At 52.3% G+C, this 115,343-nt stretch carries 98 protein-coding genes and 1 tRNA gene (2 of these 99 running past the window's edge); 43 read left to right on the forward strand and 56 right to left on the reverse strand.

What is annotated here, in order from left to right:
* Positions 1-490: the beginning of an iron uptake system protein EfeO gene (gene efeO / locus IB214_RS15950; RefSeq protein ID WP_115258893.1), read on the reverse strand. The gene continues 638 nt to the left of window position 1, outside the view; 490 of the gene's 1,128 nt are visible here — the first part of the coding sequence; the start codon lies at positions 488-490; its stop codon lies off the left edge, out of view.
* A 58-nt stretch (positions 491-548) separates the two neighbouring features.
* Positions 549-1,382, reverse strand: a complete 834-nt coding sequence (gene efeU / locus IB214_RS15955; RefSeq protein ID WP_096757602.1) for an iron uptake transporter permease EfeU — start codon at positions 1,380-1,382, stop codon at positions 549-551.
* A gap of 209 nt (positions 1,383-1,591) precedes the next feature.
* On the opposite strand from efeU, the gene IB214_RS15960 reads away from it, so the two are divergent.
* A complete protein-coding gene (locus IB214_RS15960) occupies positions 1,592-1,789 on the forward strand; it encodes a hypothetical protein (protein ID WP_153880200.1) in 198 nt (65 codons plus the stop codon).
* Positions 1,790-2,124: 335 nt separating this feature from the next.
* Here the strand turns inward: IB214_RS15960 and putP are convergent, their stop codons facing one another.
* Positions 2,125-3,633 carry a sodium/proline symporter PutP gene (gene putP, locus IB214_RS15965; protein WP_096757603.1) on the reverse strand — a complete coding sequence of 503 codons (1,509 nt, stop codon included), beginning with the start codon at positions 3,631-3,633 and terminating at the stop codon, positions 2,125-2,127.
* Positions 3,634-4,055: 422 nt separating this feature from the next.
* Between putP and putA the strand changes: the two genes are divergently transcribed.
* Positions 4,056-8,018 (forward strand): trifunctional transcriptional regulator/proline dehydrogenase/L-glutamate gamma-semialdehyde dehydrogenase, encoded by a 3,963-nt coding sequence (gene putA / locus IB214_RS15970; protein ID WP_117341751.1) that lies wholly within the window; start codon positions 4,056-4,058, stop codon positions 8,016-8,018.
* A gap of 795 nt (positions 8,019-8,813) precedes the next feature.
* Positions 8,814-9,209 carry a lysozyme inhibitor LprI family protein gene (locus tag IB214_RS15975; RefSeq protein WP_096759436.1) on the forward strand — a complete coding sequence of 132 codons (396 nt, stop codon included), beginning with the start codon at positions 8,814-8,816 and terminating at the stop codon, positions 9,207-9,209.
* Here IB214_RS15975 and rutR read toward each other — a convergent pair.
* The gene (rutR, locus tag IB214_RS15980) at positions 9,206-9,844 is read right to left on the reverse strand and encodes an HTH-type transcriptional regulator RutR (RefSeq protein WP_096757607.1); all 639 of its coding nucleotides are present in this window, start codon (positions 9,842-9,844) and stop codon (positions 9,206-9,208) included. The genes IB214_RS15975 and rutR overlap by 4 nt on opposite strands.
* A 194-nt stretch (positions 9,845-10,038) precedes the next feature.
* A complete protein-coding gene (locus IB214_RS15985) occupies positions 10,039-10,212 on the reverse strand; it encodes a general stress protein (RefSeq protein WP_096757608.1) in 174 nt (57 codons plus the stop codon).
* A gap of 385 nt (positions 10,213-10,597) precedes the next feature.
* Between IB214_RS15985 and wrbA the strand changes: the two genes are divergently transcribed.
* Complete coding sequence (gene wrbA, locus IB214_RS15990; RefSeq protein ID WP_096757609.1) at positions 10,598-11,194, forward strand: NAD(P)H:quinone oxidoreductase; 597 nt, start codon at positions 10,598-10,600, stop codon at positions 11,192-11,194.
* Between the two features lie 20 nt (positions 11,195-11,214).
* Positions 11,215-11,442 carry a YccJ family protein gene (locus IB214_RS15995; RefSeq protein ID WP_096757610.1) on the forward strand — a complete coding sequence of 76 codons (228 nt, stop codon included), beginning with the start codon at positions 11,215-11,217 and terminating at the stop codon, positions 11,440-11,442.
* Between the two features lie 47 nt (positions 11,443-11,489).
* On the opposite strand, the gene agp is transcribed toward IB214_RS15995, so the two are convergent.
* The 5 genes from agp to IB214_RS16020 all read right to left on the reverse strand — a co-directional run bounded on the left by agp (position 11,490) and on the right by IB214_RS16020 (position 16,282).
* Positions 11,490-12,731, reverse strand: a complete 1,242-nt coding sequence (agp, locus tag IB214_RS16000; RefSeq protein WP_117341750.1) for a bifunctional glucose-1-phosphatase/inositol phosphatase — start codon at positions 12,729-12,731, stop codon at positions 11,490-11,492.
* 143 nt (positions 12,732-12,874) lie between these two features.
* Positions 12,875-13,381 (reverse strand): protein disulfide oxidoreductase, encoded by a 507-nt coding sequence (locus IB214_RS16005; protein WP_115258901.1) that lies wholly within the window; start codon positions 13,379-13,381, stop codon positions 12,875-12,877.
* A complete protein-coding gene (locus tag IB214_RS16010; RefSeq protein ID WP_096757613.1) occupies positions 13,371-13,994 on the reverse strand; it encodes a DsbA family protein in 624 nt (207 codons plus the stop codon). Before IB214_RS16010 ends, IB214_RS16005 begins: the two co-directional genes overlap by 11 nt.
* Entirely contained in the window at positions 13,991-15,871 is a 1,881-nt protein-coding gene (locus IB214_RS16015; RefSeq protein WP_117341749.1) for a protein-disulfide reductase DsbD domain-containing protein, read from the reverse strand. The genes IB214_RS16010 and IB214_RS16015 overlap by 4 nt, the downstream gene beginning before the upstream one ends.
* 48 nt (positions 15,872-15,919) lie before the next feature.
* Positions 15,920-16,282 (reverse strand): copper resistance protein, encoded by a 363-nt coding sequence (locus IB214_RS16020; RefSeq protein ID WP_117341748.1) that lies wholly within the window; start codon positions 16,280-16,282, stop codon positions 15,920-15,922.
* Positions 16,283-16,627: 345 nt separating this feature from the next.
* Between IB214_RS16020 and dsbA the strand changes: the two genes are divergently transcribed.
* From dsbA to cbpM, 3 genes are all read left to right on the forward strand, one after another.
* Entirely contained in the window at positions 16,628-17,251 is a 624-nt protein-coding gene (dsbA, locus tag IB214_RS16025) for a thiol:disulfide interchange protein DsbA (protein ID WP_117341747.1), read from the forward strand.
* A 204-nt stretch (positions 17,252-17,455) separates the two neighbouring features.
* Positions 17,456-18,376, forward strand: coding sequence for a curved DNA-binding protein (gene cbpA / locus IB214_RS16030; protein ID WP_096757617.1), 921 nt, complete (start codon positions 17,456-17,458; stop codon positions 18,374-18,376).
* Entirely contained in the window at positions 18,376-18,681 is a 306-nt protein-coding gene (gene cbpM / locus IB214_RS16035; RefSeq protein WP_117341746.1) for a chaperone modulator CbpM, read from the forward strand. The genes cbpA and cbpM overlap by 1 nt, the downstream gene beginning before the upstream one ends.
* Positions 18,682-18,756: 75 nt before the next feature.
* Here cbpM and IB214_RS16040 read toward each other — a convergent pair whose 3' ends face one another.
* Positions 18,757-19,116: a YcgJ family protein gene (locus IB214_RS16040; RefSeq protein WP_117341745.1), complete on the reverse strand. Its 360-nt coding sequence runs from the start codon at positions 19,114-19,116 to the stop codon at positions 18,757-18,759.
* A 440-nt stretch (positions 19,117-19,556) separates the two neighbouring features.
* Here IB214_RS16040 and IB214_RS16045 point away from each other — a divergent pair, with 440 nt between their 5' ends.
* Both IB214_RS16045 and IB214_RS16050 read left to right on the forward strand, forming a co-directional pair.
* Positions 19,557-20,714 carry an efflux RND transporter periplasmic adaptor subunit gene (locus IB214_RS16045; RefSeq protein ID WP_117341744.1) on the forward strand — a complete coding sequence of 386 codons (1,158 nt, stop codon included), beginning with the start codon at positions 19,557-19,559 and terminating at the stop codon, positions 20,712-20,714.
* Positions 20,715-20,742: 28 nt separating this feature from the next.
* Positions 20,743-23,862 carry an efflux RND transporter permease subunit gene (locus IB214_RS16050; RefSeq protein ID WP_117341743.1) on the forward strand — a complete coding sequence of 1,040 codons (3,120 nt, stop codon included), beginning with the start codon at positions 20,743-20,745 and terminating at the stop codon, positions 23,860-23,862.
* A gap of 134 nt (positions 23,863-23,996) precedes the next feature.
* On the opposite strand, the gene IB214_RS16055 is transcribed toward IB214_RS16050, so the two are convergent.
* Positions 23,997-24,833 (reverse strand): alpha/beta hydrolase, encoded by an 837-nt coding sequence (locus tag IB214_RS16055; protein WP_117341742.1) that lies wholly within the window; start codon positions 24,831-24,833, stop codon positions 23,997-23,999.
* Between the two features lie 349 nt (positions 24,834-25,182).
* On the opposite strand from IB214_RS16055, the gene IB214_RS16060 reads away from it, so the two are divergent.
* Complete coding sequence (locus IB214_RS16060; RefSeq protein ID WP_117341741.1) at positions 25,183-26,391, forward strand: multidrug effflux MFS transporter; 1,209 nt, start codon at positions 25,183-25,185, stop codon at positions 26,389-26,391.
* A 45-nt stretch (positions 26,392-26,436) separates the two neighbouring features.
* Here IB214_RS16060 and IB214_RS16065 read toward each other — a convergent pair whose 3' ends face one another.
* Complete coding sequence (locus tag IB214_RS16065; RefSeq protein ID WP_117341740.1) at positions 26,437-26,913, reverse strand: glutathione peroxidase; 477 nt, start codon at positions 26,911-26,913, stop codon at positions 26,437-26,439.
* A 204-nt stretch (positions 26,914-27,117) separates the two neighbouring features.
* Between IB214_RS16065 and IB214_RS16070 the strand changes: the two genes are divergently transcribed.
* From IB214_RS16070 to IB214_RS16085, 4 genes are all read left to right on the forward strand, one after another.
* On the forward strand, positions 27,118-27,714 hold the full coding sequence (locus IB214_RS16070) for an urea carboxylase-associated family protein (RefSeq protein WP_117341739.1): 597 nt from the start codon (positions 27,118-27,120) through the stop codon (positions 27,712-27,714).
* A gap of 95 nt (positions 27,715-27,809) precedes the next feature.
* The gene (locus tag IB214_RS16075) at positions 27,810-28,424 is read left to right on the forward strand and encodes a LysE family translocator (RefSeq protein ID WP_117341738.1); all 615 of its coding nucleotides are present in this window, start codon (positions 27,810-27,812) and stop codon (positions 28,422-28,424) included.
* Between the two features lie 132 nt (positions 28,425-28,556).
* Entirely contained in the window at positions 28,557-28,856 is a 300-nt protein-coding gene (locus tag IB214_RS16080; protein ID WP_115258908.1) for a putative quinol monooxygenase, read from the forward strand.
* Between the two features lie 144 nt (positions 28,857-29,000).
* A complete protein-coding gene (locus IB214_RS16085) occupies positions 29,001-29,852 on the forward strand; it encodes an aldo/keto reductase (RefSeq protein ID WP_096757627.1) in 852 nt (283 codons plus the stop codon).
* Between the two features lie 211 nt (positions 29,853-30,063).
* Here the strand turns inward: IB214_RS16085 and IB214_RS16090 are convergent.
* A tRNA-Ser gene (locus tag IB214_RS16090) sits at positions 30,064-30,151 on the reverse strand.
* 143 nt (positions 30,152-30,294) lie between these two features.
* On the reverse strand, positions 30,295-31,923 hold the full coding sequence (locus IB214_RS16095; protein ID WP_117341737.1) for an ABC transporter substrate-binding protein: 1,629 nt from the start codon (positions 31,921-31,923) through the stop codon (positions 30,295-30,297).
* Positions 31,924-32,194: 271 nt separating this feature from the next.
* On the opposite strand from IB214_RS16095, the gene yccA reads away from it, so the two are divergent.
* Positions 32,195-32,854 (forward strand): FtsH protease modulator YccA, encoded by a 660-nt coding sequence (gene yccA / locus IB214_RS16100; RefSeq protein ID WP_096757630.1) that lies wholly within the window; start codon positions 32,195-32,197, stop codon positions 32,852-32,854.
* Positions 32,855-32,942: 88 nt separating this feature from the next.
* Positions 32,943-33,272: a sulfurtransferase TusE gene (gene tusE / locus IB214_RS16105; protein WP_096757631.1), complete on the forward strand. Its 330-nt coding sequence runs from the start codon at positions 32,943-32,945 to the stop codon at positions 33,270-33,272.
* Here tusE and yccX read toward each other — a convergent pair.
* Positions 33,269-33,550: an acylphosphatase gene (gene yccX / locus IB214_RS16110; protein ID WP_096757632.1), complete on the reverse strand. Its 282-nt coding sequence runs from the start codon at positions 33,548-33,550 to the stop codon at positions 33,269-33,271. The two genes, tusE and yccX, sit on opposite strands and share 4 nt — an antisense overlap.
* Positions 33,551-33,644: 94 nt before the next feature.
* Between yccX and rlmI the strand changes: the two genes are divergently transcribed.
* The gene (gene rlmI / locus IB214_RS16115; RefSeq protein WP_117341736.1) at positions 33,645-34,835 is read left to right on the forward strand and encodes a 23S rRNA (cytosine(1962)-C(5))-methyltransferase RlmI; all 1,191 of its coding nucleotides are present in this window, start codon (positions 33,645-33,647) and stop codon (positions 34,833-34,835) included.
* A 57-nt stretch (positions 34,836-34,892) separates the two neighbouring features.
* Positions 34,893-35,210, forward strand: a complete 318-nt coding sequence (gene hspQ, locus IB214_RS16120; protein ID WP_005123508.1) for a heat shock protein HspQ — start codon at positions 34,893-34,895, stop codon at positions 35,208-35,210.
* A 49-nt stretch (positions 35,211-35,259) separates the two neighbouring features.
* Here hspQ and IB214_RS16125 read toward each other — a convergent pair whose 3' ends face one another.
* A complete protein-coding gene (locus tag IB214_RS16125) occupies positions 35,260-35,673 on the reverse strand; it encodes a CoA-binding protein (RefSeq protein ID WP_096757634.1) in 414 nt (137 codons plus the stop codon).
* 172 nt (positions 35,674-35,845) lie between these two features.
* Here IB214_RS16125 and IB214_RS16130 point away from each other — a divergent pair, with 172 nt between their 5' ends.
* Positions 35,846-36,508, forward strand: coding sequence for a DUF2057 family protein (locus IB214_RS16130; RefSeq protein ID WP_096757635.1), 663 nt, complete (start codon positions 35,846-35,848; stop codon positions 36,506-36,508).
* Between the two features lie 93 nt (positions 36,509-36,601).
* Entirely contained in the window at positions 36,602-37,060 is a 459-nt protein-coding gene (gene mgsA, locus IB214_RS16135) for a methylglyoxal synthase (RefSeq protein WP_115258915.1), read from the forward strand.
* A gap of 30 nt (positions 37,061-37,090) precedes the next feature.
* On the opposite strand, the gene helD is transcribed toward mgsA, so the two are convergent.
* The gene (gene helD / locus IB214_RS16140) at positions 37,091-39,145 is read right to left on the reverse strand and encodes a DNA helicase IV (RefSeq protein ID WP_117341735.1); all 2,055 of its coding nucleotides are present in this window, start codon (positions 39,143-39,145) and stop codon (positions 37,091-37,093) included.
* Between the two features lie 125 nt (positions 39,146-39,270).
* On the opposite strand from helD, the gene IB214_RS16145 reads away from it, so the two are divergent.
* Entirely contained in the window at positions 39,271-39,717 is a 447-nt protein-coding gene (locus IB214_RS16145) for a YccF domain-containing protein (protein ID WP_096757638.1), read from the forward strand.
* A gap of 18 nt (positions 39,718-39,735) precedes the next feature.
* Positions 39,736-41,889, forward strand: coding sequence for a YccS family putative transporter (yccS, locus tag IB214_RS16150; RefSeq protein ID WP_117341965.1), 2,154 nt, complete (start codon positions 39,736-39,738; stop codon positions 41,887-41,889).
* Here the strand turns inward: yccS and IB214_RS16155 are convergent.
* A complete protein-coding gene (locus IB214_RS16155) occupies positions 41,867-42,481 on the reverse strand; it encodes a TfoX/Sxy family DNA transformation protein (protein WP_117341734.1) in 615 nt (204 codons plus the stop codon). The genes yccS and IB214_RS16155 overlap by 23 nt on opposite strands.
* A gap of 216 nt (positions 42,482-42,697) precedes the next feature.
* Here IB214_RS16155 and sulA point away from each other — a divergent pair, with 216 nt between their 5' ends.
* Positions 42,698-43,207 carry an SOS-induced cell division inhibitor SulA gene (sulA, locus tag IB214_RS16160; protein ID WP_096757640.1) on the forward strand — a complete coding sequence of 170 codons (510 nt, stop codon included), beginning with the start codon at positions 42,698-42,700 and terminating at the stop codon, positions 43,205-43,207.
* Between the two features lie 355 nt (positions 43,208-43,562).
* Positions 43,563-44,621 carry a porin OmpA gene (gene ompA, locus IB214_RS16165; protein WP_117341964.1) on the forward strand — a complete coding sequence of 353 codons (1,059 nt, stop codon included), beginning with the start codon at positions 43,563-43,565 and terminating at the stop codon, positions 44,619-44,621.
* 98 nt (positions 44,622-44,719) lie between these two features.
* On the opposite strand, the gene matP is transcribed toward ompA, so the two are convergent.
* Complete coding sequence (gene matP, locus IB214_RS16170) at positions 44,720-45,172, reverse strand: macrodomain Ter protein MatP (protein WP_096757641.1); 453 nt, start codon at positions 45,170-45,172, stop codon at positions 44,720-44,722.
* Between the two features lie 185 nt (positions 45,173-45,357).
* Here matP and IB214_RS16175 point away from each other — a divergent pair, with 185 nt between their 5' ends.
* Positions 45,358-47,118 (forward strand): Lon protease family protein, encoded by a 1,761-nt coding sequence (locus IB214_RS16175; protein ID WP_115258918.1) that lies wholly within the window; start codon positions 45,358-45,360, stop codon positions 47,116-47,118.
* A gap of 68 nt (positions 47,119-47,186) precedes the next feature.
* Positions 47,187-47,705 (forward strand): bifunctional 3-hydroxydecanoyl-ACP dehydratase/trans-2-decenoyl-ACP isomerase, encoded by a 519-nt coding sequence (gene fabA / locus IB214_RS16180; protein ID WP_003035875.1) that lies wholly within the window; start codon positions 47,187-47,189, stop codon positions 47,703-47,705.
* Between the two features lie 85 nt (positions 47,706-47,790).
* Here the strand turns inward: fabA and rmf are convergent, their stop codons facing one another.
* From rmf to rlmKL, 6 genes are all read right to left on the reverse strand, one after another.
* The gene (gene rmf / locus IB214_RS16185) at positions 47,791-47,958 is read right to left on the reverse strand and encodes a ribosome modulation factor (RefSeq protein WP_003035871.1); all 168 of its coding nucleotides are present in this window, start codon (positions 47,956-47,958) and stop codon (positions 47,791-47,793) included.
* Positions 47,959-48,214: 256 nt separating this feature from the next.
* The gene (pqiC, locus tag IB214_RS16190) at positions 48,215-48,778 is read right to left on the reverse strand and encodes a membrane integrity-associated transporter subunit PqiC (protein ID WP_117341733.1); all 564 of its coding nucleotides are present in this window, start codon (positions 48,776-48,778) and stop codon (positions 48,215-48,217) included.
* A complete protein-coding gene (gene pqiB, locus IB214_RS16195; RefSeq protein ID WP_117341732.1) occupies positions 48,775-50,415 on the reverse strand; it encodes an intermembrane transport protein PqiB in 1,641 nt (546 codons plus the stop codon). The genes pqiC and pqiB overlap by 4 nt, the downstream gene beginning before the upstream one ends.
* Positions 50,416-50,419: 4 nt before the next feature.
* Entirely contained in the window at positions 50,420-51,673 is a 1,254-nt protein-coding gene (gene pqiA, locus IB214_RS16200) for a membrane integrity-associated transporter subunit PqiA (protein WP_096757646.1), read from the reverse strand.
* A 14-nt stretch (positions 51,674-51,687) separates the two neighbouring features.
* A complete protein-coding gene (locus tag IB214_RS16205) occupies positions 51,688-53,595 on the reverse strand; it encodes an ABC transporter ATP-binding protein (RefSeq protein WP_096757647.1) in 1,908 nt (635 codons plus the stop codon).
* Between the two features lie 12 nt (positions 53,596-53,607).
* The gene (gene rlmKL, locus IB214_RS16210; protein WP_117341731.1) at positions 53,608-55,716 is read right to left on the reverse strand and encodes a bifunctional 23S rRNA (guanine(2069)-N(7))-methyltransferase RlmK/23S rRNA (guanine(2445)-N(2))-methyltransferase RlmL; all 2,109 of its coding nucleotides are present in this window, start codon (positions 55,714-55,716) and stop codon (positions 53,608-53,610) included.
* A 98-nt stretch (positions 55,717-55,814) separates the two neighbouring features.
* On the opposite strand from rlmKL, the gene IB214_RS16215 reads away from it, so the two are divergent.
* Positions 55,815-56,924 carry a YcbX family protein gene (locus IB214_RS16215; RefSeq protein ID WP_117341730.1) on the forward strand — a complete coding sequence of 370 codons (1,110 nt, stop codon included), beginning with the start codon at positions 55,815-55,817 and terminating at the stop codon, positions 56,922-56,924.
* Here the strand turns inward: IB214_RS16215 and zapC are convergent.
* Both zapC and pyrD read right to left on the reverse strand, forming a co-directional pair.
* Complete coding sequence (zapC, locus tag IB214_RS16220) at positions 56,921-57,463, reverse strand: cell division protein ZapC (protein WP_117341729.1); 543 nt, start codon at positions 57,461-57,463, stop codon at positions 56,921-56,923. The genes IB214_RS16215 and zapC overlap by 4 nt on opposite strands.
* Positions 57,464-57,628: 165 nt before the next feature.
* A complete protein-coding gene (pyrD, locus tag IB214_RS16225; protein WP_117341728.1) occupies positions 57,629-58,639 on the reverse strand; it encodes a quinone-dependent dihydroorotate dehydrogenase in 1,011 nt (336 codons plus the stop codon).
* Between the two features lie 243 nt (positions 58,640-58,882).
* On the opposite strand from pyrD, the gene ssuE reads away from it, so the two are divergent.
* From ssuE to ssuB, 5 genes are read left to right on the forward strand one after another with little or no spacing between them, the layout of a single operon-like run.
* Positions 58,883-59,458: an NADPH-dependent FMN reductase gene (gene ssuE, locus IB214_RS16230; protein WP_117341727.1), complete on the forward strand. Its 576-nt coding sequence runs from the start codon at positions 58,883-58,885 to the stop codon at positions 59,456-59,458.
* Positions 59,451-60,425 (forward strand): sulfonate ABC transporter substrate-binding protein, encoded by a 975-nt coding sequence (locus IB214_RS16235; RefSeq protein WP_117341726.1) that lies wholly within the window; start codon positions 59,451-59,453, stop codon positions 60,423-60,425. The genes ssuE and IB214_RS16235 overlap by 8 nt, the downstream gene beginning before the upstream one ends.
* Positions 60,422-61,567 (forward strand): FMNH2-dependent alkanesulfonate monooxygenase, encoded by a 1,146-nt coding sequence (gene ssuD, locus IB214_RS16240; RefSeq protein WP_117341725.1) that lies wholly within the window; start codon positions 60,422-60,424, stop codon positions 61,565-61,567. Before IB214_RS16235 ends, ssuD begins: the two co-directional genes overlap by 4 nt.
* Before the next feature lie 11 nt (positions 61,568-61,578).
* Complete coding sequence (gene ssuC, locus IB214_RS16245) at positions 61,579-62,370, forward strand: aliphatic sulfonate ABC transporter permease SsuC (RefSeq protein ID WP_117341724.1); 792 nt, start codon at positions 61,579-61,581, stop codon at positions 62,368-62,370.
* Positions 62,367-63,134 carry an aliphatic sulfonates ABC transporter ATP-binding protein gene (gene ssuB, locus IB214_RS16250; RefSeq protein WP_117341723.1) on the forward strand — a complete coding sequence of 256 codons (768 nt, stop codon included), beginning with the start codon at positions 62,367-62,369 and terminating at the stop codon, positions 63,132-63,134. Before ssuC ends, ssuB begins: the two co-directional genes overlap by 4 nt.
* A 104-nt stretch (positions 63,135-63,238) precedes the next feature.
* On the opposite strand, the gene pepN is transcribed toward ssuB, so the two are convergent.
* Positions 63,239-65,851 (reverse strand): aminopeptidase N, encoded by a 2,613-nt coding sequence (gene pepN / locus IB214_RS16255; RefSeq protein ID WP_117341722.1) that lies wholly within the window; start codon positions 65,849-65,851, stop codon positions 63,239-63,241.
* 265 nt (positions 65,852-66,116) lie between these two features.
* On the opposite strand from pepN, the gene pncB reads away from it, so the two are divergent.
* From pncB to aspC, 4 genes are all read left to right on the forward strand, one after another.
* Positions 66,117-67,319, forward strand: a complete 1,203-nt coding sequence (gene pncB, locus IB214_RS16260; RefSeq protein WP_115258931.1) for a nicotinate phosphoribosyltransferase — start codon at positions 66,117-66,119, stop codon at positions 67,317-67,319.
* 167 nt (positions 67,320-67,486) lie between these two features.
* A complete protein-coding gene (gene asnS, locus IB214_RS16265) occupies positions 67,487-68,887 on the forward strand; it encodes an asparagine--tRNA ligase (protein ID WP_117341721.1) in 1,401 nt (466 codons plus the stop codon).
* Between the two features lie 617 nt (positions 68,888-69,504).
* A complete protein-coding gene (gene ompF, locus IB214_RS16270; RefSeq protein ID WP_115258933.1) occupies positions 69,505-70,587 on the forward strand; it encodes a porin OmpF in 1,083 nt (360 codons plus the stop codon).
* A gap of 183 nt (positions 70,588-70,770) precedes the next feature.
* Positions 70,771-71,961, forward strand: a complete 1,191-nt coding sequence (gene aspC / locus IB214_RS16275) for an aspartate transaminase (protein WP_115258934.1) — start codon at positions 70,771-70,773, stop codon at positions 71,959-71,961.
* Between the two features lie 89 nt (positions 71,962-72,050).
* On the opposite strand, the gene IB214_RS16280 is transcribed toward aspC, so the two are convergent.
* The 7 genes from IB214_RS16280 to cmoM all read right to left on the reverse strand — a co-directional run bounded on the left by IB214_RS16280 (position 72,051) and on the right by cmoM (position 82,713).
* Positions 72,051-72,698, reverse strand: a complete 648-nt coding sequence (locus IB214_RS16280; protein WP_117341720.1) for an MBL fold metallo-hydrolase — start codon at positions 72,696-72,698, stop codon at positions 72,051-72,053.
* A gap of 27 nt (positions 72,699-72,725) precedes the next feature.
* Positions 72,726-73,274 (reverse strand): YcbK family protein, encoded by a 549-nt coding sequence (locus tag IB214_RS16285; RefSeq protein WP_117341719.1) that lies wholly within the window; start codon positions 73,272-73,274, stop codon positions 72,726-72,728.
* A 177-nt stretch (positions 73,275-73,451) separates the two neighbouring features.
* Entirely contained in the window at positions 73,452-75,203 is a 1,752-nt protein-coding gene (ldtD, locus tag IB214_RS16290; protein ID WP_117341718.1) for a L,D-transpeptidase, read from the reverse strand.
* Between the two features lie 259 nt (positions 75,204-75,462).
* On the reverse strand, positions 75,463-79,923 hold the full coding sequence (gene mukB / locus IB214_RS16295) for a chromosome partition protein MukB (RefSeq protein WP_117341717.1): 4,461 nt from the start codon (positions 79,921-79,923) through the stop codon (positions 75,463-75,465).
* Positions 79,923-80,627: a chromosome partition protein MukE gene (mukE, locus tag IB214_RS16300; RefSeq protein ID WP_096757667.1), complete on the reverse strand. Its 705-nt coding sequence runs from the start codon at positions 80,625-80,627 to the stop codon at positions 79,923-79,925. Before mukE ends, mukB begins: the two co-directional genes overlap by 1 nt.
* Positions 80,608-81,930 (reverse strand): chromosome partition protein MukF, encoded by a 1,323-nt coding sequence (mukF, locus tag IB214_RS16305; protein WP_096757668.1) that lies wholly within the window; start codon positions 81,928-81,930, stop codon positions 80,608-80,610. The genes mukE and mukF overlap by 20 nt, the downstream gene beginning before the upstream one ends.
* 3 nt (positions 81,931-81,933) lie before the next feature.
* The gene (cmoM, locus tag IB214_RS16310) at positions 81,934-82,713 is read right to left on the reverse strand and encodes a tRNA uridine 5-oxyacetic acid(34) methyltransferase CmoM (protein WP_096757669.1); all 780 of its coding nucleotides are present in this window, start codon (positions 82,711-82,713) and stop codon (positions 81,934-81,936) included.
* A gap of 135 nt (positions 82,714-82,848) precedes the next feature.
* Here cmoM and elyC point away from each other — a divergent pair, with 135 nt between their 5' ends.
* Positions 82,849-83,628 carry an envelope biogenesis factor ElyC gene (gene elyC, locus IB214_RS16315; RefSeq protein WP_115258937.1) on the forward strand — a complete coding sequence of 260 codons (780 nt, stop codon included), beginning with the start codon at positions 82,849-82,851 and terminating at the stop codon, positions 83,626-83,628.
* On the opposite strand, the gene IB214_RS16320 is transcribed toward elyC, so the two are convergent.
* The 13 genes from IB214_RS16320 to IB214_RS16380 all read right to left on the reverse strand — a co-directional run bounded on the left by IB214_RS16320 (position 83,605) and on the right by IB214_RS16380 (position 98,591).
* A complete protein-coding gene (locus IB214_RS16320) occupies positions 83,605-84,498 on the reverse strand; it encodes a YcbJ family phosphotransferase (RefSeq protein ID WP_096757672.1) in 894 nt (297 codons plus the stop codon). The two genes, elyC and IB214_RS16320, sit on opposite strands and share 24 nt — an antisense overlap.
* A 177-nt stretch (positions 84,499-84,675) precedes the next feature.
* On the reverse strand, positions 84,676-85,422 hold the full coding sequence (kdsB, locus tag IB214_RS16325; RefSeq protein ID WP_117341716.1) for a 3-deoxy-manno-octulosonate cytidylyltransferase: 747 nt from the start codon (positions 85,420-85,422) through the stop codon (positions 84,676-84,678).
* The gene (gene ycaR, locus IB214_RS16330; protein WP_096757674.1) at positions 85,419-85,601 is read right to left on the reverse strand and encodes a protein YcaR; all 183 of its coding nucleotides are present in this window, start codon (positions 85,599-85,601) and stop codon (positions 85,419-85,421) included. The genes kdsB and ycaR overlap by 4 nt, the downstream gene beginning before the upstream one ends.
* 38 nt (positions 85,602-85,639) lie before the next feature.
* On the reverse strand, positions 85,640-86,884 hold the full coding sequence (locus IB214_RS16335) for a winged helix-turn-helix domain-containing protein (RefSeq protein WP_117341715.1): 1,245 nt from the start codon (positions 86,882-86,884) through the stop codon (positions 85,640-85,642).
* A 41-nt stretch (positions 86,885-86,925) separates the two neighbouring features.
* Positions 86,926-87,903, reverse strand: a complete 978-nt coding sequence (lpxK, locus tag IB214_RS16340) for a tetraacyldisaccharide 4'-kinase (protein WP_117341714.1) — start codon at positions 87,901-87,903, stop codon at positions 86,926-86,928.
* Positions 87,900-89,648, reverse strand: coding sequence for a lipid A ABC transporter ATP-binding protein/permease MsbA (msbA, locus tag IB214_RS16345; RefSeq protein WP_117341713.1), 1,749 nt, complete (start codon positions 89,646-89,648; stop codon positions 87,900-87,902). Before msbA ends, lpxK begins: the two co-directional genes overlap by 4 nt.
* 36 nt (positions 89,649-89,684) lie before the next feature.
* Complete coding sequence (locus IB214_RS16350; protein WP_117341712.1) at positions 89,685-91,949, reverse strand: ComEC family protein; 2,265 nt, start codon at positions 91,947-91,949, stop codon at positions 89,685-89,687.
* Between the two features lie 206 nt (positions 91,950-92,155).
* Complete coding sequence (ihfB, locus tag IB214_RS16355; RefSeq protein WP_003035780.1) at positions 92,156-92,440, reverse strand: integration host factor subunit beta; 285 nt, start codon at positions 92,438-92,440, stop codon at positions 92,156-92,158.
* Positions 92,441-92,599: 159 nt separating this feature from the next.
* On the reverse strand, positions 92,600-94,273 hold the full coding sequence (rpsA, locus tag IB214_RS16360; protein WP_096757679.1) for a 30S ribosomal protein S1: 1,674 nt from the start codon (positions 94,271-94,273) through the stop codon (positions 92,600-92,602).
* 113 nt (positions 94,274-94,386) lie between these two features.
* Positions 94,387-95,070, reverse strand: a complete 684-nt coding sequence (cmk, locus tag IB214_RS16365; RefSeq protein WP_045441261.1) for a (d)CMP kinase — start codon at positions 95,068-95,070, stop codon at positions 94,387-94,389.
* 171 nt (positions 95,071-95,241) lie between these two features.
* Positions 95,242-96,525 (reverse strand): 3-phosphoshikimate 1-carboxyvinyltransferase, encoded by a 1,284-nt coding sequence (gene aroA, locus IB214_RS16370; protein WP_117341711.1) that lies wholly within the window; start codon positions 96,523-96,525, stop codon positions 95,242-95,244.
* A 70-nt stretch (positions 96,526-96,595) separates the two neighbouring features.
* Complete coding sequence (serC, locus tag IB214_RS16375) at positions 96,596-97,684, reverse strand: 3-phosphoserine/phosphohydroxythreonine transaminase (protein ID WP_096757681.1); 1,089 nt, start codon at positions 97,682-97,684, stop codon at positions 96,596-96,598.
* A gap of 214 nt (positions 97,685-97,898) precedes the next feature.
* Positions 97,899-98,591 (reverse strand): DUF421 domain-containing protein, encoded by a 693-nt coding sequence (locus tag IB214_RS16380; protein WP_117341710.1) that lies wholly within the window; start codon positions 98,589-98,591, stop codon positions 97,899-97,901.
* Between the two features lie 135 nt (positions 98,592-98,726).
* On the opposite strand from IB214_RS16380, the gene ycaO reads away from it, so the two are divergent.
* From ycaO to IB214_RS16405, 5 genes are all read left to right on the forward strand, one after another.
* On the forward strand, positions 98,727-100,487 hold the full coding sequence (gene ycaO, locus IB214_RS16385) for a 30S ribosomal protein S12 methylthiotransferase accessory factor YcaO (protein ID WP_115258945.1): 1,761 nt from the start codon (positions 98,727-98,729) through the stop codon (positions 100,485-100,487).
* Between the two features lie 405 nt (positions 100,488-100,892).
* A complete protein-coding gene (focA, locus tag IB214_RS16390) occupies positions 100,893-101,750 on the forward strand; it encodes a formate transporter FocA (RefSeq protein ID WP_135322512.1) in 858 nt (285 codons plus the stop codon).
* A gap of 59 nt (positions 101,751-101,809) precedes the next feature.
* Complete coding sequence (gene pflB, locus IB214_RS16395) at positions 101,810-104,092, forward strand: formate C-acetyltransferase (RefSeq protein ID WP_096757685.1); 2,283 nt, start codon at positions 101,810-101,812, stop codon at positions 104,090-104,092.
* A gap of 190 nt (positions 104,093-104,282) precedes the next feature.
* Positions 104,283-105,023, forward strand: coding sequence for a pyruvate formate lyase 1-activating protein (gene pflA, locus IB214_RS16400; protein WP_096757686.1), 741 nt, complete (start codon positions 104,283-104,285; stop codon positions 105,021-105,023).
* 97 nt (positions 105,024-105,120) lie between these two features.
* Positions 105,121-105,912 carry a hypothetical protein gene (locus tag IB214_RS16405; protein ID WP_164496606.1) on the forward strand — a complete coding sequence of 264 codons (792 nt, stop codon included), beginning with the start codon at positions 105,121-105,123 and terminating at the stop codon, positions 105,910-105,912.
* A gap of 48 nt (positions 105,913-105,960) precedes the next feature.
* Here the strand turns inward: IB214_RS16405 and IB214_RS16410 are convergent, their stop codons facing one another.
* The 7 genes from IB214_RS16410 to rarA form a co-directional block, all read right to left on the reverse strand.
* Complete coding sequence (locus IB214_RS16410) at positions 105,961-107,382, reverse strand: amino acid permease (protein WP_096757687.1); 1,422 nt, start codon at positions 107,380-107,382, stop codon at positions 105,961-105,963.
* Between the two features lie 213 nt (positions 107,383-107,595).
* Positions 107,596-108,744 (reverse strand): MFS transporter, encoded by a 1,149-nt coding sequence (locus IB214_RS16415; RefSeq protein WP_117341709.1) that lies wholly within the window; start codon positions 108,742-108,744, stop codon positions 107,596-107,598.
* 280 nt (positions 108,745-109,024) lie between these two features.
* Positions 109,025-109,888: a dimethyl sulfoxide reductase anchor subunit family protein gene (locus tag IB214_RS16420; protein WP_117341708.1), complete on the reverse strand. Its 864-nt coding sequence runs from the start codon at positions 109,886-109,888 to the stop codon at positions 109,025-109,027.
* A 1-nt stretch (position 109,889) separates the two neighbouring features.
* Entirely contained in the window at positions 109,890-110,507 is a 618-nt protein-coding gene (gene dmsB / locus IB214_RS16425) for a dimethylsulfoxide reductase iron-sulfur subunit DmsB (protein WP_096757690.1), read from the reverse strand.
* A gap of 10 nt (positions 110,508-110,517) precedes the next feature.
* Positions 110,518-112,962 (reverse strand): dimethylsulfoxide reductase subunit A, encoded by a 2,445-nt coding sequence (gene dmsA / locus IB214_RS16430; protein WP_117341707.1) that lies wholly within the window; start codon positions 112,960-112,962, stop codon positions 110,518-110,520.
* A gap of 229 nt (positions 112,963-113,191) precedes the next feature.
* Positions 113,192-114,484, reverse strand: a complete 1,293-nt coding sequence (gene serS / locus IB214_RS16435; RefSeq protein WP_096757692.1) for a serine--tRNA ligase — start codon at positions 114,482-114,484, stop codon at positions 113,192-113,194.
* A gap of 92 nt (positions 114,485-114,576) precedes the next feature.
* On the reverse strand, positions 114,577-115,343 hold the 3' portion of the coding sequence (rarA, locus tag IB214_RS16440; RefSeq protein ID WP_096757693.1) for a replication-associated recombination protein RarA. Its footprint extends 577 nt past the window's final position; only the last 767 of its 1,344 coding nucleotides appear in the window; its start codon lies beyond the right edge, outside the window — the gene reads right to left on this strand; its stop codon occupies positions 114,577-114,579.

Genomic DNA, 115,343 nt, shown 5'->3' on the forward strand with positions numbered 1-115,343 from the left:
CGGCTTTAATGGCATCTGTAAATGCTTTGGTCCCCGCCACCAGCTGTGCGGTTTCTGCGGTTACATAGGCTTTGTATTCGGTAATTGCACCGCTCAGGCTCAGCAGGGCGTCACTCTGTGCCGCATCTGCCGTTGCGCTGCCCTTGACGATCAGCTTCCCTTTCGGGTTCGTCAGCAGGCCGCAGGTCATATCATATTCGCCAGGTTGCAGGTTGGCGGTCATTTTCTGGCTAAAGCCCGGCGCAATATTTTCACGCTCTTCCACCACCATCACGCCTTTGAGGATTTCCCACTCCAGCGCTTTCTGACTGTGGTTCTGAATAATGAACTGGGTTTTTCCGGCATTAACCGTGATTGTCATCGGTTCACACTGTTTGTCGTTAACCGTGACATTGACTTTGGGAATATCTGCGGCGTGTGAGGCAAAAGCAGAAGTAAACAGCGCAGCCATACCCAGCTGCAGCGCACTACGGCGAAAGTTAATCGTCATGACCTATCCCTATAAATAAGTATGTTGTAACTAAATGATATTCTGCGTCGCGTTGTTATCAGGGTGCAGTACGAGACGCCGTAGAGCCTGAACGAGGCGGTAATGCAAACATAATCAGTGCCGGGATCAGGTAGATAAACCAGACGGCAACCTCACTGACACTTGGCGCTTCCTGGTAACCAAAAATCCCTTCCATCAGCGTGCCAAACAGCGAGTGCGTCGACAGCACGCTGCTCAGATCAAATGCCACATCCTGGAAATGATTCCATAACCCAGCTTCGTGAAACGCGCGAATGGCTCCGGCGGCAAGACCTGCGGCCACCAGCAAAATGAACAAGCTGGTCCATTTGAAGAAGGCCCCGAGATTGAGGCGAATGCCGCCGAGATATATCAGGTAGCCCAGAACGACGGCCGTTGCCAGTCCCAGCATCGCCCCAACCGGTGGCCAGATACCCACATCCTGCTGAAAGGCCGCCAGCAGAAAGAAAACCGACTCCAGGCCTTCACGAGCGACGGCAAAAAAGACCATCATCACCAGCGCCCATCCGTGATGATTGCCACGCTGTAACGCGTTATCGACCGCCTGCTCCAGTTGAACTTTGACGTTGCGCGAAACTTTACGCATCCAGAAAACCATCCAGGTGAGGATCACCACGGCAATCACTGCCACGATTCCTTCAAACAGCTCCTGCTCTTTTTGCGGAAATTCACCGGTAGTTTCATTGATGAAAATCCCCAGCGCCAGGCATAGCGCCGCCGCCAGTAGAACACCAATCCACATTACGCCAATCCAGCGACCGCGCTGAGTCCGTTTCAGGTAACTGGCTATCAGGCTGACAATCAGCGCGGCCTCTAGGCCTTCGCGCAACATAATCAGAAATGGAACAAACATGCGAAGTACCCTTAAACGTTATTCTCAGTCAACTCGTGAAAAGAAAAGTAAATTACAGTGATAGTGATTATCATTACAGAAAATAAAAACTCAAGAAGAATGTTTTGAGAATGATGACTTAATGTAAACAGTTAGTCTGATAAGGGTTACTTTGATTTTGCGAAGCGGCATAAAAAGCTCGCACGCGGCGCTATATTGTTCAGTTGAGCATGTATGGAGAACATTTTACCCTGAATAAGTTTCCGTTCAGCCATCAACGCCTCATCGATTTTCAGCCGGACCAGGGTGTCGCTTCAGCGCTCTGGCTTTCAGCTATATCCGTTTTGCTGTTCAGAGATATTCAAGTAAAAGCGCAGGTGGTCAGTTGTGGGCTGGTCCGGCTGAAAATTGCCGACGTGTTTCCGTAAGGCCGGGAGAGCCAGCATGGATGCTGGCTCAGGGCGCGTTTTGCAGGGACGCTACCTCGCGCCCGGCCCGATAGCCTGGAGGAATAAGCGGAGGGGATTGCGAAGCAACAATTTTCCTGCCGGGAGCCGGGATTGTAAAGGGCGTGGCGGAGAACGCCCTTTACACGTTCACAGGAATCGGTGCTTCAGAAAAACGATGAGCATGAGGTGAACGGAACCTTTCTCTGAGATAGCATATTCATTGCCTCCGCCAGCACATCTTGATGCCTTCTGAAACTAGTCGTTAACTGAACGGCATTGCCCGCACGCGGCGGGCTGTAGAAGCAATAAGCAGATTACTCAACCTGTAAACGTGACGGCGGTGCAGAATGATAATGCGCATCAGCTTCAGCAAAGCGTTTTTGCATTGCGGCTGAAGGTGCTTTACCCAGCAAGCTGAACACCACGATACCAATACTGCCGAACACAAAGCCCGGGATGATTTCATACAGGCCCAGCCAGGCGAACTGTTTCCAGACGATAACCGTGACCGCACCAATGATCATCCCCGCCAGCGCACCGTTACGGGTCATACGCGACCACAGTACGGAGAACAGCACCACCGGTCCGAATGCCGCACCAAAGCCAGCCCAGGCGTAGCTCACCAGACCGAGAACGCGGTTTTCCGGGTTAGCTGCCAGAGCAATAGAGATCAGCGCGACTACCAGTACCATGACGCGGCCAATCCACACCAGTTCTTTCTGGCTGGCATTTTTACGCAGGAACGCTTTGTACAAATCTTCCGTAATGGCACTGGAACACACCAGCAGCTGGCAGCTCAGCGTCGACATCACCGCCGCAAGGATAGCCGACAGCAGAATACCGGCAATCCACGGGTTGAACAGGATTTGCGCCAGTTCAATAAACACCCGCTCGGCGTTCTGGTTCACCGCACCGGCCAGTGCCGGATTGTTATTGAAGTAGGCGATACCGAAGAAACCAACGGCCACCGCGCCCGCCAGACACAGGATCATCCACGCCATGCTGATGCGACGTGCATGCACGATGCTATGGTGAGAATCTGCCGCCATAAAGCGCGCCAGGATGTGCGGCTGACCGAAGTAACCCAGCCCCCAGCCCATCAGGGAAATAATGGCGACAAAGTTCAGGCCTTTGAGCATGTCCACGTTCTCAATGCTCTTTTGTTTGATCACTTCCAGCGAGTCTTCAAAGCCGCCGACGCCAATAATCACCATCACCGGCGTCAGGATCAGAGCAAAAATCATCAGGCTGGCCTGCACGGTATCGGTCCAGCTGACGGCCAGGAAACCACCAATAAAGGTATAGATAATCGTCGCTGCCGCACCCGCCCACAGCGCTGTTTCATAACTCATGCCGAAGGTGCTTTCGAACAGACGCGCCCCTGCAACAATCCCTGAAGCACAATAGATGGTGAAAAACAGCAGAATAACCAGCGCGGAAATAATACGCAGCACGCGGCTTTTATCTTCAAAACGACCGGTAAAGTAATCCGGTAGCGTCAGAGCATTATTATTGAACTCGGTGTGTACGCGTAAACGTCCAGCCACCAGCTTCCAGTTGATCCATGCGCCTAATGTCAGGCCGATGGCGATCCAGCTTTCTGAAATCCCCGACAAGAAAATCGCCCCCGGCAGCCCCATCAGCAGCCAGCCGCTCATGTCGGATGCCCCGGCGGAAAGCGCGGTGACAAACGGCCCCAGGCTGCGTCCACCCAGAATGTAATCATCAAAGTTTTTGGTTGAACGCCATGCAATAAACCCAATCAACAACATGCCAAAAATATAGACACAGAATGTCACTAACATCGGTGTGCTAATAGCCATCAAAACTCTCCAAAATTATGTATCGACAATGCCGTGGCTTGCCGTTTTATTACCCTGCCGGAACGTGGCAAAGATATCTATGTTGACCTGGGCGACCGTATCCTGCCGGAAGCAAGGATCATTCACAATCGATTTAACACACCATTTACATCAATTTTGATCTCGAGTAGATAGCATTTTTCTGGAGGTTGCACTCTCTCACACTTTTCGCGGTTGCACCTTTAAAAAGTGTTAACTGCCGCAGAGAAAAAGCGCTCGTATTTTTTACAGACATCCCAACAAATACCACATTTATTAACATTTCATTCATTTTCAAGCTTGCAAACCAAGTCACATTTAACACGGTTGCACAAAGTTGCAACATAGTGGATATTTCTCAGTAACTATCAGTCCCGTATTTCAGCACAACAGGAGTAAACGGCATGGGAACCACCACGATGGGGGTTAAGCTGGACGACGCCACACGCGAGCGTATTAAAACAGCCGCAACACGAATCGATCGCACGCCGCATTGGCTGATCAAACAAGCCATCTTTAATTATCTCGAAAGACTGGAAAATGACGATGCCCTGCCTGAGCTGCCTGCCCTACTGGCGGGTGCAGCCAATGAAGGTGATGACGCCTCGGCATACCAGAATGAAACTCACCAGCCTTTCCTCGAGTTTGCCGAGCAGATCCTGCCGCAGTCTGTTTCCCGGGCGGCGATCACCGCCGCGTATCGTCGTGCAGAAACCGACGCCGTACCGATGCTGATGGAACAGGCGCGCCTGCCGCAACCGATCGCTGAACAGGCTCATAAGCTGGCATATCAGTTAGCCGACAAACTACGTAACCAGAAAACCGCCAGCGGTCGCGCCGGCATGGTACAGGGACTCTTGCAAGAGTTCTCGCTGTCCTCTCAGGAAGGTGTTGCGCTGATGTGCCTGGCGGAAGCCCTGCTGCGTATTCCCGACAAAGCCACGCGCGATGCGCTGATCCGCGACAAAATTAGCAACGGTAACTGGCAGTCGCACATTGGACGCAGCCCGTCGTTATTCGTCAACGCGGCAACCTGGGGACTGCTGTTTACCGGACGCCTGGTCTCCACACATAACGAAGCCAGCCTCTCGCGCTCGTTGAACCGCATCATCGGTAAGAGCGGCGAGCCGCTGGTCCGCAAAGGCGTCGATATGGCGATGCGCTTGATGGGGGAGCAGTTCGTCACCGGGGAAACCATCGCCGAAGCACTGGCTAACGCACGGAAGCTGGAAGACAAAGGTTTCCGCTACTCCTACGACATGTTGGGAGAAGCCGCACTGACCGCCGCTGACGCGCAGGCCTATATGGTGTCTTACCAGCAGGCTATCCACGCGATTGGTAAAGCGTCTAATGGACGCGGCATTTATGAAGGGCCGGGGATTTCGATCAAGCTGTCGGCGCTGCACCCACGCTACAGCCGTGCGCAGTACGATCGCGTAATGGACGAGCTTTATCCACGCCTGAAGTCGCTCACCCTGCTGGCGCGTCAGTACGACATTGGCATCAATATTGACGCCGAAGAAGCAGACCGCCTGGAAATCTCCCTCGATCTGCTGGAAAAACTGTGCTTCGAACCTGAGCTGGCGGGTTGGAACGGGATTGGTTTTGTCATCCAGGCCTACCAGAAACGCTGTCCGTACGTGATTGATTATCTGATTGATCTGGCCACGCGCAGCCGCCGTCGCCTGATGATCCGCCTGGTAAAAGGCGCATACTGGGACAGCGAAATTAAACGCGCCCAGATGGACGGTCTGGAAGGGTATCCAGTGTATACCCGTAAGGTCTACACCGACGTTTCCTATCTGGCCTGCGCCAAAAAACTGCTTGCCGTGCCGAATCTGATCTACCCGCAATTTGCCACCCATAACGCCCATACGCTGGCGGCCATTTATCAGTTAGCGGGTCAGAACTATTATCCCGGACAGTACGAGTTCCAGTGCCTGCACGGCATGGGTGAACCCCTGTACGAGCAGGTTACCGGCAAAGTTGCCGATGGCAAACTGAACCGCCCATGCCGTATTTACGCACCGGTAGGGACCCATGAAACGCTGCTGGCGTACCTGGTGCGTCGGCTGCTGGAAAACGGCGCGAATACCTCATTCGTTAACCGTATTGCCGACACCACTCTGCCGCTGGATGAACTGGTCGCCGACCCAGTCGAAGCCGTAGAAAAACTGGCGCAGCAGGAAGGCCTGGCGGGTCTACCGCATCCGAAGATTGCGCTGCCACGCGACCTGTACGGCAAGGGACGCGAAAACTCTGCCGGACTGGATCTGGCGAACGAACATCGCCTGGCCTCGCTGTCCTCTGCCCTGCTCAACAGCGCACTGCAAAAATGGCACGCGAAACCGATGCTGGAGCATCCGGTGACTGACGGACAAATGACGCCGGTAATTAACCCAGCGGAGCCGAAAGATATTGTGGGCTACGTGCGTGAAGCCTCCCCGAATGAAGTGGAGCAAGCGTTACAAAGCGCGGTAAATAATGCGCCGATCTGGTTCGCTACGCCGCCGCAGGAGCGCGCCGCTATTCTGCATCGCGCCGCCGTTCTGATGGAAGGCCAGATGCAGCAACTGATTGGCATTCTGGTTCGCGAAGCAGGTAAAACCTTTAGCAACGCCATTGCCGAAGTGCGTGAAGCGGTCGACTTCCTGCATTATTACGCCGGGCAAGTCCGCGATGATTTTGATAACGAAACCCATCGTCCGCTCGGCCCGGTGGTCTGTATCAGCCCGTGGAACTTCCCGCTGGCCATCTTCAGCGGGCAAATTGCCGCCGCGCTGGCTGCAGGCAATAGCGTGCTGGCAAAACCGGCAGAACAGACACCGCTGATTGCCGCCCAGGGGATCGCCATTTTACTGGAAGCTGGCGTGCCGCCTGGCGTGGTACAACTGTTGCCTGGCCAGGGTGAAACCGTCGGGGCACAGCTGACGTCCGATGAGCGCGTACGCGGCGTGATGTTCACCGGTTCAACGGAAGTCGCCACGCTGTTACAACGTAATATTGCTCGCCGTCTTGACGCGCAAGGCCGTCCGATCCCGCTGATCGCCGAAACCGGTGGAATGAACGCGATGATCGTCGACTCCTCGGCGCTGACGGAGCAAGTGGTCGTTGATGTGCTGGCCTCCGCTTTTGACAGCGCCGGACAGCGCTGCTCGGCACTGCGCGTCCTGTGCCTGCAGGATGACATCGCCGAGCACACACTGAAAATGCTGCGCGGCGCGATGGCCGAATGCCGGATGGGCAATCCGGGCCGCCTGACCACTGACATTGGGCCGGTTATTGACGATGAGGCCAAAACCAATATTGAGCGCCACATTCAGGCCATGCGCGCCAAGGGACGTCCGGTATTCCAGGCTGCACGTGAAAACAGCGAGGATGCGCGGGAATGGCAAACCGGTACCTTTATTGCGCCGACGCTGATTGAGCTGGAGAGCTTCGACGAACTGCAAAAAGAGGTGTTTGGTCCGGTGCTGCACGTCGTACGCTACACCCGCAGCAATCTGGGCAATCTGATTGAGCAAATCAATGCTTCCGGCTACGGCCTGACGCTGGGTGTGCATACCCGTATTGATGAAACCATCGCTCAGGTCACCGGCTCCGCACACGTGGGTAACCTGTACGTCAACCGTAATATGGTTGGCGCGGTGGTCGGCGTGCAGCCCTTCGGCGGCGAAGGCTTGTCAGGCACCGGTCCGAAAGCCGGCGGTCCGCTGTATCTGTACCGTCTGCTGGCTAACCGTCCGGAAAATGCACTAAGCATCACCCTGGCGCGCCAGGATGCCGATTACCCTGTCGATGCACAGCTCAAGGCGGCGCTGATCCAGCCGCTGGACGCCCTCACCGAATGGGCAGCCGATCGCCCGGCGTTGCAGACCCTGTGCCAACAGTTTGCTGAACTGGCGCAGGCCGGAACTCAGCGTTTGTTGCCTGGCCCTACCGGCGAGCGCAACACCTGGACGCTGTTACCTCGCGATCGCGTTCTGTGTATTGCCGATAACGAACAGGACGCACTGGTTCAGGTCGCCGCCGTGGCTTCCGTGGGCAGTCTCATCCTGTGGCCGGATGATGCTTTCCACCGCGATCTGGCAAAACGTCTGCCTGCCGCTCTTTCCGGGCGCATCCAGTTTGCCAAAGCGGATAATCTGACCGTACAACCGTTCGATGCCGTTATCTTCCACGGTGATTCCGATCAACTGCGCGCGTTATGCGAGGCGGTTGCCGCACGGGATGGCGCAATTGTCTCGGTACAAGGCTTTGCCCGTGGTGAGAGCAATATCCTGCTGGAGCGGCTGTATATTGAACGCTCATTGAGCGTCAACACCGCTGCTGCTGGCGGTAACGCCAGCCTGATGACAATCGGCTAAGGGTATGGTTAATTAAGGCTCCGGTAACGGCAATACCATTCAGTTAAGCATGTAGGGTGAACATGTGATTCTTGCTCAGGGTTCCGTTCACCTCAGCGGTATCATTTCTCTGAAGCTCAGGTACCCGTGAACGTGCAAGGGAGGCTCACCGCCGCCTCCCTTGCAACCCAGGCTCCCGGCGGGAAAATCGTCGCTACGCGAGTTATTCGTCTTATTCCGTCTGACTGTCGGGTCGGGGCCGAGCCTGCATCCATGCAGGCCGTCCCCTCTGCCCGCATCCCTGCGGGCAGACCCAGTCAGCCGTCAACGGCTCATCGATTTTCAGCCGGACCAGGGTGTCGCTTCAGCGCTCTGGCTTTCAGCTATATCCGTTTTGCTGTTCAGAGATATTCAAGTAAAAGCACAGGTGGACAGGTGTGGGCTGGTCCGGCTGAAAATTGCCGACGTGTTTCCGTAAGGCCGGGAGAGCCAGCATGGATGCTGGCTCAGGGCGCGTTTTGCAGGGACGCTACCTCGCGCCCGGCCCGATAGCCTGGAGAAATAAGCGGAGGGAACCACGAAGTGGCAATTTTCCTGCCGGGAGCCGGGATTGTAAAGGGCGTGGCGGAAAACGCCCTTTACACGTTCACAGGAATCGGTGCCTCAGAAAAACGATGAACATGAGGTGAACGGAACCTCTCTCTGAGATAGCATGTTCATCACCTCCCCAACACTGGTTGATGCTTTCTGAAACTGAGTCGTTGACTGAACAGTATTACCGGTAACGGGGCCTTTTTTATGGAGTCAGAGAGAAGCATGAAACGAATTGTACTGACATGTGCGGCACTGCTGCTCAGCAGCCCGGCGCTGGCAGAAGACTGCACCAGCGCGAACACCCAAACTGAGATGAACACCTGCGCCGCTGAGCAGTTTAAAACGGCAGATGCAAAGCTCAATGATACCTATCAGAATGCGCTTAAGCGTGCAGCGCCCACTCAACGTGAATTACTGAAAAAGGCGCAAGTCGCGTGGATAACTCTGCGCGATGCTGACTGCGCGTTAATCAGCTCAGGTACGGAAGGCGGCAGCGTGCAATCGATGATCGCGAGCCAGTGTCTGACCGATAAAACCCACGAGCGCGAAGCGTTTCTCGCCTCGCTGCTGCAGTGTGAAGAAGGTGATTTAAGCTGCCCGTTACCGCCCGCCGGTTAACGCACGCGGATCCCTTCGATAATCATCCGCTGGACGTTCTCAACCGTTTGGTTAAAAAAGGCTTCATCGCGTAGTGTCGCACCCGTCACTGCTTCCACCTGTGGAGCAAAGTCGGCGTAGTGCTGGGTTGAAGCCCAAATCATAAAAATCAGATGATGCGGATCGACCGGAGCCAGTTTGCCGCTACTGACCCACCCGGCAATCAGCGCGGATTTCTCATCAATCAGCGTTTTGAGATCTCCCGTCAACTCGGTCATCAGCAGCGGCGCGCCTGCCAGCATCTCCATACAAAACAGCCGTGATGCCTGCGGGTAATCGCGGGAAACTTCCAGTTTGAGGCGGATATATTCTTTGATCGCCACCAGCGGCGCAAAGTCTTCACGAAAGGCCTTCAGCGGCGCCAACCAGATGTCGAGGATCTGGCGTAACACGGCAATATAGAGCACTTCTTTTGACGGGTAATAATAGAGCAGATTGGTTTTTGACACGCCCGCCTGCTCAGCCACCTGTTCAAGACGCGTTCCGTGGATCCCAAACTGGGAGAAGATATTTAGCGCCGCAGTTAAAATGGCCTGGCGTTTCGCGTTGACCGCCTGCGAGCGTTTACCTGTTTTTTTCTCTACGCCTTGAGCCATCCGCCCTCTCCTTGTTCTGAGGGCGTCAGCATAACAAATCATACGGTGAATGGATAAATTAAAGCGGCCACGGGAAGTAGTTACCGTGCATCCTTCAAACAAAAAAACCGCCGGATAATCCGGCGGCGGTGGCTTTGCGACGTCTGTCGTTGAACGCTCAGACGTCACGATATAGTTAACAGACAGCCTGGCAATTACGTTTTGTTATTGCCGTGGCTATTTTTGCCCCCTTTTTTGCCTGCCTCTGAAGCGCGTTGCGGGTCATTCTTGAAATTCCCCCCGCTGTGCTGGCCACCTTTTCGACCTGCTTCTGATGCTCTTTCGCGGTCTTCCGCAAAGTTGCCGGAACCGCCTCGATGGTTTGCCATTACTGACCTCCGTCATTGATTAGACATCATATTGCATAGGTACTGAGGAGTGATACCTCACGCAAGCTGTGGGCAATGCCCTATGTTCGCTGCGTGGGATTAAGCATAGTGAAGACTGGCCTGACAACCGGCTAACGGTAATATTCTGCAACAGGTTTGCCGGTATTTGGCGAATAATCACCGCCGGAAATCAATAACCCTTTCTTATGACTAGCAAATCCAACCTGCTCAAAAATGTATCATTTTGCGACAAAATAGAACTGCCATTAAAATTGTTATAAATCAAAGAAATGATGGTGAAATTTGCACTCCTGGCAGTACGTCATATCTTTAAAGAGAGGTAGCGATTCGCTACACAGACGGTTAACTCGAGGAGTAGTGTAAAATGGCAAAAGTTCTGGTGCTTTATTATTCCATGTACGGACACATTGAAACGATGGCCCATGCAGTCGCAGAAGGTGCAAATAAGGTCGATGGCGCGGAAGTCATTATTAAGCGTGTGCCAGAAACGATGCAGCCTGAGATCTTCCTGAAGGCGGGCGGTAAAACACAAAATGCCCCTGTCGCGACCCCGCAAGAACTGGCTGATTACGACGCCATTATTTTCGGCACCCCTACCCGCTTTGGCAATATGTCCGGTCAGATGCGTACCTTCCTGGATCAGACCGGTGGCCTGTGGGCTTCTGGCGGCCTGTACGGCAAACTCGCCAGCGTATTTAGCTCAACAGGAACCGGCGGCGGTCAGGAACAAACCATTACCTCAACCTGGACAACGCTTGCCCACCACGGGATGGTCATCGTTCCTATTGGATACGCCGCGCAAGAGCTGTTTGACGTCTCGCAAGTTCGCGGCGGGACACCGTACGGCGCGACCACCATTGCCGGGGCCGACGGCTCTCGCCAGCCAAGTCAGGAAGAATTGTCTATCGCCCGCTATCAGGGTGAATATGTCGCCGGTCTGGCAGTAAAACTCAACGGCTAATCTGCAACAGGAGGATTCGTATGCCAACTCAAGAAGCGAAAGCCCATCGCGTCGGTGAATGGGCGCGTCTGCGCAATACATCGCCGGAAATCGCCGAGGCTATTTTTGAAGTCGCCCATTATGACGAGAAACTGGCGGAGAAAATTTGGGAAGAAGGCAGCGACGAGGTGCTGATCAAAGCCTTCGAGAAAACGGACAAAGACTCACTCTTTTGGGGTGAACAGACTATCGAACGTAAAAACGTCTAGCATCATGACTCCCCCGTCTGTACGGGGGAGTTTCTTGTTATTTCACTCTACTTTGCCGCCGCATTCAGCACGCTATCGAATTTATCGATCGGGCAGAAGCCATTCGCATCTATCGGGCAGCCTTTCAGTTCCAGCGTCACGCGCTGCGCGGGTGATTTCAACGTCAACACCTGTGCATCACGCAGCTGCTGCGAGCTTTGATAAACATACTCGATTTTCATCAGATCCCGGTTAGCATTACTGTCATGCCAGCGCTGGAAGACAATCTTCCCGCCAATCGGCGTGCGTTCGTTCTGGTCATGCAGCTGATACGGTTTGAAATCCAGCGCGGTGAGTAATGACGCAATGTTGGAGTCGTGACCGACCAACACGGTAATTTTCGGCGCTTTTGTACGCTCGGTCACCAGTGCATTATCGATATATTTCACCAGCGGCTTGGCCACATTTTGCGCCACGGCCGGCGAGGTAAACAGGCTGTCCTGATAGCCATTCTTCAGCTTTGACAGCACCTTCCACTGTTGATCGGATTTGATCTCACCCCAGGCCACCTCATTTAGCGGGAACCCTTCGTAATATTGCAACGTGAACGCATCCACCAGCGAGTTACCAACCTTTAGCGGTCCTGAAACCCCTGGCTCCTGTTGGTACTTCGCAGTAAACGTGTCTTTGGCGTCGGTCAGTGAGCACTGCTGTTTTTCTTTACAGGATGGTGAGTCTTTGTAGTTTGTCATTTGCTCTAGCAACTGGTAGCTGTCGCTAAGCTGCATTTTGCTGCGCTCTTTTTCCATCGCCTGCACGGCCTGCTGACTAAAGGCGGTGGAATCATCGGTGATTACCGGGTTGAAGGTGGGATCCATGGTGCCCATTTTTTCCTGATGGTGCACGGGAACATCACAGCCCGGGAACGCACCGGTCACAAAGAACTGCGCCGTTGCGACCGTACGCTGCAGGCTATTGGCGTAGGTATACACCGTGTCCGGGGCCGGACATTCACCGGATTTCACCATCCCCTGCTCTGCCAGCCATTCACGCATGTAATGGCCCATATAGATTTCCAACACCCCGCCTTTGGTGGTGAGTTGACCGCCCGGCACATCCCATTGTGGCCACGGCTTCGGCGTCGATTGCTCCAGAACGCTGCCATTATTGGCTAAAGGTGCACGTAAGTTATGTCGGCTCATCATCAATACTTGCTGGAGTTGATAGCCCTCCGGCGCGGTCTGCGCCTGTGCGGCGGATGACAGTAATACGACCCCTGCCACGGCTGCGGCGATTAGTGATTTATTCATCCCTACGACCTCTTGTTGTTATCAATCACCACAGAGTGTGACAGAAACAAGACATTTTTCCGGGAACGCTTTCGCAAAAATGCAGGTGTAGTTAAGGGTTTATCTCAGCTGTAAAAAAATGCCGGGTTTCCCCGGCACGATATTCAGAACGTTTTTGCCCACCACAGCCGCAATTTCATGCCCCAGTAACTGGTCCAGCCGCTGGTTGTGGAGACCACGCGGCCTTGCGACATCACCACCAGTGTCGGCGTGACGCTAACCTCCCAACTGCGGGAGAGCGTGCCATCGGCGTCATTGATGACCGGGAAGTCCACGCCTTTGCGCGACAGCCAGCGAGACACTTCCGCTTCACTGCCGGAGCGTAACGCAATGGTCATCACGTTCTCGCCTTCCCGCTGCAACCGGGCAACATCCGGTGTGGTGAAGCGACAAACGCCACACCAGCTGGCCCAGAAATAGAGCAGCACTGGTTCTTGTTGACTGAGCGCCGCCAAGGTAACGGTTTCACCCTCCAGCGTCTGCAATGGCGTGCTGTCAAAAGCGGTGGGGAGCGTGGGCGCTCGCCATGCATCCATCAGCAACATCGCGCCCGCAATCAGCACCAGTAAGATGAGCCCTTCGCGCAGCCAGCGGCGCAGTTTACTGAGCATTGGCCGCCGCCAGCTTTTCTTTGACCACGGCTTCCAGCGTTTCCCACGGTACGGCGCCTGGGATCAGTTCATCGCCGATGATCGTGGCAGGCGTACCGCGCACACCTACCAGCCGCGCCAGTTGCAGGTTGGTGCTCAGCGTTTCCATACTTTTATCATCCAATGTTACCGGGGTTGCCGCCGATTTTTCCTGTGCCTGTTTAATACTGGCAGCAGTATGGTAGCCTCTTTTCTGCATCAGTTTTTCATGTAACGCTTGGAACTGCTGCGGGTGCTCACGCCAGGTCATCAGTGCGGTGCGCGCCGACAGCACCGAGCTTTCACCTTTAAACGGCAGCGGTTTAATCACTACGGCTACGTCCGGGTACTTTTGCACAATTTTTTCCAGCATCGGATCCAGCTGCTTGCAGTACGGGCAGTTGTAATCGGTAAAGTTAATCAGCGTCAGTTTTGCCTGCTTCGCGCCAATGCGCGGACTGTCAGGATCGTTAAACAGCGCTTCCTGAATTAACGCTTCAATTTGCTTTTCCTGCTCCGGGGTAAACGGCGCGGGCTCTTGCGCCACACTGACGGCAGAAAACAGGGACAACAGCAGAACAATCAACAGTTTCATGGCGTGACTCCTTTAGCATCTACCAGCATGTTTAACACCGCATCGCGGGTTAACAGCGTCGGCAACGCCTGGCCTTCCGGCATGCCGGGGCCATAAATTTGGTTAAACGGCACAGCAACCTGGCCGCGTTTTTTTAGAAATTCGGTAATTGCTTCAGAGGGCAGCGTCCAATCACCGCGCAGTGCCACCACATCGGGCTGCTGCAGGGCGGCCTGCACGTCTTCTTTATTCAAGACGTTGAATTTGTTGACCTTACAGGTAATACACCAGTCGGCGGTCACATCGATGAAAACACGTTTATGCTGAGCCAGCGCGTCGGTAATGGCCTGTTCACTAAGCGGCTGCCAGTTGACGCTCTCTTTGGCAGCACTTTGGCTGGTAAACCCCAGATGCGGGAGCAGCAACGTTGCCAGCCAGATGGCTGAACCGAGCATCATCACCCCGAGCAAACGCCGCAGGATAGTCATCCAGCGTCCCGGACGCGGTAAACGCAGCGCCAGACCCGGGCGCAGAGCCACCAGCAGCCACGGTAAACTCATTCCCAGTCCTAGAGCCAGAAACAGCCCCCACAGCGTGGGTAGTGAAGCCGTTAGCGCCACCGCCACAGCCGTACCCAGGAACGGCGCACTGCACGGCGTGGCAAGCAGCGTCGCAAACGCGCCCTGCCAGAAATGACCGGCCAGGCCATTGCCACCGTGGGTCGCCAGCGTAGTGGTCATCTTTGAAGGTAAACGGAATTCAAACAGCCCGAACAGGCTGGCACTGAACGTCAGCATCACCAGCACCATCACGCCGATAAACCACGGACTCTGGAACTGGATCCCCCAGCCGAGTGCCTGATTGGTCATCCGCAGCACCGTCATCAGCGCGGCCAACGCCATAAAGGAGACCACTATCCCGGCCACCGAAGCCAGAAACTGGCGGCGAACCTGGCGACGGCTTTTCTCCTCGACGAGTAAAATTGAACCCAGCTTCATCCCAAGAACCGGCAGCACGCAGGGCATCAGGTTGAGGATAAGCCCGCCCAGTAGCGCCATCAACACCACCTGCCACAGCGGGAGCGCCACGCTTTCAGCTGCCGGCGCGTCACCAATGACAAGACGACTTTCCTGAGCGACACCGTTATCTGCCAGCACCAGCGTGAGCGATTTACCGCGCAGATCCGGCGCACCCTCACCCCAACTGTCATGCACCGGGATCGTGGCGCGCAGCATTTCACCCTCCACGCGCATTGTCGGCATGCCAAAGTCCGCCTCATCGACAGTATCCAGGTACACCCCCGGTGTAGACCAGCCGCCCTTACGCTGCGCCTCGACGACCAGTTCTCCGGCGCGCGCCCCGGCGTGCAGAGAATCCGTCAGACCACTGGCAAGTGGGATCTGCCCCATGGCCTGTGCATAGTCATGGGCAAAAGTGGCGTCCTGGACAGAAGGCGTCACAGAAAAGGGATAATCTGTCAGCAGACAGACGTTGCTACAGGTCGACAGCGTCAAAACGCCGTTCAGCGTAGCCGGTGACGTACCGCGCACCACCATCGGGAACGTCACCCGATCGTGATAGCCCTGGGTGGTAATGTTGGCGACTTCAAAACGCGCAGGCGTGGGCCAGAACCAGTCCACGGTTGGCATGGCGCCCTTCCAGGCAATAGACGGCGCGACGCCGCCCTCGCCCGGTGAGCGCCAGTAGGTTTTCCAGCCATCCTCCAGTTTGACGTCCAGCAGCAGCCTGGTTTCCCCCTCGGCGGACGTATCGGCACGCAGCCGCACACTGGCATGGTCGTTCTCGGCTGAGCGCAGCCAGCCGATATCAGCCGCCCAGGATACGGGCAGCCATAGCAATAACAGACAGAGCAGCGCCTGCCTGAAAACAGTCATCATATTTTTTCTCCGTGAATAATTATCTAACAGTCAGCAACGGCTGCTCTGTCATTCACGGAAGACGCAAAACCTGAGATGAACCCGCAGAGTGGGCGGCGAGATAGCTCGCGGTGGGAAAAACGGCAGACGAAAAGCCCGCACCGGCGCCAGTAGCGACAGAAGCAGGCAAAGCACCAGAATGGCGCCTTCAAACAGCACCGGCGGCGAAGCCAGCAATGACTTCGCACTCAGTTCGCAAGGGGTCACGGGTGAGGCGTCATCAGCCTCTGTTTGCGCGCTGGCAACAACGGTTGCGGCAGTGGTGTTCATCTGCAACGCGTGCAGACCCGCCATGCGCTGCGCGGTGCATACCATCACCACAACACATGCCAGGCACAGGAACCACCATCCCATCCGTTGACGTTTTGCCATTTTACCCTCACTGATTGACGCGGTTATCTTAGCTACTGGCGAGGTTTTGGCAACCTTTACGCTGTAAAGTTATGTCGGTGCAGGACATTCATTCGCCCTGCTTGTATGTTATGGAAACAAATAATCGCCACCGTAAAATATAACGAGGGAAATATTTCGCTATTTCCGATAACTCCAAAAAATTCACCCAGGCATTTAAATACGTTATTAAAAAGCATCCATGCGTAAATCAAAGTAAGGAGCAGCGCATTATAAAATAAATGCTTTATTATAATGATGGCGTAATGGACATCGCGTTCATTATAAACATCTTTGTTTATAATATGTTATTTAGAGTATATGAAAATGAAAAAATATCTACTCCCGCTGATCGGGTTGCTGTTTACCGTGAGTGCTCAGGCCGCAACATTTACCGATGGAAAAGAATTTATCACGCTGGAAAAAGCCGTACCGTCAGCCCCTGCTGCACTGAAGTTTTTCTCCTTCTACTGCCCCTCTTGCTATCAATACGATGAGGTCCTGGAAGTTACTGATAATGTGAAAAAAGCCTTACCTGAGGATGTTAAACTCACCGAGTACCACGTCGACTTTTTAGGTCCTCTGGGAGCCGATATGACGCACGCCTGGTCTGTCGCCATGCTGTTAAATGTAGAAGATAAGGTTAAACCTTTACTTTTTGATGCCGTACAGAAGAAACAGTCGATTAAAACCGCTGATGATATTCGCAACGTGTTTATCCAGGCAGGCGTGAGCGCCAGCGATTATGATGCCGCATGGAGTAGCTTTGCGGTGAAATCACTGACTGCCAAACAGCAAGAATTGGCCAAAGCCGTCGATTTGAAAGGCGTACCGGCTATCTTCATTAACGGCAAATATATGATTAACCCGAAAGGATTAAATTCCGATAACGTGAATGCCTTTGTGCAGAACTACGCAGAGACGGTCCGTTTTCTTATTACCAAATCCTGATCATTAATATTGCACGACGCACCACCAACAGAAACCATCTGCTACCGTTGGTGGTGCAAAATGTCCGATTCATGCCGTCAGGCGTCACTGTTTTCGTCCCTTTCATAGTTGGCATTCGCACTTTTCAGGATTACCCTAAACTAACGGTGATGCCTTTCCCGAGGGGTATCCTTCTTCATGGGTTGATTCATACGAGATAACACTATGGAATTAAAGGATTATTACGCCATCATGGGCGTGAAACCGACGGACGATCTCAAAACCATCAAGACCGCCTATCGTCGACTCGCCCGCAAATACCATCCTGACGTCAGCAAAGAAACCGACGCCGAAGCGCGTTTTAAAGAGGTTGCTGAAGCCTGGGAAGTCCTAAGCGATGAACAACGTCGTGCCGAATACGATCAGTTGTGGCAGCACCGCAACGATCCGCAGTTCAGCCGTCAGTTCCAGCAAGGTGAAGGTCAGAGCTACAACGCCGAAGATTTTGACGATATTTTCTCCTCCATTTTTGGTCAACACGCTCGCCAGTCGCAACAGCGCCACGCCCGTCGTGGGCACGATATCGAAATCGATGTGGCCGTGTTCCTCGAAGAAACCCTTGCTGAGCATAGCCGCACCATCAGTTACTCCCTGCCGGTCTACAATGCGTTTGGCCTGGTAGAGCGAGAGATCCCCAAAACGCTGAATGTGAAAATTCCAGCAGGTGTAGGCAACGGCCAGCGCATCAGGCTGAAAGGCCAGGGCACGCCCGGTGAGAACGGTGGCCCGAACGGTGATTTGTGGCTGGTGATTCATATCGCGCCGCATCCGCTATTTGATATCGTCAATCAGGACCTGGAAATTGTCGTGCCCCTTGCCCCATGGGAAGCCGCACTGGGCACAAAAGTGACCGTGCCAACACTCACAGAGAGTATCCTGCTGACGATCCCACCTGGCAGCCAGGCCGGACAACGATTACGCATCAAGGGCAAAGGGCTGGTGAGTAAAAAACAGACCGGCGACCTGTACGCGGTGATCAAAATTGTGATGCCACCCAAACCTGACGACAACAGCGCCGCCTTGTGGCAACAGCTGGCGGACGCGCAGAAGACCTTTGATCCACGCAAAGAGTGGGGGAAAGCATAATGGCTAACGTTACCGTCACTTTTACCATTACCGAGTTTTGCCTGCATACCGGCGTTTCCGCCGAGGAGCTGACTGAGATTGTCGGCCTGGGGATGATCGAACCCCGCGAAGATGAAAGCGCCCACTGGCAGTTTGACGATCGCGCGTTAGGCGTCGTACGGCGGGCTTTGCGTTTACGTCAGGAACTGGCGCTTGACTGGCCGGGGATAGCCGTTGCGCTCACGTTACTGGAAGAGAATGCGCAGTTGCGTCAGGAAAATCACCTGCTGCGCCAGCGTTTGTCGCGCTTTGTCACGCATTCATAACGAATTGAGATTAACGCCCGATTGATAACGTGAAATACCACGGGTAAGCGACGAATTCAGCGCTTACCCGTGTAGTCAGGATTTATCCGTCTTGCCGAACAGCAACGCCGTGTAGTGGGTGTTCACTTTGCCACTGCGTTTACCGTCTGGTCCAAAATATCGGTCATCCCGGCACAAACGCTCAGTGGTGTCGCAGAACAGACCGCCCTGGAAGGTAAAGGCCGTCGTGTCAAATTGTCCGGCCGCTGCCAGTTTATCACCCTGCTTCTTTCCGACATACTTCGTGGTCAGCGCCACCGACAAGCCGTGCTCATCCGCACAGATATATTTGTCGCACAGTACGCCCGCGACAGGGCTGTATGGTCCGGTCGTCGCGGCGTACGCGGGCAGTGACAGGATACCAACTGCCAGCAGGCTACCAATTTTTATCATCATACTCTCCCTATATTCTTCGCCTGACATGATTAATATTGTACACCAGAAACCATCTATAACCATGAGCTACAATTATATTACTTTTAGATAATCAGCTGCGCGCTTGATGACAATAATGTGCAAAGGTTTACTATAAACCTGTCTTTTTTAGCAGGGAATTAAAATGAACAAAACAAAAGGCGTAATGATTCTGCCCCTGACATTCGCCCTGTCGGCGTGTGCTTTAAATACGATAGTGCAAGTATAACTCGCCATCACACATTGGGTGAACCTGAATTTAAATAACGCACTCTGTTACCTGTAATTCACTTGCTAAATCATTAGCCAAAAATAGGCTTTATCCTTCTTATGCCTGATCGCCTCATGCTATTTATCGATGACATCCCTCCCCTGCATACAATGCAAAATACTGTGTACGTCAAAATTATTCAGGGATTACTATGAACAGAAAACGCTTACTGCTGATACCATTGTTTTTTAGTGTCGCAATTATCACCGCGTGTGACAATCAATCCTCAGAAAAAAACATCACCAGAGAACCCGAAGTTGGGATTATTACTCTGAAACCCTCTTCCGTTGATATTAAAAGTGAGCTTCCGGGCAGGGCCGTATCGTTCGAAATTGCTGAGATCAGACCGCAGGTCAGCGGTATAATTATTAAGCGGGATTTTATTGAGGGTGATAAAGTCAGCAAAGGTGAATCGCTCTACCACATTGATCCGGCGCCTCTGCAGGCAAAACTCGATGCGGCCAAAGGCGCTCTGGCAAAAGCGCTGTCCACTGCCAATAATCTACGTTTAACATTCCAGCGCCAGTCAGCTTTATTAAAATCCAATTACGTCAGTCGTCAGGATTATGACACCACGCGTTCACAGCTTAATGAAGCTGACGCTAACGTTGCCGTCGCCAGAGCGGACGTCGAGCAGGCCGCCATTAACCTTCATTACGCCAATGTCACCTCGCCTATCGATGGCATTAGCGGCACGTCTTCCGTTACCGTTGGCGCACTGGTCACCGCGAATCAGGAAAGCGCGCTGGTCACCATTCAGCAATTAGACCCAATTTACGTCGATTTAACCCAGTCGGTGCAGGACTTCTTACGCCTGAAAGAAGAAAAATCCAGTGGAAAAATCGCCCAGGAAAAAGGCCAGATCCCGGTTGAATTGATGCTGGAAAATGGCAAACCCTACCGCTATACCGGGGCGCTGCAGTTTTCCGATCCCGCCGTCGATAAAGTCACTGGCTCCGTGACCCTGCGCGCCATCTTCCCGAATCCTGACGGCGAGATTTTACCCGGTATGTACGTTACGGCTTTACTGGATGAAGGTCGCCAGCAGAACGTTCTAATGGTTCCTCAGCAAGGGGTTACCCATAACGAGCTGGGAAAGGCGACTGCCCTGATCCTCGACCAGAAAAACAGGGTGCAACTGCGCGAAATCAACGCAGTAAAAGCTGTCGGTAACCAATGGTTAGTGACCGCAGGATTACGTCCCGGCGACCGGGTTATTGTTTCCGGATTACAACGAATCCGTCCGGGAATGAAAGCCCGGGTTCTCTCTTCGCCATCAAACAGCCCTGACACGGTAACCGAACAGTAATATTTCAGGTATTAAGGATACCTTCTTCATGGCTAACTTTTTTATTGAGCGCCCGGTTTTTGCCTGGGTGCTGGCGATTATTCTGATGTTTACCGGGGGGATCGCTATTATGAACCTGCCGATCGCCCAATATCCGCAAATAGCGCCCCCGACGATTACGATTAACGCCGCCTACCCTGGCGCAGACGCAAAGACCGTAGAAGACTCCGTCACTCAGGTGATTGAACAAAATATGAATGGTCTTGATGGCCTGATGTACATGTCGTCCACCAGCGACGCGGCAGGCAATGCGTCAATTATCCTGACGTTTAAAACCGGCACATCACCCGATATTGCACAGGTTCAGGTGCAGAATAAACTGCAGTTGGCGATGCCCTCCTTGCCGCAGGAGGTTCAGCAACAAGGGGTCAGCGTGGATAAATCCAGTAGCAATATCTTAATGGTTGCCGGCTTTATCTCGGATAACAACAGCCTGAGCCAATATGATATTGCTGACTATGTTGCCTCAAACATTAAAGATCCTCTCAGTCGTACTGCCGGGGTGGGGAGCGTGCAATTATTCGGTTCACAATACGCCATGCGCATTTGGTTGGATCCGAAAAAACTCAACAAATATAGCCTCACACCGCAGGACGTTATTGCGCAAATTAAGATACAGAATAATCAGATATCGGGGGGACAACTGGGGGGGATGCCTCAGTCGGCAGACCAGCAGTTGAATGCGTCGATCGTTGTTCAGACTCGCCTGCAAAGTACCGATGAATTTGGCAAGATCTTTCTGAAAGTCCAGCAAGACGGTTCTCAGGTTCTGTTGCGTGACGTTGCGCGAATTGAGCTGGGGGCGGAAAATTATTCGACGGTCGCACGGTATAACGGCAAACCTGCCGCCGGGATCGCGATTAAGCTTGCCGCCGGCGCAAATGCCCTGGAAACATCCCAGGCGGTCAAAAAAGAGCTGGACAAATTATCGGCCTGGTTCCCGGCCAGCATGAAGACCGTTTACCCCTATGACACCACCCCGTTTATCAAGATTTCAATTCAGGGTGTTTTCCAAACATTGATCGAGGCAATTATCCTGGTCTTCCTCGTCATGTATCTATTTCTGCAAAATTTCCGCGCGACGCTTATCCCCACAATCGCAGTTCCCGTGGTTATTCTCGGCACATTTTCCATCTTGTCTGTCGCCGGTTTTACGATTAATACACTGACGATGTTTGGCATGGTGCTGGCAATAGGACTTTTAGTCGATGATGCCATCGTAGTGGTCGAGAACGTTGAGCGTATTATTTGCGAAGAAAAATTGCCGCCAAAAGCGGCAGCGCATAAAGCGATGAGCCAGTTGCAAAGAGCGCTGGTCGGTATTGCCGTGGTGTTATCTGCCGTATTTATGCCGATGGCCTTTATGAGCGGCGCGACAGGTGAAATCTTCCGTCAGTTTTCCATCACCTTGATCTCCTCTATGACGCTATCGGTATTCGTGGCGATGAGCCTGACACCCGCACTTTGCGCCACGCTGTTGAAACCCGCGCCTGAGGAGGAGAACACAAGAACACATTTTCTGTTCACCCATTTCAATCATTTCATGGAGAAGTGCACCCGGCACTACACGGACAGCACGCGTAAACTCTTGCGTTGCACAGGCCGTTATATGGTTATCTATTTGGTGATCGGGGCAGGCATGATTGGCTTGTTTTTACGCACCCCAACCTCCTTTTTACCTGAAGAAGATCAGGGGGTATTCATGACCACGGCACAATTGCCTTCAGGTTCAACGATGGTCAATACCCGCAAAGTCCTCGACGAAATAACAGATTACTACCTGACGAAAGAACGGAAAAATGTCGCGTCTGTTTTTACCGTTGGTGGATTTGGCTTCAGCGGCCAGGGGCAAAACAACGGGCTGGCCTTTATCAGCCTGAAGCCATGGTCAGAACGTGTTGGTGAAGAAAATGCAGTTACCGCCATAATTCAACGGGCAATGGTGGCTTTAAGCGCCATTAATAATGCCGTGATTTATCCGTTCAATTTACCTGCGGTAGCAGAACTGGGAACCGCTTCAGGGTTTGATATGGAGCTGCTGGATAACGGTAATCTCGGACACGAAAAAATGATGCAGGCACGCAATCAGTTGCTGGAGCTGGCCAGTCAGTCATCCGGAGAGGTCGCCGGGGTGCGTCCTAACGGGCTGGAAGACACACCGATGTTCCATGTTAATGTTGACGCAAAAAAAGCTGAGGCCATGGACGTTTCACTCGCGGATATTAATCAGACCCTCTCCACGGCGTTTGGTAGCCGCTATGTCAATGATTTCCTTAACCAGGGCCGCGTTAAAAAAGTGTATGTCCAGGCTGATACGCCGTTCCGTATGCTACCTGGCAATATAAACCACTGGTACGTGCGCAACGCCTCCGGCTCTATGACCCCGCTTTCCGCCTTCTCAACCACCGAATGGACCTATGGTTCACCCCGTCTTGAACGCTACAACGGGCAGCCTGCGATGGAAATTCTGGGACAGCCGGTTGCCGGGAAAAGCAGCGGTGATGCAATGAACTTTATGGCATCCCTGATTAATAAACTCCCTGCCGGCGTCGGCTACGCGTGGACGGGTCTGTCTTATCAAGAGGCGTTATCCACCAACCAGGCCCCCATGCTATATGCCATTTCGCTCGTGGTAGTCTTTCTTGCGCTGGCAGCACTGTATGAAAGCTGGTCCATTCCTTTTTCCGTGATGCTCGTAGTGCCCATTGGCATCGCCGGTGCGTTGCTGGCTACCGACCTGCGTGGTTTGAGCAATGATGTTTACTTCCAGGTCGGCCTGCTCACCACGATGGGCCTGTCGGCTAAAAACGCCATTCTGATCGTTGAATTTGCCGTCGAGATTATGCAAAAGGAAGGTAAAACACCGCTTGAGGCTGCCGTCGACGCGGCGCAAATGCGTCTGCGCCCTATTCTGATGACCTCACTGGCCTTCATTTTAGGTGTAATTCCACTGGCTATAAGCAACGGCGCGGGTTCTGGTGCACAAAATGCTGTCGGCACCGGCGTAATCGGGGGCATGCTGGCGGCGACCGTACTGGCGATTTATTTTGTCCCGGTCTTCTTTGTGCTCGTTGAAAACACGTTAGCGCGATTTAAAACATCGCGCTGATATAAATAAATATAATATACCTGTATATGATAAAAACTCTGGGGTTACATTATGTAACCCCAGAGTTATTTAAATAATCGATTAACAATAATTTAATGCATATTCTGAACATTCGCCCCAACTTCAGAATGTTTTCAGGCCTGAATGAAGTGCAACAGATCGTTATTAATCACCTCGGCATGGGTAGTATGCATCCCATGCGGATAACCTGGATAAATCTTCAGAACGCTGTTAACGAGCAATTTATCCTGCAACAGCGCTGCATTTTTATAAGGGACGACCTGATCATCATTTCCTTGCATCACCAGAACGGGCAGCGTAATGGCTTTTAAATCATCGGTCTGATCGGTTTCAGAGAACGCCTTAATTCCTTCGTAGTGCGCTTTTGCACTCCCCATCATGCCCTGTCGCCACCAGTTTTGAAGAGTTCCATCGGATACCTCTGCCCCTTCCCGATTGAACCCATAAAAAGGTCCGGTTGCCACGTCAAGATAAAACTGCGCGCGATTGGCGGCAAGCGCCTGGCGGAATCCGTCGAAAACGCTGAGCGGTGTCCCTCCCGGATTATTATCTGTCTTAACCATCAGCGGTGGCACGGCGCTGATCAGTACGGCTTTCGCCACGCGACCTTGCGGTTGTCCGTATTGAGCGACATATCTTGCCACCTGCCCCCCTCCCGTGGAGTGACCAATATGCACGGCATTATGCAGGTCAAGATGCTCCACCACAGCCGACACGTCTGCCGCATAGTGATCCATATCATGACCGTCGCTCACCTGATCTGAACGTCCATGCCCGCGACGATCGATGGCGATAACACGATAACCGTGATTAAGGAAGAATAACATCTGGTTATCCCAGTCATCTGCGCTCAGCGGCCAGCCATGATGGAATACGATAGGTTGCGCATCTTTCGCACCCCAGTCTTTATAAAAAATGTTTACACCATCTTTTGTTTTTACAAATGACATAGTTGTATTTCCCTCGAGAGGATATTCCGCCTAAAGATCGTTGATACCACATTGATCGCGCAACGTCTTACCAGCATGTTACACATCAACGCGAATGAACCTGCGTAAGGCTTAGTGAGTATAGTTGCAAAAAAAGAAACCTTTTAATTTTGGTTTTACTGGATATATAACGTATGCCATCAATAAATCGTTAAAAACAAAGCGTTAATAGCCAACATCCACTTACCTGAAAATTAAACTTCACATTATTAATGAATACCACTCATAGCGCCTATCCTCCTGCTGGCCATTATCTGCAAGCACAAACCCGTTAACATGGTCCTGTCTTTCAATATCCAGATGGTTCAGCATGCTTAACCTACAAGCACAAACGCAGTCAGCGACGGCTAAAAAAACCGGTCTTACCTTTGTCCTTATCCTTAGCGCCTTAATGGCCGTGACCTCCTTATCAACCGATATCTATCTGCCGGCGATGCCCGTGATGGCAAAAGATTTACACGGCGATGCTGAGTTAACCATCACCGGTTTTCTCATGGGTTTTTGCATTGCACAACTGATTTGGGGACCGATTAGCGATCGTTATGGGCGGCGTCTGCCGCTATTCATTGGTTTGAGTTTATTCGTTATAGGTTCAGTCGGCTGCGCGTTATCAACGGATATTGTACATATTGTCTTCTGGCGTGTTTTTCAGGCGCTAGGTGCCTGTACCGGCCCGATGCTGGCGCGCGCAATGATCCGCGACCTGTTTAGCCGTACTCGCGCAGCACAAATGCTGTCGACCCTGATGATCATCATGGCTATCGCGCCGATTGCCGGTCCTCTGATTGGCGGGCAAATGATTAAGGTCACCTCGTGGCACACCATTTTCTGGTTACTGGCGATAATCGGTACATTCATGCTGCTGTCGCTATTCTGGCTACCGGAAACCCTGACGGAAGACAAACGTTCCCAGGCTTCCATCTCCAGCGCCTTTCATCATTATTCCGCATTACTGACCAACGCCAGATATATGCGCTTTACGCTATGCCTGACGTTTTACTACATCGCGGCCTACGCCTTTATCACCGGTTCCCCGTTTGTGTACATCACGTACTTCGGCGTTGATCCGCAGCATTATGGCTGGTTATTTGCCATCAACATTGTGGGACTGATGGCCGTGAGCATGGTCAACAGACGCCTGGTTTATCGCTACCCACTGGAGGTGTTACTTAAGATTGCTGTCTTCATCGCTACCGTTGCCGCCATCGTGCTGGCTGTTACAACGGGTCTGGGCGCGGGAGGGATCACCGTGATTGTCGGAGCCGTATTCGTGTTCTTCTCAATGAATGGTATCATCGCCGCGACGTCTACGGCATGTGCACTGGACGCCGCGCCGAATGTCGCCGGTTCCGCATCGGCGCTAATGGGTGCGTTGCAATACGGTAGCGGCATCATCTCCTCGCTGTTGCTGGCACTCTTTAGCGATGGCACACCTTGGACAATGAGCTGGGTCATTGCGGTATTTACGACAGCCAGCGCCGTTATGGCACTGAGCATTCAGGTAAAAAATCCGCAGTAGCACGAGATACTGCTATTCCCCCAGAGAATGGCAAAACACTTAGATTTACAGTGCTTTAAGAATTGTGGCTTCTATTTTCGCTGGGGTGGTGAACGGTGCAAAACGCTTGAGCGGTTTACCGTCACGTCCAATCAGGAACTTAGTGAAGTTCCACTTGATCCGCCCACCCAGCACGCCTGGCAATTCGTCTTTCAGGTAGCGAAATACCGGATGCGTTGCGCCGCCGTTGACCTCCACTTTCTCAAACATCGGGAAACTCACACCGTAGTTGATGTGGCAGGTCTGAGCGATTTCGTCGGCACCGCCGGGTTCCTGCTTACCAAATTGGTTGCAGGGAAACCCCAGCACCACCAGCCCCTGCGCAGCGTACTTCTTGTAAAGCACCTCAAGACCTGCGTATTGTGGCGTAAAGCCACAATGGCTGGCAGTGTTAACGACCAGAACCAGCTTGCCAGCGTAGTCAGCCATAGAGATGAGCTGACCCTGCAGGCTGGTGGCAGTAAGTTGATGAAAAGTGGTCATGTCGGGATCCTCAGAGCAGACGTCGACATTGCCATGCAGCGGGTTGCTGCTGGGGTAATCGTCGCGGGTCGTGGCGAGGAGATCCGGCTCCCCATTGATTAACACCCTATTATACGAGCAATATCCGTTTCCTCATCATTCATTAGTTACGCCACTGCCATTTTGTTAATCTTCGTTACTGGTAATCAGAATGGATGTCAGGAAATGAGCGAGCAGATAAAGATAGATATTCCGCCACAGGATGGTCGTGGCTTTTGGGTTGCTAAAGGTCAAACGTTTAGTGTTATTGACCCTGAAGGGCAGCAGGTTGCGGACTTGTGGGCAATGTCTATCAGCGCTGGTGAAATTGACTGGCTAAGCACATCTCAGACGCGAGATATAACAGAGCGATTATTCCCCGCACCGGGAGAGTCTTTTTACAGTGAAAAAGCCAACCCCTTACTCACATTAGTGCAGGATAACTCACCATGCCCACATGATATGCTGTTCCCGGCCTGCAACCCTGGACTTTACGAACGAGCAGGCCTGTATGATCACCCGAACTGTCGTGACAACATGCTGAGAGCACTGCAGGCGGCAGACATATCACTCCCCATCGTTCCCGATCCGGTCAATTTTTTCCAACGCTCAGAACCGCAGGCTAACGGTAAGCTTGAGGTATTGGCTTCGAACAATCCCCCCGGAGGAAATGTGCTATTACTCGCGGAAACAGATCTCTATGTGGTGGTTACTGCCTGTTCTGTTGATTTCCACCCGACCAATGGGGGCCACTGTACTGGTATCCAGATTATCGTTGGTTGAAATTCTGATAGATTAGGACTGGGCTATCACCGACTTCCAGGACGAGCACAGCAGGTGCAATAAGCCTTTCGGGGCACTTTTATTTGAGGTTAACGATGGAATTTATTCCTTATTTTTTATTTGCCGGAGCGCTGTTTCTTAATGCCGGCGTTCCAGGGCCCAGTATTGCTGCCCTTGTGTCACGGGTCATTACGAATGGCTGGCGAAATGTCATACCTTTCATCGCTGCAATGTGGATAGGTGAAGTGATCTGGCTCTCCATGGCTATGGCCGGGCTAACTACCCTCGCGCAAACATTCCAGTTCGGTTTTCATATTCTGAAATGGGTAAGCATCGCCTACCTTTGCTGGCTTGCGTTTAAAATGTGGCGCAAGCCTGTGAATGAGAAAACAGACGAACTTCCGCAACGGACATCTTCATGGTCAATGTTTAGCGCGGGTATGGCATTAACGTTGGGTAACCCCAAAATAATGGTGTTCTACCTGGCTCTTCTTCCGTCGTTTATCGATTTGTCAAAAGCCGGTGTAAGTGAATGGGCAGTCCTTGCCAGCATTACGCTGGTGACATTGGCCGCGATCGATCTGAGCTGGACGTTCCTTGCACACAGAGCACGCGTTTTATTACGGACTCCTAAAGCGGTGAGATTTGCCAATCGTTTAGGCGCTGTTGCTATGGGTGGTGCCGCTGCGGCTATCGCTGCACGCAACTAATACCCTAAAAAGTCTGCTGGCCATTTGTCGGCAGATTTATTAAATCTGAGCGTCTGTTTCTGGCTCAGACCGGCCCTTGAGGCTGGCATTATCCGTAAAAAACCTTGTACCATTTTTAATGAAGGAGTTCGCATGCTTAAAGTCATCGCCGAAGATTTTATCAAACCTGAATGCGTCGACAACGTTCTCCCTTTATACCGCGAACTCATCGCGGCAACGAAGAAAGAGCCCCTGTGTATTGCTTATGATTTGTACCGGGATGAAAAGGATCTGGGGCATTTTATTTTCATTGAAGAGTGGCCTGACCGGGCAGCACTCGATGCACACTGTGCCAGCGAGCATTTTACTCGGCTTGTTCCTTTGATTGATCAATACGCACGTAAAGCGGCGCAATATATCCTGATGGATGGTCGGGTGGAGCCGGAGAGATAAAGTCCGTTTCCGGCTCGAAGCCGACCGGCGTTGTTCCATCAGATTAATGAATCCATCTAATAAAGCTTAGTGAATTACTCCATCTAATCAAATAAATCAGTTTGCGTTATGCTGTTACGGGACAACAGTTGAAAGGATAACGTCATGCAAACAGTCACACTGAACAACGGTATTAACATGCCCCTGTTGGGCTTTGGTGTATTCCAGATGACGGATGCCGCCGAGTGCGAGCGGGCGGTGATTGACGCCATCGAAACGGGTTATCGCCTGATTGATACCGCAGCCTCTTACCTGAATGAAACTCAGGTAGGCAACGCGTTAAAACAAAGCGGCGTCGCCCGCGATGAGCTTTTTGTGACCACCAAATTGTGGTTACACGATACAAACTACGAAGGTGCGAAGGCCCAGTTCGAGCGGTCACTGAACCGACTACAGCTCGACTATGTTGACCTGTATTTGATTCACCAGCCTTACGGCGATGTCCACGGCGCATGGCGTGCCATGGAAGAGCTGCAACAGGCAGGTAAAATTCGTGCTATTGGCGTGAGCAACTTCCATCCCGACAGACTGGCCGATCTTATTGCCTTTAATAAGGTCACCCCGGCGGTGAATCAGATTGAAGTGAACCCTTTCAATCAGCAGCTGCATGCCGTGCCGTGGATGCAAAGTCGTGGCATTCAACCTGAAGCGTGGGCCCCGTTTGCCGAAGGGAAAAACGGTCTGTTCCAGCATCCTGAGTTAACAGCGATAGGCCAGAAATACGGCAAAAGCGTCGGTCAGGTTGTCCTGCGGTGGATCTTCCAGCGTGGCATCGTGTCACTGGCAAAATCGGTGCGTAAAGAACGTATGGAAGAGAATATCAACATCCTCGATTTTGAACTGAGCGCGGAAGACATGCTGCACATCACCGCGATCGACACCGCAACCAGCGCATTCTTTTCCCATCGCGACCCGGCCAGAGTGGAATGGTTGGCTGGCCGTAAGCTCGACGTCTAATCCGCGACACAAACAGAGGTTTGCTGTCGCAAACACGTTATCTCGGTCAATCCTGGCTCGACGTGTTGGCGACAGGACTCGGTTTCATGGGGTTAAGCCACGGCTTACATGACTAACACGCTGAATCTGTTTGCCTGACACGTTAAATGCCGCAACCAGAACCGAATAAAACGAAAAAACCCAAGTCGCATAACGACTTGGGTTTTGTATTTGGCGGAAGCGTAGAGATTCGAACTCTAGAACCCTTTCGGGTCGCCGGTTTTCAAGACCGGTGCCTTCAACCGCTCGGCCACGCTTCCAATGAGGCGCACTATAAACATCCCGAACGGACCTGTAAAGCACCAATGTGTTCGTTTGCCTGAAAAACAGTCAAAATGTTGTTAATCGACTGAAATAACAACAGATTGAACGTTTATTCAGCACAAATATGCTCTTCTGCCACTTAGTGTTTTTTGATGAACATATCTTTGGTGTAGTAATAGCCCCGGTTATCCGGCGCAAATCCCCCTACCCACGGCTTCACCAGATGTGCGCGAACATAGTGATAAATCGGAATGGCTGGCACATCCTCAGCCAAAAGCGCTTCCGCCTGCTGATAATACTTGCCACGTTCTTCCACTGAACCTGCTTTCGCCGCATGACTCATCGCCTCATCATAGGCAGGGTTGCTGTACTGGGTCGTGTTCTCACTATCGCCGGTACGGAAAATATTCAGGAAGCTTGAAGCATCATCGTAATCAGCGATCCACGCATAGCGCACCACGTCAAAATTACCGGTGTGCATGGTGTCCAGCATCGTTTTCCACTCCTGGTTTTGCAGCGTCACCTCGACACCCAAATTTTTCTTCCACATCGACGATGCCGCAATCGCAATCCGCTGATGCGTTTCGAACGTGTTGTAGAGCAAATTTAATGAAAGCGGATGTTCAGGGCCAAAACCGGCTTCTGCCAGTAGTTTTTTCGCTTCCGCAATACGTTTATCCCGCGGCCACGACGCGTATTCTGGCGCGGATAACGTCACCCCGCCAATTTCAGGCTGGCTGATAACCCAGGCTTCCCGCTGCCCCTGCCCCATCACCTTTTGGGCAATGATGTCTTTATCCAGCGCCATATTCAGCGCCCGACGCACGCGCGAGTCGTTAAACGGCGCCCGGGTCGTATTAAACTGGTAGTAATAGGTTGATAACAACGGTGAGACGTGAAGCTCATTACCCATTGTTTTTTTCAACTGGGCAAACTGATTCACCGGCACGCTCAAAACAATATCGATTTCACCGGCCTTGTAGCGGTTAACATCTGCCGCTTCTGAGCTAATAGGCAGATAAGTGACTTTATCAATGACCGTGTGCGCGTTATCCCAGTAGTGCGTATTGCGCACCGCGACAATTCGCTCATTCACCACCCACTGCGACAGTTCGTACGGCCCACTGCTGACAAAATGCTCTGGTCGGGTCCACTTATCGCCATAACGGCCAATCAGTACCTTATCCAGCGGCACCAGTGACGGATGCGCCAGCATAGCCAGAAACGCCGCCGTCGGTTGCGTCAGGGTAATTTCCAGCGTGGTATCATTCAGTGCTTTTACACCCAGCGTGGTGGGGTCTTTTTTCCCCTGTGCGATATCGACAGCGTTGGCCACATGCATGTTGCCAAGGTAAGAGGCATACGGTGAAGCTGTTTGCGGTGAAACCAGACGCTGCCAGCTCCAGACAACATCCTGTGCGGTAATGGCAGAGCCATCAGACCAGGTAATACCCGGTCGTAAATGAAAGGTCCAGATGGTGTTATCTTTATTCTCCCAGGATGCCGCCAGTCGAGGCTCAATAGCCCCATCCTGACTGACGGCAACCAGACCGTCGAACATATCGCTGATTAAAGTAAATTCAACGTTGCTTTCAACTTTATGCGGATCCAACGATGCAGGTTCACTCCCGTTATTTCTCACCAGTTCCTGTTTTTCGGCCAATGTTGTTCCTGCAGGAACATTGGCAGCCCATACCGCACCGTTTATCGATATCAAACAAGCGGTCAACAGCGAAAACGTAAATACCTTCGATTTTTGTTGAGTCATTCCCTGCACCTTATTGTTCTGTTTTATGATGACACCGCAGTCACTCTTAAAGGGATGTAGGGGATAACGCAATATTTTTCAGTTACCTATCAGATATCGATCTGACATTTTCAAACATTAAGTGGTAACATCTGATTCAGGCACTTTTGCTGAAATAAAATGCTTAAGTCTGGCGGGTTAAAATGCGTAAAGATGGGTAAAACCGCTGTGTCATTACCCGCGATTTCATTATCCTCCGTCATTAATTACATCTGTCATAAGAGAGTGACTCATGGATCGTATTATTAGTTCATCGCGCGACCGTACATCGCTACTCAGCACGCATAAAGTGCTGCGTAATACCTATTTTCTGCTTAGCCTGACGCTGGCGTTTTCTGCCATCACCGCAACGGCTAGCACCGTGCTGATGCTGCCATCCCCGGGTCTTATCCTGACGCTGGTCGGTATGTATGGCCTGATGTTCCTGACCTATAAAACGGCAGATAAGCCGGTCGGTATTCTGTCAGCTTTCGCCTTCACCGGCTTCCTGGGCTACATTCTGGGACCGATGCTGAATGCCTACTTGTCTGCGGGCATGGGTGATGTCATCGGTATGGCGCTGGGCGGTACCGCGCTGGTCTTCTTCAGCTGTTCTGCCTACGTGCTGACCACCCGTAAAGACATGTCCTTCCTCGGCGGTATGCTGATGGCGGGTATCGTGGTGGTGCTGATTGGTATGGTTGCCAATATTTTCCTCCAGCTGCCGGCTCTGCATCTGGCTATCAGCGCGGTGTTTATTCTGATTTCTTCAGGCGCTATCCTGTTCGAAACCAGCAATATCATCCGTGGCGGTGAAACCAACTACATCCGTGCAACGGTCAGCCTGTATGTGTCGCTGTACAACATTTTCGTCAGCCTGCTGAGCATTCTGGGCTTCGCCAGCCGCGACTAAGTTGTCAACTCGCATTATCCAGCCCCGCTTATGCGGGGCTTTCTTTTTTGCTAAACTGCCGCCAGTTTGACTAACGCAGTGAAGGATTATGTTGATCTTTGAAGGTAGAGAAATCAGTACCGACAGCGAAGGCTATTTAAAAGACACGACCGAGTGGAGTGAGCCGCTGGCCGCTGCCATTGCCGAAAACGAAGGTATTACCCTGACGCCCGAGCATTGGGAAGTGGTACGCTTTGTACGCGAGTTTTATCTGGAGTTTAATACGTCTCCGGCAATCCGCATGCTGGTAAAAGCGATGGCCAACAAGTTTGGCGAAGACAAAGGTAACAGCCGTTATCTTTACCGTCTGTTTCCGAAAGGTCCGGCTAAACAGGCAACCAAAATCGCGGGCCTGCCTAAACCGGTAAAATGTATTTAATAGCGGATACTAAATCCCTTTAAATCATCGCCAGGACGGTGGGGTTCGCTGAGAATTCTGTCTACCCTGGCGCTACGCGGGCCCCCAGCCTTTAACCACCTCATCAGTTGTTCCACCTGGTCGCTTTCGCCGCAGGCGACAATCTCTACGCTACCGTCATCCATGTTCTTTGCGTATCCGGTTAATCCCAACCGTTGTGCTTCATGCTGAGTGGTGTAGCGAAAACCCACGCCCTGTACCCGGCCGTGAACCCAGGCAATGATGCAGACTTTAGACATAGCGGTTCTCCTTATCATCGCGTTGCGCGTTGCAAATCCTCGAAAAACTCAGGACAATGGCGCCCATTTCTTTGAATCGACAGAATAGCAAATTATGAGTGTACGTTTAGTGTTAGCCAAAGGGCGCGAAAAATCATTACTTCGCCGCCATCCGTGGGTATTTTCTGGTGCCGTCGCCCGTATGGAAGGTAAAGCCAGCCTGGGTGAAACCATCGATATTGTTGACCATCAGGGTAAATGGTTAGCACGCGGAGCCTGGTCACCGGCGTCGCAGATCCGTGCACGCGTCTGGACATTCGACAAGTCCGAATCCATTGATATTGACTTCTTCACCCGCCGTTTGCAGCAAGCAAAGACATGGCGCGACTGGCTGGCGAAGAAAGACGGCCTGGACAGCTACCGTCTGATCGCCGGAGAATCCGATGGCCTGCCGGGTATCACCATTGACCGTTTTGGCCGTTTCCTCGTCCTGCAACTGCTCAGCGCCGGGGCTGAATATCAGCGTGCCGCGCTGATTAGCGCCCTGCAAACGGTGTTCCCTGAATGCGCCATTTATGATCGCAGCGATGTTGCAGTGCGCAAAAAAGAAGGTATGGAGCTGACCCAGGGGCCCGTCACGGGCGAACTGCCTCCGGCCCTGCTGCCGATTGAAGAACACGGCATGAAGCTGTTGGTCGATATTCAGCACGGTCATAAGACAGGTTACTACCTGGATCAGCGTGACAGCCGTCTGGCCACGCGTCGTTATGTACAAGACAAACGTGTCCTGAACTGTTTCTCCTATACCGGCGGTTTCGCGGTATCTGCGCTGATGGGTGGATGCAGCCAGGTCGTCAGCGTTGATACCTCGCAGGAAGCGCTCGACATCGCCAGACAAAACGTCGAACTGAATAAGCTGGATCTGAGCAAAGCTGAATTTGTGCGCGATGACGTCTTTAAACTGCTGCGCGCCTATCGCGATCGCGGTGAGAAGTTTGATGTCATCGTGATGGATCCGCCGAAGTTTGTGGAAAACAAAAGCCAGCTAATGGGCGCCTGTCGTGGCTATAAGGACATCAATATGCTGGCTATCCAGCTACTGAATCCTGGCGGTGTACTGCTGACGTTCTCCTGCTCCGGACTGATGACGACCGATTTATTTCAGAAAATCATCGCTGATGCCGCATTAGATACGGGTCGTGATGTACAATTTATAGAGCAGTTCCGTCAGGCCGCCGATCATCCGGTGATCGCTACCTACCCGGAAGGGCTGTATCTGAAAGGGTTTGCCTGTCGCATCATGTAACTTGAAAAGTGGAATATTGCCCTTACATAGAGGGTATCTATTTCCCGGGAGGTGACTATGATTGCCAGCAAATTCGGTATCGGCCAGCAGGTCCGCCATTCCCTGTTAGGTTACCTCGGAGTGGTCGTGGATATCGACCCGGAATATTCGCTTGATGACCCGTCACCTGATGAGTTGGCGGTTAACGACGAACTTCGCGCCGCTCCCTGGTATCACGTGGTGATGGAAGACGATAATGGCCTGCCAGTGCATACGTATCTGGCGGAAGCACAGTTGAGCAGTGAGCTACAGGAAGAACATCCAGAGCAACCATCGATGGATGAACTGGCACGGACCATCCGTAAACAGCTTCAGGCTCCACGCCTGCGCAACTGACTTTAGCCGTTGCCGGATGACGATAAACTCATCCGGCAACGGCTCATTCTTATTTCGCCAGCCCCAGTCTCGGGATCTCGATAGCCGGGCAGCGATCCATCACCACAGCCAGACCCGCATCACGCGCCAGCACCGCCGCCGGCTCATTGATCACGCCCAACTGCATCCATAATGTCTTTGCCCCGATGGCAATCGCCTCCTGCGCAACACCCCAGGCCGCTTCTGAATTACGGAAGACATCCACCATATCCACCTTCTCCGGCACATCCGCCAGCGTCGCATACCCTTGCTGTCCCAGTAACGTTTTCCCGGCAACCTTGGGGGAAACAGGAATAACGTGATAGCCCTGATCGAGCAAATATTTCATCACGCGATAGCTGGGGCGGTCGGGTTTATCGCTTGCCCCTACCAAAGCAATCGTGCGGGTGGATGTCAAAATGCCAGCAATATCGGTCTCTTTCATCATCTTCCTCCAGGCTGTTTTGCAAAGTGTACGACAAACCTGACGTTGCAACCATTCATCCCATACCGGCGCATGAGAGCTAAACTGGAAATTATGTCTATATGTTAGTAAACATGATTGTCGAAAACTTTTGATACATCTTACTCAGGTATTTTCTGGACAGGAGAACCCTATGAGAGCCGGCATTGTGACAGCCTTGATTGCCCTGTGTTTGCCGGTATCCGTTTATGCGACCTCACTGCGTCTGTCAAGCGACATTGACCTGCTGGTACTGGACGGAAAAAAAGTCTCCAGCTCATTGTTACGCGGTGCCGAAAGCATTGAGCTGGAAAATGGTCGGCATCAGCTGGTTTTTCGCGTCGAGAAAACCATTCGCCTGTCCAGCCATGAAGAACGGCTGTATATCTCCCCCCCGTTGGTCATCAGCTTCGATACCCAATTAGTCAGTCAGGTTAATTTTCATCTTCCGCGTTTGGGCAATGAGCGTGACGCGGCACATTTCGATGAAACCCCTCGTGTGGAACTGTTGGATGGTGACGCCATGCCGATTCCGGTCAAGCTGGATGTGATGACCATCACATCCACCGCGAAAACCGTTGATTATGAACTGGAGACCGAACGCTACAACAAAGCGGCTAAGCATGCTTCATTACCACAATTTGCCACCATGATGGCCGATGACAGTTCGTTACTCTCCGGGGTTTCTGAACTGGATCGGGTGCCACCTCAATCGCAAGCGCTCACCGAGCAGAGGTTAAAATATTGGTTTCAGCAGGCCGACGCGCAAACGCGAAGTAACTTCCTGCAATGGGCAGAGAAGCAGCCCCCCTCATGACATTTATGTCCACGTACGCATTTTTTTTGTCTTTCTCTTGCAGCGTCAAGTGCTTCCAGTACTCTGTAGCAAGGTTAACTTGGGAGCGATACTATGGAATTGACGACTCGCACATTGCCAGCGCGCAAGCATATTGCGCTGGTTGCACACGATCACTGTAAAAAGATGTTGATGAACTGGGTTGAACGCCACCAGCCACTGCTGGAACAACACGTTCTCTATGCGACAGGCACAACGGGTAATTTAATCCAGCGCGCGACCGGTATGGACGTTAACGCTATGCTGAGCGGCCCGATGGGCGGCGACCAGCAGGTGGGAGCGCTGATCTCTGAAGGGAAAATTGATGTGCTGATCTTCTTTTGGGATCCGCTCAATGCCGTGCCTCACGACCCTGATGTCAAAGCCCTTCTGCGCCTGGCAACGGTGTGGAATATTCCGGTAGCGACCAACGTGTCGACGGCCGACTTTATTATCCAGTCGCCGAATTTCAGCGACGAGACGGAGATCCTGATCCCCGATTACGCCCGCTACCTGGCTGAGCGCCTCAAATAATAGCCAGCAGGCGGCTGTCGCCGCCTGCTTTCAAGGTTTACGGCTAACTGGCACATCCCGCTGTTTAAGCTCATCGACAAAACACGACGGCGCGTCTTTATTAAACAGCAGCCATACCCGATGCCGTGCACGCGTAAGCGCCACGTAAAGCAAGCGTCTCTCTTCTGCATCAGGAAAATCTTCTACCGCCGGCAGCAGCGCCTCCTCCATAATTGACTCGCGGGCCGGTGCCGGGAAACCATCATTACCGTCATGAAGCCCGACAATAATGACGTAATCCGCCTGCTGCCCTTTACTGGCATGGATAGTCATAAACTCAAGCTGTAGCTTGGGCCAACGGGTCGCCGCCTTCTCCAGGCTGGCAGGTTTCAGATGATGATAGCGCGCCAGTACCAGAATTCGCTCCTCGGCTTTCGCAAAACCAGACAGCTTATCCAGCAGCGCATCCAGCTGGCTTTCATCCAACAGCGTCACCGCTTTTTTGTCACCAACCGTCAGGCTGTTAAGCGGTTTTGCAAGTTGATGCGGGTTTTGCTGAATAAAACCGTTGGCTACCTCTCCAATACGGCTATTGAAGCGGTAAGTGGTATCCAAATCGCAGCGATCGCCCTCGCCAAAGGTGTGATGGAAGGCAGTAGTTAACGAAAGCTGTGCGCCACTAAAGCGATAAATAGCCTGCCAATCGTCTCCTACAGCAAACAAGGTGGTCTGTGAATTTTGCTGTCGCAACGCAGCCAGCAACGCTGCGCGCTGGGGGGAAATGTCCTGAAACTCATCAACCAGAATATGTTTCCACGGGCTGATAAAACGCCCCTTTTGCAGAATGACGATGGCCTGATGAATTAGCCCGGAAAAATCAACGGCGTTTTCTTCTTTCAGGGCGCTCTTCCATGCCTTAAGCAACGGCGCCATGAGCTTGATACGTTTACTGAATAGATCGCGAATGTCCTCCGGCGCATTGGCAATCATTTCCGCTTGCGCCCCCCCGTGCATACGCATCAGGCTAACCCAACGATCCAGTCTCGGGGCCAGGCGACGCTGCAGTTTTTCATCATCCCAAAAATTACCTTCAGGTACTGACCACTGCATCTCTTCTTCTAACCATTGCCGCCAGCCTTTGGCCTGCGCCTTTTTCTCACTACACTGCTGACGCCAGGCGGTAATAAAAAGTTTATGGCGCGCGGGGGTATCGTTTTCAAGCTTGCTTACCGTTGGGACCTTTTTACTGCCCTGCTGAATGATGTGCAGCGCCAGCGAGTGAAACGTCCTGGCGGTGATGTCTTCTGTATGCAGTCGCTCACGAATCCGCTCATCCATTTCCTCGGCCGCTTTGCGACCAAACGCCAGCAGCAGAATTTGTTCGGCCACCGCGTCTCCCTTTGCCAGTAGCCAACCTGCACGTGCCACCAGCACAGATGTTTTGCCACTTCCCGCACCCGCAAGCACGAGTAACGATTGCTCACCGTTAACCACCGCCCGGGCCTGAGCCGGATTCAGCGGCGAAGATTCAATCTGCTGGAAGAACTCGGCGTGATCTGTCAGCATTGCGTCGGTATAGGCTTGATTATGCTGTAACCGGCAGGCTTCAATATCCTGCAACCATGCCTGACACTGGCGTATTGCCTCGCGACAGTTGTCAAACTCCTCCAGCCTTTCAACCGGCAACGGCAGCGCCGCGAAAGCGCGACGGATTTGCTGTTGCAGGCCTGCCGTTTGGTTGCGTGTCAGCCATTTATTTTCATGGGTACGGGCCGCAATCGTCTCGAGCTGCTCCTGCAAAACCGTGGCGGCGACCTCGCTCATTTCCTGGCTCCACTGCTGCCAAAGCATGTTGAGATGGCGATGAAAACGCTGAGTTTCTGCCCATTCCGTCCCATGCAGTCGCACAACCTTATCGCCCGGGAGCACAAATTCGAGTTCCCCCCATACGAGACCCCGTTTGCAATGAATAGCCAGTAATTGATTGAATGGAATAAGATACTCGTGACGATCGCCGGAAACTTTAATCCCGGCATTAAGAATAACGGCCCGATCGTACGGGTGTTGCGCCAGACGTTTTCCAATAGAAGTAGCTTTCAGTTCCATAAGGCTTAAGCGGATCCACACGAAGAGGTTTACTTATCAGTGTAACCGCCAGAGAAAACGTGCTCCAGCCCAAAAAAACGTTACAATTGCCGAATTCACCAAAAACCAGAGTTAACCGAGAGTTTATGCGTACAGTTCTGAATATTTTAAATTTTGTGCTCGGGGGGTTCGCCACCACCTTAGCCTGGTTACTGGCAACGCTGGTCAGTATCGTGCTTATTTTTACCCTGCCATTAACCCGCTCATGCTGGGAGATAACGCGCCTTTCTCTGTTTCCCTATGGCAACGAAGCCATTCATGTTGATGAACTCAACCCGGCAGGTAAAAATGTTCTTCTGAACACCGGCGGAACATTACTGAATATTTTTTGGCTGATTTTCTTCGGCTGGTGGCTGTGCCTGATGCATATTGTCTCCGGTATTGCCCAGTGCATCACGATTATTGGTATTCCGGTGGGGATTGCTAACTTTAAGATCGCCGCAATTGCACTCTGGCCCGTCGGTCGGCGCGTGGTCTCGGTAGAAACTGCCCGCGCAGCACGTGAAGCCAATGCGCGTCGCCGCTTTGAATAACCAGGACTGATGGCCTTTATGTTAAGTCCTCTGCTCAAACGCTATACCTGGAACAGCACCTGGCTGTACTACGTGCGAATTTTTATTGCACTTTGTGGCACCACCGCGCTGCCCTGGTGGCTGGGCGACGTCAAGCTGACTATCCCACTGACGCTGGGCATGGTGGCCGCCGCGTTAACCGACCTCGACGATCGTCTAGCTGGTCGCTTGCGCAATTTGATCATTACGCTGATCTGTTTTTTTATTGCCTCAGCGTCCGTCGAGCTTCTCTTCCCATGGCCGTGGCTGTTTGCCATTGGATTAACGCTTTCAACCAGCGGCTTTATTCTGCTTGGCGGATTAGGCCAGCGCTATGCGACGATTGCCTTCGGCGCATTGCTTATCGCTATTTACACCATGCTGGGCACGTCACTGTACGATCAGTGGTATCAGCAGCCGATACTACTGCTCGCCGGGGCTATCTGGTACAACCTGCTGACATTGACCGGACATCTCCTGTTCCCAATCCGTCCATTGCAGGATAATTTGGCGCGCAGCTATGAGCAGTTAGCGCACTATCTGGAGCTGAAATCCCGTCTGTTTGATCCCGACATTGAAGATGAAAGCCAGGCACCGCTCTACGATTTAGCGCTGGCCAATGGGCAACTGATGGCGACGCTAAACCAAACCAAAGTGTCGTTGCTAACCCGCCTGCGCGGTGACCGTGGGCAACGGGGAACACGTCGCACGTTACACTACTATTTTGTGGCGCAGGATATACACGAACGCGCAAGCTCTTCGCATATTCAATACCAAACGCTACGCGATCACTTCCGTCACAGCGACGTGATGTTTCGCTTCCAGCGCCTGATGTCTATGCAGGGGCAAGCCTGTATGCAGCTGTCACGCTGTATTTTATTGCGCACACCCTACCAACATGACCCACATTTTGAGCGCGTTTTCACCCATATCGATGCCGCACTTGAGCGCATGCGTGTTAATGGTGCGCCTGCAGACTTGCTTAAAACATTGGGATTTTTGCTCGCTAACCTGCGTGCTATCGACGCACAATTGGCAACAATTGAGTCCGAGCAGGCGCAGGTCATTTCGCGCAATGAGTCCGAAAATCAGCTTGCCGATGACAGCCCACATGGGTTCACCGATATCTGGTTGCGTCTGAGCCGTAACTTCACCCCCGAGTCAGCCCTATTTCGCCATGCTATCCGCATGTCGTTGGTGCTCTGTGTCGGATACGCCATCATCCAGATAACCGGTATGAACCATGGATACTGGATCCTGCTAACCAGTCTGTTTGTCTGTCAGCCAAACTACAACGCCACCCGACATCGCCTGGCCCTGAGAATTATTGGTACCTTAGTCGGAATAGCGATTGGTTTACCCATTTTGTGGTTCGTCCCCTCTCTGGAAGGGCAGCTCATCCTGTTGGTGATTACCGGCGTGCTCTTTTTCGCCTTTCGCAACGTACAGTATGCCCATGCGACCATATTTATCACCCTGCTGGTATTATTATGCTTTAACCTGCTGGGAGAAGGGTTCGAGGTCGCACTGCCGCGAGTCATCGATACGCTGATCGGCTGTGCGATTGCCTGGGCTGCCGTCAGTTTTATCTGGCCAGACTGGCGTTTTCGTAATTTACCACGGGTCATCGAACGAGCAACGGATGCTAACTGCCGCTATCTGGACGCTATCCTTGAGCAATATCATCAGGGCCGTGATAACCGTCTGGCATACCGAATTGCCCGCCGTGATGCACATAACCGTGATGCGGAGCTTGCTTCCGTGGTGTCGAACATGTCGAGTGAACCAGATGTTACAGCCCAAACGCGCGAAATGGCATTCCGTTTGCTGTGCCTCAACCATACCTTCACCAGCTATATTTCCGCTCTCGGCGCTCACCGGGAACAGCTGACTAACCCGGAAGTCCTGGCATTACTGGACGACGCGGTCTGCTATGTTGATGATGCGCTTCATCATCAACCCGCTGACGAGCAGCGCGTATACCAGGCTCTGGAAAGTCTTAAACAACGGATTCAACATCTTGAACCGAGCCAGGACACCAAAGAACCGCTGGTCGTACAACAGGTTGGATTATTGATTGCGCTGTTACCAGAAATCAGTCGGTTACAGCAACAAATCGCGGCATTACCCATTAGTAACCCGGTTCAGGCTTAAGTGAACTCACCCACTCAACCAACTCCCGGCGGCGAACCGTCGGGAGTGCAGCTTCATGTATCCCACTGATTGCACCCTCAAGCGCATAAAGAATTTTCACTGTCAGCGATGGGTTAATTTGCAAAAGCTTTAGCCAACACATTTGAGCACCCAGGGTGCGTAATGTACTCTCATCGTTAATCCCGGCTTCACTCAGTAGGGTCTCCAGATGAAAGGAAATGTTCGGCAGTTCCCGTAACCGGTGTTGCGAAACACGCGTCTGCTTTTCTTTTACTGCGGCATCCAGCGAATATCGTGATAAAGACACCAACTGCGGATGGTTTCGCCACAGCGCATCATTAACTTGATAATAGTTGAGTATCACGGGACGTCCCCGCTTCATAAACGTCAACCAGACCGGGGAATGTTTGACACAGTACTGTACGCTTTGCTCACAGGCCCGCAGGTATAACTCACCGTCGGCAACCATTGCAAAGACCGTATCGCCCACCGTCAGGCTATAACTGCCAAATAAAGAGCGGTAGCTAATTGTACCTAAAGAGGCCAAATATTCTTGTGATTTATAGATCCTGGCATAAGAGAGGTTTTTCATAAAAGTCCTTTTAAATCATAAGATAATGGAATGATTTCCAGTAACAGATCCGTTAATGACGACGATAGGCAACTTAGCCCCAAGGGGCAAGATGAATTTTATATTTCCCGCCACGACGGCTAAAAATTGCGAGTCTGTTTCCGAAAATAAGGTTGATCTTTAGTGATAGCAGGGTTACTGTATATCCATACAGTAACTCACAGGGCTGGATTGATTATGTACACTTCAGGCTACGCAAATCGTTCTTCGTCGTTCTCTTCAACATCAAGCAATAGTGCGCGCGTTTCTTCAGAAAATGCGACTGCCGGGCTTATCAGTGAAGTGGTCTATCGCGAGGACCAGCCCATGATGACGCAATTACTGCTATTACCCCTGCTTCAGCAGTTAGGACAGCAATCACGCTGGCAGCTCTGGCTTACGCCACAACAAAAGCTGAGCCGTGAATGGGTGCAATCAGCGGGGCTTCCATTAACGAAAGTTATGCAAATTAGTCAACTCTCTCCCTGCCACACGTTAGAATCGATGGTTCGCGCGCTGCGCACCGGCAATTACAGCGTGGTTATCGGCTGGCTGACTGAAGAATTAACAGAAGATGAACATGCAGAACTGGTGAAAGCTGCAGATGAAGGGAATGCAATGGGATTTATTATGCGTCCTGTTCGCGCTCAGGCACTTGCGGGGAGACAGCATTCCGGGCTAAAAATTCACTCGAATTTGTATCATTAAGTAAAATTAGGATTAATCCTGGAATTTTTTTTCATCCCTCAATCAGCCATTGAGATATAACGCATATTTTGTGTGAACGCCTGTCAGAAGCGGTTGTAGAGAAGTTTTCCGTTCAATTTATCAGCCATAAATGTTAAATATTGTGTATACAAGCCTTTTTTTTTCATATGCCTGACAGAGTTCACACTTGTAAGTTTTCAACTACGTTGTAGACTTTACATCGCCAGGGGTGCTCGGCTTAAGCCGCAGATATCGGTAGAGTAACTATTGAACTGATCCCCGGGTGAAGGATTTAACCGTGTTATCTCTCTGGAGATAGTCATGGCGAATTTTGGATGATAACGAGGCGCAAAAAATGAAAAAGACAGCTATCGCAATTGCAGTGGCACTGGCTGGTTTCGCTACCGTGGCGCAGGCCGCTCCGAAAGATAACACCTGGTACGCTGGTGCTAAAATGGGCTGGTCTCAGTTCCATGACGTAGGCAACAACCAGATCAACAACACCGGCCCGACCCACGAAAGCCAACTGGGTGCTGGTGCGTTCGGTGGTTATCAGGTTAACCCGTACGTTGGTTTTGAAATGGGTTACGACTGGTTAGGTCGTATGCCGTACAAAGGCACTGCCGACGCTACTAATCAAAACGGCGCTTTCAAAGCTCAGGGCGTTCAGCTGACCGCTAAACTGGGTTACCCAATCACTGACGATCTGGACGTTTATACCCGTCTGGGTGGTATGGTTTGGCGTGCAGACGCTAAAAGCAGCAATGGCTTCAAAGACCACGACACTGGCGTATCCCCAGTATTCGCTGGCGGCGTAGAGTATGCAATTACTCCTGAAATCGCTACCCGTCTGGAATACCAGTGGACCAACAACATCGGTGACGCGAACACCGTTGGTGGTCGTCCGGATAACGGCCTGTTGAGCGTTGGTGTTTCTTACCGTTTCGGCCAGCAGGAAGAAGCAGCTCCAGTAGTTGTAGCTCCGGCTCCGGCTCCAGAAGTACAGACCAAGCACTTCACTCTGAAGTCTGACGTTCTGTTCAACTTCAACAAAGCGACTCTGAAACCAGAAGGCCAGCAGGCTCTGGATCAGATGTACAGCCAGCTGAGCAACCTGGATCCGAAAGACGGTTCCGTTGTGGTTCTGGGCTTCACTGACCGTATCGGTTCTGACGCTTACAACCAGAGCCTGTCTGAGAAACGTGCTCAGTCCGTTGTTGATTACCTGATCTCTAAAGGTATTCCTTCTGACAAAATCTCTGCACGTGGCATGGGCGAATCTAACCCAGTTACTGGCAACACCTGTGACAACGTGAAAGCTCGCGCTGCACTGATCGACTGCCTGGCTCCGGATCGTCGTGTTGAGATCGAAGTTAAAGGCATCAAAGACGTTGTAACTCAGCCTCAGGCTTAAGTTCTCGTCTAATAAAAAACCCCGCGATGCGGGGTTTTTTTTCACCTGTGGTTCACCATAAAAACGTGGGTGCTCAGCACACCGAAGCCGACATCAGGCTATTCTTTTCCCAGCAGCGCTTGTAAATCCTGCTTCAATGTGGACATTTTGTTCGCGTACTTCTCTTTATGCTCAGCGTCTTCAATCAGCTGCACGATGGTTTCAGAAAGCGTTTTTCCACGCCGCTGCGCAAGCCCTGCTAAGCGCTGCCAAACCATGAACTCCAGATCGATAGATTTCTTACGCGTATGCTGATGCTCTGCATTAAAGTGCCGCTTACGCCTCGCGCGTATGGTTTGCTTCATACGATTTTGCAGCGCGGCATTCATGTGTTCTTCAATCCAGGTATTCACCCGAACCGGTTCATTTTCGAGGGTTAGCAATAAATCAACGGCTTCTTCGGCAGCGCTGGCTTCCACGTAACGGGTAATCAACTCCCCTTCACGATGCTTTTTCACCAGATACTTCCATTTCCAGCCGCTTTCAAGATTTTCAAGTTGTTGATATTTCATTGCGATCTCAATGTTACCGTGTAACTCTTATCAGAATATCAGCTTTTTGGGCATCTGAAGAAAAGAATATCCAGCCTGTGAACTGTCGCGCGTCATCATCCCCGTTTAGCGGTGCATTCCACGTGTGCAGTGCTGACGGTTACGGTATAATCTCGTTTTTTACAACAGACTAAAAAACATCAACTTTGACCATTACGAAACTTGCATGGCGTGATCTGGTTCCTGATACTGACAGTTATCAGGAAATATTTGCACAGCCGCACGTCACTGACGAAACCGATACCTTACTCAGTGATACTCAACCACGCTTACAATTTGCGCTTGAGCAACTGCTTCAGCAATGGGCGACGTCCTCCTTTATGCTGGTGAAAGCGCCGGAAGAGCTTGAGTATCTCAATCTTATCGCCACGGCTGCGCGCTCATTACATACGGATGCCGGAAGCTTAACCGGAGGTCATTACGACATCTCTGGGCACACTATCCGTTACCGTGCAGCACAGCACGCAGAAGACAATTTTGCGACCTTAACTCAGGTAGTCAATGCTGACTGGGTTGAAGCCGAACAACTGTTTGGCTGTTTGCGTCAGTTCAATGGTGAAATTACGCTGCAACCGGGACTGGTGCATCAGGCAAACGGGGGCGTGCTGGTTATCTCATTACGCACCCTATTGGCTCAACCCCTGCTGTGGATGCGCCTGAAAGCCATTGTCAGCCACGAGCGCTTTGACTGGGTAGCTTTCGACGAATCTCGTCCACTTCCTGTCTCCGTACCGTCTATGCCGCTGAAACTGAAAGTGGTGTTAGTCGGTGAGCGTGAGTCGCTGGCCGATTTCCAGGAAATGGAACCAGAATTAGCTGAACAGGCAATTTACAGCGAGTTTGAAGATAATCTGCAGATAGTGGATGCTGAAACCATGACCCAGTGGTGTCAGTGGGTCACGCATACCGCCATACGCAACAATCTTCCCTATCCCGCCCCTGACGCCTGGCAAACGCTGGTGCGTGAGGCCGTTCGTTATACCGGCGATCAGGCGACATTACCGCTTAATCCGCTGTGGATCATCCGCCAGTTCAAGGAAGTGGCCCCCCTTTGTGAAGGCGAAACCTGCAGCGCAGAACAGCTGGGTCTGATGCTGGCGCAACGCGAATGGCGGGAAGGTTTCCTGGCCGAACGCATGCAGGATGAGATCCTGCAAGAGCAGATCCTTATCGAGACGGAAGGCGAGCAAATTGGACAAATAAACGCGCTGTCGGTGATTGAGTTTCCAGGGCATCCTCGCGCGTTTGGTGAACCTTCTCGTATCAGCTGCGTTGTGCATATTGGCGATGGCGAATTTACCGATGTTGAGCGTAAAGCCGAACTGGGCGGAAATATTCATGCCAAGGGTATGATGATCATGCAGGCGTTCCTGATGTCGGAACTGCAGCTCGAACAGCAAATCCCCTTCTCTGCCTCGCTAACCTTCGAGCAATCCTACAGCGAAGTAGATGGAGACAGCGCATCCATGGCTGAACTGTGCGCATTAATTAGCGCCCTTGCCGATGTTCCTGTCAATCAAAGCATCGCGATTACCGGTTCTGTCGATCAGTTTGGCCGGGCGCAACCTGTCGGTGGCCTGAACGAGAAAATTGAAGGTTTCTTCACTATCTGCCAGCAGCGTGAATTAACCGGTACGCAGGGCGTGATTATCCCTTCAGCCAACGTCAGGCACCTGAGCCTACCGCCAGCCCTGTTACAGGCCGTTGAAGAAGAAAAGTTCACTATTTGGGCGGTGGATGACGTGACCGATGCGTTGCCACTGTTGTTAAATTTGGTGTGGGATGGCGAAGGCCAAACAACGTTGATGCAAACTATCCAGGAGCGTATTGCTGCGGCAACGCAACAGGAAGGTCGTCACCGTTTTCCATGGCCGCTGCGTTGGCTGAACTGGATTATTCCGAACTGATCGGACTTGTTCAGCGTACACGTGTTAGCTATCCTGCGTGCTTCAATAAGATAAGGCTTACAGAGAACATGGTAGATAAACGCGAATCCTATACAAAAGAAGACCTTCTTGCCTCTGGTCGCGGTGAGCTGTTTGGCGCAAAAGGCCCACAACTGCCTGCACCAAGCATGCTGATGATGGACCGTGTCATCAAGATGACCGAAACCGGTGGCAACTTTGACAAAGGTTATGTTGAAGCTGAACTGGATATCAACCCGGACCTGTGGTTCTTCGGTTGCCATTTTATTGGCGATCCGGTGATGCCAGGCTGCCTGGGTCTGGATGCCATGTGGCAGCTGGTTGGATTCTATCTCGGCTGGCTCGGTGGTGAAGGTAAAGGCCGTGCACTGGGCGTGGGTGAAGTGAAATTCACCGGTCAGGTTCTGCCGACCGCGAAGAAAGTCACTTACCGCATTCACTTCAAACGTATCGTTAACCGCCGCCTGATCATGGGCCTGGCAGATGGTGAAGTGCTGGTTGATGGTCGTCTGATCTACACGGCGAACGATCTGAAAGTAGGCCTTTTCCAGGATACGTCTGCGTTCTAATTGCGGACATCTGTTAGCCTGATAAGATGCTACAAAAGGCGAAACCTCCGCAATGCGGAGGTTTCTTTTATCTAAAGAGACAGAATCAGGCCATTAACACCCTATCCCCCATGGCTTCTCGCCAGCCTCCCAGCCAGTATGACCTTTGATTCAGCGTCTGATAGGGACACATTTCTTTTGAGCGTCCGGCGATGCCGGCCTGATATCCACGTTGATGTGCCCGTTCCAGGCGATCTCGTTTTTGTCTCTTCATGCCTCGTTTCCCTCATCTTTGGGTCTGGTGGAAAAGAAAACAGTGATTACTAAGTGTGCAATCACACTAAACGAATACCCCGAAACATCAGACTCGTCAATGCGCAAAATTCACGCCAGTGTCATATTTGTGAGCTACCCGGTAAATCATCTATACAAAAATCATGAGTCAGAACAGTTATATCAGTCGCGAAAAAAATAAAAAAAACCGCCCAGGGCGCTGAGCCGAAGGCGGTGTAATTTACAATTATTTAAGCTTAAGGAATGCGTTTCAGTTCTTGAGCGATAGCCGTCGCCTCCTGACTCCATGCGCTGGCCAGTACCTTCACCATCTCATCATAGCCATCTTGCGTCTGCATGGCTTCGATGTGGAACGGGCGCTTAATCAGTTGTCCCTGGTGATTCAGCAACCATTCACCACTGACGATCACTTTACCATCGTAGCGGCCATGGAAGCCGGTTACCGTCACATTGAGCGTGTCCTGCGTACTGCCCAACGGTTGAGAGGCAACCACCCACCCTGGCAACTGCGTGCTCAGGTTGGCGACGAGAGTGTTACGCAACTGCTGATCTAACGGGCTGGCCCACAGATTACTGTTGGCAATAACGTACTTCACATCACTGGTTTGGTACACCACGCCATTACCTGCCAGGTAATCCGGTACCGCCACCTGCTCAACCCACAACAGGCGGTTACCCTGGTTAGCGCTACTCTGTACGCCCCCTTGGGCGATAGGGAGCTGGTAATAGCTTTTATTCTCTCCGTTGGAGCTGCATGACGTCAGCCAGACCGCCATCATCACCACTAGCCACTTTTTCATTGTTTCGCCCTCTTCGGCTCTGGATCTTTTTTGTCCTTCGCTTCAAACACCAGCGCGTTACTCTTATCGTTCAACGTTTTCAATACCGGCTGCAGCTCACGCAGAACCTGATCAAGACGCTGCATATCTGCCACCATCTTGTTATAGGCCGCAGAACCTGGCTGGAAGCCCTGCATGCTACGATTCAGTTCGCGCAGTGTATTCTGCATATCCGCAGGAAGCTGCTGCATCGACTGGCTACCGGTGATCTTATTCATGTTATCCAGCGTCGTTTGCAGATGTTTCATCGTGCGCTGGCTTTCTGAAAGTGTCGTGGTCGCCTGCACAATCATCGGATTCAGTGGCAGATTATTAATCTTATCCAATGCTTCCATCAAACGTTGCTGGATCTGCGCCAGACCACTGCTCACGGTCGGGATAATTTGGTAACCATTAAATTCGCGCACGCCCGTAATCGGTGGATCCTTCGGATAGAAGTCCAGATCGACATACAGCGCCCCGGTGACCAAATTCCCTGTTTTCAGGGATCCTCTTAATCCACGCTTGAGCAATTCGGCCAGATGGGTACCGACATCAGTATCTTCACCCAACTGCGCCTTAAGGCGTTCTGGTTCAATGCGCACCAGCACCGGAATACGATAATCATCATTGAACACCTGACGCATATTCGGGGCAAAGAAAGGCACCTTGCTAACCGTACCGAGGCGAATACCACGGAACTCCAGCGGCGCACCAGGCTGCAACCCGCGAATCGAGTCTTTAAAGAACATCAGGTAATCAATGTGATCCGTATACAGCGAGTCCTGAATACTTTTTTGATCGTCATACAGGCTAAACGTGGCCTGTTGTGCAACCGGCTGGCCTTGTTCTAACCCCTCCGGCACATCAAAGCTGACTCCACCGCCAAACAGCGTGGTTAGCGATCCCATTTCTACACGCATCCCCGCCGAGGTGAGATCGACGGCAATACCGCTGTCCTTCCAGAAACGTACGTTGCTGGTGACCAGGCGATCGTTTGGCGCATTAATGAAAAGCTGATAGCTGATGGAGCGTTTTTGCGCATCAAAGGTGCTGGTCTCAACTGACCCTACGCGATACCCGCGGAACAACACCGGGTCTCCCGGGCTAAGCTGACCGGCTTTTTTGCTGTCCAAAATCACGCGGATCCCCTTCGCATCTGGCGGTGCCAGCGGTGGAGAGTCCAGCAACTGATAATTGGCGAGCTGGCTGCCTTTGTTACCCGGCTGCAGTTCAATATACGCCCCGGATAACAGCGTGCCTAAGCCACTGATACCTTCACGTCCCACCTGCGGCTTCACTACCCAAAAGACCGAGTCTTTATGCAGCAGCTTTTCCATACCAGAATTGAGACGTGCTTTAATTTCAACATGCGTCAAATCGTCGGTCAACGTGGCACTCTCAACGACGCCGACATCCACGCTGCGGCTCTTGATCGTGGTTTTGCCACCTTCAATACCTTCAGCATTGGTTGTAATCAGCGTGACGACCGGCCCCTGATGACTGTAGTGATAAAACAGGACCCACGCGCCGATGAGTGCGGTGACGATTGGGAATATCCACACGGGCGACCAGTTTTTAACCTTTTGCACTTTGGCTTCCCCACTTTTAGATTCCATGCTGTCAGGACTCCTCATGGCCTGGTTCTGGTTCACGGTCCCACGACAGACGTGGATCAAACGTCATCGCAGAAAACATTGTCATAATGACGACTAAAGCAAACATCAATGCACCCATTGCAGGATAAATGTTCATCAACCCTCCCATACGCACCAGCGCAGAGAGTACCGCAATAACAAAAACATCGATCATTGACCAACGACCGACAAATTCCACAACTTCATAAATGAAATGCATACGTTCACTGTCGCGTTTGCCGTGCCCTTTGGCATCCCAGCACAGCCAGGCAATGGCGATCATTTTTAGCGTCGGCACCAGAATACTGGCAATAAAGATGACCGCTGCCACCGGATAAGAACCTTCGCTCCAGATTAAAACAACGCCTTCAATAATGGTTGATGGCAGTTTTGACCCTAACAAATCGGTAATCATGATCGGCATAATATTGGCGGGCAGATACAGCATGATCGACGTGAACAGGAGTGCCAGCGTCCATTGCAGACTGTTTTTACGTCGCACGTAGCCCGTTGTCTGACAGCGCGGGCAGACCGGCTCGTCAGCGGGAAGAATCGCGGTACAACAGGAGCAGGAACGCAACCCCTGGTGAATACCGGGTACACCGGGTTTTAAGACCTGCTTAACCTCCGGCATTGGCGCGATATCATCCCACAGCCAGCGACGATCGACACACTGAAAGGCACGCAACTGAAGAACGCAAAACAGGCACCACGGGATAAAGCTGCTCCCCACGCCGATATCGCCATAGGCCATCAGCTTAACAAAGCTCACCAACACGCCTGCGAGGAAAATTTCTGCCATTCCCCAGCTTTTTAACTGAAACAGAATCCGCGCCAGCCACGCTTTCAGCCGCCAGGGCATCTCAACCCGGTTCACCAGCAATAAGATGGTGAACAGGCAAAAAGCAGGAACCAACTGCACGAATAATAAAAAGAAGGTGCCAAGACTGGCGTAGTCTTCTGAAAACAGAACACCGGGGATTTCCAGCAACGTGACTTCGCTGCTCACCCCTGCGACATTCATGTTCACAAAGGGAAAAAGGTTCGATAAAAGCAGCATGAACAATGCTGCGATAACATACGCGGTGGGACGCTGTCTTGGCGCGTCCCACGCAACGGTTAATGTCGTGCCACATCTTGGACATGCCGCTTTTTGACCATGCGTCAGGCTCGGTAATGCCACCAGCATGTCACACTGCGAGCACAAAATATGCTTCGCGGCATGGTGATGTTCGCACATATGCGCTCCTTTAATTATGCGCCATTCTTCAAAGACTCAAGATACTCCCAGCGCTCAAAGGCTTGCTCAAGTTCTTGTTCCGCTTCGCTCAGATTAGCTAATACCTGCTGCGTTTGCTCATGTGGCTGACTGAAAAAAGAAGCATCAGCAACCTGGGCCTGCAACGTTTCCAGTTTAGCTTCCAGCTCTTCAAGCTGCGCAGGGAGCTGCTCCAGTTCGCGCTGGTGTTTATAGCTTAGTTTGCTGGTGCCGCGTTTTACAATTTCTGCTTTAGGGGCAGCAACTTCCTCTGTTTTTTTGGCAACAGGCTGTTTAAACGCCACATACTGTGACTGCTGCTCACGTGCGTCATGGTAACCGCCTACATAACGACCAATTTTGCCGCCGCCTTCAAAGATCCAACACTCGGTAACGGTGTTATCGACAAACTGACGATCGTGGCTAACCAGCAACACGGTTCCCTGATAACCGTCAATCAACTCTTCGAGAAGTTCCAGCGTTTCGACGTCGAGATCGTTCGTTGGTTCATCGAGAATCAAAAGATTGCTGGGCTTCAGAAAAAGACGCGCCAGTAACAGACGGTTTCGTTCCCCACCGGAGAGCGCACGCACTGGTGTCATCGCACGCTTAGGGTGGAACAGGAAGTCCTGCAGGTAGCCCAGCACGTGACGTGGTTTACCGTTGACCATCACCTCTTGCTTACCTTCCGACAGGTTATCCATGACGGTTTTATCCGGATCCAGCTCCGCGCGGTGTTGGTCAAAATAAGCCACTTCCAGCTTGGTACCGACATGGATACGACCGCTGTCAGCCTGTAACTGACCCAACATCAGCTTGATTAGCGTTGTTTTACCGCAACCGTTAGGTCCAATTAGCGCAATTTTGTCACTACGCTGTACCTGCGCCGAGAAGTCTTTCACCAGTTGTTTACCGTTAATCTGGTAATCAACATTCTCCATTTCAAAGACGATTTTACCCGAACGGCTCGCCTCTTCGACCTGCATCTTCGCGGTACCCATCACTTCACGACGCTCGCCACGCTCACGACGCATCGCCTTCAGCGCACGCACGCGGCCTTCGTTACGTGTACGGCGCGCTTTAATGCCCTGACGGATCCAGACCTCTTCCTGCGCCAGTTTGCGGTCAAACTCCGCATTCTGAAGCTCTTCTACACGCAGCGCTTCTTCTTTCTCCAGCAGGTACTGATCGTAATTACCCGGATAGGTCACCAGCTTGCCGCGATCGAGATCGACAATACGCGTTGCCATATTGCGAATAAACGAACGGTCGTGAGAAATGAAGATGATCGTTCCATTGAAGGTTTTCAGGAACCCTTCCAGCCAGTCGATGGTTTCGATATCCAGATGGTTGGTCGGTTCATCCAGCAACAATACGCGTGGATTGCTGACTAACGCCCGGCCCAGTGCGGCTTTACGCAGCCAACCGCCGGAAAGCGATGCCAGTTCCATGTCTGGCTCCAGCCCAAGCTGTTCCAGTACTTCATTGATGCGGTTTTCCAGTTGCCACAGATTGTGGTGATCCAGCTGTTCCTGAACCTTCGCCAGTTCCTGCAGGTTTTTATCACTCGGATCGGTGATCACCAGATGCGAAATATCATGGTAACGCTTGAGATACACCGCCTGCTCTGCAATCCCTTCGGCAACGAAATCGTAGACGGTACCCTGCACGTTACGCGGCGGATCCTGCTGCAGACGTGCCACAACCAGATCCTGTTCATAAATAATACGTCCGTCGTCAAGACCCTGTTCACGGTTGAGGATCTTCATCAGCGTCGATTTGCCCGCGCCGTTACGGCCAACCAGACAAACGCGCTCGTTATCTTCGATATGCAGTTCAGCATTATCAAGAAGCGGCGCATCGCTGAACGACAGCCATGCACCATGCATACTGATTAATGACATTTATTTTTCCTTTCAGGCTGCTGTAATCAGCCAGCAATTGTGGATCTGACGGTTACGGGCAAAGTCCTGAGAAAGCGTTTTTTGGGTAATTTCTTGTGCTTTCAATCCCAGTTCAGCCAGTCCGTCGAGATCCATACGGAATCCACGTTTGTTGTTAGAGAACATGATCGTGCCGTCTTTACGCAGCAGACGCTTCAGATCTTTCATTAGCGCCAGATGATCGCGCTGCACGTCAAACGAGTCTTCCATACGTTTTGAGTTAGAGAAGGTCGGTGGATCGATGAAGATCAGATCAAACTGTTCATTGGCTTCGCGCAGCCAGCCCAGGCAGTCGGCCTGAATTAAACGATGCGCGCGGCCGCTCAGCCCGTTAAGTCGCAGGTTACGTTCCGCCCACTCCAGATAAGTACGAGACATATCGACCGTTGTGGTGCTGCGCGCACCGCCAAGCCCGGCGTGTACGCTGGCGCTGCCGGTATACGAGAACAGATTGAGGAAATCTTTACCCTTGCTCATCTGGCCCAGCATGCGGCGCGCTATACGGTGATCCAGGAACAGACCGGTATCAAGATAGTCGGTCAGGTTAACCCACAGGCGCGCGTTGTACTCGCTCACCTCAATGAATTCACCCTTCTCATTCATCTTCTGATACTGGTTTTTCCCTTTCTGCCGTTCACGGGTTTTCAGCACCAGTTTATTCGGCGCAATCTCCAGTACCGACAGCGTGGCGGCAATGATGTCAAACAGACGCTGGCGAGCCTTCTGGGCATCAACCGTCTTCGGCGGCGCGTATTCCTGAACCACAACCCAGTCACCGTAGCGGTCGACTGCGACGTTGTATTCTGGCAGGTCAGCATCGTACAGGCGATAGCATTCAATGCCTTCCTGACGCGCCCATTTTTCCAGCTTTTTGATATTTTTACGCAGACGGTTGGCGTAGTCTTCCGCCACCGTGGCAGGCTTACTATCTGCAGTGGTTTCCGCGACGTGATAGTTTTTCTGTACGCAATCCAGCGGGCCGTTTTTGGCTTTAAACTGCTTGTCAGCGCGTAATTGCAGACTGCTGAGCAAATCCGGTGAGGCGCTGAACAGCGACAGATTCCAGCCGCCAAACTGGTTTTTCATCGTGCGGCCCAGCAGGCTGTGTAGTGCGATCAGCGCCGGTTCGCTATCCAGACGTTCACCGTACGGCGGGTTGCTGATAACGGTACCATACGGACCTTGCGGTAGCGGGTTACTCAGTTTCGCTACGTCTTTGACGTCAAATGTCACCAGATCGGCAATCCCAGCGCGGCGGGCGTTGCTGCGCGCTTTTTCAATCACTCGGGCGTCGCTATCAGAGCCATAGAAGTGCGACGTATAGTCCGCCAGCCCTTTACGCGCGCGAACCTGTGCTTCCGCTTTCACCTCTTGCCAGACCGCTTCATCATGCTGCGCCCAACCGTTAAAGCCCCAGTAGCCACGGTGCAGACCGGGTGCGCGATCGGTTGCCCACATCGCGGCTTCAATCAGCAGCGTACCGGAACCACACATCGGATCGAGCAGCGGCGTACCCGGCTGCCAGCCAGAACGCATCACGATAGCCGCAGCCAGTGTCTCTTTGATCGGCGCCTGACCGGCACGATCGCGATAGCCGCGCTGATGCAGACCATCACCGCTAAGATCGAGGGCAATGCTGGCGGTATCTTTGTTCAGCCAGACGTTAATACGCAGATCCGGGGATTCGCGATCCACATTCGGACGGGCCATATTTTTACGGGTAAAGGAATCGACAATCGCGTCCTTTACTTTTAATGCGCCGTACTGGCTGTTACGAATGGTGTCGTTTAAGCCGCTAAAATGCACGGCAAACGTCGCTCCTGGGTTAAATATCTCTGTCCAGTCGATTGCCTGAACACCGAGGTACAGATCAAGATCGCTGTAGACCTTGCACTCTCCCATCGGCAGGATAATGCGCGAGGCCAGGCGGCTCCACATCAGGCTCTGGTAAACAAGCCGCGTGTCGCCCTTAAAATGGACCCCACCCTGAACCACCTGGCACTCCGCGGCGCCGAGGTTTTCCAGTTCAGTTTTTAACAGCTCTTCCAGCCCACGGGCCGTACTGGCAAACAGAGAATTCATAATGTCACTTTTACTCCAATAAAATTGCTGCGCATTATAGCTAATCTCGCGCCCTTGTCATAAAGTTGAAGGCTTATTTTCGTTCGAGGGGCTGTACAGTGGTAACGTTAACCCGACTTTTTGTTCATCCGGTTAAATCAATGCGCGGTATTGGGCTCACGCACGCCCTGGCAGACGTTAGCGGTCTGGCCTTTGACCGCATCTTTATGGTTACCGAACCCGACGGAACGTTCATCACCGCCCGGCAGTTCCCCCAGATGGTCCGTTTTACCCCTTCCCCTTTACACGATGGGTTGCACTTAACCGCACCCGACGGCAGCAGTGCGTTGGTCCGTTTTGCCGACTTCGCCACCCAGGATGCGCCAACAGAAGTCTGGGGAAACCATTTTACTGCACGTATCGCGCCAACAGCTATCAATCAGTGGCTCAGCGGTTTTTTCTCGCGCGATGTACAGTTACGCTGGGTTGGCCCACAGTTAACCCGCCGGGTCAAACGCCACGACGGCGTACCGCTCTCGTTCGCCGATGGTTTTCCTTACCTTCTGACTAATGAAGCCTCACTACGCGATGTGCAGCAACGCTGCCCGGCCAGTATCAGAATGGAGCAGTTTCGCCCCAACCTGGTGGTCTCAGGGGCTAGCGCCTGGGAGGAAGACACCTGGAAGGTGATTCGCATTGGCGAGGTCATCTTTGATGTGGCAAAACCCTGCAGCCGCTGTATTTTCACCACTATCAGTCCTGAAAAAGGCCAGAAACATCCGTCCGGTGAACCGCTGGCAACGCTGCAAACCTTCCGCAGCGCGGTGGATAACGGCGATGTCGATTTCGGTCAGAATCTCATTGCCCGCAACAGCGGCGTGATCCGCGTTGGCGATGAAGTTGAAATTTTGTCCACCGGGCCCGCCCGAGCTTACGGCGCGGTGGCTTCCGATGACACTATTGCACAGCAGCAGCAGCCTGATGCCAGCGTGCTTATCGACTGGCAGGGGCACACCTTTCGTGGCAACAATCAACAGGTGTTACTGGAACAACTGGAAAACCAGGGGATCCGGGTTCCTTATTCGTGCAGGGCGGGGATCTGCGGATGCTGCCGGATTCGGCTGGTAGAGGGCGAAGTCAGTCCGCTGAAAAAATCAGCGATTGGTGATGACGGGACGATTCTTTGCTGCAGTTGTGTGCCAAAAACAGCGGTCAGGCTGGAGAGTTAAACGGCCTGCTCAAGGCTGAAACTGTCGACAGGGAGTTGCGGTTTCAGTCTGTCATTCATGATTTTAATGGCGTCGCCAAGCTGCATGGTGCGCCCGGCAATAACCACGCCCGGCTGTGCCAACAGACACAGGGCCGCATTTTCCCCCGGCTCAACCACTAACAGATTGACCTGTTCCTCGGTATCGCTTAAATACACGCAGGCAGCGTCACCTATCCTCGGTGACCAACTAACAGTGTGCGCCACAAAGTGCCAGCTTTTTGGCATTTGCGGTTTTAGATAACGAATAGCCACCAGCGCATTGAGTACCAGCTCCGCTTTTTGTTCTTTGGCTAAATCCAGATCACGGCATTTTTCTTCAAAAGAAAAATAAAGCGCGGCATCATCAACACAAAAACCGGACGGAGAGAATGCATCGGGTGTGAGCATTTTGCGCGCAAAACGCGAACGAAATAACATGCCATTGGCTAAATCGAGCATCATACGATCGTGCTCTTCATCATAATACCAGCGCCAGTTATCGTCGGGTTTAATTCGCATCAGTATCTCTCCATTCCTTAATCATCGTCGTTACGACAGTATCCTTTTGCCGCTTCGTTTATTGCCCTAATAATAAAAGCTCAGAATGTTTAAATAAGCAACAGTAAAGGAATATAAAACAACCAGGGCCAGAAATAAAGCCCTGGTTTGTGATTAAGGTAGTATTCAGATATTGGTGATGATTTCTTTAATCAACGGCGGGCCTTTAAAAATAAAGCCTGAATAAATCTGAACCAAGGAAGCCCCTGCGGCTATTTTCTCACGCGCAGCGATGACTGAGTCGATACCGCCAACCCCGATAATCGGCAGTTGCCCTTTTAATTCCCGGGACAACATGCGAATAATTTCGGTGCTTTTTAATTGTAACGGTCGACCACTCAGGCCACCCGTTTGATCGCAATTTTTCATTCCCCGTACCAGGGAGCGATCGAGCGTGGTGTTGGTGGCAATGACGCCATCAATATTATGGCGAACTAAACTGTCAGCTACCTGGATCAGTTCTTCTTCAGAAAGATCTGGGGCGATCTTTACCGCCACCGGAACATATTTATGGTGGATCGCCTGGAGATCGTTTTGCTTATTTTTAATTGCCGTCAGCAAATCATCCAGCGCTTCGCCGTATTGCAGCGTGCGTAACCCTGGCGTATTAGGTGAGGAAATATTAATCGCAATATAGCCAGCATAAGCATAGACTTTTTCCATACAAATCAGATAGTCATCTTTGCCATTCTCTACCGGGGTATCTTTGTTCTTACCAATATTGATCCCCAGAATGCCGTCAAAATGCGATTTCTTAACGTTCTCTACCAGGTTATCAACGCCCAGGTTATTGAAGCCCATGCGGTTGATCAAACCTTCTGCGTCAACCAGACGGAAAAGACGTGGCTTATCATTACCCGATTGAGGACGTGGCGTCACGGTGCCTATCTCAATTGAGCCGAACCCCATTGCACCGAGTGCATCAATGCACTCCCCGTCTTTATCCAGCCCGGCGGCAAGACCGAGCGGATTCTTAAACGTCAGCCCCATGCAGGTCACCGGTTTTGCCGGTACTTTCTGGCGGACAAGCGCTTCGAGCGGCGTGCCCGTAATGCGACGTAATTGCTGGAATGTCAATTCATGAGCGCGCTCTGGATCGAGCTGAAAAAGGGCTTTACGAACGAAGGGGTAGTACATGAACTCTCCTGGATTCCCGGTGTGCAAACCGGGGGCGTATTATGTGCGATCGTGAACAAAAAGGGAATTGACCTGCGGCAATAAAACGCAAACGTTTTCTTTCTTGTCCTCCTTTTATGCAGTTTTCAGCTTTTCTATCCCGCATAAATCATTTCGATAAACAAAATCTCTCTGCCAGACTGCACAAATTGTTATCAATGTTAAATAAAAACGAATATTTGGTTATAAGGAGAGAATATAAATATGCGCGTTATCACTCTGGCGGGTAGCCCACGCTTCCCCTCTCGCTCCAGCGCCCTACTGGAATATGCGCGAGAAAAACTGCATGGACAGGATGTCGAGGTCTATCACTGGAATCTGCACAATTTTGAGCCTGAGGATCTGATCTATGCGCGCTTCGACAGTCCGGCACTGAAGACGTTTATCGAACAGTTGCAGGATGCAGACGGACTGATTGTCGCCACGCCGGTCTACAAAGCGGCCTATTCCGGCGCATTGAAAACCTTGCTCGACCTGCTCCCCGAACGAGCACTGGAAGGCAAAGTAGTGTTGCCACTGGCCACCGGCGGCACCGTAGCACATTTACTGGCCGTCGATTACGCCCTGAAACCGGTACTCAGCGCACTGAAGGCCCAGGAGATCCTGCACGGCGTTTTCGCCGATGATTCGCAGGTTATTGATTATCAACATAAGCCGCAGTTTACGCCGAACCTGCAATTACGCCTGGACAATGCACTCGAGACCTTTTGGCAGGCGTTGCAGCGTCGTGATGTCCAATTTGTGCACGTGAACACGCTGCGGGGTGCCGCCCATGCTTAATTTACTCAAACGCCATACACCGTGGCTGGCGCTGACCGGACTGCTGTCTTTATCCACGCTGGTTCACGCCGCAGAGACCGCGCCAGACGCCCTGCGCATTGGCTATCAGAAAGGCAGCGTCAGCATGGTGCTGGCTAAAAGCCATCAGTTGCTGGAAAAACGCTACCCGCAAACAAAAATCTCCTGGGTAGAGTTCCCAGCCGGCCCGCAAATGCTGGAGGCGCTCAATATCGGCAGCATCGATCTGGGCAGCACTGGTGATATCCCGCCGATTTTTGCTCAGGCCGCCGGGGCCGATCTGGTCTATGTCGGCGTCGAACCGCCAAAACCGCATGCAGAAGTGATTTTGGTACCGAAAGACAGCCCCATCCACACCGTCGAAGAACTTAAAGGACATAAGGTCGCCTTCCAGAAAGGCTCCAGCGCGCACAATCTGCTGTTGAGGGCCCTGCAGCAGGCCGGGTTGAAGTTTACCGATATCCAGGCCACCTATCTGACGCCCGCCGATGCGCGTGCCGCTTTCCAACAGGGGAATGTGGATGCATGGGCAATTTGGGACCCTTACTACTCCGCCGCCTTGCTGCAGGGTGATGTACGCGTACTCAAAGACGGTACCGACCTTAAACAGACCGGATCGTTTTATCTCGCCGCACGCCCTTATGCCGAGAAAAACAGCGCATTTATTCCTGGCGTGCTGGACACCTTCAGCCAAGCCGATGCCTTAACACTCAGCCAACGCCAGCAGAGCATCACCCTGTTGGCGAAAACGATGGGGCTACCTGAGCCGGTCATAGCGTCCTATCTGGACCATCGCCCGCCAACCTCCATTACGCCCGTCAGTGCTTCTGTTGCCGCATTGCAGCAACAAACTGCCGATCTGTTTTATGACAATCGGCTGGTGCCGAAAAAAATCGACATTCGCCAGCGAATCTGGCAACCCACTCAGCAGACAGGAGCAAAATTATGAGTCTGAATATGTTCTGGTTTTTACCCACGCACGGTGACGGCCATTATCTGGGAACAGAAGAAGGTGCACGCCCGGTCGATCATGGTTATCTGCAACAAATCGCGCAAACGGCCGACCGCCTGGGATTTACCGGGGTACTGATCCCGACAGGCCGCTCCTGTGAAGATGCCTGGTTGGTTGCCGCCTCAATGATCCCGGTCACCCAGCGGTTAAAATTTCTGGTCGCGCTGCGCCCCAGCGTGACGTCCCCCACGGTGGCGGCACGCCAGGCGGCGACGCTCGACAGACTGTCCAACGGTCGGGCGCTATTTAATCTGGTAACCGGCAGCGATCCACAAGAGTTAGCAGGTGATGGTGTTTTTCTCGATCACACTGAGCGTTATGAAGCCTCCGCTGAATTTACCCAGGTATGGCGACGCTTGCTACAGGGCGACACCGTGGATTTTAACGGTAAACACGTTCACGTCCGTGGGGCAAAACTCTTTTTCCCGCCCGTGCAACAACCCCATCCGCCACTGTATTTCGGCGGGTCTTCCGACATAGCGCAGGAACTGGCCGCTGAGCAGGTTGATCTCTACCTGACCTGGGGTGAGCCGCCCGACTTGGTGAAAGAGAAGATAGAGCAAGTACGGGCAAAAGCAGCGGCGCTTGGGCGTAAGATCCGCTTTGGTATTCGCCTGCACGTGATTGTGCGCGAAACCACCGCTGAGGCATGGCAGGCAGCGGATCGCCTGATTGCCCATCTGGATGATGACACCATTGCCAAAGCCCAGGCCGCTTTCGCCAGAACCGACTCTGTGGGCCAGCACCGAATGGCAGCGCTGCACAACGGCAAGCGCGACCAACTGGAAATTAGCCCGAACTTGTGGGCGGGCGTTGGACTGGTACGTGGCGGGGCCGGGACCGCACTGGTGGGGGATGGTCCAACAGTGGCGGCACGGATTAATGAGTATGCCGCGCTGGGTATCGACAGCTTTGTGTTGTCCGGGTATCCACATCTGGAAGAGGCGTACAAGGTCGGCGAGCTACTGTTCCCGCATCTGGATGTCTCGATCCCAGAAATACCGCAGCCGCAACGCCTGCATCAACAAGGTGAAGCCGTGGCGAACGAATTTATTCCGCGTAGCGTCGCGCAACGCTAAGGAGCCCGATGATGGCAACGCCGCAAAATAAGTGGTTACTTCGCTTTGCTCCGTGGTTTTTACCGATTGGTCTGGTGGCGCTCTGGCAGCTGGCATCATCCATGGGCTGGCTGTCCACCCGCATCCTGCCCTCTCCAGAAGGTGTAGTAGAAGCTTTCTGGACGCTTTCCGTCAGCGGCGAGCTTTGGCAGCATCTGGCGATCAGCACCTGGCGGGCAGCGATCGGCTTTTCTATTGGCGGATCGATTGGCCTGACGTTGGGGCTGATAAGCGGCCTGTCACGCTGGGGGGAACGGTTGCTGGACACCTCGGTGCAGATGCTGCGTAACATACCGCATCTGGCGCTGATCCCTCTGGTCATTTTGTGGTTCGGTATTGATGAATCCGCCAAGATCTTTCTCGTTGCCCTGGGTACCTTGTTCCCTATTTACATCAATACCTGGCACGGGATCCGCAATATCGATCGCGGGCTGGTGGAAATGGCTCGCAGCTATGGGTTATCCGGTATTTCACTGTTTATCCATGTGATCCTGCCCGGCGCTCTGCCCTCGATCATGGTCGGCGTACGTTTTTCCCTTGGGCTGATGTGGCTGACGCTTATCGTGGCGGAAACCATTTCAGCGAACGCTGGCATCGGCTACCTGGCAATGAATGCCCGCGAATTTCTGCAAACGGATGTGGTCGTGGTGGCCATCATTCTCTACGCCCTGCTCGGCAAGTTGGCCGACATCAGCGCGCAATTACTGGAACGTAGCTGGCTACGCTGGAACCCGGCTTACCATGCGAAGGAGGCCACCGTATGAATACCACCCGTTTAAATCAGGGAATTCCGCTACTGCTTAGCGGCGTAACAAAACGCTACGGCGCCAATACAGTGATCAATCAGCTAGATTTGCCTGTTCCAGCGGGGCAATTTGTTGCCGTGGTGGGCCGCAGCGGCGGCGGGAAAAGTACCCTGCTGCGTCTGCTGGCCGGTCTGGAATCGCCCACCTCAGGGGAATTGTTCGCCGGCACCGCGCCGCTGGCGGATATTCAGCATGATACGCGAATGATGTTTCAGGACGCACGCCTGCTGCCGTGGAAATCGGTCATTGATAACGTAGGACTGGGCCTTAATGGCCACTGGCAAGATGCAGCCCGGGATGCGCTGACGTCTGTTGGGCTGGAAAATCGGGCGCAGGAATGGCCTGCCGCCCTTTCCGGTGGGCAAAAACAGCGCGTGGCGCTGGCACGGGCACTGATTCATCGTCCCGGATTACTGTTGCTGGATGAACCACTGGGCGCGCTGGATGCGTTAACCCGTCTGGAAATGCAAGATTTGATTGTCTCGCTGTGGCAAAAGCAGGGATTTACCGTACTGCTGGTCACCCATGATGTCAGCGAAGCGGTGGCGATGGCCGATCGCGTGTTGCTGATTGAAGATGGAAAAATTGGTCTGGATTTGACGGTAGATATTCCACGTCCACGCCGACCAGGTTCAGTGCGCCTGGCAGAACTGGAAGCAGAAGTATTGAATCGGGTGATGCAGCGTGGCGAGGCAGAACAGTCAATCCGACTGCATGGATAAACATTCAGGACATTGTAGGCCCGGTAAGCGTTTGAGCCACCGGGCATTTTGCCGGATGGCGGCTTTACCGCCTTCTCCGGCCTACAAAACGACAGGTCAACGTCTCAGGCTAACGCTTTGGTTATCTTCTCGAACAGATCGCCGGACAGATTCTCCAGACCTTTCAGTTGCTCAAGCGCCGCACGCATCTTCGCCTGGCGTTTGGCATCATAACGTTTCAAGCGGATCAGCGGCTCAATCAGACGTGAGGCCACCTGCGGGTTACGGCTGTTCAGCTCGGTCAGCATGTCGACCAGGAACTGATAACCGCTACCGTCTTCCGCATGGAACGCCGCCGGGTTGCTGCCCGCGAAAGCGCCAATCAAAGAACGAATACGGTTCGGGTTGCTCATGCTAAAGGAACGATGCTGCAACAGGCCGCGTACCGTTTCCAGCACGTTGTCCGCCGGGCTGGTGGATTGCAGGATAAACCATTTATCCATCACCAGACCGTCATGATGCCACTTGTCGTCATACGCCTGCATCAGCACATCGCGACACGGCAACTGCGCCGCTACCGCCGCAGACAGGGCCGCCAGCGCATCAGTCATGTTATTGGCTTCACGGTACTGCTTGCTCACCAGGGTATCTGCCAGATGCGTTTCGCCGAAAGCCAGGAAACGCAGACAAGCATTACGCAGCGTGCGTTTGCCAATATCGCCATGTTCAACGCGGTATTCTGCAAGATGGTTGGCGTTATACACGGCCAGGAACTCATCTGCCAGTTCGGCAGCCAGCGTACGGGTTAACGCCTCGCGCACGTCGGTAATCGCCACTGGATCGATAATCTCAAACAGCTCAGCAATTTCATTCGCCGAAGGCAGCGTCAGGATTTCTGCCGCCAGCGCCGGATCGATTTTCTCATCCAACAAAATGGCACGGAACGCATCAGCCACGTGCACCGGCAGCGACAGCGGTTGCCCTTGCTGATGGCGAGCAACGTTCAGCTTGATATAGGTGGCCAACAGGCTTTGCGCCGCATCCCAACGAGAGAAATCGTTACGCGCGTGACGCATCAGGAAGGTTAACTGCTGATCGCTCCATTTATATTCCAGTTTTACCGGTGCAGAGAATTCGCACAGCAGCGCCGGAACCGGCTGGAAGTAGACGTTATCAAAGACAAAGGTTTGTTCCGCCTGGGTGACGTTGAGCACAGAATTCACCGGATGCCCGCCTTTTTGCAACGGGATCACTTTGCCTTCGTTGTCGTACAACTCAATGGCAAAAGGAATATGCAGCGGCAGTTTTTCTGCCTGATCCGGTGTAGCCGGCGTACGTTGGCTTATCGTCAGCGTGTACTGTTCGGTGGCCGGGTTATAGTCATCACGTACGGTCACAATCGGCGTACCGGACTGACTGTACCAACGGCGGAAATGCGAGAGATCGACGTTAGACGCATCTTCCATCGCCTGCACGAAATCATCACAGGTCGCTGCGCTGCCATCATGGCGCTCAAAATAGAGCTGTATTCCCTTCTGGAAATTCGCTTCACCCAGCAGGGTGTGGATCATCCGGATCACTTCTGCGCCCTTTTCGTACACGGTCAGGGTATAGAAGTTGTTCATCTCAATGACACTATCCGGGCGGATAGGATGCGCCATCGGGCTGGCGTCTTCGGCAAACTGCAGACCGCGCATGGTACGCACGTTGCTGATCCGATTAACGGCACGAGAGCCAAGGTCGGAGCTAAACTCCTGGTCGCGGAACACGGTTAAGCCTTCTTTCAGGCTCAACTGGAACCAGTCGCGGCAGGTCACACGGTTGCCGGTCCAGTTGTGGAAGTATTCGTGGCCGATCACGCGCTCAATATCGAGGTAATCTTTGTCGGTGGCGGTATCGGTACGCGCCAGCACGTATTTGGAGTTAAAGATGTTCAGACCTTTATTCTCCATCGCGCCCATATTAAAGAAGTCCACCGCGACAATCATGTAGATATCGAGGTCATACTCAAGGCCAAAACGCTCTTCATCCCACTTCATAGAATTTTTCAGCGAGGTCATCGCCCACGGTGCGCGATCCAGATTGCCGCGGTCGACGTACAGCTCTAACGCCACTTCTCGCCCGGAACGGGTGGTAAAGGTGTCACTCAGAACATCGAAATCACCGGCTACCAGGGCAAACAGATAGCATGGTTTCGGGAACGGATCCTGCCACTGTACCCAGTGACGACCGTTGTCCAGCTCGCCCTGAGCAATGCGGTTACCGTTAGACAGCAGGAACGGATAGCGGGTTTTATCGGCGATAATTTTAGTGGTAAACCGTGCCAGCACGTCAGGACGGTCGAGATACCAGGTAATATGGCGGAAACCCTCCGCTTCGCACTGCGTGCACAGCGCTTCGCCGGACTGATACAGGCCTTCCAGTGCGGTATTCGTCGCCGGACTGATTTCATTCACGATACGCAGCGTAAAACGTTCCGGCAGGTGGCTGATGACCAGCGCCCCTTCTTCTTCTTTATACTCTGTCCACGGTTCGTCGTTCACGTGGATTGACACCAGGGTCAGATCCTCGCCATTCAGGCGCAGAGGGGCATCAGACGCACCATGACGGACAGCCTGGCTCACGGCAGTGACCACGGTTTTTTCAGCATCCAGGTCAAAGGTCAAATCAATATCAGTAATCTGGTAATCCGGCGCACGGTAGTCGTGGCGGTATTTGGCTTGTGGCTGTTGTGTCATAAAAAACCTTTAGCATCTATGGTAGAGTCTCGGGTTCAGTCTATTCCTGTTGCGTAAATCGCGCTACGCAGAATGTTCATCTTTTCAGGCACAAACACCCTTTTTGCTACATTTATATAACACGAGGCACGAATTGCCCTCGACCAGAAAGTCAGCTTATGGTGTGATCGGGGTTCAATAAATCGCTAAACAGGGTATACTCCAGCGGTTTTCTTAGTTGTTTATTGTACTAAACGCTCCCGTGAGAGGATGCTACTGCGCACCTATGACACAATTCGCTTCTCCTGTTCTGCACTCGCTGCTGGATACAGATGCTTATAAGTTGCATATGCAGCAAGCCGTTTTTCACCACTACTATGATGTACAAGTAGCGGCTGAATTTCGTTGCCGTGGCGATGACCTGCTCGGTATTTATGCCGATTCTATTCGCGAGCAGGTGAATGCTATGCAGCACCTGCAACTGCAGGAGGACGAGTACCAGTGGCTCTCCGGCCTGCCTTTCTTTAAAGCTGATTACCTCAGCTGGCTTCGCGATTTCCGCTATAACCCGCAGCAGGTATGCATCACCAACGATAACGGTAAGCTGAATATTCGTTTAACCGGCCCGTGGCGTGAAGTCATCATGTGGGAAGTCCCGCTGCTGGCAGTGATTAGCGAGCTGGTGCACCGCTACCGTTCGCCAGAAGTTGGGGTGCCGCAGGCGCTGGATGAACTGGAAGGCAAACTAGTCGAATTCTCTGCTTTAACGAAAGATGTCGATATGTCCCGCTTCCATCTGATGGATTTTGGTACGCGCCGTCGTTTTTCGCGTGACGTGCAGCAGGCGATTGTTAAACGTCTCCAGCAAGAGCCATGGTTTGTGGGCACCAGTAACTACGATCTCGCCCGCCGCCTGTCATTAACTCCAATGGGGACTCAGGCACACGAATGGTTCCAGGCTCATCAACAAATTAGCCCTGAACTTGCCACCAGTCAGCGCGTCGCACTTGCCGCCTGGTTGCACGAGTACCCTAATCAACTCGGCATTGCGCTGACCGATTGCATCACCATGGACGCCTTTTTACGCGATTTCGGCGTTGAGTTTGCGACCCGCTATCAGGGTCTGCGCCATGACTCTGGCGATCCGCTGGAATGGGGTGAAAAAGCCATCGCGCATTACGAGAAATTGGGTATCGATCCACTGAGCAAAACGCTGGTGTTCTCCGATAATCTCGATTTGAAGAAAGCAATCGAACTGTATTGCCACTTCTCTTCTCGCGTGCAGCTGAGTTTTGGGATTGGCACGCGCTTAACCTGCAATATTCCTCAGGTCAAGCCGCTGAATATCGTTATCAAGCTGGTCGAATGCAACGGCAAACCGGTGGCGAAGTTGTCCGACAGCCCGGGTAAAACCATTTGCCATGATAAAGCGTTTGTCCGCGCGCTGCGCAAAGCCTTCGATCTTCCGCATATCAAAAAAGCCAGTTAATCTCTCCAGGGAGTCGTTTCGACTCCCTTTTCGCGTTTATTTCCGAAATCTTTCACTCCAGCTACGAATTCTGCTTGTCTGATTGCAGATGCCAGGTAACATAGGTATCCCCCCCATTTACGGGTGGACATGTGTTTATATATCCGACTATTAACAGAGAGACTATTATGAGCGTAGTGCCTGTAGCCGACGTACTCCAGGGCCGCGTAGCCGTTGACAGCGAAGTCACCGTGCGCGGATGGGTGCGTACCCGCCGAGATTCAAAAGCTGGCATCTCCTTCCTCGCCGTTTATGACGGTTCCTGCTTTGATCCTGTACAGGCCGTCATCAATAATTCTCTGCCCAATTACAATCAAGACGTATTACGTCTGACGACGGGCTGCTCGGTTATCGTAACGGGTAAAGTCGTTGCGTCTCCAGGACAGGGACAGAGCTTTGAAATCCAGGCAACCGAAGTTGAAGTGACCGGCTGGGTTGACGATCCTGATACCTACCCAATGGCCGCTAAACGTCACAGCATTGAGTACCTGCGTGAAGTGGCGCATATGCGTCCGCGCACCAACATGATTGGTGCAGTCGCGCGCGTTCGTCATACGCTGGCGCAAGCGCTGCATCGCTTCTTCCACGAGCAGGGTTTCTTCTGGGTATCCACTCCGCTGATCACCGCCTCCGATACCGAAGGCGCCGGTGAAATGTTCCGCGTTTCAACGCTGGATCTGGAAAACCTGCCGCGTAACGATCAGGGTAAAGTCGATTTCGATAAAGACTTCTTTGGTAAAGAAGCGTTCCTGACCGTTTCAGGTCAGCTGAACGGCGAAACCTACGCCTGTGCCCTGTCCAAAATCTATACCTTTGGACCGACCTTCCGTGCAGAAAACTCCAATACCAGCCGCCACCTGGCTGAGTTCTGGATGCTGGAGCCGGAAGTTGCGTTTGCCGATCTGAACGATGTTGCGGGTCTGGCTGAAGCCATGCTGAAGTACGCGTTCAAAGCCGTACTGAATGAGCGTGCAGATGACATGAAATTCTTCGCTGAACGTGTCGACAAAGACGCGATTTCACGCCTGGAGCGTTTCATTGAGGCTGACTTCGCGCAGGTGGATTACACCGACGCGGTAAGCATTCTGGAAAACTGCGGTAAAAAGTTCGAGAACCCGGTTTACTGGGGCGTGGACCTGTCTTCCGAGCATGAACGTTACCTCGCGGAAGAGCACTTTAAAGCGCCGGTGGTGGTTAAAAACTACCCGAAAGACATTAAAGCGTTTTATATGCGCCTTAACGAAGACGGTAAAACCGTCGCGGCAATGGACGTACTTGCTCCAGGAATCGGTGAGATCATCGGTGGTTCCCAGCGTGAAGAACGTCTGGACGTGCTGGATGCCCGTATGCTGGAGATGGGGTTGAACAAAGAAGATTACTGGTGGTATCGCGATCTGCGCCGCTACGGCACCGTTCCGCATTCCGGTTTCGGTCTGGGCTTTGAACGTCTGATAGCCTACGTTACTGGCGTACAAAACGTGCGTGATGTTATTCCGTTCCCGCGTACACCGCGTAACGCCAGCTTCTGATCCTGAATGATTCTGCCAAAGGCCAGCATTGCTGGCCTTTTTTATATCCATCACCCATACACCGTTTTTTCACTTAAGACAGACTCGCCATTCTTCCTGAATACAACCTCTTACTCCATTTGTCCTGTTACGTAATGTTTCTCTGCAATACATATGCACAAAAAATAATCAGTTCTTTTATTGTGGATTAGCATTTTCTGATTAAATAGACCATTTTTTAATCACTCACATGGCATTCTGGATGGCCAAAAATAGTCAACTGTAAAAATCGAACTTTCCATTATTCGCACAGAAAAACGCCGTTATGATAATTAAATATAAGAAAATCATATAAATAGAAATGAAAGTGCTGTTTTTTAGCGCGGAGACAACTGAAGTTTGAAGTTGTTCACAAAGTTGCATAAAAATAATATTTGGTTACACATTTTTTCTTTTTGAAACCAAATCTTTATCTTTGTAGCACTTTGACGGTAGCGAAACGGTTGTTTGAATGGAAAGATGCCTGTCAGACACATAAAGACACCAAACTCTCATCAATAGTTCCGTAAATTTTGATTGACGGAATTTATTGGCGGCAGTGGCAGGTGTCATATAAAAACCGATGAGGGTAATAAATAATGATGAAGCGCAATATTCTGGCAGTGGTTATCCCTGCTCTGCTGGTAGCCGGGGCAGCTAACGCTGCAGAAGTTTATAACAAAGATGGCAACAAGCTGGATCTGTACGGTAAAACCGTGGGTCTGCACTATTTTACTGACAACGCTGGTGACGATGGCGATCAGACTTATGCTCGTCTTGGTTTCAAAGGGGAAACTCAGATTAATGCCGATCTGACTGGTTACGGTCAGTGGGAATACAACTTTGCCGGTAACAATTCTGAAGGCGGTAGTGACGCTCAGAACGGCAACAAAACCCGTCTGGCCTTTGCGGGTCTGAAATATGGCGACGCAGGTTCTTTCGATTACGGTCGTAACTACGGTATCGTTTACGATGCACTGGGCTACACCGATATGCTGCCAGAATTTGGTGGTGATACTGCATACAGCGACAACTTCTTCGTAGGTCGTGTGGGTGGCGTTGCAACCTACCGTAACTCCAACTTCTTCGGTCTGGTTGACGGCCTGAACTTTGGTGTTCAGTATCTGGGCAAAAACGAGCGTGACGGTAACACCAGCCGCTCTAACGGCGACGGTGTGGGCGGTTCTGTAAGCTACGAAATGGATGGCTTCGGTATCGTCGGTGCTTACGGCGCAGCTGACCGCACCAACGCGCAGGAAAACTCTGCCTACGCTAACGGCGGTAAAAAAGCTGAGCAGTGGGCGACCGGTCTGAAATATGACGCCAACAACATCTATCTGGCAGCAAACTACGGTGAAACCCGTAACGCTACCCGTTTCACCAACGGCATCAACAACGTGAGCGGTTTTGCTAACAAAACTCAAGACTTCTTTGTTGTCGCTCAGTACCAGTTCGATTTCGGCCTGCGTCCGTCCATCTCCTACAACAAATCTAAAGCGAAAGACGTAGAAGGTATCGGCAACGAAGATCTGGTGGACTACATCGAAGTAGGCGCAACCTACTACTTCAACAAAAACATGTCCACCTATGTTGACTACAAGATCAACCAGATCGATTCTGACAACAAACTGGGCGTGAACTCTGACGACATCGTGGCACTCGGTATCGTTTACCAGTTCTAATAGCAGACCTCTTTGCTAAATGCCTAAAAAACAGGACTTCGGTCCTGTTTTTTTATGTCCATCAGCGGATTCTTGCGTCTTCAAAAAACACTCTATCTTTTCGTCACTAACGGTTGGCATTTTGTAAATCTACCGTTAACCTGATAGCGGACTTCCCTTCTGTAACCACAATGGAACCTCGTCATGTTTGAGAACATTACCGCCGCTCCCGCCGACCCAATTTTGGGCCTGGCTGATTTGTTTCGTGTCGATGACCGCCCAGGGAAAATCAACCTCGGGATCGGTGTATATAAAGATGAGACAGGCAAAACGCCGGTGCTGACCAGCGTGAAAAAAGCCGAGCAATATATACTGGAAAATGAAACCACCAAAAACTACCTTGGCATTGACGGTATTCCGGAATTTGGTCGCTGCACTCAGGAATTACTGTTTGGTAAAGGTCACGCACTGATTAACGACAAACGCGCACGTACCGCGCAAACCCCTGGTGGTACCGGTGCATTGCGTGTGGCGGCAGATTTCCTGGCAAAAAACACCTCAACGCAGCGCGTATGGGTAAGTAACCCAAGCTGGCCGAACCATAAAAGCGTCTTTAACTCCGCCGGTCTGGAAGTTCGTGAGTACAATTATTACGACGCGGCCAGCCATTCATTAGACTTTGATGCGCTACTGGCAAGCCTCAGTGAAGCACAGGCAGGTGACGTGGTACTGTTCCACGGTTGCTGCCATAACCCTACCGGTATTGACCCTACGCTGGAGCAGTGGCAAACGCTGGCACAGCTGTCGGTAGAAAAAGGCTGGTTACCACTGTTCGACTTCGCTTATCAGGGCTTTGCTCGTGGTCTGGAAGAAGATGCCGAAGGCCTGCGTGCATTCGCCGCGCTGCACAAAGAGCTTATTGTCGCCAGCTCTTACTCCAAGAACTTTGGCCTGTACAATGAGCGCGTGGGTGCCTGTACGCTGATTGCTGCCGATGCCGACACCGTTGACCGTGCGTTCAGCCAGATGAAGTCCGTCATTCGTGCCAACTATTCCAACCCACCGGCCCACGGTGCATCGGTTGTCGCCACCATTCTGAGCAATGATGCCCTGCGTGCAATCTGGGAGCAGGAACTGACCGACATGCGTCAGCGCATTCAGCGTATGCGTCTGCTGTTTGTGAATACATTGCAGGAGAAAGGGGCAAACCGTGACTTCAGCTTTATCATCAAACAGAACGGCATGTTCTCCTTCAGCGGTCTGACGAAAGAACAGGTTCTGCGTCTGCGTGAGGAATTTGGCGTTTACGCTGTCGCTTCCGGGCGCGTGAACGTCGCGGGTATGACGCCTGACAACATGGCGCCGCTGTGCGAAGCGATTGTCGCCGTGCTGTAAGCTCACCTGAAAAGAGAAAGCCCGCATATTCGTGCGGGCTTTTTTTTGCCGGATGGCGGCTAGCGCCTTATCCGGCCTACGGACTGGATTTACCAGACCGGCATTTCATCCTGCAGGAACGGATTGTGCTGGCGTTCATTCCCCAGCGTTGAAAGCGGACCGTGACCAGGAATAAACGTCACATCATCGCCCAAGGGTAATAACTTGCGTTTAATCGAGTCGATCAGCTGGCTGTGATCCCCGCGCGGGAAGTCGCTGCGTCCGACTCCACCTTTGAAAATCACATCGCCTGAAATCAGCAGCTTTGACTGTTCATCAAAGAAGACCACGTGCCCCGGCGTGTGGCCCGGACAATGCAACACCTGTAACGTCACGTTGCCAACGCTGATGCGATCGCCTTCGTTTAGCCAGCGATCGGGCGTTAACGGCTCGCAGTCACCCAAGCCAAACATGCGGCTCTGCGAAGGCAGTCCCTGTAGCCAGAACTCATCTTCTTTTTCCGGACCGATAACCGGTACACCATAATGTTGCGCCAGTTCAGACGCCGCGCCCACGTGGTCAAGATGACCATGTGTGAGCAGAATCTGCATAAGCGTCAGACCGCTGGCATCCACTTCCTGTTTGATTTTCTCGGCATCGCCGCCGGGATCGACCAACGCGGCAATACGCGTTTGTTCACACCAGATCAGCGAGCAGTTCTGAGCGAATGCAGTGACCGGAATAATACGATAGTTCATACAGCTCCTGTTTCATTAAGCGACGGCTCACCAGTGCCGTGCAGGCCCGGTGTCAATATGCACAAAGTTACTGCGTGGGTAGTATCCTACACCACCTGCACGCATAGATAACGCAGCTTTGCGAATATTACTTAATGCAACGCCTTCAATGTGGAAATCCATGGCCTGCCCTTTGGTGTGGTAACTTTTCTTTGCCACGCCGCGGCTGCGCGCGCGTAATTCGTTGTTGGTATCGACAGAACGATAGCCGGAGATCAGCTGTACGGGTTTACGCGTGCCGAGGAGGCCTTGCAGACGGAAGAGTTGATCGAACAATCCCGGATCGATGGACTTGACTTTATTCGCGCGAAAATCACGGAAAAAGTGGTTAAGTTTTGCTAATTCGTCCTGAATATAGCCCCTGCCATCAAAAAACTCAGCTTTAATTGACTCACCGGTATGCAGGTTATTCAGAGTCAATATACGCGGACGTGGGGTGGAGAGTGTAGCAAACGCAGGCGTGGGCAGGATGGCGGCGCCGAGGGCAGCGCCACCAAGCGCCAGCAGTTTGCGGCGATTAGCGTCAAATTTGTCCATGGTATTAAGGTCTACAAGGTCAATGTTATCGTATGTATGCTCTAGCGCACGCGGGAAACCTTACCGGGCTAACTAGTCTGCGTCAAGGCTCCCAACCCCAGGAAATACGGGGCCTGTAGCCATTTCACCCCGTTTCCAACATAACTTACGACAATCATTTTCCTCGAACTGCTTCATTTATCTGATTAATTGTTCCACTTTTGACACAATTTGTGCACTGGATCGCGCAGTAAGATCGTAATTGTAAATATCTGTACGATATTGCGTACGCCCATCGGGTCCAACAAATGCGGTCAGATAGTAAAGATTAACCGGAATATTTTGGCGAATATTCACGTAGCGCGTATCCCCTTGTTTCAGGGCATCCGAGATCCGCGAATCATTCCAGCCCGCATCCTGTAGCAGCATATTCGCCAGTTCCGAGGCCTTATTCACGCGCACACAACCGGAGCTAAGCGCCCGCGTATCTTTCTGGAACAAATTATGATTCGGCGTATCGTGCAGATAAATAGCGTCTGAACTCGGCATATTGAATTTATAACGTCCCAACGAGTTGCGCGCACCCGGCGCTTGCTGGAAGCGGAACGGCAGATTTGACGGCGTAATCGTCGCCCAGTCCACCTGCCACGGATCGATAGTTTCTTTACTGTTCCAGCCACGCATCACGGTATACCCGTGACGTTCGAGATAGCCTGGATCGTTCCATACCTTAGGCAAAATGTCTTTGCGCGCCAGCGTCGGCGGAACGTTCCACGGTGGGTTAACGACGACGTTATTCAGCGCGCTGCTCATCATCGGCGTTTTACGGTCAGGACGTCCCACAATAACCCGTGAATCCAGCACCTGATTACCGTTTTGATAATAGACCAGCGAGTAAGCCGGAATATTAACCATAATCCCGGTAGACATCTCACCCGGCAGCAGGCGTAAACGCTGGATATTCAGTGCCAGCACACCCGCGCGCTGCGCGGGCGTCACGTTCAGCCAGTCACGCGTTGCCGGACCAATTGCACCATCGGCCCCCAATCCCTGCCATGTCTGAAAACGCTTTACCGCCGCAACCAGTTCACTGTCGTAAGCACTACGCCCTTCTCGGGCAGATGTACTGACTGTCGCATCCAGCATGCCGGTGCGCTGCAAAATTTCGCGCAGGGCCGGAATATCATTACTCCATTCACCTGGGCGCAGCGTGGCTGTGCTGGTTAACTGTGGCCACGGACGTGAATCGCCCACCAGCTTCAGCAGCGATTCATGCATCGCCGCGTACTGCGGGTGCTGCGGCGTCAGACTGGCTATAAAGGGGGTTAACTGGCCGTTATCCAATGCCACCTGCCATTGATTAATCACTGAAATGGGCGGCGTAGTCAGCGCGTAAGGCTTGTCGCTGTAGAGCCAGCGATTACCTTTGACCGGGATATTGGCAATAAAGTGAAGGTAGCCCATCATCGCGTCAGAAAGAACGGCATCCCGCGCCAGGCCCGTTACGCCTGGGTCGGTCAATAAAGCCACCCAATTAGTGAACTGCGGCTGAAAACCGGCAATCGCCACCTCGGTGAGCTGTTGCTGAAAGGCTTTGACCGCATCGCGATTTTCCCACATCGGTTTCATATCGCGGGCGGCGTACAGCAACTCCAGTTGGCTCATGTAAACCGGCGTATAACCTACTGGAAGTTGAGAACGTAATTCTGCGCGGGCATTATCCACAGACGCGCCATCCGGCAGCGCCTGAATACCCGCCATCACGGCTGTGGCTAAAGATTGTCCCTGCGGCTGCGATAACGCGGTTGGCTGCTCGCTGACGGTCGCTGAGCTGTCGCCAGGGATCATTTCAGGCTCATCGGCCTGCGCATTGAACAGCGGAGCGAATGTTACGGCCAGGCACAAACTGATTGCCGACAGCCGACGACCACACATTTTATTAAGCAACATCCCTTGCCCCCTGTTTTCTTTATCATACTTAAATAGCCAGGCCGTCTGTATTCTCCCGATTATCTCGGGGCGGGCCTGTAAAACGCCAATACGCTCTGAAGTATGACGAGCAAGCCCGGTGACGCGTCGGGCTTATCTTCAGTATATAAACATCAAATCGTTTTTGCCTAACCTAATGTAAAGAAATATAAAGAAATTACACCAGGCATTGAGTCCTTTTCAGAAAAGAAGAAGGCGGCCCTTTAGCCGCCTTCCTGACTTAACTTGCCTGCGATGAGGCATCTTCCGTTCCGGACAGCGGTTCAGGAAGCTGCGGTGCAAACCCGCGCAGACCCACTACATGAACGTGCTCAGTATTCTGGAAGACCTTACGCACCAGTTTATAGGTGGTGCCTTTCTCCGGGCTGATGTTCTCCGGCGCGGCGATAATAAGCTGCATCTGCAAACGCTCGCACAGTTCAAACAGGGTCGCGATAGAGCGTGCATCCAGTCGTGCGGCCTCATCAAGGAACAGCAGACGACACGGGGAAATATCTTTCCCACGCAGTCTACGTCCTTCATCTTCCCAGCTTTGTACCACCATCACCAGAATCGACATCCCGGTACCGATCGCTTCACCCGTTGACAGCGCACCGGACTCAGCACGCAGCCAGCCGTCTGAACCGCGGTTAACTTCAACTTCCATTTCCAGATAGTTGCGGTAGTCCAGTAGCTCTTCACCAATGGTTTGCGGCGTGCGCTGCCCCATGTCAATCTGCGGATTCAGACGCTGATACAGCTTCGCCAGCGCTTCCGAGAAGGTCAGGCGGTTACTGTTAAACAGATCCTGGTGCTGCTCGTGCTGCTCGGACAGGACATCCAGCAACGTGGCGTGGGTTTCACGCACGTTAACGTTCAGACGAACGCTGTTAACCTGACCGAAGGAGACGTTTTGCAGACCCTGGTTCAGCATACGAATACGGTTTTGCTCGCGCTGGATAGTCTTACGGATGATGTTCGCCACGCTGCGGGAGCTGATCGCCAGCTTCTGTTCACGCGAGGTTAACTCTTCCGTCAGGCGGCTAAGCTCAATTTCCATTTGCTCGATGGCTTCCACCGGATCGTCGGTGCGGATAATATCCTGACGAATACGTTCGCGCAGATGCTGGTAGACCGCCACGAAGAACTGGATTTTGCGTTCCGGACGCTTCGGATCTTCGGACATGCGCAGTACGTCACGCAGGTGTTCGTTATCCGCCACCGCCAGACGTAGCGCACCTAACGCCTTATCCGACATTGAACGTAATTCATCCCCGGAAAGATAAGCCAGCTCGCGACGGTGCAGACGACGTTCAACGCCATTGTCTTTCACCATGCGCATCACGGCGCACCATCCGGCTTTCGCCATGACCACCTGCTCACGCATTTCAAAATAATCACGTTCCAGCTTACGCAGCCTGCGGGTCAGGTTATCCATTTCCGCTTCGCAGAAAGTCAGTGCTTTTTCCAGTTGGTTACGGCGCGCACGGTTGTTGCTGAGCTGCGCGTGCAGCTCATCACGACGGATACGCGCTCGTTCTTCCGCTCCGCTGTCGGCACGAACGCCAATATCCTGCAGCTCGCGCTGTAAATCGTTTAGCAGCTCTTTTTTGGTGTCATACGAGCTTTTCAGCGACGCCATTACCTGGCTGTACTGACTTAGCTGTGCAGCATGACTGCGCAAGGCTTCACGAGCACGGGTACGTTCAGCTTCTGCGTGCTCCAGACGTTCACGCAGCTTCTCGTTCAGATCGCTGTTACCGCTGAGCATATCTGCCGAGTCGGAATAGCTAAAGTGCGCGCGGCGCTGGACAACTTCGGTCAGCGCAAACGCCTGCTGACGCGCGTCACGCTGCATTTGCTGCGAGTATGCGTAGTCTTCTTTTAACTGTTCAAACTGCTCGGGGTCATTTTGCAGAACCGAAACCATCGGCTCCAGTTTGGCAAGCTGATTACCATGCTGCTGAACGAAACGCGCGGCCTCCTGGGCTTCATCCAGACGTTCGCGGATTTCGTCTACGCGGTCAGCTAAGGTGTCATCGGCCAGTAGATTCAAACGCGGCAACAGGCGGTTAAGGGCTGAGACGCCCTCTTTCGCCTGTTCAAACTGCATGCGTTGCTGCTGGTTATCATTTTCATGATTGGTCAGCGCACGCTCCAGCTCAACGCGGCGGCTGTTCAGCTGGCGAATTTCCGCCTCGGGATCGGATTCAAACGCCACCGACAGATGGCTGCCGATGAAGCGGCTAAACGCCTGGTGCAGACGTTGCGTTTTCTGGACGTCAAACGAGAGCGTAGCGAAGCGTTCGGACAGCCCTTCACGTTCGGCATGCAGAGTTTCTATGCGGCTTTCCCGCGCGGCGCGACCAAAAATCGGTACCGTCGGGAAGCGAGAATAACGCCACTGACGCTCGGCGGTTTTCACCACCACCGCGCCTTCCAGTTCATCCACGCTGAAGACGCTGTCATCAAACGACTGCGGGTCCCCTTCGATGAAATAGAGATCTTCCGGGCAATCCGTCAGTCCAGACAGCTGTTCGGTGACCAGTGACAGATCCGGGACCACGATGGCATGGCGCGACGGGCCATACAGCGCGGAGAAGTACGGAGCATCTTCAAGGCTGACGTCATCGTAGATTTCTGACAGCAGCACGCCACCAAAACGTTCGGCCAGTGCGTTGAGGCGCTGATCTTCTGCGCCCCCCGGCTGACTTAAGCGTTCTATCTCTTCATCTACCGCGTTTTTACGTGCGCCGACTTCATCACGCTCAACAATGGCTTCGCGTTCGCGCTCCAGCAGTTGTTGCAGATATTCGGTGACCTCCTGGCTGGAGGTAAACTCTTCACCGCACTGCTCGCTGAGCTGGTTGAGGCTATTTTGCGCCGCCAGCCAGACAGGGGCTCGTTGCATTAAATGCTGAATACGGGATTGCAGTTGTTCCTGCTCCTGACGCAGGGTCATACGCTGTTCGCTGGCAGACGACACGCTATCAGACAAGGACGCGATGCGGGCTTCCAGCTCCTGGTGCAGGGCTTCGAGCTCGTCGATGTCGAAGTGTTTACCCTGACGCTTACAGAATTCAGCCAGCAAACGCTCGGCCTCCTGCTGTTCGCGCAGACGCTGTTCCAGCTCGCTCAGCCGCATGCGCAGCGGCTGAACCTGCTCCGCCAGATGCCGTTGCTCAACGCCTTCACGCAGCAGCTCACGCGCCACGCTCCAGGCTTCGCCGCGCGCCAGCGGGCCGTTAATCGCCGCCACCAGCTGATAGGCTTGTTCGAACTGGCTGTGCGCGGTTTGCGCCACGCTCATTTTTTGTTCGAGCGTCAGTAGTTTTTCCGTGGCTTCCTGCTCTTTCGCCTGGAAGGTTTCCAGCCACTCCGCTGCGGAGTCTGGCGTCAGATCCGGTAAATGACAGATCTCTTTGGCCCGGCTCAGTGCCTGAATCGCCTGAGTATACTGAATCGCACGCGTTTGCTGGACGTCAAGCGCCTGCTGATAATCGGCAAGCTGGTTTTTCAGCTCATCCACTTCCAGCTCGGCGGCTTCCGCCCGCGCTTCGTTGTCTTCCTGGCGATCGGCAGCTTCCGCCACCACTTCATTTTGTTCTTCGAGACGGATCTGTAACTCTTCGAGATCCGCTTCATAACGTTCAATTTTTTCCTGCTGACGCAGCGCGGTTTGCACCAGATTCAGGTGATCGCTGGCCGCCTGATAATCGGCTTCAAGGTCGCCTTCGGCGCCATTATGCTCGCCCAGCTCACGCGCCATATCCACGTGCTTATACTGCTCTGCCGCCAGTTGTTTACGTGACGTGTGCAGCTCACGACGATATTCCAGCGCTTTATCCAGGTGAATACGACGTTCGTTGGCATGGCGCATATAATCCGCCGCCACGTAGTTGGTCGCTTCGCTGATCAGGTGCTTAAACAGGTCGCGGTCAGACTGGGTCACGCGTATGGCTTCCAGCGTCATGCGGTTTTCACGCAGCGCGGCTTCCATATCCTGGAACGCTTTACGCACCCCGCCGTTTTCCGGCAGCAGGTAGTCACGAAGCGAACGGGTGATGGCGCTGGAAATCCCGCCATAAAGCGAGGCTTCAATCAGACGATAGAATTTGCTTCGATCGGAAGCGGAACGCAGACGACGAGCGATGATGCCCAAATCGAACATCAGCGAGTGATAATCCGTTATCGAGTTGAATTGCTTAAACTGGACGCCTTCCATCTCCTCAAGCTTATCTTTCAGCTCTGCAAGAGACAGGACGCGCGCCTGACGCTCGTTCAACGTTTCTGTGACCAGTTCGGTTGGCTGTACCGACATCGGCAGCCCCTGAATGGCGAACGGTTTGATATCCACTTTACGATCGCGCCCGGCGACCTGTTGCAAGCGCACGCCAACCACTACGCGTTGATGACGCGAATTCAGGACGTCGAGCATCGAGTAACAGACACCCGCTTTGAGCTTACCGTGCAGGCCTTTATCGCGCGATCCGCTGGTCGCACCGGCTTCGGTGGTATTACGGAAATGCAGTAAGGTTAAGTCCGGAATCAGTGCCGTAACAAATGCCGCCATAGTGGTGGATTTACCGGCACCGTTTCCGCCGGACAACGTGGTAACCAGTTCATCCAGGTCAAACGTGCGGGCAAAAAAACCATTCCAGTTGATCAGCGTTAGTGAGCGAAATTTACCGCGTTCAATCATTATTCTTCCTCTCCACTGTCCGGCTGATTCTCTTCTGGCTCATCGTTGAGTTGCAGATTATTCTCGACCGACATCGCCTCACCATCACGAATTAAACGACGCTGCGCTTCGCGTGGATCGTCACCGCTGCGCACATCCGCGCCAAAGCGGAACACCGATTCCGTAATGCGGAATTTGCTACTGTCATGGCCCATAAACCACACCATGCCTAAGCGGCGCAGGCGGTTTAATGAAGAACGTACTTTTTCCTGCAGCTTCTGACGGTCAACGTCCGAGCCGGTGGAGCGGTTATTCACCAGCCTGAGCAATTTAGCTTCGTCCGCCAACGTCAGCAGTTCGTCGTACAGTTCTTGCTGGGTAAAAATCCCTTCATTGGCCAGACGTTCCGGGCTGAGATAGAGATAGCAAAGAATTTTACCAACCATCATGTCCAGTTCAGACAATACTGAGCGCGGAATAAGCGTGGTGGAGCGCGGACGAAGGTAGAAAAAACCCTCCGGGGCGCGAATGAGCTCCACGTTATAGCGGCTGTAAAATTCTTCAAAATATTCCTGAAAGTCCATCAGGAAGGCATGATTATCCAGCTCATCCAGCCCGATATGTCGGCCCGAACGTAATGCGCTGTCCAGCGCCGGAAATAACGGATTCGCCAGCGCCTGCGCCAGCTTAACCGGCATCACTTTTTCAATATTTGTCAATGACATGCGCCTGTACCTTGGCTCCGTAATCATTAATCGGCTGCCATTTGGCTGGCAGTCCGGTGAAATCTGCTTGCGCTACGCCAAGGCGTACCGCCTGATCGATAACAATACGCGCAACGTCGAAGTGACGCGCGCGCGGATATTGCGCCAGATACTCGCGCACTACCAAACCGAGATCCAGTGGCGTTTGTCTGGATTTATAGATAGCCAACTGTTCTTCGATGATCGCTGCCAGCTGTTCACGGATCTCGTTAAATTCTTCATACTCAAGGTCCGGCGGCAGTTCCCCAGTGACCTCTTCATCACGCAACACCATCTCTTCGTCACGCATGTCCAGCAGACGATCGGCATTGGCATAGGTCAACGCCCACGGATCGTCAAAGTAAGTCTGGACAGACTGGCGCAAACGCTGAGCAAAGACGCGGTTTTTATCCATATCAATCGCGGTACGGATGAATTTATGCACGTGGCGATCGTAGCCGATCCACAGATCGATGGATTGCTGACCCCAGCTTATAATACGGTCAAGCTTGCTCTGTAAGTCGAACACCAGACGGTCAACGAAATGCAGATCGTCATGGGTCATGGTGGAGTCCTGAATACGCAGCAGGTTAGCCTGTAGCTTATCCCCCGCTGCTTCCAGCGTGTCCTGCAGTTCACGCAGCGTGCCGGAGGTTTCAGACAGCAGCATTTCGCAGCTGGAAATCGCCGCCCGCCAGTCTTTATTCAGCAATTGGGCAATGTCGTCTTTCACCTGCTGCTGCTGCTCATCCATAATGCGCTGCGTCAGGTCGATGCTGTCGAAGATTTCCGCCACCGAATATTTCAGCGGTGCGTACACATTGCGGTGCCAGTGGAACTCATCGCCGCCTTCTTCGGCCGCATCTGCCGCGCGCTTCAGTTCCCCAGCCACAATTGAGAGCTGCATGGAAAGGCGCAGCGTCGAGAACTCACGCTGGCGGATGTAATAATCGGTGATGCCAATCCCCAATGGCGTCAGACGATAAATGGCGTTTCCTTCCGCCTGCTCGCTGGTAAAGCGGTTCAGCAGACGTTGACGCACCATATCGTTGATCGCGTTGTTGGCGCGCACGCCGATGGTTTCGCTGGTTTGCTCAAACGCATCACTGACATGGCGGAATGCATCCACCAGTTCGCCTTCACTCATCTCACCGTCAAGCCGCTCACCGTTCAGCGTAGCCACAGCCAGCAGAAAAGAAAGTCTGTCTACCGGCAGAGAGATGGAAAAGTCATTTTTTCTGGCCCAGGCAACCAGTTCGGGGACTGTCTGGGAAAATTCACTCATAGGTTATCCTTGCATCTGCGGTTTACGCGCGGTGACATGAATATAACGCCCAAGGCTGATAAACGGCTCCTGGCGACAATAGCGCGTTTCTATTTCTGTTAAAGCGTCAAAACAGTCATGCTGTTTTTGTTTATCACGCAGATAATCATGAAACACCCTCACGCCCGTTTTACCGGTTATCTCCCAGCCGATCTCCTCCAGCCAGCCATAGACTTGCTGAGGGTCGCGCGGGAAATCGGGAGACAACGTGCGCCGTTTCTTTTTATACATTCCCTGCTGTACATAGCCGAAATTACCGACCAACACATTACGCATCAACAGACCGTTTGCATTGTAGAACATCAGCGATAAAGCACCGCCCGGGCGTAACATCGACCACAGTGTTTTTAAGACCGCTTGCGGGTCAGCCACCCATTCCAGCACAGCATGAAACAATATCAGATCAACCTGAGAATCCAAATGCTGCGGAATGTCCTGAGCGGCACAATGTATAAAATGCATGTTGTCGCTCACACCTTGCTCTTCTGCCGCCCGTTGCGCTCGCGCCACCATTTCAGCAGAAAGATCGCACAAGGTGACGTGATGGCCCCGCTGCGCCATCAGAATGGCTGTCTGCCCTTCTCCGCCACCCGCATCAAGCACACGCAACGTTTGGCCCGCGTAGTCGGCAAGCAGCGTGTCCAGATCCTGCCAGAGGATCGTCTGACGAAGCTGACCTTTGGTGGTACCGTAAATGTTACGGGAAAACTTCTCGGCAATATCATCAAAATTGCGATCCCGCATCGCGCGCTCCACATGCTGGCTTAAGGGTGACTAAGTAAAACCGCTATTTTGTCACACCCACGCCGAGAATGAACCTTTCTGGTGTAATATCCCTGCTGATCTTCTGCTGTATGGTTAAAAAAGGAACCAAAAAGGATGCTTTTTACACTGAAGAAAGTGATTGGCGGTATGATGCTGCCGCTTCCGTTGATGCTGCTGGTGATGGGGATAGGGCTGGCGCTAGTGTGGTTTAGTCGCTTTCAGAAAACAGGGAAAGTGTGTATTAGCCTTAGCTGGCTGGCACTTTTGCTGCTCAGCTTGCAGCCCGTCGCCGATAGTCTGCTAAAACCGATTGAGGATACCTATCCCACCTGGCAGGATACGCAGAAAGTCGAGTTTGTTGTGGTACTGGGCGGAGGTTATACGTGGAACCCGCAATGGGCGCCGAGTTCAAATCTTATCAATAATAGCCTTCCGCGCCTCAATGAAGGTCTGCGCCTGTGGCGAGCCAATCCGGGATCGAAACTTATCTTTACTGGTGCTGCAGCTAAGACCAATCCCGTCAGCACTGCTGAAGTTGGTGCCCGAGTGGCGCAATCACTGGGGGTTCCCCGCAGTGAGATAATTACCCTGGATGAACCTAAAGATACCGAAGAAGAAGCCGCCGCAGTGAAAAAAACAATCGGTGACGCGCCATTCCTGCTGGTGACCTCCGCATCACATTTACCGCGCGCGATGATCTTCTTCCAGCAGGCCGGACTGCATCCGCTACCAGCACCCGCTAATCAACTGGCGATAGACTCTCCGCTGAACCCGTGGGAGCGCGCCATTCCGTCTCCCGTCTGGCTGATGCACAGCGACCGCGTCGGCTACGAAACGCTGGGAAGGATCTGGCAGTGGTTGAAGGGCTCATCAGGCGAGCCAGGGCAACAGTGATTTGGTTGCCAGATCAAAGTTAGACCGACTGAAACGCCCGGTATTGACCAACTGGGCGACTTCATCCCACAACACATACAACCAGCGTCGCCAGATGAACGACTCCGCCACGGGCGCGCGTTGCAGATATTGCCACAACAGACTTTCCGCCAGCGCATTATCCATCAGCCGGAACAGCTCAAACTCTCTTGGTGCCCAGAGCATTAATCCCGGCCCGACCATTGCCAGGAGCTGATCGCTACGAGCATCTTTGAGCATACTGCGCAAACTGAAATTGCCGTGGATCAGAACGCAGTTATCGTTAAAACCTTCGAACAGGCTGGGCAGGCACTCTCGGGTACGAAACAAAATCCGTTTGTCCTGCATCGTTAACCCGGTATTGCTGAACTGGTTGAGGGTGCTCCACAACACCTCCACACGTTGACGATACCAGGATGGCCAGAAATTTTCCTGGGTATTATCCACCTCACCAACACATCCGCGACTGTCCTGGCGATGCCATGACAGCATGCCTTCTACAATCTGATCTTTTAAATGTTCCCAACGCTCGGGCGTTCTGGCAGGTGCTTCCACCGGCACGCCGCGTAAGCGCTCAAGTAGCAGCACGTCCGGGCCAGGATGTTCCTCGTGCGTCAGGACACCATAAATGACCGGCATACGTACCGTACCACTGCGCGCCAGCATGGACGTTTTCCATGCCAGTTGCTGTGCCATACCCGGCGTAGTGAAACTTCTCGCCATCAGCGGCATCGGGTTTCCCTGGCTGTCATACAATGCCCACAGCGCTGTATCCGCTTTTTCATTCACGCATTCTATACGACTGAGTTTTTCACCCAGTAAATGACTGAGTTCGGCACGCAACTGTTCCATTTCAGATGGCCCTCATAAATGCGACTGCTTTCATAATGAGCGTCGTGCAGACGGATGTCACCCGGATGAGATCAATTGATGAACAGAAAAGTGGAAGAAAAGAATCAAGATACGACACTCCTCCCACTAATACTCGTCAGATATCAATCTGTAGTGAGGGGAGTGTGATTAGAAAAACTAACGCATTTCGGCGCGAACGCGCTCGAGATCTTCGGCGGTATCAACGCCTGTGCCGGGTACTTCTTTCGCCACAGCAACGTGAATTTTTTCGCCGTACCACAGCACGCGGAGCTGCTCCAGCATTTCAATATGCTCAAGCGGGCTCGGCTGCCAATTAACATAGCGACGGATAAAACCGGCGCGATAGCCATAAATCCCCAGGTGACGCAGGAAAGTATCACCGACGGTTTCAAGACTTTTGGCAAAACGATCGCGATCCCAGGGAATAGTTGCCCGTGAGAAATAGAGCGCATAACCTTCCGAATCCAGTACCACTTTTACCGCATTAGGATTAAAGGCTTCTTCCGTGGTGTGGATCGGCGCGGCAAGCGTTGCCATACCGACCTGCCGCTGCGCCAGGTTCTCTGCTACCTGCCGAATAATGACCGCCGGGATCATCGGCTCATCACCCTGCACGTTCACAATAACGGTATCGTCGCTAAAACCACATTTCTCGACGACTTCCGCCAGGCGCTCCGTTCCGGACTGGTGATCGGCGCGCGTCATGCACACTTCCCCACCCACCGCTTCGACTGCGCGAGCAACATCTTCATGATCGGTAGCAACAATAATGCGATCGGCACCGGACTCGCGCGCACGCTCCAGAACATGCACGATCATCGGTTTGCCGTTGATATCCAGCAGGGGCTTACCGGGCAGGCGCGTAGACGCATAGCGCGCGGGAATAATGACCACAAAACTCATGATTTACTCTCATCCGCCGTCAGGGCGCGAGCTTCCGTTTCCAGCAACACGGGAATACCGTCTCGCAGTGGGAACGCCAGGTTATCCGGCTTACAAATAAGTTCCTGTTTTTCCTGGTTGTACCAGAGTTTTCCATTGCATACCGGGCAGGCAATAATTTCAAGCAGACGATGATCCATAGTTCCTCCAGATGGACCGGATTGTGAATCCGTAAATATTAACATATTCGTTTAGCGGGCTGGGCTATTTCCCAGCCATCACGGCAGTCGACAAATAAACTGTCAGGATAGCGTCCCAGCGTAACGCGTGTCGCCTGTTGCCAGCGCGCAAAATCATCGATGGCCTGGAACACGCCCCTTTGCAGGGTAATTCCCGGTTTGACGCCATCCTGCAACCATAGTGAGATAATCTCTAGCACGCCCGTTTTACGGTGCATTTTAGCATCCATACGACCCACCAGTTGCCCGCGATGCAGCAAAGGCAAAACAAAATAGCCGTACTGCCGTTTCGGCGCTGGCGTATAGCACTCCAGCCGATAGTTAAAATCAAACAACTGCTCCGCGCGTTTACGATCCCAGATCACCGGGTCAAAGGGAGATAACACAGCACTGTGGGTGGCTGTTAATTTGCCCGCCTTTGCCTGTTCAAGCAATGGTAGAAGATCGCTATGGAGCCACATAGGCCCCAACCTTTCGACATCGACAGGGATGATTTTCCGTTGCTCTGCGCGCACATCACGCCAGTTTTTGAGTTCTGGACGCTTCAATCGATAGTAGTCCGCCAGCCACGGTTCGCGGAAAATACCGAGGCTGCGCGCACTGTTGTCCAGCATGGTCGTTTCCGCTTGCGTCTGCGAAAGCAAGTCTCGTTCATCATCCCAGTGCGGCATAACCCGATGCGTTACATCATAGACCCGCTGGAAATTACGCCGCTCCACCACCATCACCCTACCGGCGGTGAACAGTCCTTCAAGATGACGTTTCTGCGGCTTCCATTCCCACCACCCGCTGGTTCCCTTGCGCGGATGCTCAAAATCGGCTGAACGCACCGGTCCATTTTGCTGAATGTGATGAAGCAATTGTTCAATCTCATGGACATGCTCTTGCATCCAGGCGGCTTTGTACTTCCAGCCCATATTCTCTGGGGCAAGCATACGATGGCGAATCAGCATAAAGTCGCTGCGCGGTAAGAAGCACGCCTCATGCGCCCAATATTCCATCAACTCACCGCAATGTAGCGAGTCATCCAGCCACTGCGGGGAATAGTCGCCCAGGCGACTGAACAGCACCAGATAAGGGCTACGCGCGACAATATTAATGGTGTCTATTTGCAGTAAAGACATGCGCGTAATGGTCGCAAGAATATCTGCCGGGGTCGCCCGACGACGTGTTTTTTTCAACAGGCCCTGTGCTGCCAGGTGAAGATGACGGGCATCCGTCAGAGAAAGGTGCGGCAACGACATGGATAACCTCATCAATCAGTCGCTGCCGCAGCGTGAAACCGTTAACGAGCCAGCGAGGTTAATCTATCAAGTAATACGTCAGGCTGGTCGCCCGACAGATGCGCATCAACAGGGAGGTACCACCAGTTATCCTCGGCAAAGGCACGACATTTCACCGCGTCTTTTTCCGTCATCACCAGCGTTTGTCCAGCAACTAATAATGCACTGACGTCACTGTAGGTCAGAGACTGATGGTCTGCCAATGGGACACATTTCTGTGGGTTAGCCCCGCATGCCGCCAGGGTGGCAAAGAAACGCGGGGGATGGCCAATCCCAGCCATAGCAACAATATTGGGTAACAGCGCAACGTCGCGGCGCTCGCCGGTGCGTAAATTAACCGCCAGCCCCGGCTCAAGGCGCATCGGAATCTCTCCCGCCTGCGGGATACCGCCGTTGACGATAGCCGCATCCACAGATTTAAGCCGATCCGCTCGCTCCCGCATAGGCCCCGCGGGAAGCCACCAGCCGTTGCCAAACCGACGTTCGCCATCAATCACCACGATTTCAACATCGCGCGCCAAGGCATAATGCTGCAGACCATCGTCCGTGACGATAATCTGCACGTCATGATGAGCAAGAATGGCTTTTACCGCATCGGCTCTTACCGGAGAAACAGCAACCGGTACGCCGGTACGCTGGAAGATCAGTACCGGTTCATCGCCCGCTTCTGCCGTCGTGGTGTCCGCCGTCAGCAACAGCGGGTACGCCTGCGCTTTTCCGCCATAGCCGCGAGAAACTACGCCCACACGAATGCCGCGTTGCTGCAGGTGTTCAACCAACCAAATAACGACTGGCGTTTTACCATTGCCGCCGGCTGTAAGGTTTCCAACTACTACAACCGGCACCGGTGCGCGCCATGCACGTTTAAGCCCATGCGTATAGCATAAGCGGATCACCCCGCTCACCAGACCATATAGCCAGGAGAGCGGAAGTAACAACCGCCACAGCGGCGATTCACCGGACCAGATGCGCGCGATCATTGACCAAATTGCATTTTGTGTAATTGCGCATACACACCGCGCTGTTCGAGCAGTTCACTATGGGTGCCGCGCTCAACAATCAGCCCATCTTCCACAACGACAATCTCGTCCGCCTGTTCGATGGTCGAAAGACGGTGCGCAATGACCAGCGAGGTGCGGTTCTTCTGCAGTTCATCAAGAGCCGCCTGGATAGCGCGTTCGGATTCGGTATCCAGAGCCGACGTCGCTTCATCCAGGATCAAAATCGGGCTGTCGCGTAGCAAGGCACGGGCGATAGCAATACGCTGGCGCTGACCGCCGGAAAGCAGCACGCCGTTCTCGCCGATGACCGTATCCAGACCATCATCCATCTTGTTGATGAAGTCCATGGCGTAGGCCATACGCGCCGCTTCTTCAATCTGTTCGCGGCTGTAGATATCCGTACGTGCGTAAGCGATGTTATTGGCAACCGTGTCGTTAAACAGGTGCACGTTCTGCGAGACCAGCGCAACCTGATCGCGCAAGGACGCCAGGGTATATTCACGCAGATCGTGTCCGTCCATCAGAATTTGCCCTTCATCAATGTCATAGAAGCGCGTAATCAGACTGGCGATGGTAGATTTACCTGAACCTGAACGCCCAACCAGCGCAACGGTTTTTCCTGCCGGAATATGCAGGTTGATGTTACGCAGTGCAGGCACTTCACGACCCGGATAGGTAAAGGTGACGTTACGGAACTCTAAATCGCCGGTCGCACGTTCGATAACGCGTTTACCTTCGTCTTTTTCCTGTTCGCTATCCAGAATAGTGAACAAGGTCTGGCACGCCGCCATACCACGTTGGAACTGGGCGTTGACGTTAGTCAGAGACTTCAGCGGACGCATCAGAGCGATCATTGAGGAGAAGACCACCGTGATGGTCCCTGCCGTCAGGTTTTCCATGACGCTGGGGAAACTGGCTGCATACAATACGAAAGCCAGCGCCAGCGACGCAATCAACTGAATGATTGGATCGGAGATAGAAGACGCGGAAACCATCTTCATGCCCTGTAAACGCATCTTGTTGCTGACTTTATCAAAACGTTTGGTTTCGACTTCCTGACCACCAAAAATCAAGACTTCTTTGTGGCCTTTCAGCATCTGCTCCGCACTGGTCGTCACTTGCCCCATAGTGTTTTGCATATTCTTACTGATGCTACGGAAACGCTTGGAAACCACACGGATCGCAATCGACACAATAGGTGCCAGCACAATCAGAATTAATGACAGCTGCCAGCTGTAATAAAACATCATGATAAACAGGCCAATAATCGAGGCCCCTTCACGCACTACTGTGATCAGTGCGCCAGAAGACGATGACGCAACTTGCTCTGAATCATAGGTAATACGAGACAGTAACGTACCGGTTGATTGTTTATCAAAAAAAGCGACAGGCATGCCCATCATATGACCAAACAGGCGGCGGCGCATGGTCATCACCACTTTGCCTGACACCCAGGAAATACAGTAGCTGGAGACATAGCTGGTTAAGCCACGTACTACCATCAGTCCAATGACCACCAGTGGCATCCACATCAGCACCGAGCGATCTGTTTTACCAAAACCATCATCCAGTAATGGTTTAAGGAGCGATAGCATGAAGGTATCGCTGGCCGCGTTCAGGACTAACGCTATACCCGCCACGATCAGACCCGATTTAAAAGGCGCTATGGTCGGCCATAGTCGGCGAAACGTCTGCCACGTAGAGAGATCTTTATCGTTATGCATTCAAAAAACCAGCATTTGTTAGAATAGCCGCATATTCTACCCGTTATCCTCCGGCACGCCAAACCACTGATGATACCAACGAGGTAAAATCTGATCCCGCAAACTGCGTATCCGCCAATTTCCCGGGAAAAAGTCTAGTGTAACCTGCCCCTGATGAGGCGTGTCCAACCATTGGTAACTCTGCTGCTGATAGCGTTGCTTCACTTTCCAGGAAGGCAGACGCCAGGCGTTATAGCGTGAAGCTGAGGCTACCGCCACCTGCCCAGCAACCCGCTGAACAAACGCTAATGACGATGAAGTATTGCTGCCATGATGCGGTACCTGAATAAAAGTGGACTGCAGATGCTGCCAGTAATGACTTAGCATTTTTTGTTCTGCAGGAGATTCAATATCACCGGTCAGCAGAAAACTGCGCTTGCCGTCGTCAACTCTCACCACACAGGAATGGTTATTCCCCCGATCGTTAGTCCCACGGAGCGGCCAGTGAGCGCTGAACGTTAATCCCTGCCATTGCCAGCTCTCGCCGCGAAAACAGGGTAAATGGCCTTTCCATCCTAGTGGGCTTCTCACCCACAATGCTGGCCAGGTTTTCAGTAACGAGTCCATTCCCCCCCGATGGTCCAGATGTTCATGGCTCAACACGATCCCTTCAGGTGTCAGGTTGTGCCAGCGTAACCAGGGGATGATCAACTGCTGTGCGCTATCACCCCCAGGCCATGCCAGCCCGGTATCGTAGAGGATCGCTTTACCATTACGGGCGATGACCATTGCCAGTCCTTGCCCAACATCCAGCATATACACCTGCCACACTTGCGTTCGCGCAGGTCGCCAGAATGGCAAGCTCAACAAAAGCACTGCCGAAATGCAGACCACCGGTAAGGTACGCCATGCATTCAGTCGCCATGCAACGAGCATCGCCCAGGGCGATAACGAAAGCCATTGCCAGCGTTGGTCAATGTTGATCCAACCTTCTGGCAGACTATTGAGCGCCCAGAATAAGAGTGCCAGCGATCGATCGGCCAGATACCAGCACCCGGTCTCGACAACCAGCGGCCCGGTTAAGTGCACAATCATACCCGCGAGAATCAGCGGGACAGAAACAAACGTGACCAACGGTACGGCAAACAAATTGGCCAGAAATGAGGTCAGGCTGATGCCGTGAAACAGGGCGATTTGCACTGGCAGAAGCAGGAGCGTGATACCTAACTGGAGATGCGCCAGCTCGAGAAATACGCGTCCCGCACGGTAGAGTGACCATTCGGGCAGTGGAAACCATTGATACCAGAATATCAGTGCCGCAACGGCAAACGCGGACAACCACAGGCTTTGTGAGAGAACAGCAACGGGATCAACCATCACAATTGCAGCCAGACAGCATGTCCAGACAGCCCACCCACTCCACTGCCGCCCGCTCAGTTTAAGCGCACCCCAGACAATCAGTGCAACCACGGTGCGTAATGCCGGAGGCTGTAGCCCTGTTAACCATGCATAAAACGTCGCACAGGCGATTCCGCCCACCAGCGGAACCTGCCAGGCGATCCAGCGGGTTGGCATAAAAAATTGCCCACCGCGAATTAGCCCGGCGGCTAAAAGCGCGGCAAAGGCAATATGTAGCCCGGAAATAGCCATCAAATGCGCCGTTCCGGTGTCGCGCATAATGGTTTTCACCTCTTGCGAAACAGAGAGTCGCTCCCCCATTCCCAGGCCCAGTATCACCTGCTGCCAGGGATAAGCGGATAACGTTGTATTCAACGAAGAGAGATAACGGGCACGCAGGCTACACTGTGGCGAAATGACACTTGCCTGCAGGAAGCGTCCCGTCAGCGGTTGATGCTGTGCTAACGCATAGCGCTGGCTATCAAATCCCCCTTCATTTAATTGGCCGTGTACCGCGCGAACCTTAAGCGTCATCGCCCATTTCTGACCCGCACAAACCTCACCTGGTAAGTATTGTCCATACAGTACGATCCCCTGCGCCGGAAATATTCGTCTCCCCTGCAGGTGGGTAATCTGTCCATAGTGCGTGGTCATATGGTCAGTGCCGGTTATTTGTACTATGGCCTGCTGAGTGTTAGCGGGGAGCGTATTGCCCGCCCAAGTAGCGTCTTTCGCCGCCAGTATTCCCCAGAGAAAGAACAACAGCGTTAACCCGGCATAATGCAGATACTTGTGCGGAATAAGACAGAGCACACACGCCAGGCAAAATAGGCCGCTGACGTACAGCATTTCGGGCAGTGAGGGTAATACCGTAAGAGGGAGAATACCGCACAATGCACACGAACTGACCGTTATTATTTTCACAAAACACCTCCCTGTTACAGGAAGTGTGCAGGACAACGCAGCGGTTGTCTGGCAGCAATTTTTCGTTTTCCGGCGTGTGTTCTGCTGTTATTACACGAAGGATGTAATGTGCAATTTAACTGAGAGGCGGGTTCCAATATGGGCAAGCAGAAATGAAAAAAGCACCCCTACAGGTGCTTTTCTCGACGTTAAGTTTTGTGAAAAACTTAGCCGTAAATATTGGCGCGATCGCGCAGCTCTTTACCCGGTTTAAAGTGCGGAACATATTTTCCTTCCAGATCCACTTTATCGCCAGTCTTCGGATTACGTCCGGTACGTGGTGCGCGGTAATGCAGAGAAAAACTACCGAAACCGCGGATTTCAATACGCTCGCCCTGCGCCAGAGTCGAGGCCATATGTTCCAGCATCTCTTTTACCGCGTCTTCAACCGCTTTCGCGGGAATGTGAGGCTGCTGGGTTGCAAGTCTTTCGATCAATTCTGACTTGGTCATGATTCCTCCGGTTCCTTAAAGGCAAAATTAGCTGCTGCATTGATTAAGGGCGGCCGTAGCCGCCCTTTGTCATTGATTACAGGACGAATCCTGTAATCTGTCAAGCTACTCGTTACCCTTTGTGCTGTTAATAGCACAAAGGATTTGGAGCACTCGATATTACTCGCCTTTAGCTGCTTTGAAAGCTTCAGCCATTGCGTTGTTAGAGAAGTTTGCATCTTCCTGTTTGTTAACAGTTGCGATTGCATCTTTCTCATCAGCTTCGTCTTTAGCACGAACAGACAGGCTGATTGCACGGTTCTTACGATCAACGCCGGTGAATTTAGCTTCAACGTCGTCGCCTACGCTCAGAACCAGAGTTGCATCTTCAACGCGGTCACGTGAAGCTTCAGAAGCGCGCAGGTAACCTTCAACACCGTCAGCCAGTTCTACGGTTGCGCCTTTAGCGTCAACTGCAGTCACTTTACCGTTTACGATTGCGCCTTTCTTGTTCAGTGCAACCCAGTTGTTGAACGGATCTTCTGCGAGCTGTTTAACGCCCAGAGAGATACGCTCACGTTCTGCGTCAACCTGCAGAACAACTGCTGCGATTTCGTCGCCTTTTTTGTATTCACGAACTGCTTCTTCGCCTGCAACGTTCCAGGAGATGTCAGACAGGTGAACCAGGCCGTCGATGCCGCCGTCCAGGCCGATGAAGATACCGAAGTCAGTGATAGACTTGATTTTACCTTCAACACGGTCACCCTTGTTGTGGGTTTCCGCGAACTGCTGCCATGGGTTGTTTTTGCACTGCTTCAGACCCAGGGAGATACGACGACGTTCTTCGTCGATATCCAGAACCATAACTTCCACTACGTCGCCAACGTTAACAACTTTGGACGGGTGGATGTTTTTGTTGGTCCAATCCATTTCGGAAACGTGAACCAGGCCTTCAACGCCTTCTTCGATTTCAACGAAGCAGCCGTAGTCGGTCAGGTTGGTCACGCGACCTGTCAGTTTGGTACCTTCCGGATAACGCTTAGCGATAGCTACCCATGGATCTTCGCCCAGCTGTTTCAGGCCCAGAGATACACGAGTACGCTCGCGGTCGAACTTCAGCACTTTAACAGTGATTTCGTCGCCAACGTTTACGATTTCGCTCGGATGCTTAACGCGTTTCCATGCCATGTCGGTGATGTGCAGCAGGCCGTCAACGCCACCCAGATCAACGAATGCACCGTAGTCAGTGAGGTTCTTAACGATACCTTTAACTTCCATGCCTTCCTGCAGGTTTTCCAGCAGCTGATCGCGTTCTGCGCTGTTTTCGGATTCGATAACGGCACGACGGGAAACAACGACGTTGTTACGTTTCTGATCCAGCTTGATTACTTTGAATTCAAGCTCTTTGCCTTCCAGGTGCAGCGTGTCGCGGACCGGACGAACGTCTACCAGGGAACCCGGCAGGAACGCGCGAATACCATTCAGCTCAACAGTGAAGCCACCCTTGACTTTGCCATTGATAACACCAGTAACGGTCGCAGCTTCTTCGTAAGCTTTTTCCAGCGTGATCCAAGCTTCGTGACGTTTAGCTTTTTCACGGGACAGCAGAGTTTCACCGAAGCCGTCTTCTACTGCATCCAGAGCAACGTCAACTTCGTCACCAACCTGGATTTCCAGCTCGCCCTGGGCGTTTTTGAACTGCTCTGCCGGAATGGCAGACTCAGATTTCAGACCGGCGTCAACCAGTACGATATCTTTGTCGATAGCAACAACAACACCACGGACGATGGAACCCGGACGGGTTTCAATTGTTTTTAAGGATTCTTCAAATAGTTGAGCAAAAGATTCTGTCATGTTTAATCTTCAGGTTTCATATTTAACGTCCACCTGGCTCCATGCCGGATGGGGTTGTTTAACATACCCGCTAACACTCCATTGCTACGGGGGTACTGCAAATTCGGTCGCACTTAAGCGAGTGCCAGTTTTTGGCGCGCGTATTGTAACGCTTTTTCAATCACTTGCTCAATGCTTAATCGGGTTGAATCCAAAACTAAGGCATCAGCAGCAGGAACTAACGGCGCTACCGCACGGTTTCGATCGCGGTCGTCGCGTTCTTCGATCTCGGCCAAAAGGCGTTCAAAGTTAACACTAAAGCCCTTCTCCTGCAACTGTAGCATACGTCGATGCGCACGTTCTTGCGAGGAAGCGTCCAGAAAAATTTTCACCGGCGCGTCAGGGAATACCACGGTCCCCATATCGCGTCCGTCAGCGATTAATCCCGGCGCTTCACGGAAGGCGCGTTGACGACGCAACAGCGCTTCACGCACACGGGGAAACGCAGCAACCTGAGAGGCGGCGTTTGCCACTTCCTGAGTGCGGATTTCACCGCTAACATCTTCACCTTCCAGGATAACTTCCAGATTGCCGTCTGTTGAGATAAAACGCACATCCAGATGTGACGCCAGCGGGACCAGCGCATCTTCAGAGGCGACATCAACATGGTGATGTAACGCCGCAAGCGCCAGTACACGATAAATCGCGCCAGAATCTAACAGATGCCACTGCAATGCTTCCGCCATTGCTTTGCACAAGGTGCCTTTACCTGCACCGCTTGGGCCATCAATGGTAATAACCGGGGCAATTGCCGTCATCTTTTTCTCCTTAAACAGGCATACGTTAACGTAAACGCCGCGCATTATACGCGCCAACGTCAACGATCGTTATCTTTGTGTGAAAAATACAGAATCATTGAAGCTGAGTGTAGAATAAATGGGCAATCGAGGATGTCAGAATGTGCCGCACGTGGTAGTGCGGCCATCAAATCAGGCAGGTGTACTAATACGTGCCAACTGTTCGAAATAATCCGGGAAGGTTTTGGCCGTGCATTTAGGGTCAAGAATAGTGACTGGCGTGTCAGACAGCGCCACCAGCGAGAAACACATCGCCATGCGGTGATCGTTATAGGTCGCAATATCAGCAAATGTTAACGTAGCAGGTGGCGTGATACGGATAAAATCATGCCCCTCTTCCACTTCAGCGCCCACTTTACGCAGCTCCGTTGCCATCGCAAATAAACGGTCTGTCTCCTTGACTCGCCAGTTGTAGATGTTGCGAAGAGTCGTGGTGCCTTTCGCAAACAGCGCCGCGGTAGCAATCGTCATCGCCGCATCCGGAATGTGGTTCATATCCATATCAATGGCGTGTAATTCCCCGTGCGTACAGGCAATGAAATCATCTCCCCACATCACGGTCGCGCCCATTTTTTCCAGCACATCGGCAAAGCGAATATCGCCCTGCATGCTGTTGCGGCCAATCCCGGTGACTTTCACCGTACCGCCTTTAATCGCTCCGGCGGCAAGGAAATACGAGGCCGATGACCCATCCCCTTCCACCAGGTATGCGCCAGGGGACTGGTACTGCTGTCCACCTTTGACAACAAAATGTTGGTAGTCCTGGTTCTCAATCTCAACGCCAAAGGTTTTCATCAGGTTTAGCGTAATATCGATGTAAGGTTTTGATACCAGCTCGCCTTTAATTGCGATCGTCGTATCCTGCGGCGCCAGCGGCGTGGTCATCAGCAACGCGGTAAGGAACTGGCTGGACACGCTGCCGTCCACGTCAACCTGGCCACCGATAAAACCACCGCGCAGTCGTAAAGGCGGATAGTTTTCCTGCTCCAGGTAATCTATGTTTGCGCCCCCCTGGCGTAGCGCATCGACCAGATGGCCAATCGGGCGCTCTTTCATACGCGGTTCACCCGTCAGCACAATATCGTTGTGCCCCAGACACAGCGCAGCCGCCAGCGGACGCATCGCGGTGCCGGCGTTGCCAAGAAACAGTTCGACTGCACCTTCGGCCTGTAACGCGCCGCCGTTACCGATGATTTCGCAGCGGGTACGATCGGCAGAAAGGGTATAACTAATCCCTAACGCATTCAGCGCGTTAAGCATATGGCGGACATCATCACTGTCCAGCAGGTTGGTCAGGACAGTGGTGCCATTTGCTAATGCAGCCAGCAGCAAAGCGCGGTTAGAAACACTTTTAGAACCAGGCAGATTGATGGTGCCATCTACCCGCGCAATGGGTTGTAACGTCAGGGATTCCATGAAACTTAACTCTCAAAAACAGATATAAAAACCCCACAGGCTGGCTGTGGGGATGAAAAATAACAGCAGATTAGCCGCGGCGACGCTCGAAATCGATCATGAAATCGGTCAACGCTTTCACGCCTTCAAGCGGCATTGCATTGTAGATAGACGCGCGCATCCCACCGACCACACGATGCCCTTTCAGCGCATGCAGACCAGCAGCAAAAGACTCTTCCAGGAACAGTTTATCCAGTGAGCTGTCAGCCAACTGGAAAGGAACGTTCATGCGCGAGCGGTTAGACTTCGCAACGTCGTTACGATAGAAGTCACTGTTATCAATGACGCCGTACAACAGTTCCGCTTTTTGCTGGTTAATTTTGTCCATTGCGCTGACGCCGCCTTGCGCTTTCAGCCACTTAAAGACCAGACCAGAGAGGTACCAGGCAAATGTCGGCGGCGTGTTAAACATCGAGTCATTGTCGTTCAGGACGGTGTAATCGAGGATCGACGGGCAGGACACGTGCGCTTTGCCGAGTAAATCTTCACGTACGATGACGATCGTCAGACCCGCTGGGCCGATGTTTTTCTGCGCGCCGGCGTAGATTACGCCATAGCGGCTAACATCAAGCGGCCCAGACAAGATGGTGGAAGACAGGTCAGCGGTCACCACAACGTTACTGGCAAAATTCGGCGTCTCATCGATTGCAATACCATCAATGGTTTCGTTCGGGCAATAGTGCAGATAAGCCGCATTGTCAGAAAGCTGCCATTCACTCATTGGCGTGACCGCCCGCAGGCCGTCAACGGTAACTTTGGCATCAATCACGTTTGGTGTGCAGTATTTCTTCGCTTCTTTAATGGCGCTGGCTGCCCAATAACCGGCATCGACGTAATCTGCCGTGGTCTTATCGCCTAAAATATTGAGCGGGATCCCGGCGAACTGACCGCGACCACCGCCATGGCAGAACAACACTTTGTAGTTGGAGGGAATGCTGAGGAGATCGCGAAAATCCTGCTCTGCTTCCTCTGCGACCTGGATAAACTCTTTACCACGGTGGCTAATTTCCATCACCGACGTGCCAAGACCATTCCAGTCGCGGAGATCCTGTTGAGCCAGTTTAAGTACGTCCGCCGGTAGCATTGCCGGACCTGAACTAAAATTGAAGACCTGAGTCATTTCCCCTCACCACGTTGTGTTGTTATCCGGTCAACATCCTGTCGTTGGCAATAATTCCTGTGACAGACATTGGGTATATGTTTTTCCTGTGGATATCGGTTTTATCATTCAGCGACACGCGCCGCAATGGGTAATACGGGTCAGGGGAAAAATGTGTCATTCGTCACACAAAAGAATCTATCGGATTGACGGCTCAAAACCGATATTTTCGCTGTCAGGTGACCCGTTTTGCCCGACTGGCCTTCGTCCATTCTGGATTTGCACAGCGCGGACATAATTGATGATCCCCAGCGCGCATGTGAATAACTTCACTACAGCGTACGCAGGCATAATCCCCTGCCGCCGGTACCACCTTAAAGCGTTGCGTACAGTGTTTAGGCAGAATGCTGAGACCGGGTTTGACGTCTTCATCGGCAAAGAAATAGACGCTGATTTGCCCGTTTGTCTCCAGAATAGCGAGCTTCACCTGCCCTAATTGCTCCACACCGTTCAGCCGCAATTCCATAAAAAACTCGAATTCCGTCATATTGGCGTTATTGAGCTTCGACCATGACAGTTCGCCGTCTTCGATGATCACCAGCGGTTTACCCTCCAGCAGATCCTCCAGCTTTTCACTGTGTGCCATCAGCCACATCACTAAGCGATACAGCAGCGCCAGGGTAATGAATACCACCAGCACCGGTAGCAGCGGAACATCGTCATAAAACGCCACATCCCCCGCTGCCGACCCCAGCGTCAGGATAATCAACACTTCAAAAAGCGACATCTGGCGTACACCACGCCGCCCCGTGAGCTTTAAAAACAGAAAAACCAATATAAAGGTATACAAGCTGCGCAGCGCCACCTCACCCAGAAACTCCATGGGCACTTTATCAAGCGCCATACGGTGTAAATCGAATGCTTTCATTTTGTACTCTTAACGTGGGTTATCGTGTGAAAGCATAGTCAACGCTTTTATTTGCGTCACCGCAGTGGCGGCGATAGCGCCATTCATATAAAACCCGTATCATTGCGCGCTTTCCGTACGACAAAAGTGATTTTCATGACGCAAACATTTATTCCCGGCAAAGATGCCGCGCTGGAAGATTCCATCGCCCGCTTCCAGCAAAAATTACTCGACCTTGGTTTCCAGATTGAAGAAGCCTCATGGTTAAACCCCGTTCCTAACGTTTGGTCTGTGCATATTCGCGATAAAGAGTGCGCACTGTGTTTCACCAACGGTAAAGGCGCGACGAAAAAAGCGGCGCTGGCTTCCGCGCTGGGCGAATATTTTGAGCGTCTGTCCACCAACTACTTTTTTGCCGATTTCTGGCTGGGTGAAACTGTCGCTAACGGTCCATTCGTGCATTATCCGAACGAAAAATGGTTCCCGTTAACCGAAGAGGATGACGTTCCAGAAGGTCTGTTGGATGCCCGTCTGCGCGCGTTCTACGATCCGGAAAATGAACTGACCGGCAGCATGCTGATCGACCTGCAGTCAGGCAATGAAGAACGCGGCGTTTGCGGTCTGCCGTTTACCCGCCAGTCTGATAACCAAACCGTGTACATTCCGATGAATATCATTGGCAACCTGTACGTTTCCAACGGAATGTCTGCCGGTAACACCCCAAATGAAGCACGCGTTCAGGGGCTTTCTGAAGTCTTTGAACGTTATGTGAAGAACCGCATTATCGCAGAAAGCATCAGTCTGCCGGAAATCCCAGCCGACGTGCTGGCGCGTTACCCGGCTGTGGTCGAGTCCATCGCCAAACTGGAAGCCGAAGGGTTCCCAATTTTCGCCTATGACGGCTCGCTGGGCGGCAAATACCCGGTTATCTGCGTAGTACTGTTTAACCCAGCTAACGGGACCTGCTTTGCGTCATTTGGCGCCCACCCGGACTTCGGCGTGGCACTGGAGCGAACCGTCACTGAACTGTTGCAGGGCCGCGGTCTGAAAGATCTTGATGTCTTTATGCCCCCGACCTTTGATGATGAAGAAGTGGCTGAGCATACCAACCTCGAAACCCACTTCATCGATTCCAGCGGCCTGATCTCTTGGGATTTGTTCAAGCAAGATGCCGATTATCCGTTCGTTGACTGGAATTTCTCCGGCACTACGGAAGAAGAGTTCGCCACCCTGATGGCTATCTTCAAAACCGAAGATAAAGAAGTGTATATCGCTGATTACGAGCATCTGGGCGTGTACGCCTGCCGCATCATCGTTCCGGGGATGTCTGATATCTATCCGGCTGAAGATCTGTGGTTAGCGAACAACGGTATGGGCACACATCTGCGTGAAACCATTCTTTCTCTGCCGGGCAGCGAGTGGGATAAAGAAGACTATCTCAGCCTGCTCGAACAACTGGATGAAGAAGGTTTTGACGACTTTACCCGCGTACGTGAGCTGCTGGGTCTGGCAACAGGTTCAGACAACGGCTGGTCTACGCTGCGTATTGGTGAGCTGAAAGTGATGCTGGCACTGGCCGGCGGTGACCTGGAGCAGGCACTGATTTGGACCGAATGGACAATGGAGTTTAACGCATCGGTCTTTAGCGCCGAACGCGCCAACTACTACCGTTGCCTGCAAACGCTGCTGCTGTTGTCGCAGGAAGACGATCGCCAGCCGCTGCAGTATCTGAACGCTTTTGTCCGTATGTACGGTGCCGATGCGGTTGAAGCGGCGAGTGCGGCATTAAGCGGAGAAGCGCCGTTTTATGGCCTCCAGTCCGTCGACAGCGATCTGCAGGCTTTCCCGGCGCATCAGTCTCTGCTGAAAGCCTATGAAAAACTGCAGCGCGCAAAAGCAGCATACTGGTCAAAATAATGGCAATTAGCCTGCTCTGAGTAGGCTTCAACAATTGACTACGCTATATTACGGGGCGCATTTTGTGCCCCGTTTTTTTTATTTTTGCTTAATCAAAAATAAATGTAAAAACAAGGTTAAAAATTAGTAGTTGATATTAAAAAAAATAGCTTGATAGTGTTGCATTTTATCTCAATTACTCCATTTTAATTAACCGCTCAACGGGAGACGAAAGGAAAAAATTCAACTCACTTTATAATTTTTAAAATTTATTTTTACTATAATAATCAAAAAGTTACTCCGTAATCGCATAAAAACCATGCGTCTTGCGGGCCTATAAGCCAGGCGAGATATGATCTATATCAAATTCTCATCTATAATGCTTTGTTAGTATCTCGTCGCCGACTTAATAAAGAGAGAGTTAGTGTGAAAGCTGACAACCCTTTTGATCTTATACTTCCTGCTGCTATGGCCAAAGTTGCCGAAGAAGCAGGCGTCTATAAAGCAACGAAACATCCGCTTAAGACGTTCTATCTGGCAATTACTGCCGGTGTGTTCATTTCAATTGCCTTTGTTTTCTATATCACCGCCACGACCGGTACTGGAACAATGCCTTTCGGTATGGCCAAGTTGATCGGTGGTATCTGCTTTTCCCTGGGACTGATTCTTTGTGTTGTCTGCGGCGCTGACCTCTTTACTTCAACCGTACTGATTGTCGTCGCTAAGGCCAGTGGACGTATTACCTGGGGCCAACTGGCAAAAAACTGGCTCAACGTTTATGTTGGCAACCTGGTGGGTTGCTTGCTCTTTGTGCTACTGATGTGGCTTTCCGGCGAATATATGACCGCTAACGGCGCATGGGGGCTAAATGTCCTGCAAACCGCCGATCACAAAGTGCATCACACCTTTGTTGAAGCCGTCAGCCTCGGTATTCTGGCAAACCTGATGGTGTGCCTGGCCGTATGGATGAGCTACTCAGGCCGTAGCCTGATGGACAAAGCGTTTATCATGGTATTGCCGGTCGCAATGTTTGTTGCCAGCGGTTTTGAGCACAGTATCGCAAACATGTTTATGATCCCTATGGGTATCGTAATACGCGATTTCGCCACACCGGAATTCTGGACCGCTGTCGGTTCTTCTCCGGAGAATTTTTCACACCTGACCGTGATGAATTTCATCACCGATAACCTGATTCCGGTTACGATCGGTAACATTATCGGCGGCGGTTTGTTAGTCGGGTTGACATACTGGGTCATTTACCTACGTGGTAACGATCATCACTAATTTGTTGATGCCCATTACACGTAGTAAATAAAAAATCCACTTAAGAAGGTAGGTGTTACATGTCCGAGCTTAATGAAAAGTTAGCCACAGCCTGGGAAGGTTTTACCAAAGGTGATTGGCAGAATGAAGTAAACGTCCGTGACTTCATTCAGAAAAACTACACTCCGTATGAGGGTGACGAGTCCTTCCTGGCTGGCGCAACTGACGCGACCACCAAGCTGTGGGACAGCGTGATGGAAGGCGTTAAACAGGAAAACCGTACTCACGCGCCTGTTGACTTTGACACCTCCGTTGCTTCTACCATCACTTCTCACGATGCTGGCTACATCAACAAGCAGCTTGAGAAAATCGTTGGTCTGCAGACTGAAGCTCCACTGAAACGTGCGATCATTCCGTTTGGCGGCATCAAAATGGTTGAAGGTTCCTGCAAAGCGTACAATCGCGAACTGGACCCGATGCTGAAAAAAATCTTCACCGAATACCGCAAAACCCACAACCAGGGCGTATTCGATGTTTATACCAAAGACATTCTGAACTGCCGTAAATCCGGTATTCTGACTGGTCTGCCAGATGCGTATGGCCGTGGCCGTATCATCGGTGACTACCGTCGCATTGCGCTGTACGGTATCGACTACCTGATGAAAGATAAGTACGCTCAGTTCGTCTCTCTGCAGTCCGATCTGGAAAATGGCGTAAACCTGGAAGCAACTATCCGTCTGCGTGAAGAAATTGCTGAACAGCACCGCGCACTGGGTCAGATCAAAGAAATGGCGGCTAAATATGGCTGCGATATCTCTGGTCCGGCTACCAACGCTCAGGAAGCTATCCAGTGGACCTACTTCGGCTACCTGGCCGCTGTTAAGTCTCAGAACGGTGCAGCAATGTCCTTCGGTCGTGTATCCACCTTCCTGGATGCATACATCGAACGTGATATCAAAGCAGGCAAAATCACCGAACAAGACGCTCAGGAAATGATTGACCACCTGGTCATGAAACTGCGTATGGTTCGTTTCCTGCGTACGCCTGAATATGATGAACTGTTCTCCGGTGACCCGATTTGGGCAACTGAATCAATCGGCGGTATGGGCGTTGACGGCCGTACTCTGGTTACCAAAAACAGCTTCCGCTTCCTGAACACCCTGTACACCATGGGTCCTTCTCCGGAGCCGAACATCACCGTTCTGTGGTCTGAAAAACTGCCTCTGAACTTCAAGAAATTCGCCGCTAAAGTGTCTATCGATACCTCTTCTCTGCAGTATGAGAACGATGACCTGATGCGTCCGGACTTCAACAACGACGATTACGCTATCGCTTGCTGCGTAAGCCCGATGGTTGTTGGTAAACAAATGCAGTTCTTCGGTGCGCGTGCAAACCTGGCGAAAACCATGCTGTACGCAATCAACGGCGGCGTTGATGAAAAACTGAAAATCCAGGTTGGTCCGAAATCTGAACCAATCAAAAGTGACGTTCTGAACTTCGACGAAGTGATGGAACGTATGGATCACTTTATGGATTGGCTGGCTAAACAGTACGTCACCGCACTGAACGTCATCCACTACATGCACGACAAGTACAGCTACGAAGCCGCTCTGATGGCGCTGCACGACCGTGACGTTGTTCGCACCATGGCGTGTGGTATCGCAGGTCTGTCCGTTGCTGCTGACTCCCTGTCTGCAATCAAATATGCGAAAGTTAAACCGATTCGTGACGAAGACGGTCTGGCTATCGACTTCGAAATCGAAGGCGAATACCCGCAGTTTGGTAACAACGACTCTCGCGTTGATGACATGGCGGTTGACCTGGTAGAACGTTTCATGAAGAAAATTCAGAAACTGACTACTTACCGTAACGCTATCCCGACTCAGTCTGTTCTGACCATCACCTCTAACGTTGTGTATGGTAAGAAAACCGGTAACACCCCAGATGGTCGTCGTGCTGGCGCACCGTTCGGACCGGGTGCTAACCCAATGCACGGCCGTGACCAGAAAGGTGCTGTTGCCTCTCTGACCTCCGTTGCTAAACTGCCGTTTGCTTACGCTAAAGATGGTATCTCTTATACCTTCTCTATCGTTCCGAACGCACTGGGTAAAGACGACGAAGTTCGTAAGACCAACCTGGCAGGCCTGATGGACGGTTATTTCCATCACGAAGCGTCCATCGAAGGTGGGCAGCACCTGAACGTGAACGTCATGAACCGTGAAATGCTGCTGGACGCGATGGAACATCCTGAGAAATATCCTCAGTTGACCATCCGTGTATCAGGTTATGCAGTACGTTTTAACTCCCTGACTAAAGAACAGCAGCAGGATGTTATTACCCGTACTTTCACTCAGACCATGTAATTGGTTTTGACTGAAATCACGCGTTAAATGTCGTACAATAAAGGCTCCACGTAAGTGGGGCCTTTTTAGCAACTAAGTCTCTTTCGTCAGCTATCTATACTTATGGATGACTGCCAAAACAGACTCGACACAGTTAATAACTGTGCACTCACTCTGGCCCCGGATGGGCCACATCTGGAGATACACCGCAATGTCAGTTATTGGTCGCATTCACTCCTTTGAATCCTGTGGCACCGTAGACGGCCCGGGCATCCGCTTTATTACCTTCTTCCAGGGCTGCCTGATGCGCTGCCTGTATTGCCATAACCGTGATACGTGGGACACGCACGGTGGTAAAGAAGTCACCGTCGAAGAATTGATGAAAGAAGTGGTGACCTATCGCCACTTTATGAACGCCTCCGGTGGCGGCGTAACGGCATCCGGTGGTGAGGCTATTCTGCAGGCCGAATTCGTTCGTGACTGGTTCCGCGCCTGTAGAAAAGAAGGTATTCATACCTGTCTCGACACCAACGGTTTTGTCCGCCGCTACGATCCGGTGATTGATGAACTGCTGGAAGTCACCGATCTGGTGATGCTCGACCTCAAACAGATGAACGACGAAATTCACCAGAACCTGGTCGGTGTGTCTAACCATCGTACACTGGAGTTCGCACGCTATCTGTCTAACAAAGACATCAAGGTGTGGATCCGCTACGTCGTCGTACCAGGCTGGTCTGACGATGACGACTCAGCACACCGTCTGGGCGAGTTTACCCGTGATATGGGCAACGTCGAAAAAATCGAATTACTGCCTTACCATGAGTTGGGTAAACACAAATGGGTGGCGATGGGCGAAGAATATAAGCTGGATGGCGTTAAGCCACCGAAGAAAGAAACCATGGATCGCGTGAAAGGTATCCTGGAACAGTATGGTCATAAAGTGATGTATTGAGTTTACATCCTTGTAAAACGGCTGCCTAACATGGTGGCCGTTTTGTTATCTGCACTTACCTCTTCGGCAAACGGGTCACAACACAGGAAAGGACGTCATGCGGTTATTCATCTCAGGAGTGTTACTGTTGTCTGCCCAGGCCGCGAATGCCGCCAGCAACTGCGATATTAATGCCATCATCCAGCACGCCTGGCCGGATGCCAGGACAACGTCGCAAGGCACCATCACTCAAGATAACCGGGTCATTACCACCCACAGTGATTCACCCAAAAGCGCGATTTGCCGCATCTGGCCAGCGCACCCTGAGCTGACGCTGGCCGCTGTACCATTAATGACACAGCAGTATAGCGATTACGATAACGTCGGCGATATGGAGCTTCTGGTGCTCGATTCCACCACACTCGACGTAAAACAACGATTACGCCTGCCAGAGAGAATGAGCGACGATGCCATTCGCATCACCGGCCTGGCACTTGATACCGCTCGCTGGAAGGTTACGCCTGAACAGACCGCATTCGGCTTGCGTATCTCCCGCACCGGCAGTTCTCGGGTCAATCCATTTAGTGAAACGGCACTTTCGCTGTATGTCATCGACAATAATCAGCTCCGGCCAATACTAAACGGTATCGTGCTGGAAAATAGCAGCGGAGAATGGGATGGCAACTGCGAGGGAACCTTCAGCGACAGTAAACGCAGCCTGGCGCTGGATACCGGTTCGCAGAATGGGTATGTTGATATTCGGGTAACCGAGAAAAGCGTGGCATCCACGAGCTATGTTGATGCCAATGAGCAATGCGCAGCGAAAGATAAACCGGGTAAAGCCAACTGGTTACTGCGCTATGACGGTCACCAATATACCATTCCCGACGAACTTGCCCCGCTGTCCTGAGCCGCCAGAAGGAGATAGCCTGGCTATCTCCTTCTTATTATCGCTCGTTTAACTCTTTCTTCTCGCCAGCAGCGGGAAAATTAAGCCCAATCCGACCAGTACAAACGGTGTCACAATGTTCAGCGTCAGCTGGAAAGTCCACTCCGGGGTAAAGGCTTCCATTTTTGGAAAAATCCCGGTAACGCAAGCAAATGCAGTGAAGGCAAAACACCATCCTCCGACGGTTAATGCCAGCGTTTTGTTGCGAATAAAGACATATTCTGACTTATATTTCTGCGCCAGCCGAATAACGGCAATAAATGCCACGAACACCCATAAATAACGCAATGGCATAACAACTGAGTTGAGATTCAGCAACCATTTATACAAATTATTCATGTCACCAATACCCAGCGTCGGCAACATAATCAGAATCGCGACTAATACTAACGTCAATATATAACCGTTCACCGGTGTGCCGGACGCATTCGTACGGCACAAACGCGCAGGAATATATCGACTGTCCGCATCACCCAGCAGGACTTTAAGCGGCGCATCGATAGAAAACACCAACGCAGCAATCTGCCCCAGCGTGTTGGCAACCGCATAAATGACCATCAGCGTGTTACCCATCCCGTAATACTCGCCCAGTTTCTGGAAAGCATAATATTGACCATTGGTCATTAAATCATCGGGAATATGCCGGGAGTCAAACATCATCCCCATTGCCAGCGAGCCGAGAATTGCACATACCGCCACCATAATCGCCAGAATCAACATCCCTTTCGGGAATTCTTTGCCTGGATTGCGAGTCTGGTTAACGTAAGGTGAAATTTTTTCCGCGCCACCCACCGCGAAGACCAGCATCGAAATCGTCGTGATATAGGTAAAATCAATATGCGGAATGAACGATTCCCAAGTGATGTTGGTGGTAGCAATCTCAACATCCGTAATTGCCGGCGCGGTTACCGCCATCACGACATACAGAATCGACATCACAAACATCGCAATTCCCGCCACGGAACCCACAATTTTCAGTGACTTCATCCCACGGGATGCAACCCACATGAAGAAGACAAACAGCGCCAGCGTCAGCCCCTGTAACGCCACGACGGTGTATTCTTTAATGAGTGACCCATCCCCCTTCAGCGCCCAGCCCAGGGCAATCAGGATAGCCTGCGGTTTCTGCGCCAGGTAAGGAATATGCACTACCCAGTAAGTCCATGCGGCAAGGTAAGCCAGCCCCGGCCCCATGGTGTGTTTAATCCAGGTACTGACGCCACCTTTCCCCTCTTTAAACGTGGAGCCAAGCTGCCCGACGATCAGTGCGTAAGGGATAAAATAGAGCGCAAAAATAAAAATCCAGGAGGAGACAACGACTAATCCCTGATTAGCATAGTTGTTTACAACGTTGCCAAACCCCCAAACGGTAATAAACGACATCAAGGCGATGTTGTACCATCGCAACTGTTTTTCCTGTGCACCGGCCATACGCGATCCTTCGTGGGGTTATTTTAAATATCAATAAATGAGGCGAGGGATTATGCGCGGTAAAATGAACGGGCGGAAATGGCAGAATGTAAAACTATAACCTTCTGCACAGTTTATTTTTCAGCAAAGATGAGGGGGAATTAAATACGGTGGATTCTCACCAAACATACATAATTTGTATGAATGGAAACCCACCGTAATCGTTAAATAGCTTCAGATATGTGCCACGGAATTGGGCTTGTGTCCTGTTTTACGCAGCAGCATCAGTAAATAAATAAACGACACGCTGGCGATCATGATAAACAACAGGCTATCTGAGAAGTTCTGCATCAGCATCGCGGTAAATGACGGCCCCAGCAGGCTCCCCACGGTATAGCTTAATAACAATGCCTGGTTCATGGCAACCAGTTGATGATGTTCCACTTTTTCGCAGGCCCAGGCCATTGCCACTGGATAGAGCGTAAAACCGGCCGCACCTAACATGAACAACGCAGGGGCCATTGCCGCCTGATTCAGCATCGCAATGCTACCGAGGATCACCACAAAGACCTGAACGCGTAAAACCAGCAGGCGACCTAATTTATCCGCCAGACGACCAATCGGCCATTGTCCCAGAATACCAGCGCTGACCATCACCGCCATCCAGAAACCAATGCTGGCGTTACTGGCCCCCTGATGATTAAGGTACAGCGGCATCAAGCCATACAACGAGCCCAGCACAATACCGGAGATAATGCAGCCATTCACGCCCAGTCGCGCCTGACGAAGTCTCAACATCGATGCTATCGGCGTCGAATGTTGTTCCTCGCTTTGCTGATTCATAATGCGGGTAAAGAGCAGTGGTAATACGCCTGCCAGAATCGTGCCAGTAACCCACGGCAAAACGCTCATGAGATCTGTCGAGACTTTACTGACTAACAGCTGCCCTAAAAACGTTCCCACGTAATAGACCATCATATAGGCAGCCAGTAAGCGTCCGCGGTTACGAGAGGTCCCGCTGCACATCAGCGCGCTTTCCACCACCACCCAAATCATGGCACAGCCGACACCGGCGATAAAACGCCAGGTCATCCAGCTCCAGAATCCCACCATCACACCCAGCCCAATACACCCCACGGCGAAGATAAACGAGGCAATGTAATAGCTGCGGTTGAAGCCAAGATGTCTGATTAAATACCCGGTCAGCAACGTCCCCACCAGATTACCGGTGAAATAAGACGAACTGACCACACCCACCTGCCAGGTCGGGAGATTGTCATGGGCGAGCCAAAGCGGGACGAGCGTGTTTAACACGGCGATCGCCAGGGTCAGCAGCAGTAGCCCGCACAGCAATAGCATAACGGGTCGGGTATAGGTAGACATGAATAAAAACCGTGAGGAAGTTCAAATTTCATGCGCATCATGCCACTGCCAAAAACATTGTCAATCGGCGCAATCAGGGGTCTGAGGCGCTTTCATGACGATCGATTCGTATTACTGATTCTTAATATGAATGGATAAAAAAGAGGAAAACACATCTGTTTGTTTTAATTGATCTAAAACAAAATTATCGCGTTTCGTTCAGTCGAAATATTTCATGGATGTATCGCATTTTTTATTTGCCGAATGGCGCCGTTAGCTGCGCCATTCGGCATTCTTTAGATCAGCTGGCAACCGCCATGCCCACGGTCATATGCAGACCGTAGAACACACCGCGCCCGATCAGTTCACCGACAAGCAGCAAAATAAACGCCACTGACAGTAACGGTACGGCCGGTTGGTAGCCTTTAACCTGCGGCACAACCCAGCAGCACAGCGCCAAAGCCAGTGCCGCAATACGCCACGCCATCAGCGAGCCGTAGTCCGGTACCAATGCAGATGCCTGCTGAACAGAACTGTGAATAGTCGCCAGTTCAGTGCCCTGCATTACCGCCATGATAGCACTCACCACCAGCGCAAATATGGAAATCGCCGGCAGCAGGCGCATTGCCCAGCCGTCTACTCCAGCCACACGCAGCAGCAGATAACCTAACAGCGGCCCCCCCAAAAACAGCGTCAGGAAGAAGCCCAGCGGCGTCCAGAGGCTGTACCAGGTAGGGATCGTATCAATGGTGTTATACACCCGCACCATCATCCAAACGAAAACCACGCCCAGTACCATAGTGACGATTAGCCACAGAGTACGTAACGCAGACGGCATTTTTTTCAATGTCGCCATCAGCCAGCCGATACCGCCCACCGCGAAGAACAGCGAACCGCTGGCAATTTCGTTACTCAGTGCAGAGGCTCCGATACGGTTAAAGGAGTTAAAAGCACGCATCGGCGATCCCAGGTGCAGCATGGAGGCAATAAAGCCGATGCCCATTAACACCCACAGGCCCAACATACAGGCAACGACGCGCTGCTGTGCGTCGGGACGTAAGCCCCCTTTCATCAATGCCAGCGCCAGAACAATAAAACCGCCAACCACGCACTGCCCGAAGACCGTGAAGATCATCAGCGGCCACTCATGCCATCCACTTCCCATCTTACACCTCCTTCGGATTAGCCAGATAACCCGTGGTATCCCCGGTCGGGCGGCTATTGGCATTAGGTTTGATTACAATGCTAGGTTTGGTGAAATGTGCGCCCGGTAGTGGCGCAACCGCCGCCAGCTCACCGTGTTTTTTGCGCAGTTCATCAATCGGACCAAAATCCAGCGCGCGCAATGGACAAGATTCGACGCAAATCGGCTTTTTGCCCTCGGCCACACGGTCGTGGCAGCCATCACACTTGGTCATATGCCCTTTGGCCGCATTGTACTGTGGCGCGCCGTAAGGACAGGCCATATGGCAATAACGACAGCCAATGCACACATCCTCATCGACGACCACAAAACCGTCTTCACGCTTGTGCATCGCGCCACTCGGACATACCTTGGTACACGCCGGGTCTTCACAATGGTTACACGCAATAGACAGGTAATAGGCAAAGACGTTCTGGTGCCAAACGCCGTTGTCTTCTTGCCAGTCGCCACCGGCATATTCGTAAATACGGCGGAAGCTGACATCCGGGGTTAAATCTTTGTAGTCTTTGCAGGCCAGTTCGCAGGTTTTGCAACCGGTGCAACGGCTGGAATCAATAAAAAATCCATACTGGGTTGTCATCGGTTACTCCTTACACCTTTTCAACCTGAACAAGGTTCGTATGTGACGGGTTCCCCTTCGCGAGCGGAGAAGGACGCTGGGTCGTCAGCACGTTGATGCAGCCGCCCTGATCCACACGTTTCATATCCGGGTCATACCAAGCTCCCTCACCTAGCGCTACCACGCCCGGCATCATACGCGGCGTCACTTTCGCCTCGATATGCACCTCGCCACGCTCGTTAAAGATGCGTACCTTGTCGCCGTTGCTAATACCGCGTCGTTGCGCGTCCAACGGGTTGATCCACATTTCCTGGCGGCAGGACGCTTTCAGTACATCCACGTTGCCATAGGTCGAGTGAACGCGAGATTTGTAGTGGAAGCCCGTCAACTGCAGCGGGAATTTATCCGCCAGCGGATCGCTTAAACTTTCAAAGCCCGGGGCGTAAACTGGCAATGGATCGATCACATCGTCTTCAGGCAATTCCCAGGTAGCAGCAATGTCTGCCAGCGCCTGAGAATAAATTTCAATTTTGCCCGATGGCGTTGTGAGCGGGTTGGCTTGAGGATCCTCACGGAACGCTTTGTACGCCACATGATGTCCTTCTGGATCGCGCTGTTTAAAGATCCCCTGCTTGCGGAACTCTTCAAACGTAGGCAGTTCAGGTATCGCTTTGCGCGACTGTTCATACAAATGACGCATCCACTCTTCCTGAGTACGGCCTTCCGTAAACTGCTGCTCAACGCCAAGGCGTTTCGCCAGTTCGCTGGTCATTTGGTAGATGGTCTTGCATTCAAAGCGAGGTTTGATGGCCTGATCGGTGAAAATCACATACGACATATTCCCGCAGGAGGCATCCAGCGCGAAGTCCATTTGTTCAGACGCTGTGCAGTCCGGCAGCAAAATATCCGCGTATTTCGCCGAGGACGTCATGTGGCAATCAATGACGACAATCATCTCGCACTTCTTATCATCCTGCAGGATTTCATGCGTGCGGTTGATATCAGAGTGCTGGTTAATCAGACAGTTACCAGCATAGTTCCAGATCATCTTAATGGGCACATCAAGCTTATCTTTACCGCGAACACCGTCACGCAGTGCCGTCATTTCCGGGCCGCGCTCAATGGCGTCCGTCCACATAAACATCGAGATACTGGTTTCAACCGGGTTTTCCAGCGTCGGCATACGTTCAAACGGCAGATCGTAAGAGCCTTCACGCGCACCGCTGTTGCCACCATTAATACCGACGTTACCGGTCAGGATAGCCAGCATAGAAATAGCACGGGTGGCAATTTCACCATTGGCGTGACGCTGTGGTCCCCAACCCTGACTGATGTAGGCAGGTTTGGCGCTGCCAATTTCACGTGCCAGCTTAACGATGCGTTCCGCAGGAATACCGGTTATCTGCGCGGCCCATTCCGGGGTCTTCGCGATACCGTCTTTACCCTGACCTAAAATGTAAGCCTTATAATGGCCATTCTTTGGTGCGCTCGCAGGGAGAGTTTTCTCGTCATACCCCACGCAGTATTTATCGAGGAACGGTTGATCAACCATATTTTCGGTAATCAACACGTACGCCAGGCCATTGACCAGTGCCGCATCGGTGCCCGGACGAATCGGGATCCATTCATCTTCACGACCCGCACCGGTGTCCGTGTAGCGCGGATCGATAATAATCATTCGCGCATTGGATTTCTGCCGTGCCTGTTCAAGGTAATACGTCACCCCGCCACCGCTCATGCGGGTTTCACCAGGGTTATTACCAAACAGAACAACCAGTTTACTGTTTTCGATATCAGACGGACTGTTACCGTCCGCCCAGCCGCCGTAGGTATAGTTCAAACCAGCCGCGATTTGTGCAGAAGAGTAATCCCCGTAGTGGTTCAGATAACCACCACAGCAGTTCATCAGACGAGCGACCAGCGTTTTACCCGGTGGCCATGAGCGTGTCATGGTTCCGCCCAGCGTACCGGTGCCGTAGTTCAGGTAGATAGACTCGTTGCCGTAGTCTTTGATCAGGCGCTGCATGTTGGTGGCGATGATGTCATAGGCCTCATCCCAACTGATGCGCTCAAACTTACCTTCACCGCGCTTACCCACGCGCTTCATTGGGTATTTCAGCCGATCCGGATTATAGACACGACGGCGCATAGAGCGGCCGCGCAGGCAGGCTCTAACCTGGTGCAGGCCGTCATAATTGTCATCGCCGGTGTTGTCGGTTTCAACATATTTGATTTCACCGTCCACCACGTGCATACGCAGCGGACAGCGGCTACCGCAGTTCACCGTACAGGCGCTCCAGATCACTTTCTCATTGATCTGCGCCGGATTAATGGCTTCTGCAGCATTGGCAATACGGGTAAATGGCAGGGTAAACGCGCTGCTGGCCATCGCCAGCCCGCCTATCGCCGTCGTTTTGACCAAACCGCGACGACTCACCTCAGCTGCCAGCACGGCATCGGGGATCTTAGTTTTCATAGTGGCTCACTCTGCTGCTCACAATAAATAAACAAACGCTGTATAGATACTTATATATCGATATTATCGTTATACAGACTGATAAATAGTGAATTTGCGTAAAGACAGAGATAAATACTGACTTTCATTCGAAGGTAGTATTACCACTAATGGGGTAAGGGTTATTGTTCGACGTCAAGCAGGCATAAAAAAAGCGCCCGCAGGCGCTTTTTTAGCAGGGAAAGCTAACTTATCCGATGTATTCCAGGCCATTCATATACGGACGGAGTACTTCCGGAACCTGAATGCGGCCATCGGCCTGCTGGTAGTTTTCCATTACGGCAACCAGCGTACGACCAACCGCCAGACCAGAGCCGTTCAGCGTATGCACCAAACGGGTCTTCTTGTCGGACTTGCTGCGGCAACGTGCCTGCATGCGACGCGCCTGGAAATCCCACACGTTGGAGCAGGAAGAGATTTCACGGTAGGTATTTTGCGCCGGGATCCACACTTCCAGATCGTAGGTTTTGCATGCGCCGAAGCCCATATCACCAGTACACAGAATGATCTTACGGTACGGCAGACCCAGCAACTGAAGGACTTTCTCGGCATGACCGGTCATTTCTTCCAACGCGTCCATCGAATCTTCAGGACGAACGATCTGCACCATCTCAACTTTATCGAACTGGTGCATACGGATCAGACCACGGGTGTCACGACCATAAGATCCCGCTTCTGAACGGAAGCATGGGGTATGCGCAGTCATTTTGATTGGCAGCGCATCTTCGTCAATGATCTCATCGCGCACCAGGTTGGTCAGCGGAACTTCTGCCGTTGGGATCAGCGCATAGTTGCTGCTGTCGGCTTCTTCGTCCAGCGGACGGGTATGGAACAGATCGCCGGCAAATTTCGGCAACTGACCCGTACCGTACAGCGTGTCATGGTTAACCAGATACGGAACGTAGTTTTCACTGTAGCCATGCTGTTCAGTATGCAGATCCAGCATGAACTGGGACAGCGCACGGTGCATACGCGCAATCTGCCCTTTCATGACCACGAAACGCGAGCCGGTCAGCTTAACAGCGGCGGCAAAATCGAGCCCCGCGTGCATTTCGCCCAGCGTAACGTGATCGCGAACGTCAAAATCAAACTCACGCGGCGTGCCCCAGCGGCTGACTTCGATGTTGTCATTTTCATCTTTACCGACCGGGACTTCGTCTGCTGGCAGGTTAGGAATGGTCAGCGCAATATCGCGAATCTCAGCCTGCAAGGTATCAAGTTCAGCTTTCGCGGCATCCAGCTCTTCGCCCAGTTTGTTCACTTCCAGACGTAAAGACTCGATATCTTCCCCGCGCGCTTTTGCCTGGCCAATGGATTTCGATCGAGAGTTACGCTCTGCCTGCAGATTTTCAGTTTGTACCTGCAGAACTTTACGACGCTCTTCAAGAGCGCGCAGCTTATCTACGTCCAGCTTAAAGCCCCGGCTTGCCAGTTTTTCAGCGACTGCGTCTGGCTCATTACGCAGCAGATTGGGATCGAGCATGCTTATCCTGTGCTTATCGAATTAAAATGGGAGAAAGTGACCACAGCCTGCAGTCACAGGGATACATTGCCAACATTACCGCAACGATCGCTCTAACGGTAGCGTTTTATAGGGCTATTTTGATCCTGTCCGGCAAGCCAGGCGAGCTTTTCGCCAATCTTACCCTCAAGACCTCTGTTTGTCGGGCGATAATAGCGTGTTTGTGCCAGTTCCTGCGGGAAGTACTCTTCGCCGGCAGCATACGCATTCGGCTCGTCGTGCGCGTAGCGATATTCCTGGCCGTAGCCCATTTCTTTCATTAACTTCGTCGGCGCATTACGCAGATGCACGGGTACGTCGTAATCCGGACGATCGCGTGCATCTGCCAACGCCGCTTTATAGGCGGTATACACCGCGTTACTCTTCGGTGCGCAGGCCAAATAAACGATCGCCTGGGCAATCGCCCGCTCACCTTCCGCAGGTCCAACGCGGGTGAAACAATCCCATGCCGAAATCGCCACCTGCATGGCTCGGGGATCGGCATTGCCCACGTCTTCAGAAGCGATCGCCAGACAGCGGCGTGCAACATACAGCGGATCGCCCCCTGCAGTAATGATGCGTGCGTACCAGTAGAGGGCCGCATCCGGCGCGCTTCCGCGTACTGATTTATGTAATGCCGAGATAAGATCGTAAAAACGATCGCCTTTATTATCAAAGCGTGCGCTACGCTCTCCGGCAATCTCTGTCAGCAATGTGGGTTGTAAAACGCGTTTTCCGCTGGCGTCGACTTCCGCCATATCGGCCATCATTTCCAGCGTATTTAGTGCCCGACGCGCATCGCCATTCACCAGCTCGGCAATGGCCCGACGGGTTTCATTCG

It is taken from the genome of Citrobacter sp. C1 (assembly GCF_014596895.2).
GTDB classification, from domain to species: Bacteria; Pseudomonadota; Gammaproteobacteria; order Enterobacterales; family Enterobacteriaceae; genus Citrobacter; species Citrobacter gillenii.

Bases quoted from the DNA above. Each gene is read 5' to 3' on its own strand.
- efeU (WP_096757602.1), bottom strand. From the start codon at position 1,382: ATGTTTGTTCCATTTCTGATTATGTTGCGCGAAGGCCTAGAGGCCGCG.
- IB214_RS15960 (WP_153880200.1), top strand. From the start codon at position 1,592: ATGTATGGAGAACATTTTACCCTGAATAAGTTTCCGTTCAGCCATCAA.
- putP (WP_096757603.1), bottom strand. From the start codon at position 3,633: ATGGCTATTAGCACACCGATGTTAGTGACATTCTGTGTCTATATTTTT.
- putA (WP_117341751.1), top strand. From the start codon at position 4,056: ATGGGAACCACCACGATGGGGGTTAAGCTGGACGACGCCACACGCGAG.
- IB214_RS15975 (WP_096759436.1), top strand. From the start codon at position 8,814: ATGAAACGAATTGTACTGACATGTGCGGCACTGCTGCTCAGCAGCCCG.
- rutR (WP_096757607.1), bottom strand. From the start codon at position 9,844: ATGGCTCAAGGCGTAGAGAAAAAAACAGGTAAACGCTCGCAGGCGGTC.
- IB214_RS15985 (WP_096757608.1), bottom strand. From the start codon at position 10,212: ATGGCAAACCATCGAGGCGGTTCCGGCAACTTTGCGGAAGACCGCGAA.
- wrbA (WP_096757609.1), top strand. From the start codon at position 10,598: ATGGCAAAAGTTCTGGTGCTTTATTATTCCATGTACGGACACATTGAA.
- IB214_RS15995 (WP_096757610.1), top strand. From the start codon at position 11,215: ATGCCAACTCAAGAAGCGAAAGCCCATCGCGTCGGTGAATGGGCGCGT.
- agp (WP_117341750.1), bottom strand. From the start codon at position 12,731: ATGAATAAATCACTAATCGCCGCAGCCGTGGCAGGGGTCGTATTACTG.
- IB214_RS16005 (WP_115258901.1), bottom strand. From the start codon at position 13,381: ATGCTCAGTAAACTGCGCCGCTGGCTGCGCGAAGGGCTCATCTTACTG.
- IB214_RS16010 (WP_096757613.1), bottom strand. From the start codon at position 13,994: ATGAAACTGTTGATTGTTCTGCTGTTGTCCCTGTTTTCTGCCGTCAGT.
- IB214_RS16015 (WP_117341749.1), bottom strand. From the start codon at position 15,871: ATGATGACTGTTTTCAGGCAGGCGCTGCTCTGTCTGTTATTGCTATGG.
- IB214_RS16020 (WP_117341748.1), bottom strand. From the start codon at position 16,282: ATGGCAAAACGTCAACGGATGGGATGGTGGTTCCTGTGCCTGGCATGT.
- dsbA (WP_117341747.1), top strand. From the start codon at position 16,628: ATGAAAAAATATCTACTCCCGCTGATCGGGTTGCTGTTTACCGTGAGT.
- cbpA (WP_096757617.1), top strand. From the start codon at position 17,456: ATGGAATTAAAGGATTATTACGCCATCATGGGCGTGAAACCGACGGAC.
- cbpM (WP_117341746.1), top strand. From the start codon at position 18,376: ATGGCTAACGTTACCGTCACTTTTACCATTACCGAGTTTTGCCTGCAT.
- IB214_RS16040 (WP_117341745.1), bottom strand. From the start codon at position 19,116: ATGATGATAAAAATTGGTAGCCTGCTGGCAGTTGGTATCCTGTCACTG.
- IB214_RS16045 (WP_117341744.1), top strand. From the start codon at position 19,557: ATGAACAGAAAACGCTTACTGCTGATACCATTGTTTTTTAGTGTCGCA.
- IB214_RS16050 (WP_117341743.1), top strand. From the start codon at position 20,743: ATGGCTAACTTTTTTATTGAGCGCCCGGTTTTTGCCTGGGTGCTGGCG.
- IB214_RS16055 (WP_117341742.1), bottom strand. From the start codon at position 24,833: ATGTCATTTGTAAAAACAAAAGATGGTGTAAACATTTTTTATAAAGAC.
- IB214_RS16060 (WP_117341741.1), top strand. From the start codon at position 25,183: ATGCTTAACCTACAAGCACAAACGCAGTCAGCGACGGCTAAAAAAACC.
- IB214_RS16065 (WP_117341740.1), bottom strand. From the start codon at position 26,913: ATGACCACTTTTCATCAACTTACTGCCACCAGCCTGCAGGGTCAGCTC.
- IB214_RS16070 (WP_117341739.1), top strand. From the start codon at position 27,118: ATGAGCGAGCAGATAAAGATAGATATTCCGCCACAGGATGGTCGTGGC.
- IB214_RS16075 (WP_117341738.1), top strand. From the start codon at position 27,810: ATGGAATTTATTCCTTATTTTTTATTTGCCGGAGCGCTGTTTCTTAAT.
- IB214_RS16080 (WP_115258908.1), top strand. From the start codon at position 28,557: ATGCTTAAAGTCATCGCCGAAGATTTTATCAAACCTGAATGCGTCGAC.
- IB214_RS16085 (WP_096757627.1), top strand. From the start codon at position 29,001: ATGCAAACAGTCACACTGAACAACGGTATTAACATGCCCCTGTTGGGC.
- IB214_RS16095 (WP_117341737.1), bottom strand. From the start codon at position 31,923: ATGACTCAACAAAAATCGAAGGTATTTACGTTTTCGCTGTTGACCGCT.
- yccA (WP_096757630.1), top strand. From the start codon at position 32,195: ATGGATCGTATTATTAGTTCATCGCGCGACCGTACATCGCTACTCAGC.
- tusE (WP_096757631.1), top strand. From the start codon at position 32,943: ATGTTGATCTTTGAAGGTAGAGAAATCAGTACCGACAGCGAAGGCTAT.
- yccX (WP_096757632.1), bottom strand. From the start codon at position 33,550: ATGTCTAAAGTCTGCATCATTGCCTGGGTTCACGGCCGGGTACAGGGC.
- rlmI (WP_117341736.1), top strand. From the start codon at position 33,645: ATGAGTGTACGTTTAGTGTTAGCCAAAGGGCGCGAAAAATCATTACTT.
- hspQ (WP_005123508.1), top strand. From the start codon at position 34,893: ATGATTGCCAGCAAATTCGGTATCGGCCAGCAGGTCCGCCATTCCCTG.
- IB214_RS16125 (WP_096757634.1), bottom strand. From the start codon at position 35,673: ATGAAAGAGACCGATATTGCTGGCATTTTGACATCCACCCGCACGATT.
- IB214_RS16130 (WP_096757635.1), top strand. From the start codon at position 35,846: ATGAGAGCCGGCATTGTGACAGCCTTGATTGCCCTGTGTTTGCCGGTA.
- mgsA (WP_115258915.1), top strand. From the start codon at position 36,602: ATGGAATTGACGACTCGCACATTGCCAGCGCGCAAGCATATTGCGCTG.
- helD (WP_117341735.1), bottom strand. From the start codon at position 39,145: ATGGAACTGAAAGCTACTTCTATTGGAAAACGTCTGGCGCAACACCCG.
- IB214_RS16145 (WP_096757638.1), top strand. From the start codon at position 39,271: ATGCGTACAGTTCTGAATATTTTAAATTTTGTGCTCGGGGGGTTCGCC.
- yccS (WP_117341965.1), top strand. From the start codon at position 39,736: ATGTTAAGTCCTCTGCTCAAACGCTATACCTGGAACAGCACCTGGCTG.
- IB214_RS16155 (WP_117341734.1), bottom strand. From the start codon at position 42,481: ATGAAAAACCTCTCTTATGCCAGGATCTATAAATCACAAGAATATTTG.
- sulA (WP_096757640.1), top strand. From the start codon at position 42,698: ATGTACACTTCAGGCTACGCAAATCGTTCTTCGTCGTTCTCTTCAACA.
- ompA (WP_117341964.1), top strand. From the start codon at position 43,563: ATGAAAAAGACAGCTATCGCAATTGCAGTGGCACTGGCTGGTTTCGCT.
- matP (WP_096757641.1), bottom strand. From the start codon at position 45,172: ATGAAATATCAACAACTTGAAAATCTTGAAAGCGGCTGGAAATGGAAG.
- fabA (WP_003035875.1), top strand. From the start codon at position 47,187: ATGGTAGATAAACGCGAATCCTATACAAAAGAAGACCTTCTTGCCTCT.
- rmf (WP_003035871.1), bottom strand. From the start codon at position 47,958: ATGAAGAGACAAAAACGAGATCGCCTGGAACGGGCACATCAACGTGGA.
- pqiC (WP_117341733.1), bottom strand. From the start codon at position 48,778: ATGAAAAAGTGGCTAGTGGTGATGATGGCGGTCTGGCTGACGTCATGC.
- pqiB (WP_117341732.1), bottom strand. From the start codon at position 50,415: ATGGAATCTAAAAGTGGGGAAGCCAAAGTGCAAAAGGTTAAAAACTGG.
- pqiA (WP_096757646.1), bottom strand. From the start codon at position 51,673: ATGTGCGAACATCACCATGCCGCGAAGCATATTTTGTGCTCGCAGTGT.
- IB214_RS16205 (WP_096757647.1), bottom strand. From the start codon at position 53,595: ATGTCATTAATCAGTATGCATGGTGCATGGCTGTCGTTCAGCGATGCG.
- rlmKL (WP_117341731.1), bottom strand. From the start codon at position 55,716: ATGAATTCTCTGTTTGCCAGTACGGCCCGTGGGCTGGAAGAGCTGTTA.
- zapC (WP_117341729.1), bottom strand. From the start codon at position 57,463: ATGCGAATTAAACCCGACGATAACTGGCGCTGGTATTATGATGAAGAG.
- pyrD (WP_117341728.1), bottom strand. From the start codon at position 58,639: ATGTACTACCCCTTCGTTCGTAAAGCCCTTTTTCAGCTCGATCCAGAG.
- ssuE (WP_117341727.1), top strand. From the start codon at position 58,883: ATGCGCGTTATCACTCTGGCGGGTAGCCCACGCTTCCCCTCTCGCTCC.
- IB214_RS16235 (WP_117341726.1), top strand. From the start codon at position 59,451: ATGCTTAATTTACTCAAACGCCATACACCGTGGCTGGCGCTGACCGGA.
- ssuD (WP_117341725.1), top strand. From the start codon at position 60,422: ATGAGTCTGAATATGTTCTGGTTTTTACCCACGCACGGTGACGGCCAT.
- ssuC (WP_117341724.1), top strand. From the start codon at position 61,579: ATGGCAACGCCGCAAAATAAGTGGTTACTTCGCTTTGCTCCGTGGTTT.
- ssuB (WP_117341723.1), top strand. From the start codon at position 62,367: ATGAATACCACCCGTTTAAATCAGGGAATTCCGCTACTGCTTAGCGGC.
- pepN (WP_117341722.1), bottom strand. From the start codon at position 65,851: ATGACACAACAGCCACAAGCCAAATACCGCCACGACTACCGTGCGCCG.
- pncB (WP_115258931.1), top strand. From the start codon at position 66,117: ATGACACAATTCGCTTCTCCTGTTCTGCACTCGCTGCTGGATACAGAT.
- asnS (WP_117341721.1), top strand. From the start codon at position 67,487: ATGAGCGTAGTGCCTGTAGCCGACGTACTCCAGGGCCGCGTAGCCGTT.
- ompF (WP_115258933.1), top strand. From the start codon at position 69,505: ATGATGAAGCGCAATATTCTGGCAGTGGTTATCCCTGCTCTGCTGGTA.
- aspC (WP_115258934.1), top strand. From the start codon at position 70,771: ATGTTTGAGAACATTACCGCCGCTCCCGCCGACCCAATTTTGGGCCTG.
- IB214_RS16280 (WP_117341720.1), bottom strand. From the start codon at position 72,698: ATGAACTATCGTATTATTCCGGTCACTGCATTCGCTCAGAACTGCTCG.
- IB214_RS16285 (WP_117341719.1), bottom strand. From the start codon at position 73,274: ATGGACAAATTTGACGCTAATCGCCGCAAACTGCTGGCGCTTGGTGGC.
- ldtD (WP_117341718.1), bottom strand. From the start codon at position 75,203: ATGTTGCTTAATAAAATGTGTGGTCGTCGGCTGTCGGCAATCAGTTTG.
- mukB (WP_117341717.1), bottom strand. From the start codon at position 79,923: ATGATTGAACGCGGTAAATTTCGCTCACTAACGCTGATCAACTGGAAT.
- mukE (WP_096757667.1), bottom strand. From the start codon at position 80,627: ATGTCATTGACAAATATTGAAAAAGTGATGCCGGTTAAGCTGGCGCAG.
- mukF (WP_096757668.1), bottom strand. From the start codon at position 81,930: ATGAGTGAATTTTCCCAGACAGTCCCCGAACTGGTTGCCTGGGCCAGA.
- cmoM (WP_096757669.1), bottom strand. From the start codon at position 82,713: ATGCGGGATCGCAATTTTGATGATATTGCCGAGAAGTTTTCCCGTAAC.
- elyC (WP_115258937.1), top strand. From the start codon at position 82,849: ATGCTTTTTACACTGAAGAAAGTGATTGGCGGTATGATGCTGCCGCTT.
- IB214_RS16320 (WP_096757672.1), bottom strand. From the start codon at position 84,498: ATGGAACAGTTGCGTGCCGAACTCAGTCATTTACTGGGTGAAAAACTC.
- kdsB (WP_117341716.1), bottom strand. From the start codon at position 85,422: ATGAGTTTTGTGGTCATTATTCCCGCGCGCTATGCGTCTACGCGCCTG.
- ycaR (WP_096757674.1), bottom strand. From the start codon at position 85,601: ATGGATCATCGTCTGCTTGAAATTATTGCCTGCCCGGTATGCAATGGA.
- IB214_RS16335 (WP_117341715.1), bottom strand. From the start codon at position 86,884: ATGTCGTTGCCGCACCTTTCTCTGACGGATGCCCGTCATCTTCACCTG.
- lpxK (WP_117341714.1), bottom strand. From the start codon at position 87,903: ATGATCGCGCGCATCTGGTCCGGTGAATCGCCGCTGTGGCGGTTGTTA.
- msbA (WP_117341713.1), bottom strand. From the start codon at position 89,648: ATGCATAACGATAAAGATCTCTCTACGTGGCAGACGTTTCGCCGACTA.
- ihfB (WP_003035780.1), bottom strand. From the start codon at position 92,440: ATGACCAAGTCAGAATTGATCGAAAGACTTGCAACCCAGCAGCCTCAC.
- rpsA (WP_096757679.1), bottom strand. From the start codon at position 94,273: ATGACAGAATCTTTTGCTCAACTATTTGAAGAATCCTTAAAAACAATT.
- cmk (WP_045441261.1), bottom strand. From the start codon at position 95,070: ATGACGGCAATTGCCCCGGTTATTACCATTGATGGCCCAAGCGGTGCA.
- aroA (WP_117341711.1), bottom strand. From the start codon at position 96,525: ATGGAATCCCTGACGTTACAACCCATTGCGCGGGTAGATGGCACCATC.
- serC (WP_096757681.1), bottom strand. From the start codon at position 97,684: ATGACTCAGGTCTTCAATTTTAGTTCAGGTCCGGCAATGCTACCGGCG.
- IB214_RS16380 (WP_117341710.1), bottom strand. From the start codon at position 98,591: ATGAAAGCATTCGATTTACACCGTATGGCGCTTGATAAAGTGCCCATG.
- ycaO (WP_115258945.1), top strand. From the start codon at position 98,727: ATGACGCAAACATTTATTCCCGGCAAAGATGCCGCGCTGGAAGATTCC.
- pflB (WP_096757685.1), top strand. From the start codon at position 101,810: ATGTCCGAGCTTAATGAAAAGTTAGCCACAGCCTGGGAAGGTTTTACC.
- pflA (WP_096757686.1), top strand. From the start codon at position 104,283: ATGTCAGTTATTGGTCGCATTCACTCCTTTGAATCCTGTGGCACCGTA.
- IB214_RS16405 (WP_164496606.1), top strand. From the start codon at position 105,121: ATGCGGTTATTCATCTCAGGAGTGTTACTGTTGTCTGCCCAGGCCGCG.
- IB214_RS16410 (WP_096757687.1), bottom strand. From the start codon at position 107,382: ATGGCCGGTGCACAGGAAAAACAGTTGCGATGGTACAACATCGCCTTG.
- IB214_RS16415 (WP_117341709.1), bottom strand. From the start codon at position 108,744: ATGTCTACCTATACCCGACCCGTTATGCTATTGCTGTGCGGGCTACTG.
- IB214_RS16420 (WP_117341708.1), bottom strand. From the start codon at position 109,888: ATGGGAAGTGGATGGCATGAGTGGCCGCTGATGATCTTCACGGTCTTC.
- dmsB (WP_096757690.1), bottom strand. From the start codon at position 110,507: ATGACAACCCAGTATGGATTTTTTATTGATTCCAGCCGTTGCACCGGT.
- dmsA (WP_117341707.1), bottom strand. From the start codon at position 112,962: ATGAAAACTAAGATCCCCGATGCCGTGCTGGCAGCTGAGGTGAGTCGT.
- serS (WP_096757692.1), bottom strand. From the start codon at position 114,484: ATGCTCGATCCCAATCTGCTGCGTAATGAGCCAGACGCAGTCGCTGAA.